Raw genomic sequence first — 115,343 nt, forward strand, 5'->3', positions numbered from 1 at the left:
GTATTGCCAATGCGTGTAATAAACCGAAATGTTCTGCAACACCGGGGTAGCATCAAACGGATCGGGCATGTGGCTGGTCTGGCAGAGTTGCGCTAAATTCACCCATTCGGGCGGCATTTGGTAGCCTCCGCTATCCTGCCGATCATTTTTAGTGGCAGCGTTAATGGCGGCTCTTCCTCCACTTCCCCAGATGTTGCCGTGGTACATGTCGTGGTCGTCGGGTAAGCAGGCCGAAGGAATATGCCGGAACAACTCCCGGTACGACCAGCCAAATTGCACCCACTTTCTTAAATAATCCAAAATAGCCTTATCCAGAGGAGCAGTTTGAATTCCGAAATCGCCATTTCGTTCGTAGAATTGGTCGCCTAAGAATAATATTAAATCGGCCTGGTGCTTTTGGGCATTTTCAACAATATCAGTATCGGGGAATCCTAAATCCCCGTTGCAACTAAAAGTTAAGGCCTTTACCTGGTCTTTTTGGGTAGGTTCGGCAGCAATGGTGCCTTCGTAATAACAAGGCATTGCTTTACCGTTGCGGGAGCTGAGGTCGTACCGGACCCGGTAAGGTACCGCTCTTTGCGTTTGCCAGTTTTCCACCCGGAAGGCCGCTACCCGGGCCTTGGGATGAATGATTACCTCGGCAATTTTCTCCCAATTATCATCCCTTTTTACCTCCAGTGAAGCTTTCTTTTGAGAAGTTAAATTTACCGGTGCCAACTGAGCGCTCAATTTTAAAATATTATGGTTAACGGTATATTGCGCAAAGTAAATTGGGCCATAAACCTGCTGCGGGGCATAAGCTAATTTGTCGCCGGTTACCTGCCAGTTATTAAAAGAAGCGGAAGGGGTATCTACCGGGGTTTCCAGTTCAAAATGGCTGATTAAGGCAATGTTGCCCACCAAACTATCCGCCGGAATATTTTCGTTTTTTATGGTCACCAGTTGCTTCTTCCCATTGTTTCCGGAAGCCGTTAATTCCAGGATGAACTGATTCCCCGCCGGAGTAGCGGTTAATTTTAAAAATATGCCTTCCTGCAGGTTTGGTAAAGAAACTACCCCGGTGGATACTGCCTGACCAATAAATAAAGAACCATCGGTATTTACGCCCACGTTTAAACCTTTGCCGGTTATAATGGCCGAACGGTAATCGGGAAAATTGCCTTTTATGCCTACTTTAAAACCAACAAAATGGCCTTTTTTTGGATGGGCGGTATTTAGAATCTTTAAATTTACATTGGTTGTAAAAGCGGCTTGTTTCTCGATTAATTGGTGGGTGAGCAAATGCACGGTGCGGTTAGGTCCGCTGAGCAGGCAAGCTAGTTCCCCCTTTTGAATACCCCAATCCTGTAGTCGCTGGGCCCATAGTTCTTCGCCAGTCCAAATCCTATCGGGCATGTTCTGCCAGTCACTCCGGTAAGGTTTACTTATTAATTCAGATTTACCGGCCTCCATTTCCGGTTCAGGAGAACTTAATTGAGATAGATTGTTTTGCGCTGCCTTGGTTTTTGCCTCCAGCACGATATTGGGCGCAAAAGCCCCCAGGGTAATGGCTTTTAATAATTTCCTGCGGTTCATCTTTCTATAAAATGCGGATTTTTTTAAATTTTTATCTAGCCGGCTATCTCCAATGGGTAGTCTGCCCGGAAAGAAGTGTGGTTATCGGAAATTATTTTAAACCCGGATTAACGTTTATTTCACTTTGAGGAATAGGCCATACCTCATCCACGCCGGGACGGAAGTTGCGGGTGGTTACATACCAGCGGCTAAATGGATCGGGCGTATTGCCTTTGATTTTCGTTTTTACGGCTCCCGGAAATGGTGCTCCGTAAAAATCGGCTTTTAATACTTCGCCGCCTATCTTCCAGCGAATGATATCCCAGTACCGGATTCCCTCAAAGGCCAATTCGTTGCGTCGTTCGCGGCGCAAAATAAGGCGCAGCGCTTCCGGATTGGTCTCCGTAACGGGAGGCATATTCACCGAGGCTCGGCCTCTTACTTTGTTGATAGTGGCATCCAATAAAGCCTGATCAATAGGCTGGCCGGCTTCCAATTTGGCTTCTAAATAACTCAGCAGTACTTCGGCGTACCGAATAACCGGGAGGTTACCCCCGTAATTAGTTAAGTTACCGGAAAAGCCTTCGTCACAGAATTTCTTTAAGCCATAACCGGTTTGGGTGGTTTGTTTACCGGCCCCTAACTGATCCGGTGAAGCGGCCGAATCCGGATGGGTAACATAGCGTAAATTTTTAAAAATATTCCGGTTGTAGATAATATTGTACCGTAACCGGGGGTCGCGATCCTTGCCAATATCGGCGGCCGTATACCGGGCATCCGTATACGAAAAGGGGGTTCCATCCGTAAATTCATACGACTCCACGATACTGCCCAGCGGGCAGAAGATGTGCCAACCGCCCGCCACGGCCGGAAAGAAATGCTGGTTCATGCTGTTAGCGGCAAGGTTCTCCAGAAACTGCGAACTGAAAATGATTTCGTTGCTGTTTTCATTAGATGTCTGGAACAAGCCAGCGTAGTCGGGGTCAATAATATTGTCGTTTAAATCAATAATGGTTTTATAAACCTCGGCGGCTTCGGTGTACCGGGCTTCTCCGAGCAAAGTCCGGCCCACGAAAGCCAAAGCGGCCTGCTTGCTGGCCCGGCCTTTTTCCGGATTGGGTATATCTTTATGGCGGGGCAGATCCGCAGCGGCTGCGGTTAATTCGTCCAAAATAAATTTTACTACTTCCGCTTTCGGGTTTTTAGCAACCTTGTTGGCGGTTTCGGGCGTGAGGGTAGTGGTTACTAAAGGTACCGCCCCCCAGAATTGAGCCAGATAAAAGTATTGCGTGGCCCGCAAGAACCGGGCTTCGGCGTTAAATCTTTTTTTCCGGTTTTCGTTGAAAGTTACTTTTCCTACATTTTCTAAAAAGTAATTAGCCCGGGCAATTTTGGCGTAACTATTAGCCCAGTAGCTGTTCAGGATATCCACGTTGCTGGTTAAAGTACCGTTGGATAATTTATGAAAGGCCGAATTGTCGCCGCGGCGATCGTACGCATTATCGGTGGCAAATTCAGTAAATAACAATCCCGCGTAAGACCACCAATCGCTCGGTAAAGTTTCGGTGCCTTTTATTTTAATATTGCCCCGGTATACGCCGGTAAGTGCCAGGTACGTATTCGCTTCACTTACCCAGAAATTTTCGCTATCAAATCTATCTAAAGGCGATTGATCCAGTTCTTGCTCGCAACCGGTTAAAAAGGTAAAAAGCACTAACCAGAAAGCCCACCGCTGCCCAGAGGCTTGCATTATATTTTTCATTCTATGTAAATTTTTAAAAAATTAGAAAGTTGCGTTGATACCAAAGGTGTAGGTACCCAAAATAGGATAGAAACCTCCGCTGGAATTAATTTCCGGGTCCCAGCCTTTGCGGTATTTTTTCCAGGTGTAAAAGTTCTCACCACTCAGGTAAAAGCGTATTCCGGCAATTCCGGCTTTCGAGATTAAGGCATTTGGTAAAGAATAGCCCAATTGAACGTTTTTAACCCGCACATACGAAGCATCCAGTACCCAGAAAGAAGAAGTGAGCGTATTAGGAGTACCGGAGTTGGAAATTAATTCTAAGCGGGGATAACCGGCATCGGCTCGGGGGTTAGCGGCCGTCCAGCGTTCATCCATTTGCCAGCGCTGCACCGTACCGAAATTATTAAAAGCGTAACCCGCGTAGGCATTTAACATGCCTTTTACCTTGGCTACTCCCTGTAACAAAATATTTACATCAAAACCTTTGTACTTGCTGCCCAGGTTCAGGCCAAAATTGTACTTTGGGATGCGACTGCCCAATATAACGCGGTCGTAGGTGGCATCTACTTTACCATCGGGTTGCCCGTTGGGGCCACTGATATCTTTGTAGCGGATATCGCCGGGTTTCGCCGCCGGGTTAATGGCTTTCATATCGGCCCATCCTGTTACATCAGTTTCGTTTACAAAAATACCGTCGGCCACGTAGCCATAGTAAACGTTCATGGGCTGACCAATAAATAAATTAGACCCATTCCCCACCAAGCCATTCGGTTGCTGAATATTGCCTACGCCTAAATCAAAAACCTGATTGTTGATGATGGTTACATTACCCTGCACGGAATATTCAAAACTATTTATTCGGTTGCGGTGATCCAGGGTAAACTCCCAGCCTTGATTTTTAACTTTCCCGGTATTCTGCTGCGATAAACCAAATCCTAAAACGCCCGAAACGCTGGCATCCGGTTTATACAAAATATCATAGGTATACCGATCAAAGTAATTAGCACTACCGCTTAGTTTTCCGCGGAAAAGGCTAAAGTCCACACCCACATCGGCGGTGCGGGTAGATTCCCAGTGCAAATTGGGATCGGTTAGCTGCGTTAAAGCAACGCCGGAGGCCACGTTCCCCCCAAAGGAGTAGATAACGCCGGGGTTCAGCGTGCGCTGGTACGGGTAATTGGCAATGTTCTGATTACCTAAAATGCCGTAAGAGCCTTTAATTTTTAAATCAGTGAGCCAGCTGATTTTATCTTTAATAAAATTTTCTTCAATTAAGCGATATCCCACTGCCACCGACGGAAACAATGCGTAGCGGCGCGAAGTGGGGAAACGAGAAGAACCATCGCGGCGCAAAGTACCTTCTAATAAATACTTATTGGCAAAACTGTACCGCAGCCGGCCAAAGATGGATTGAATCGCCCATTCAGAACCAGTGCCGGAATTTTTTTGGTTATCGGGGGCGCCTACATCAATCTGGGTTAAATCATTGCCGGGTAATTTGTCGCGGGAAAGCGAGAGCGTATCGGTCGTGTTGCTTTCGAAAGAGTAACCCAGCAATAAACCAATGTTGTGTTGGTTGATTTGTTTGTTGTAATCGGCTAAACCCTGCAAGGTTTTATAATCGTTTTCTTTGTTGCCTTGCACTAACTGATTAGGGCCTAAGGTTAACGTCGGATTTAAAATTTGGGAAGCAAAGAGTTGTTTAAACTGACCGGTTGTTTGGTTGTAACCACCAATTACAGAAAGCTTCAGGTCCGGAATTACTTGATAATCTAACCTTAAATTGGCCGTTAAGTTCTGGTTTTTGGTTTTAGTAAAAGATTCACTATCTAAAAAAGAAATGGGCGTTCCTTTTTGCACCACGCCCAAACCATAATACCCCGTGGATAATTTGCCGGCGTAAATAGCCGGGTAACGTACCGCCGAACTAATAATGCCCAAAACGCCACTGGCATCTAAAGTAGCCGGACTGCCGGGTTCCGTAGCGTAAGAATTAATAGCCGCCAAGCGGGTGGTTACGGAAAGTTTATTGTTTATTTGGTTCGTTAAATTTAACCGCACGTTGTAGCGCGAATAATTATTTTTTACCACCAACCCATCCTGAAACAAGTAACCCAGCGATAAATTATACTGGTTTTTATTAGAACCGCCGCTAATGGTTAAGTTATGACCGGTTTGGGTGCCGTTTTTTGAAAAAACCTGCCCAATAAAATCGGTGTTCGGAAAATTATCCGGGTCGCTGCCATCTCTAAATTTTTGAATATCGGCCTCGCTGTAGGCGGTGGTGCCGGTAGCTTCGTTAAACAGTTGAGCGTACTCCCAGGAGTTTACTAAATCGGGGTAAGCGGTGGCTTTCTGAAAACCAACGTACCCGTTGTAGGTAACGCGGGTCTTTTCGGATTTGCCGGTTTTAGTCGTAATTAAAATAACGCCATTGGCGGCCCGGGCCCCGTAAATAGCCGCGGAAGAAGCGTCTTTTAAAACCGATATGGTTTCAATATCATTCGGATCAATCTCGTTAAAAGAACCGGCCTGAATGCCATCCACAATAATCAACGGTTCGGTTCCGGCTCCAAAAGAACCAACTCCCCGGATATTAACCTGCGACGAGTTTACTCCCGGTTGCCCCGACCGTTGAATTACGGTTACCCCGGGTAATTGCCCGGTTAAAGCATTGGAAAGTTGCGTGGTTTGCCGGTTATTTAACTTGTCCGCATTTACCTGCGAAATAGAGCCAATTACGTTTTCGCGTTTCTGGGTACCGTAACCCACCACTACTACTTCATTCAGGGTTTTAGCATCTTCCGATAAACGTACCTGGTAAGCAGTTTTTCCATCCAGAGGTACTTCTAATGGTTGGTAGCCAATAAAAGAAAAAATTAAAATTCCTTTATTATCCGGAACCTGTAAACGAAAAGATCCATCATTAGCGGTGGTAGTTCCCACATTGGTTCCTTTTAACAAAATAGTTACCCCCGGTAAAATTTCTCCAGTGGGAGAGGTTACCTTACCCGTAATCGGAGTATCCTGCATGGTTTGCTTTGCGCCATTTTCGGTATTATACAAGAGCGAGAAAGAAATATTCGATCCATGAGCCCAAACGTTTGTTTGAAAAAGTGCAAGCAGTATTAACAATGGACTACTTCTTTGTAGTAGTTTTTTCATAATCCAATTAGATTAAAGTTATTATTGAAAACTCTATAGAATTAATAGACAAATCAATCAAACCATTATGTATAATCCAAATTATCTTATAAGTATTTATTAGCTTTTTATAATAGTATATTTAATAAAGGTAAACTTAAACTGATGCTAACTTTATTTAAGACGAGTCAGGCACTGAAACTCTTTAGTCTTCAAGTTAATATTATTTAAAACAGAAATCCATTGGAGAATCTAATAACCAAAAGGGTGAATGGAATTCTTAAGCCGGAGTATCTCGGCTACCAAAAGGTGTATTCTTCAGGCGCGGCGGGTACTAGAGCCAACGGTGTTTCTCGATAACTACAAGCACTCTTACCTAAGTTGGGTTATGCTGGCTCCCGAGCAGGTACACCCCCAGACGGAGCAACTGAAAAGAAGATGGACTAATTATTTAAAAAAGTATTTAGCAACTCTGGCGGACAACGAAGACTGGCGAAACCAATATTGGTCAACTTAAGCAAGGATTAACAATAAACGGTGTTATCCGTGGTTAAGTTTACCATTTTGAAGGATTAAAAAGTTACTTTACTCTACTTCAAAGCTTTTCCTTCTTTGGTTATTTTGCTTCTTTTTACCTATTTCACTTTTAAAATGAAAATATATAACTTGTATGTAATAAAAAAAGCCACTTGCCGATTTTACTCGTAAGTGGCTGATTTTCAAGCTCCCCCTCTTGGGCTTGAACCAAGGACCCCATGATTAACAGTCATGTGCTCTAACCAACTGAGCTAAGGAGGAGTTTGTGAACTCGTTTAACGTTGAATTCGGATGCAATATTAGGGCAAAAACCGGTGTGGCGCAACTGTTTGTTCGAAAAAATTTAAAAATAGTTGCATCTGATTGAGTATGAATAAATTTAATTATTGATGTAAAGCAAGTTACCCGTTACGGCGGTGTTGTATTTTCTTAAGGGGTAGCGCGAGGGTCCGCCGGTTACATACCCGTTTAAATCGAAAATTGACTGGCAACACGAATCCGTCATGAAAAAACCGGATGGATCCATGGATACTGTGGCGCAAGCATCGTAGGGTTGAAAAGGGCAGTTTCGTTCAAAAGCCACGTAGGTATCGCCGGTTTGATGGAGTAGAATAATGCCTTTTACCCCGCTATTTAAATAAACGTAGCCATTGTCGCGGCGAAGAGCATTGTATTGGATATTGGTTAAGTTAATCTGCTCGTTTACGATTACGTTCGGAATGAAAGGCGTATCCTGGTTTTCGTCGCAGGATGCTAAAAAGAGTAGAAATCCACAGTAAAAAAGAAGCCTTAAAGTACTCATATAAACTTAGCTAAGTCCGTAAGCCAGAATTCTTAAATTTTACGGTAGTCTGCATGTTCTGACTAAGATAGAATGGTCAATCTTAAAACTAAAATGTCTTTTAGCTACAGGCCTACGATGTAAATGAACAAGGTATAATAATTACTTTCTGCATTTCCGGTATATAGCTTGTAAACGAGGGAAGCTGGCTAATCTTGTATAGTAAAAGCCTGCGTTGTTGCTTTAATTTTAAAATAAATTGCTTAAGAAGCTGGTTTCTGGAATAACGCAGTAAATTTTTGTTCTGGAAATACAAAATTTAAAAAACCTGCAGGAATAGATTTTAGAAATTTACTCTTGTAGGTTTTGCAAATAAAATGTTATCGGATTACAAAGATTCAAACTGCCGCAGGAAGCGCACATCGTTTTCGGTAAACAGGCGTAAGTCTTTAATCTGGTATTTCAGCATGGCCATACGCTCAATACCCATCCCGAAGGCAAACCCGGAATAACGCTCGGGATCAATTTGGCAATTTTTTAACACCTCCGGGTCTACCATGCCGGAGCCCCCAATTTCTACCCAACCGGTTTGTTTGCAAATGTTACAGCCCGTGCCTTTGCAAATTAAACAGGTAATATCAATTTCGGCACTGGGTTCAGTAAATGGGAAAAACGAAGGCCGGAAACGAATATGGGTATCAGCCCCGAACATTTCCTGCACAAAATAATACAGCGTTTGCTTTAAATCAGCGAAGCTCACGTTTTCGTCGATAAACAAGCCTTCTACCTGGTGAAAAATACAATGCGCTCTAGCCGAAATAGCTTCGTTGCGGTACACGCGGCCCGGCGAAAGCGTCCGAATAGGAGGCTGCTCGTTTTCCATTACCCGCACTTGCACACTAGAGGTATGGGTGCGTAACAGCATCGTAGCATCTTCCCCCACGAAAAAGGTATCCTGCATGTCGCGGGCCGGATGGTTTTCAGGAAAGTTAAGCGCCGAGAAGTTGTGCCAATCATCTTCAATTTCGGGACCTTCAGACAAGTTAAAGCCCATACGCTCGAAGATCCGGATTATTTCTTCGCGCACTAAAGTTAATGGATGCCGGTTACCCAGCGTTTGGGGGATAACCGGTAAGGTAAAATCAAAATTAGTCTCGACCTGGTTAGTGCCGGCTGCTTCCAGTTCTTCTTGTCTGGCTTTAAATTTAGCAACAGCCTGCTCTTTTAAGGCGTTTAATTCTTGTCCGTAGGCTTTTCGCTCTTCGGGAGCCACATTTTTAATCCCATCAAATAAATCGGCTATGCGACCTTTCCGGCCGGTATATAAATTTCGGAATTGTTCCAGTTGTTCTTTATTAGCCAATTCGTAGGTTGCTACCTCTTGGGCTACCTGGGTTATCTCTTCAAATTTCATGGTTGCAAATATACAATTTATCGGAAACGGATGCACAACTAAACACTAGCCTAACGGTATTTTGGTAATATAACCACCCGAAACCAGTCCTTGCTTTTTAAGGTTGCAACTGATTACCTGATAATTATAAACGCTGTAAAATTTTCACCGACTATTTCCTGCTTTTTACCGGTAAATCTTACCCCATTAGCTTAATCAAGCTTGTTCGCTTTTTAGCCAGCCGGTACCTTTAAAGCATTAATCGAATAAATGATAAATTATCTAATAAAGATGCCACTCTTGTTAGATAAACGCAAAATCCAGCAATGAAAAAGGCCATTCGTAAAACAAATACTAAATTTTCAGGTTTATGCTTGGAAACTTTGGAAACAAAAATAGTTTCCTTAGTTTTGTGCCGGATGGCAACAGAAATGGAAATCAAAAATAAGATTTTACAAGCCGCTTTTAAACTGTTTATGCGCAACGGAATTAAAAGTGTTTCGATGGATGATATTGCGTTAAGTTTGGGAGTTTCTAAAAAAACCTTATACCGCTGGTTCGAAAACAAAGATCAATTGGTATCAGCCATGTTGCAAGAACATTTAGGCAAAATGGAAGCTGATTGTTGCCATTTTTGTACGGAGGCCAAAAATGCCATTGAAGAATTATTTCAAATCATGCAGATGATTCGGCAGCAAATGGCGGGCATGCACCCTTCCGTTTTTTATGATCTGCAAAAGTACCACCAGCCAGCCTGGCAAATCTGGACGACGCATAAGAATAAATTTATTATGCAACAGATTATCCGGAATCTGCAGGCTGGTATCGAGCAGGGCTTGTACCGCACCGATTTTGATTTGGAAATAATGGCCCGGTTAAGGCTGGCCCAGATTGAAGATATTTATAATCCCGAGCTATTTCCGCCGGATAAATTTGATCTGCAAAAAGTACAGCTGGCTACCATCGAGCATTTTATGCGGGGTATTGCCAGTTTAAAAGGACACAAACTTATTAATACCTATAAACAAGTAGTTGAACAAGAATAAATTATGAAAAAACAATTAATCATCTTCTTATGGGGTGCTGTTTTAATCTGGTCTGCTTCGGTTCGGGCGCAGCAGGCACCGCAAGCATTTAGCTTACAGCAAAGCATTAATTACGCCCTGGCGAATCAGCCAAATTTAAAAAATGCGCAGTTGCAGAACGAAATTGCGCAAGCCCGAATTGGTCAAATCCGCTCGGCTGGTTTGCCCCAGATTAACGCCGGGGTAGACGTAGGTAACAATGTTATTCTTCAAAAAACTTTACTAGACCCCAATACTTTTGGCGGCGGCGGAACCCAGCAAATAACCATTACTCCCGGAAATATAAACACTTTAAATAACGGGCAGAATGTAGTGCTTAAGCCGGAGTTTGTCGAAAATACCGAACCTCTGCCACCTACTACCATTGCATTTGGTCTGCAGTACGCTGGTTCGGCAACTGTTTCCGCGAGTCAGTTGCTGTTTGATGGCGCTTACCTGATTGGCTTAAAAGCCGCTAAAGTGTATACCGATCTATCGCAAAAGCAATTGCAGCAAACCGAAATTGAAACGATAAACCAGGTAACCAAAGCTTATTACAGCGTTTTGGTGTCGCGGGAACGCTTAACTCTGCTCGATCGCAATCTGGACCGTTTGGATAACCAGCTGCGGGAAACAAGCGAATTTTACAAGCAGGGTTTTGCTGAGAAAATAGACGTGGATCGCTTACAGGTAGCTTTTAATAACTTAAAGGTAGAACAAGAAAAAGCCAAGCGTTTAGTAGCCTTGGGGGTGAATTTATTAAAATTTCAGATGGGCATGGAGTTGAGCCAGCCTTTGGAACTAACCGATAAACTGGATAACGCCTTAGTAGAAGCCGAAATAGTGGCTAATAGTAATTTTGATTACAGCCGCCGCATCGAATATTCAATTCTGGAAACGCAGCGCGACCTGGCCAAGCTGGATATTAAAAATAAGCAATCGGGTTATTACCCTAAGTTGTTATTAAATGGCCGCTATGGTTACAGTGGTTCCAGTAATAGCTTCCGGGATTTGGCCCGTTTTGAAACCCAGGTAGCGGAGAAATTTTACCCCAACTGGTTTAACTTTGCTTTTGTGGGCGTAAGTTTACAGGTGCCTATTTTTGATGGCTTACGCAAAAAGTACGAAATACAGGAAGCTAAACTTACTTTAAAAACGCTGGATAACGGGTTCCGGACCTTACAGCAAAGCATTGATCTGGAACTGAATCAATCAAATACTAATCTGCAAAATGCCTTGCAGGTAATTAAATCGCAGAAAGAAAGCTTAGAATTAGCTACCGAAGTAGCCCGCGTTACCAATATAAAATTTAAAGAAGGAGTAGGCTCTAACCTGGAAGTAATTACCGCCGAAACCGATCTGCGCCAAGCGCAAACCAACTACTACGCCGCCATCTACGACGCGCTCATTGCCAAAGTAGATTTACAGAAAGCTACCGGAAACTTACAGAAATAATTCACCTTAAACGGACTTACTTTTTTAAAAAAATATGAAAAAACAATTAACCATAGCCCTAATAACTGCTCTAGTAGGTTTTACCGCTTGCTCTAAAGGGGGAGGTACTCCTGAAGAACAATTGGAGGCTCTTAAAAAACAACAAGCCGAAACGCAAAGCCAAATAGCCGAACTGGAAGGTAAAGTTAAAACTACCGGTGCTACTGTTCCTACTGCCGCCGCGGTGCAGGTGGTGGTGCAACCCATAGAACCCAAAACTTTTGATCATTATCTGGAAGTACAAGGAAAAGTAGATTTTGACCAGAACGTAACCATAACCCCCAAGGTGCCCGGTGTTTTAACCAGCGTACGGGTAGATGTAGGTGACCGCGTGACCAAAGGGCAAATTCTAGCTACGATTGATGCGGCGGTGCTGGAAACCAGCGAGCAAGAATTAATCACCGGTCTGGACCTAGCCAATACCGTGTACGAAAAACAAAAACGCTTGTGGGACCAGAAAATCGGCACCGAGATTCAATATTTAACCGCGAAGAATAACAAGGAATCTTTAGAGCGCCGTTTGGCTACCCTGCGCCAGCAAAAAGATCAGTATTATATAAAAGCTCCCATTAGCGGCGTAGTGGATGAGTTTAATCCCAAAGAAGGAGAGGCGGTAAACCCGGCTTCGCCTTTGCCCATTGCCCGCATTGTAAATACCTCCAGCATGAAAGTGCTGGCTGATATTTCGGAAGCGAATGCCGGTAAAATAAACAAAGGCGATGAAGCTGTAGTGGTTTTACCGGATATAAACAAAGAATTTCCGGCCACCGTTACCGTGGTTAGTCAAGCCATTAATGCTTCGTCGCGGTCGTTTCCGGTGGAGTTAAGCATTAAAGGGGGTTCCCGCGTGGAATTGCGACCCAATATGATTGCTTTAATTAAGGTGAAAGATTACGAAAAATCGAAAGCCATGGTAGTGCCGGTAAACGTGGTGCAAAAAGACGAATCCGGTGATTTTGTGTACGTGGCTGCCAAAGAAGGTAATCAGAATGTGGTACGCAAAAAGAAAGTAACGACAGGACTGAGCTACGCCGGTAAAGCCGAAGTGACGAATGGCTTAGCGATTAACGACCGGATTATTACGACCGGTTACCAAAATCTGAACGAAGGACAACCAGTTACCTTTTAAGTAAGCGCATGAAAAAGATAAAAGAATTTTTTCCGACCAGCTGGTCCATTGATAATAAAACCAGCATTTACGTCATGACGGTGATTTTGACAATTGCCGGTTTACTGTCGTACAACAGTCTCCAGAAAGAGAATTTTCCGGATATTGTAATTCCTACCATTATTACCGGGGTAATTTACCCGGGCACCTCACCCTCGGATATGGAAAATCTGGTGTCGCGGCCGCTTGAAAAAGAAATTAAATCTTTATCGGGCGTAAAACGGGTTACCTCTAACTCCATGCAGGATTTCTGTATGATTACGGTAGAGTTTAATACCGGGATAGAAGTAGACGTAGCCAAGCAAAAAGTAAAAGATGCCGTAGACCGGGCTAAACCTGATTTACCGCAAAATATGCCTAATCAGCCAAGTGTTGACGAAGTAAGTTTCTCGGAATTTCCGATTATGTACATTAACCTGTCCGGCGACTACTCCAGCGATAAGTTAAAACAATATGCCGAAAATGTGCAGGATCGCATTGAAGCATTATCGGAAATTAACCGGGTGGATATTGTGGGCGCTTTGGATCGGGAAGTACAGATTGACGTGGACATGTACAAAATGCAGGCGGCGCAGGTTACTTTCGGCGATATTCAGCGAGCTATTGCAGCCGAAAACGTAACAAGTTCGGGTGGCTTAATCGGGGTAGGCGAAATGAAACGTGCCGTGCGGGTAGTGGGCCAGTACACCGATGCCACCGAAATCGGGAACATTGTGGTAAAATCCTTACCGGGTGCCAATATTCCGCTGCGCGAGATTGCTACGGTGCGCGATGGCTTTGAAGAAAAAGAAAGCTACGCCCGCTTGGATGGTAAACCGGTAGTTACCCTGAACGTGATTAAGCGGAGCGGCATGAACTTGATCGAAGCTTCTGATAAAATCAACGCCATTGTAAAAGAAATGCAAGGCAAGTCGCTGCCTAAAGAGTTAAAAGTTACCATTACCGGCGATCAATCTACGCGTACGCGCCACAGCCTGAATGACCTGATCAACACGATTATTATCGGTTTTATTCTGGTAACCGTTATTCTCATGTTTTTTATGGGTACTACCAATGCCTTGTTCGTGGGTTTATCGGTACCTATTTCCATGTTCGTGGCCTTTATTGTGCTGTCATTTTTTGGCTTATCCATGAACATGATTGTGTTGTTCGCGTTTTTGCTGGCCTTGGGTATTGTGGTGGATGATGCCATTGTGGTTATCGAGAACACGCACCGCATTCACCACGAACATCCCTGGAGTATTATTAAATCGGCGAAAGCAGCAGCTGGCGAAGTATTTGTACCAGTACTGGCGGGTACTTTAACTACCGTAGCTCCTTTTGCGCCACTTTTATTCTGGCCAGGAATTGTGGGTGAGTTTATGTACTTTTTGCCGGTTACCTTAATTATTACTTTAATGGCCTCGTTGCTGGTGGCGTTTATTATTAACCCGGTATTTGCGGTATCGTTTATGGGTAAAACCGAAGTAAACCCGGTAAAAGCGCGCAAAACGTTCTTGTATTCTATGCTGGGAATGGCGGCTTTTGCCGGTTTATGTTACATCGCTGGTTTCCGAGGAATGGGTAACTTAACCATATTTATTATGCTGTTTGTGGCATTAAATAAATATGTATTTACCGGCTGGATTAATAGTTTCCAAACCAAGGTTTTGCCGAAGTTCATGAACTTGTACGAACGCACCTTGCGCGGGGTACTAAAAGGCAGCCGTCCTTGGCTGGTGCTAGGTTCTGTGGTATTTCTGTTGATTGCCTCAATTGTAATTACAGGCATGCGGCAACCTAAAGTCGATTTCTTTCCGCAAGGTGAGCCTAATTTTGTATACGCATACTTAACCTTGCCGGTAGGTACCGACCAGGCGGTAACCGATTCGTTAACCAGTATCGTGGAGCAACGGGTTAATTCGGTTATCGGGAAGAACAACCCGGATGTGGAGTCGGTAATTGCGAACGTGGCCATTGGGGCCGGCGACCCAACGCAGCCTTCTTATACTGCCGAGTCGCATAAAGGTAAAGTTACGGTAGCCTTCGTAGAGTTTATGGAGCGTACCGGGCCATCTACCTCTACCTACCTGACGAAGATTCGGGAAGCTGTAAAAGGCATTCCGGGTGCCGAAATTGTGGTGGACCAAGAGCAGGGTGGCCCACCGGTAGGTAAGCCGGTAAGTATCGAAGTTTCCGGCGAAGATTTCGCTACCTTGATTAAAGTGTCGCGCAAAGTAGAACGGTACATCGATTCGTTGCAGATTGGTGGTATTGAAGATTTACGCTCTGACCTGGAAGATAAAAATCCGCAGATCAGTGTGGCCATCGATCGGGTGCGGGCTAACCGCGAAGGCATTAGCACCCATCAAATAGCTGATGAAATGCGGACCGCTATTTTTGGTACCGAAGCTTCTAAATTTAAACGCGACGAAGATGAATACCCGATACAAGTGCGTTACGCTGAGCCTTACCGCAAGAATATTGATGCGTTGATGGATATGCGGCTTACTTTCCGGGATATGGCCATGGGCGGCGCAATCCGGCAAGTTCCGTTATCGTCGGTAGCTAAAATTGATTACTCTACCACTTTTGGCGGTATCCGGCGCAAAAATTTAAAAAGGGTAATTACCATATCGTCTAACGTGTTGCAGGGGTACAATGCGAACGAAATTGTAGCTCGTATTCAGCAGGTAATCCCCAACATTAAAACCCCGGAAGGTTATGAAGTAAGGTTTGGCGGTGCGCAGGAAGATCAGAAAGAAACTTCTGATTTCTTGATGGTAGCGTTGGTGGCTTCTATTGGTTTAATCTTCCTGATTTTGGTAACGCAATTTAATTCTGTATCAAAACCGCTCATTATATTGTCCGAAATTGTATTCAGTTTGATTGGGGTGTTGCTGGGCTTCTCCTTGTTTAACATGAATATTTCGATTGTAATGACCGGAATCGGGGTTATTGCTTTGGCGGGTATTGTGGTGAAGAACGGTATTTTGCTCGTGGAATTTGCCGATGTACTACGCGAACGGGAAGGATACGAATTGCGCGAAGCAGTGGTAATGGCCGGTAAAACCCGCTTAACACCCGTAATTTTAACGGCTACCGCGGCTATTCTGGGTTTAATTCCGTTAGCTATCGGGTTAAATTTAAATTTCTTTACCTTATTCTCCGACTTTGAACCAAACTTTTTCCTGGGTGGTGATAGTGTGGTGTTCTGGGGACCGTTGGCCTGGACGATTATCTTTGGCTTAAGTTTTGCTACGATTTTAACGCTTTTAGTAGTACCGGCTATGTATTTAATTAGCGAACGCTTTAAATTAAAAATAGGCCGGAAGCCAAAGCACGTGCAACCGATAGAACCGCAACCGCATCTAGTAGAAGAATACAGTACTCATTAATTATACGATTATGTCACGAACCTCTAACATCGAACATCAGGTTATTAATATTATTAGCAAAACCAAAGAAATAAAGCCGTCTCGGTTACGAGCACACGCTAACCTAAGCCGGGAATTTGGTTTTGATACCGTTGATGTAGTGGACATAATCCTGGAATTAGAGAAAAGTTTTAAAATAACTATTCCGGACGAAGTGCCGCTGGATACCGTAGGCGATTTCATCCATTATGTATCCGAGCAAACTTTTTCTAAAGCCAGTTAATTAGCACAGTTACAACTGATTTTAAATTTTAATCTAATAAGCAAAAAGGCGAATCTTCAGATTCGCCTTTTTGCTTATTAGATTTTAGTTGAGTATTACGTTTAAACGGACTAATCCAGGTACGGTTGAAACTTAACCGTGTTTAACTTATTATTCCGGAAGATCAGGTATAAATAGTCGGTGCTGGTTCCGTTACTGATTTGTATAATATCCGGTAAAGATTTTTCTTGGGCTAAGGGCGAGAATATTTTTTTTACTTGTTCTTTGGTTAAACCGATTTGCAAAGGCTGGCTGAAAACCCGCATCGAATCTTGGATTAATGCGGATTGGTAAAAAAACTTGTTTGCTTCGGTACTTACCTGATACAATCTTACGTAAGAATGGGCTTGGCGAATGGTAATTAGTGTATCTATTTGCTGGGCGGTAAACTTATTAACCACTGGTTTTTTAATTACCTGCTCTGTTTTAAACAAACGCTGCACCGTATGAGTCGAAATAGAGTCAACGGAAAAAGGCTGCGTCGCGAATTCATCTTGAATAAAGAGGGTATCTTGGTACGAAGTAGGTTTATCCGGGGCCGGAATAGTAAATGCGGAAGGAGCAGGCTGAGGCTTATTAGTATTAATTTCCTTTTGATTTTTTTGCTCACAGGAGTATAAGCCTACAAGTAAGAACAGATAACTTTTACGCGTAAAACATTTCCTCATAAATAATAACGCTCCTGCGTTTTAATAGAATTAACCTAATAAAAACAATGTAAGTTAAAATACCTAACCCTCGGCTTTAGCAGGTATGGGTTTTGGCGTTTAAATAGCCGGTAAGATTTACAAAAATTTAAAAAAGCACACAAACAAGATAGCAGGAATGCCTGGAGATGTAAAAAAGATTAAATGATAAACCAGTACAGAAGTAATGTATTTTTAATTAAGATAAAGGCAACTACTTCTTCGGATTTCGTATTAGCTAAACAACTTATGAGATCAGGAATATTTTAGAATACAGGAGGCTTTAATAAATAGCTACGCGATAAGCTTTCATTTTCCGGTCTAAACCCCGGGCATCGCCACTAATTTTATCGAGCAAGGCCCAGAAACGCGGACCATGGTTTTTTTCGACGGTGTGCGCCAGTTCGTGCAAAATTACATAATCGCGTAACGCCTCTGGCAACCGCATTAAATGCAGATTCAGGTTTATGTTATTTAGGCCGGAACAACTGCCCCAACGGGTACTGGTATTCTTAATAACTACTTTGTTAAAAGTAAAGCCAAACTTTTGCGCAAAATAAGCTACCCGGCTTGGTAAGTAAGCTTTTGCTTCCAGGCGATAAGTTGCTTCGATGGCCTGACGGATATATTGCTGCACTTCCTCGTCGGTTTCTTCTTTGTAAGCGGGGTAAGTTACCAGCAGCGTACCTTTCTGCAGGTGGGCTTTGTAGGTTGTTTGACCGGTAATGGGTTGTAATTGCAGGGTATGATTAAACGTACGGAAGGGTTGGTGCTGCGAGTAAATAGTACGTTTATTCTCCTGCGCTTTTACATGGTGCAAGTGGTGCTTAATCCACGCCGTTTTACTGTGTAAAAACTCTTGGGCTTTTTCAAAACTAACGTGTTTGGGCACCGCCACGCGAACACCTTCTAATGGTTTAATTCGAATGCTGACGTGTTTTGCTTTGGTGCTGCGTTCCAGCAGCACGGTGCCAATGCTTTCAATATAAATCCGAACCGAAGTTATAGATGGAGATCCCGACCGCACAATTAAAATTATAGAAATTGCTGATAGTATAAAGATACACAACGCTCCGGAATTTGCAAGATGGAGTAAGGTTTACGCTGCTTACTTAAAACAAAAAACACTCCCGGTCAGGAGAGTGTTTTTTTAAATTTCAATAATGATTGCTTAGCGAACGTTGCCGCCAGATCGGCTATCGGCATCATTGGAGCTGGGTATACGGGTACTATCGGTAGTTGCTGCGCGTACGTTTGGTTCGCCGGAACCCGTTGAAGTTGCTTTAATGGCCGAATCGTCGGGAGTATTACTTTCAGTTGGCAAATCGTGAGCCGTAAAATCTTTAACCACCAGCTTTTCAGCGTCGTTCTTAAGAGTGCCATCTTCGTTCCGTTTCTGCGACGATGCGTTGGTCTCGTTCGTGTTGCTGGGGCCGGAGGTGTAGGTGTAGTTGTTTTCGGGAGAGCCGTATTTAGGAGTTGTGGCCGAATTATCTACCGGCTGGTTACTGCTGAGCATGGCTGTTTTAATGGTTTGCGCCTGGTTACCTCTTTCCCATTCTTCAAATTTATCCATCTCGGTTTTTATGCCGGTCATGAACCAGGCTAAGAGCGCTGCGTCATCCAATAACCCTATTACCGGAATAAAATCCGGTACAAAATCAATGGGCGATAAAAAGTAAAGAATTACGGCAATGCCACCAACCAAAGTACTGGTCGGGATGCCCGTATACTCACCAGCTACTGCGGCTTTAATCATGCGGGATAAAGTTTGTAAGCTTTCCCACACTTCGTGCGCTAAAGTGCCCACATCTTTCTTCTGGCTGGCTTTGGTATAGGCGTCGTTTAAAAGTTTTTTTACCCGCAAAGGTTTTTTCAGGTATTCTTCGGCATTTTTAAAAATATTTTTAAAAATCGAAGATTCAGATATTTTCTGGCCGGTGCTGTTCGTGTTTTCCATAGTTTTAAAAGGTTGATGTATCTAATGCTGCCTACAATTTTAAGATTAATTTTGGTTTAGCCATTAGGTAGTAAATAGCCACCATTTACGTAAAAAATTAGCCGCGTATTATATACTGCATTACGTAAAAATAGTTATGAAGTGCGGCTTTACTGGCAAAAGTAAACATAATCATTTAATTATTTTAAAAGGAATTACCTGGCAACTGTTGATAATGAAAGTATTATTTTATCGGAACGTGCCGGTGACCAAACGGTTTATCAATCAAACTGAATAATTGATTTTTTATTTCTGAAGCACCCGGTATAAAGAATACCTCTATTTTTTTCTATTTAGCTAAAACAAAAAGTCCGGGTAACAGGCGATGGAACACCTGTTACCCGGACTTTTATAAGCAAAAACAACTAAGTAAATGGACACAAGTAGTAAGACACAAGTATCAAGACAAAATGAAATATAATAAATTAAATATCAGCGATTTAACCTTGTATTTTCAATATTGGAATGTAGCTTTCAATTGATCCTTTTACTTATTATAAATTAACCCGGCCGGCTGCGTAATAATTGCGGGCGTAATAAGATTGGTTTAACGACGAAACCATAACACCGCCATTGCTGGCCGAATGAATAAACTTGTTATTATTTAAATAAATGCCTACGTGGTAAATAGGTTTACCAGGCCCACGCCGAAAAAAAACTAAATCACCGGCTTTAATCGCCGATTTCTTAATGTGCTCGACGCTTTGGAACATAGAGCGGGAGCTATGGACAAGGGTAATACCGTATACTTCTTTATAAACTTTAGAAACAAATCCGGAGCAATCGGTGCCTTGCCTGGAAGCTGCGCCACTCCGATAAGGGGTTCCCAGCCAATCGGCAACAGTAGCCAAAAGGTGTTTGTCTTCGGAATAGTTTAATCTTACACCTAGCGTTTGGGCGTAATAATTATAATAAAGCGTATCCTTAAAATTCAAGGAAGGAACATTAATACATGTTAATAAGGAGCTTGTTGGAAAGTCTAAAGAGAGAACAGAAGCTGTTTCAACAGAATTTAATTTGGTATTTTTATCAGTAGGGGTGTGCTCAAAAAAGAGCGATAAAGTCATGGAAAAGGCAGCGCAACTAGCTAAAATAATGTTTTTCATCTGTTTTGGTTAGAATGATACAATACGCTAAGCGTTTACTAGTAAATCTTATATTTTTTAAAAAATAGGTTAAAATAGTAACCTTAAACGGTGGTAAATAGTATAAAACTAATTGTTTTAATTTAGTTTGATAATTAAAAGTAGACATAAATTTTAAACTAACAAGCCTGGCAAAGAAAAATTTCTTTCTTTCGTGCAATAGATCTCTGAAATTTACAATCGCAATATTGTTATTTTTACAGAATTAGACAGAAGATATATATTGCATTTCTCCGTTGTGCCCATGAAACTGACTGATCTTAAAATTGTTGAAAATTCCCTTTTTGCCCGTTTAGCGCGGGGGGTATTAAAGTCTGATAATGTGGCGATGGTGCTCGGAAATGCCATTCACCTGAGTGGCGTAAAAAAGAAATTTTCCTGCGCAATCAATCGTGGGTAGCGCACGAATACTGCCACGTGCAACAATTTAAAAAATATGGTTTTTTCCGGTTTCTTTGGCTTTACCTAATCGAATCCATTAAAGTAGGTTATTTTCAGAATAAATTTGAAGTAGAAGCCCGCCAAGCCGAAAAGAGCCAAATGCCGGAATAAGTATTTTCTTCCTGGCAAAAACTTTTGGGTGGGTAACTGGTTTTGTTGAAATCCGGAGCCGGGCAATAAAAATAGCAAAAACCATTATTGCTGATCAGGTCTTATCTTTGGCTGTATACGTACCTTTTACCTATGAAAATTGATCTTAAAAACTTAGTTAAAGTACCCGAAAGTAAGTTATTTGTCCGTTTTCAGGATTGCGATGTTTTGGGCCATTTAAATAACGTACGCTACTTCGATTATTTTTTAAATACCCGCGAAGAACATACCCGGCATTACTACGCCTTAAATTTAATGGAGCTTTCCAAAAAGTACCGGGCAACTTGGGTGGTAACCAATCACCAGATTGCTTATTTACGACCGGCTGATTTAGGCGAAAACATTATTATTCAAACCCAGCTTATTCATTTCGATAAAAATAGTATTGTTATAGAAGCCTCTATGTACAACGAAGCCCGTACACATTTAAAATCTTTGCTTTGGTCTACCATGCGGTATGTAAGCGTAGAAACGGCCCGCTCAACGGAGCATTCGGAAGAAGTACTGGACATGCTGGCTGCCGTTCAGGTAACTGAAGTAGAACACCGACCGGAAGGTTTTCAAGATCGGTTAATCGAGATTAATCAGGCTTTTAAGCGTTCGTTGCCGACTCCATAATTTAAAGAACAAGGGCAAGTAAATAACCATCCGGTAAAGACCGCGTAAGGAAATAGCACTAATATTTAATGACGTACTTAATTATTAAAATTATGAGTAACAAACTGGAAGGAAAACGCATTGCTATACTGGCGGAAAATGGTTTTGAGCAATCGGAGTTAGAAAAGCCGAAGCAAGCCCTGGAAGAAGAAGGCGCTACAACCCACGTGATTTCTTCGAAATCCGGTAAAATAAAAGCTTGGGACGAAAAAGACTGGGGCGATAAAGTGGCCGTTGATAAAACCTTGGACGAAGTTTCTGCAGCTGATTACGATGCTCTTTTGCTACCCGGTGGCGTGATGAACCCCGATAAACTGCGTGCTAACGCAACTGCTGTAAGTTTTGTAAAAGCATTTTTAACCGCAGGTAAACCGGTTGCCGCTATTTGCCATGGCCCCTGGACATTAATAGAAACCGGTTTGTTAGCCGGTAAAACCATGACGAGCTATGCCTCTATTCAAACAGATTTAAAAAATGCGGGTGTGAATTGGGTAGATCAGGAAGTTGTGGTGGATTCTAATTTAATTACGAGTCGCAAACCCGATGATATTCCGGCGTTTAACAAACAAATAATTGAATCGTTTGCGCTAACGGCCACAACTGCTTAATTTTTAAATTTTTATTTTTCCAGAGAAGCAATTCTTAGCAAAATTGAAGGTGAAGCAATCGTGGCCTTGCGAATTAAGAGAAAATATGTAGTTTTATTCTTGAAAACGGGGTGTTAGCTCAGTTGGTTTAGAGCGCTACCTTGACAGGGTAGAGGTCACTGGTTCGAACCCAGTACGCCTCACTTAATTCGGTAAAAGCATCCTCTTGGGGATGCTTTTTTTTACTTTTATCTTCCTTGCTAACGCAAACTCCAAGTACTTCCAAAAGAAATTATTACGGGAATTAACCTGTATTGCCATCGGTACTAAAATAACCAACCCTTGAACAGCGCAATTTATTTAAACTAAAAAGCCGAAACAGAACTACTCCGGAGAGTACGGACTGCCTCGGCTTTTAAAGAACTTTATTTTGGTTTCTACTGGCTAAAAATTTAATTTTTAAAATTTTTGATGAATTGGCTGCAAATACAAGTCTTCTTTTTTAAAAGCAAAATGATCGGCGGTATTCACCTGACCGAAAATATCCAAGGTCAGGCATTTAAATTCGGCCTGTTCCTCCGCTTCTTGAAAGGCGGGATGTAGGGCTGTTTCGTACAAATAAACTTTATCTGTATTGCGGTGCCGAACTATACAAAACTTATTTAAATCTATATTGGCTAGGCTCATAAAAGTAGATTTATAGTTAATTTCTAAAGTAAACAGGTGTTATGTTTACTTTCGGGCGGTAAGCGTAATGGGTGAAGATTTGGCGTTTAATGCAATAGCTAATAGTACTAAATTACAATTTTAGGTGAATAGAGAATGCTGCCTTTACAGGCCTGAGGTGGCGGTTTAATATCAGAGATTTAAAAAAATGCCTGATTTACGTGGTGTAAAACGTTTTTGCAATTCGTAAAAATTTCCAACTGCTATTTTCCGGTATTTCGGTAATAGTATAATATTCACGAAGAGTAACTTATACGGCAACTACAAGATAAGGTCATTCATTAACGGAAGTATTTTATAAAAATTGGCTTTGTAGCGGTAGAAAGCTAATACGTAGAAGATAATTCTTGGATAGTGGAACAGCAGCGCACCTATTTATACCGGAGGGTGTGTCAGAATTTTAAGAAACAGAACGTTTACTTCGGGTGTAACTTATTGCTAAGAATACCCGTGATAGTGGAAAATATCTGGTATCCCGGTCTTTCTCCTGGAAAGTTTTCGCAGGTGAACTCTGTTAAAAAACACGAGTTAAAACAATAAACGCATCCAGCTTATTAGCCGCACATCAACTTTTATATCAGGTAGCAAATGGTGAACAATTTTTCTGTTCACCATTTGCTACCTGATATAACTTTTATTCCTTGGTATACCAGCTAATTTTATTTACATGCAAGTAATTCTAAGCAAGTTAAGAGGAGTGCTGGTCCTTGTTGTATTAACGGGATGAAGCTAATTTTTAAAAAATCAGCTTATTTGTAACTCATCGGGAGTTGTACCGCGAAAAGCATCTATTTTGTCGATTTTTTTTAGTTTTACCGGTTTGCCGGTTTTGGCCGATTCGTAAATGGCTTCCATAATAACATGGTCCTGCAAACCTTCTTCGCCGGGAGTATAAGGTTTCTTGTTTTCGGTTACACAACGCGCCATATGGTCTATTTCCAGAGCAAACTGGTTTTTATCGCCGGCACTCGGGTTTATTTTTACTTCCATACCGTCTTGCACTTGCGAGCCTTCCATGCGCAAACCGTGGTAGCTAAAGGCCGGATCTAAGCCAAAATAACCGCCTTTATCCGCGTGGCACCGGTACCTTTTCGATTCGTGCACGCCGTAGCTGGTTGTGCAGTTGGCCAGGGCGCCGCTCGGAAACTGCAACTGAAAAAATACGGTTTCTTCTACTTCTTTGAATCGCGGATCGTTCGGAGTATTAAATAAAGTGGCATTCACCTGCACCGGTTCTTCGCCGAGTAAATACCGAGCCGTGTTTAAGCAATAAAGGCCAATATCAGGTAACGATCCGCCACCAGCTAAAGCTTTTTTCAGTCGCCATTGGCCGGGCTCGCCTTGGTTTTGCGTATTAATAGCATCAATTATTTTTACAGTTCCCATTTTTTTGTTGCGGGTCCACTCTTTCGCTTTCTGATTATTGGGCTCGTACTGGATGCGATAGGCAATCATTAACTTTTTGCCGGCCTTTTCGCAGGCATTAATCATGCGCTGCGCCGACTCCGAATTAACCGACATGGGCTTTTCGCATAACACGTGCTTGCCCGCATTGGCCGAACGTACCGTAAATTCTTCGTGCATGGAGTTGGGCAACACAATGTAAACTACCTGCACGTCGGGGTTATTTTTAATGTTATCGAAATTCTGGTAATTGTAAATGCCTTTGTCCGGGATACCGTACTGCTTAGCTACTTTTTGGGCTTTCTCGGGGTTGCCGCTTACCAGGGCCGTTACTTTGGCGTATTTGCAGTTACCAAATGCCGGTAGCAACTCGCCTAAAGTAAGGTTTCCTAAACCCACCAGGGCAAATCCCACCCGTTTGTCGGGGGCTTCGGGGGCCGGGAAAGGTTCTTTCTTTTTCTCCGATGGGTCCGCAATTTCTTTAAGCTCGATAGGCTCGGTAATCGAGTTGGCATGTACGTCTTTATCGGTAGGGCTTGTGGGCGCTTTTTGCTGCGCATTGGTATCGCAGGCTGCTAAGCTGCCTAAAGTGGCGGCCGCCAGAATTCCTTTGCCGGTATTGGCTAAAAAAGTACGGCGGGTGTAGCCGTCTTCTCCTTCGGTAAGCGTGTTTAAAATGTTATCTAGGTCTTTCATTACTGCAACAGAAAATGCTATTAGTAAATAGTTTGCCTTTTTCTCTACTCCGAAGCTTTTGCTTAGGTTTAATTAAATGCGTGTAAAAAATTAAAATTTTAAAATTGGCGCTGGGTTTAAGCCCGGTTACTACCTGCGGATGGGAAAACAAAAATAGAATGTACCCAGTTGATCTGACAACCCGTTATCAAAAAAAAGCATTTTGTTAAGGCAGTTCTGCGCAATTTGGTTTATCTATACTCCTTCTGGCCGGGAACGCAACAAAATATGCAATAAATGGTTAACGGCTTACGCAACCAACTTTCGAGAATGGATGATTGAAGTAATCCGGAGGGGTAGGTGCCTGATAAAAATTTAAAAAAACCATGGGGCGGTTCCAAATTATTCTTTGCCTGTTTTTTAGTTTCATTGCGGAAGTGGCTTTTTGTCAGACCAACCGAATTGCCGATAAAAATCATTTAGGGTGGTTCGTGTACGAAGGCGACCATCCGATCAGTGAAAAATGGCAGATCCATACCGAGTACCAATGGCGGCGCATAGATTTTATTAAATCGTGGCAACAATCTTTGGCGCGGCTTGGAGTTGCTTACCAAATTTCACCCCAGATTAAGCTAGGCGGGGGCTATACTGCGTTTATTACTTTCCCTTACGGCGAATACCCAACGGCTGATACCGGGGAGCCTTTTCCGGAACGCCGCCTGCACCAGGATGTGCAGCTGAGCGATACCATCGGGAAAGTATTACTACAACACCGGTTTCGATTAGAGCAACGCTGGATTGGCCAATTACAGGAAAATACCGGTAAAGACGTACAAAGCTGGGAATACCAGAATCGCATCCGCTACCAAATAGCGCTCACGGTACCTTTGCAAGGCCGCACCCTCGACTCACAGGAGTGGTATTTAAATTTTTTCGATGAATTATTCATTGGTTTCGGCAAAAACGTGGGTCAGAATATTTTTAATCAAAATCGGATTTCGGGTGGTTTAGGTTATCAGTTTACCGATGATTTTCAATTGGAATTAAATTACTTGTACCAGATTACGCAACACGGTGCATCCGATCCTGTGTCGGGGAACGGCATATTTGAATACAACCAAGGTTTCCGGCTCGGGGTAGTTTATAATTTAAATTTTTTAAAAAATGAGTAACGCGGGAGCTCCTCCGGCTCTTTTATTCTCTTAATTTTTCGCCTTCGCTTTTATGGGGAGAAGTAGTTACATCTTTATTTAAACCTAAATCTTTCTGAATCTGGGGCGAAGAGTTTTGGGGTTCTAAGCCAAAACGTAAGCGCCACTCCCGAATGCCCGTTTTTAATTCTTTGTATAAGTTTTGCGGTCTTTCGTACCCATACGCCCGGTATTTATTAGGCGATACTTTGCCTTTTTCGGCCACAAATAACGTAAATTCTTGTACCCAGCTTTTAAAAGCCGTCATAAATGGAGCTTCCTGTACCATGTGTTCAGCTTGGTTATCGCTGTATTTCTGGCCTTTGCCGGTGGTACAATGGGTCCAGAGCGCATCTGGCACTTCCACGCCTCCGTAGCGACATTGCCACACCAAAGGGGCGTAAGCATCGCGTTCATTTTCAAAAGGTTCGGTTTCCGGATCAAAGTATTGTTTGTGGCGCAGCAGTTTCGGCCGGCCACTCGCGTCCATTTCATCCGAGCCTTCGTCGCCGTAACAGAAAAAACCGGCGGTGCGGCCTTCCAGGTGGTTCTGGCTCATTTGCTCCCACTGCTCGGTGTGTTCCAGGGCCATGGCTTTTTCGGGATCTTTGTGGGCAATAGTATTTTCGTCGGGATTGCCGCCGTTCATGCAAACCAATCGGTCGAACAATAATTTTAAATTACTGGTTGGTCCGTACCAGTTTATCGGTCCGATAATCGCCCAGGCATCGGCCATATCCAGACGGGCATACATATCCAGGTCCCACAATAAATCTGGTTCCGACGAGCTGTTTTTTTCGTAGCAGTTACAAGGCCAAACGCACAAGGCCATCGACGTAGATACACAGGCATTGCAGCTTTGAATCCGGGCCCGGCCGTATACATTGCCTAAGTCTTCGTAGTCAATTTCCCATTCGGCTGGTAACAGATCGGCCATTTGCAGCATTAAGGTTCGGGATTTGCTGTCTACTCCGGGGCAATTATACTGGCGGCGGTCGGAGCCCGAAATAATTAACACGCGGAAAGGTCTTTCGGATGTGGGCAGCTTAGCGTTTTCGTCGTTTGGTTTCATGGTACGGAATAAGGATACAGATACTTTGTTTTTTAAATTTTATTCTCCGGTACTAGCTTTTTGTACGTGCGCACTAATTTATTTTGCGAAAATCCCAGAAAATACATGGTATAAATTAAAAAAAAGATGCCTTGGGTTTTATAAATGCCATTGGTAATGTATTTACGTGCCGAGGTTAAAACCGGCTTTTTTAAAATTACAAACCGGCCGTTTTTCCGGAGTCGTTTTATAATTTCCTGATCTTCCAGTACGGTATATTTTTCGTTGTAGCCGCCCGCTTGCACAAAACTTTCTTTGGTAACAAATAAACTTTGGTCGCCGAACCGAAAAAAAATTGGTTTAAAACGCGTAAACCAGCAATTAGCCTTTAAAAACCAATGGCTAAAATCGAAACTTAGCAAAAAACAGCCGCTTTGATAACCAGCTTGCACCGCCGCGATAATGTCGGTGGTAAAGCCGGAAGGCGGTATGGTATCGGCGTGTAAAAAATACAGCACTTTGCCTTTTGCTACAGCCGCCGCTTGGTTCAGTTGTACGGCACGGCCTTTTTGAGTACTTCGTATTACCCGCGCGCCGGCATTTTGGGCTTGCTCCACCGTGGGGTCGGTGCTGCCGCCATCTACCACAATAACCTCGGTAATAGCGCGGGCCATTCCTTTTTGGTATAAAGCCTGAATGGTTTGGACGATGTGCTCGTTTTCGTTATATGTAGGGATAATTACACTAATCACCAGTAAATTTTAAAATAATTAACTTTTTACGCGTACGCTCAAGGTTAAATCAAGCTCTGGGAACGGGAACTGGCAAATAAACTTGGCTAAGGTTTGAGTATTAGTTACATACGGAGTAATATTGTTTAGAGATTATGGTTCCGGATAGTTTAGAAGTAAATATTTCTAACAATCCGCAACTACTTGTAACCCGCGTGAACTTTATTATTTTGCCTTTTTATTACATGTTGCTTTACCAACTGCTTTTAGCTAACTAGTAAATCTTAGCCAAATTTTATTAGAGTTGCGTAGTAATAATTCAGCGATAGAAGCGATGGTTAATAGCTATCTTTCATCATTTTGTGTTGCATTTGCTTCATTTCAAAAAAGTGCCACAAATTTTTAAATTTTGAAAATCCCGTAATTCCAAAATTAAACCCAATGTATTTCAGACTTACCAGGTAATATGCAAGGAGTTTCTATCAACCGAGTGGCGGTAGTGCAGGTAGTGGGCATTTTAACCATTATTATTTTATACTACGGCCGTATATTTCTCGTTCCGTTAGCCTTTGCTATTTTATTTGCCATGATGTTGTTGCCGGTCAGCCGTAAACTGGAGCAGTGGGGAACAAGCCGGATCACTTCAACCTTGCTGTGTATTGCCTTAATTTTATTATTTATTGCGGTCGTATTTTTTATTATTGGTTTGCAAGCGGCTAGTTTATCTGAAGATTTACCGCAGATTCAGCAAAAGTTGCAGCAGTTAGTCAATGCTGGGCAGCAATGGGTGCAACAGCAATTCGGCGTGGCCCCCCAAGAGCAGATTGCCTTTTTAAAATCGCAGATTTCTAAATTTTCGCAATCTTTTAACAAGTTTGCTACCGGTTTACTATCCGGCAGTATGGGTATGCTCAGTAGCTTTGCTCTTATCATGATTTATTTCTTTTTTCTGATGTGGAAACGGGAAAAGTACGAAGCCTTTTTTTTAAAATTTTCTGATGCCGGAAATCGACCGGAGGCAAAACAGGAACTGCACGAAATAACAAAAGTAGCCTCGCAATATTTAGTAGCCCGTTTACTATCTATGGTTTTTCTGGCTATATTTTATATGGTGGGTTTTTCCATTATCGGGTTAAAAAATGCCGTAATTATCAGCTTAGTGGCTGTTTTGCCGACCATTGTGCCCTATATCGGTTCTATTATGGGTGGTTTATTCCCGCTTATCATGGCTTTAGTGGCGGGTTCTTCCAGTATGGTGGTACCAGTAATGGTAATATTGGTGCTGGCGCAAATAATTGATAATAATATAATAGAACCCTTAGTAGAAGGTAACAGCCTTAATTTAAGCCCTTTTATAACTATTATCGCCATTGTGCTGGGAGAGCTCATCTGGGGCATTGCCGGCATGATCTTGTTTATTCCGCTTTTCGCTATAATCCGAATTATTTGCGGCCATATTCCGGCCTTGCACCCCTACAGTTTCCTGCTCGAAAATGACGTGAAAGAACCGAAGTGGATAGAGAAAGTTAAAGGCTGGTTTAAGTAGAACTAATTGGTAGTGTTTTTAAAAGTAAAAGCATTTCTGCTGCAGAATTTCTGTTTAGTTGTTCGCATTGTAGCTGGTTTAGGTTAGAATTAAAAAATTCTTTCGGAGAAATCTTTCTACTGGTTGCGGATGTCTGTAACAAGGTAAGTTAAAAGTATAGCTATAAATTGACAAAACAATTCACGCAGGAGTAAAATTAAGTTTTAAAAAACTTCCCTATTTTCATCTCATTTCTATTGTTTTCGTTTAAACAGGGCAAAGTGGTGAAATTATGAAAGAAAATGTAAGCGATTACTTGTTAAAGCGCATAGCTGCCTGGGGCGTGACCCGGATGTTTGGTTATCCTGGTGATGGAATTAACGGCATTATGGGCGCATTAGACCGAATGGAGAATCCGATTGAATTTATCCAAACCCGGCACGAAGAAATGGCTTCTTTAATGGCTTGTGCGCACGCCAAATTTACGAAACAAGTGGGTGTTTGTATTGCTACTTCTGGTCCGGGAGCGATTCATTTATTAAATGGTCTTTACGATGCCAAGCTCGATCATCAACCGGTAGTAGCCCTGGTGGGGCAAAAAGCACTAACGGCTTTAGGGGGCAATAGCCAGCAAGAAGTTGATTTAATGTCTTTGTTTAAAGATGTTGCTTCCGAGTATATCCAAATGGCCGTTGATCCGGCACAAATTCGGCACTTGATTGATCGGGCCTTCCGGATTGCCATTTCCCAGCGTACCGTAACCTGCATTATCATTCCGAACGATTTACAAACCAAAGAATACCAAGAACCACCGCATAAACAACAAACCATTCATTCTGGCATCGGCTATTCGGCACCGCGGGTACTGCCCCAAAAAGCCGATTTAGAAAAAGCCGCGGCTATATTGAACGCCAGCGAAAAAGTAGCCATTCTGGTGGGAGCCGGAGCCTTGCACGCCGCAGAAGAAGTAATAGAAATTGCTGAGTTACTCGGTGCCGGTGTAGCCAAAGCTTTTCTAGGGAAAACGGTTTTACCCGATAATTTGCCTTTTGTAACGGGGGCCATTGGTTTGTTTGGTACCAATGCCTCCCACGACATGATGCAAAACTGCGATACCCTGCTGATGATTGGGTCAAGTTTCCCGTATGCCGAATTTTTGCCGGAAGAAGGTAAAGCCCGTGGCATTCAGATTGAGTTAGATGGGCGTATGCAAAGTATTCGTTACCCGATGGAAGTAAATTTAACCGGTGATAGTGCCGAAACGTTAAAAGCTTTAATTCCGCTGGTTAAGCGTAAATCGGATCGCAGTTGGCAACTGCGGATTGAAAAAAATGTGCAAGCTTGGTGGCAATTAGTAAACGTTTGGGCTCAGCGGGAGGCTAATCCGGTAAATCCCCGGTTATTGTTTGAGGAACTTTCGCCGCTTTTACCAGATAATTGCATAATCACCTGCGATTCGGGTTCAACTTCGAGCTGGACAGCGCAGCATATTCGCATTCGCAAAGGCATGCAATTTTCAGTTTCCGGTACGCTGGCTACCATGGGTTGTTCCGTGCCTTATGCCATAGCCGCTAAATTTGCTCATCCTGCGCAAGCAGTTTTTGCTTTTTCAGGAGATGGAGCCATGCAAATGGGCGGTAATAACGAGTTGTTAACAGTTCAGAAGTACTGGAAAAAATGGCAGAATCCTAAATTTATCTTGCTGGTACTCAATAACCGGGATCTTAACTTTGTAACTTGGGAACAAAGGTTAATGCAAGGCGATCCTAAGTTTATCGAGTCGCAGGTGTTGCCAGAATTTAATTACGCCCAATATGCGGAATCTTTAGGGTTTGTTGGTATTAGGGTAGAACATCCCGATCAGGTAGCTGCTGCCTGGGAGACTGCTTTGCAAGCTGACCGTCCTGTCGTTATCGATGCTCTTACTGATCCGGAAGTATTAACTTTCACCCCGGACGTGGCTAAAGAGTTTGCTCAAAAATTAGCCCAAGCTATTGAGAAAGGTGATGAGGCGGCGTTACAACACCTGGAAGATCCCTTACGTCAAGCTGTCAATCAAGCTCTACAGCAGAACTAGTTCCATGCAGGTTATTTTTATTTTTCGACTAAAAACAATAAAGGCCGGTTAACCGGCCTTTATTTTAAAAATAATCAAAAAAATAGTTTTAAGTAAATGGACACAAGTAGTAAGACACAGGTATCAAGACAAAATAAAATATAATAAATTAAATATCAGTGATTTTACCTTGTATTTTCAATATTGGAATGTATATTTTAATTTGTCCTTTTACTTAGTTTACTAGCTTGCTTTATTTAAAAGTAAAGAATACTCAAATGGATAAGCAATGGCCTGCTCTGAATTTGTTTTATGCGAGGCAATAATGCGGTTTACATAATGCACCGATTGCATCAAATTACTTTTTATTAAAGAATTGGGAATCCGAATGGTATAATGGCCATTTACTAAAGAATAATGGGTGCGGCGCAAATCATGCATTGGGTTTTTATCCGTAACCGGTACCTGGGTTCCTTCTATTTCTATGGTTATTTTAGATTCAGGAATAGAAATTACCATCTGTTCCTGATTGGTAAATCGCTCTAATCTGGCTTTAATACCCAGCTTAATTAATTCGTATTGTAAAGCTTTAGCCTGCGGTAAAACGCGGGGTGCAGAAGAACTTGCTAAATTATTTTTGGCCCAAGTGCTAAAGTTTAAATAGTAATAGATAACGAAGGCGCTGGTAAAGCAAATAATCAAGGATCCCATATAATTAAGTATTAGTATTTTCAAATATATAAAAATAGGTGTATTAAATCAACAAAAATGAGTAAAATTTAAAAAATCAGATTAGCATTTACTTAAAAGAGAAAGGGTACAGAATAGCTGTTATTTATAAAAAAAATTTTGGTTCCACTTTACTAATTCGACTGCGGGAGACTTAAATCGAAAGTAATCTACTATCGACTGACCTTAATCTTTCTACTGAATACCAGCAATCTAACTGATTAAAGATTAGCGTACATATACTCCCGAGCAGGAGTGCTTTGCTTCATTTCTTTTTGTTGTTTTTCTCTCGGCATAATTTCTTTAGCCTGTTGCAAATACTTACGAGCAATAAGGGTACGCTCAGAGCTAGCAATTACGCCTTGTCCTTCGTATAAATAACAAGAAATTAAATCTTCAGGTCTTTTCTTTTTAAAAAGCAAGCTATAAATGGTATGCACTAAGTAAAGTTTTCTGGTTGATAGATCCGCAACCAAAAAATATTCTTCCGGATCGTAAAATTGTTTCATGTAAATAGTAGCGTATAAGTTTTACAATAAGTGTGGCTTAATTAAGTTAGAAAGAAATACATTTAAAATTTACTATATACTAGCACTTTATTAAGTATTGTTTCTGATTAACTTTAATACAAAGAAATTGTATTAATCAGTAACAAAGTGCTTTAAAGGGTATTAAATCAGCTATTATCTTATAAGTTATATTAGAATCTGATAAAAGTAATAAAACCAAGGATAATTGCATTAAACTAAGCAGTTAGTGGCAATTAAGCTTACCTGAAACAAGCAGTTTTACTTATCTAACAATAGGCTTTAAACAATATTTAAGTTTAACTGATAGTTAATCAAATAGCTTTTTAAATAGATATCTGCTATAAACAATTTATGAGCCAGAAGTACCAAAAGATCTTAATTTGAAATTTTTTTTATGTTCCTACTTAATTTATTTTTCACTACATGCTAAAGATTGCCTGGACTACCCAATTTGCTCATGTTTTACCACCTGGGCACCGCTTTCCAATGCTTAAATATGAACTTTTGCCGCAGCAATTACTACACGAAGGAACCATTGAACACAACAATTTATTTGAACCCCAACCTTTACCCGAAAGCATTATTGTAGCTACCCACGATCCGGTTTATTGGCAACGTTTAAAAGGGTTGGAATTAAGCCCTTCAGAAATTAGAAAAACCGGTTTTCCGTTGAGCCAAGAATTAGTAGAACGCGAAGTAGTTATTATGAATGGTACGGTACAGGCTGCTTTGTTTGCCCAGGAATTTGGAATTGCTATGAATGTAGCGGGGGTACACATCATGCATTTACCAACCGCGGAGAAGGTTTTTGTCTTTTGAATGATATGGCCATTGCGGCCAATTATTTGTTAGAGCAAGAGCGAGCTAAAAAAATCTTAATCGTGGATTTAGATGTACACCAAGGCAATGGAACCGCTCAGATCTTTGCAACTGAACCACGGGTGTTTACTTTTAGCATGCACGGCGATCATAATTATCCTTTGCATAAAGAAAAATCGGATGTAGATATTCCCTTGCCCGATGGTATAGAAGATGCCGCTTATTTAAAAATTTTATTCGAACAATTACCTCGCTTAATAGACCAGGTACGGCCAGACTTTATTTTCTACCAAGCCGGTGTGGATATTTTAAATACGGATAAGCTAGGAAGATTGAAAGTAACGCTGCAAGGCTGTAAAACCCGGGATAAATTTGTATTGGAAACGTGTAAACAAAACCAAATCCCGGTGGCGGTAAGTATGGGCGGAGGCTACTCCGAAAAAATTGCCACCATCGTGGAAGCTCACGCAAACACCTTTCGACTGGCGCAGTACTTATTTTTTAAATTTTTATATCACAGCGGCCCTCGGGTTTTGCCTAAGCTGTTGTTGGGTTAGATGATAAAGGTAAAAGAACGCTTACTATTGAAAAAGAATAGCTTGCCACCGGAAAGCCCATTGCCAACGTAGCTGGTAGCGCGAGAAACCGGCCGCTTGAAACAATTTTTTTAATTCTGGCCGGCGAAAGGCCCTTAGTACCGACAAGGGTGCATCATTCTTTACCAGGTACGATCGGGAGAAAAAGTAAGTGAGCCATTTAATAGAATAATAAGCCAGGGGGTGGCGATGAATATCGTTGATGATAATAGCCAACTGCGCTTGCTGCTTTAATTGTTGTAATAATTTTTGCAATTGTGCATCGGTAAAATGATGACAGAACAAACTGCATATTATAATGTCGTAGTGATTTTTCTGAAAACTAGCACTAAAAATATCTGTTTCCAGAAAATGAATGTTGGTAATATCAGCGCAGGTTTGTTGCGCATACTTAATCATAACGGGGTTGGCATCTACCCCGGTTAAGGTAGCATTGATATTTTTCTCAAAAGCCCATTCTGCTACTTCGCGCAAAATATCACCACCCCCACAGCCTAGATCAGCAATTTGCAGAGTGGTTCGTAATTCCGGATTAAGCAAGCCATCTTTCCATAAGATATCCAAAGCATGTGTTACCACTTCGTTGCCACCTAACCACTTATTAATAAATTCCAACTCTTCCAGGTTACGACGGAGCGCAGAACCATCTACATTAGGATCGTCCATTAACTCAGGAGTGGTTGACCTGTTCTTAAACATAATGCACTTTTAATAGCATGGATTCTAAGGTTAATCCGGGACCAAAAGCAAAGCTTAATACCGGCTGATTATGGTGAGCCGGCGTGAGGGTACTCAGCAAAGATTTTAAAACAAATAAAACGGTGGCCGACGACATATTTCCGTAATCTCGCAATATTTCGTAAGCAAAGCAATTATGTTCTGGTTGTAAATCTAAAGCTTTTTCAATAGACTCCAGGATCTTGCGCCCACCCGGATGTATCGCGTATAAGTTAATAGTTGTTAAATCAATACCCAAGTGTTGCAGTAACTTTTGGGTCAGGTTTTTAATCCCTTTTTGAATAAGATCCGGTACGTACGAAGACAAAGTCATTTCAAATCCATGATTGGCGATGTGCCAGGCCATCTCTTTTTTACCAGCCGGGATCAACTCGCAATGGAAAGCCGCTAAAGCCACATTTATTTGATTAGCCATAGGTTTGGCTTGTACTAAAACAGCGGCCGAACCATCACCAAATATGGCATTAGATACCAAGTGATCATTTTCGCGGTATTTTTGAAAATGAATGGTGCACAACTCAGTACAAACTACTAAAACCCGGGCTTGTGTGTTGGCCTGACAAAAAGCATCGGCTACTTTTAAGGCATTAAAAGCCGCATAGCAACCCATAAAATTTATTTGGGTGCGTTGGGTGGTAGTGGGTAAATCCAGTGCTTGAATTAAATCAATATCTAAACCGGGCGCGTACATACCCGTGCACGAAACCGTAATCAAATGGGTGATACTACTTCGATCAAATTCTTCTAACGTGGTAAAACAATCCTCGATAGCCGCTACCGAAAGTGGTAGCGCTTCGTGTTGGTAAATGCCCATTCGTTGTTTTACTGTCGGGAATGGTTCCAGGTCAGGTGTATTTGGAAAAAATGTAAATTCACCGTTAGTAGTGGCATAATCTGGTAAAACAGTGTAACGCTGCGCAATGCCAGTAACCCGGTACAAGGCTTTTAATTTGCGGGTTTCTTCCGCATTCATTTGCAAAGCGGTAGCCATAAAATCGGCCGTTTGCATTTGCGCTATTTTATGGGGGGGCGTAGCAGTGCCAATTGCACAGATAAAGCTGTTCATCGTGGTAGTATAAGTAAAATTTACGAAAATTGTTTTGCTCTAGATGAGCGTAAATCTAAATTGTGGGTTAAAAGGCTTTACCGTGCGTATTTTTCATTAAAAAATTTACCGCCCAAGGCATTGGTTTTAAAAATGCGACGGCTGCTTCCGATACAATAGGTTTTCCGAATAAGCCTTGAATGATACGCCCAACCCGTAAACGAGCGGAAAACTGCTTGTGCCAATGCTGCGAATAGTTTTGCTCTAACTGGTAGCGGGAACACTTGCCTTGGAGATAAACGAGTACGTGGTCGCTGATAATTTTTGCGCCGTGAATAGCCATGGCCATGCCGTTACCGCATAAAGGAGTAATAAGCCCGGCAGCATCACCGCACATAAGAACGTGGTTTTCGAGGCAGCTTTTAGGAGCAAACGATATCTCATTAATCACTTCGGGCTGCTCGTATAAAAATTCACTTTCCCGAAAAATTTGTTTTAAGTAAGGATTCTGTTGTAGCTCGGCTTGCTCCATTTGAGCTATAGTGCCGTGTTTTTTTAAATTTTGGCGAGTGGTTAGGTAACAAAAACAATATTGATCTTTTTCAATAGCCGATATGCCGGCATAGCCATCATTAAAGTTGTGAAGCGCAATTAAATCCCGTGGAAAATCTGTCCGGATATGATATTTTACCCCCAGGTACGGCGATCGTTGCTGGAAAAAGCGGCGGTTAAATTGCCGGTCCAAATTAGTTCGCTTGCCATAAGCCCCAATCACCAGGTCTGCTGATAGCTCCCGGCTATCCGAAAGCTGGACGGTGAAAGTATCTGTTTCTTGCGCAAATTGTACATTGGTAACACTGGTATTTAATATAAAATTAACCTTTCTGGTTTGTGCTAACTTAAATAAATAATTATCCAGAGTGTAACGGCTTACTCCAAAACCGCCCAGATCAAGGGGAACTGTCAGGGTTTTTCCGGCTGGAGAACTTAACAGGAACCGGTTGATAGTAGCCGGTTGTAAAGCAGCGAGGTCTATGCCTAAAGTTTTTAAAAAAGGTTTAACCTCATTAGAAATGTATTCGCCACACACCCGGTGGAAGGGGTATTGCTTCCGTTCAATTAACGTTACTGCGGCACCAGCTTGTTGTAATTGCAAGCTGGTTATCAAACCAGCCAGCCCCCCACCTATAATTATTATATTTTTCAAAGTGTATAATATCAATATAACCTGTTAAACCGCTCGGCAAATACTTTTTTTGGATTAAAGCAAGGGTTATGGGCTAAAATACAAAAACTAATTTATCCATGATGCGTTATTTCAAAATGTAAATTCACTTATACAAATTGCTATTCATAAATAAAATATATGAAAAAAATTATACTTTTGTTTGGTGCCTGGTTAATCTGTCTGACTATTGGAGCACAGGTTAAAGCTCCTGTAGCGTTAGTTCCAGACAAGCCACAGGTAGTGGTACCAACAAAACGGGATATAGATAAAGAAGTAAATGTATTTCCAAACCCCAGTACGGGCAAAGTGTTTTTATCACTATCCGGGTTTAAAGGCAAACGCACCGAAGTGCAGGTAATCAATGTAATTGGTAATGTAATCTTGCGGGATAATTTTTACGAAACCGAAGATCAAACTACCAAAGTGCTCGACTTAAGTAATTTTGCCAGCGGTTTATATTACGTAAAATTAGAAGCCGATGAGTACAGCGAGATTCGAAAAGTAATTATCAATTAATCAATTCTTACAGTTTGCTTGAATCAGCTAAGTTTTTAAATTATTTGTATACTTAAAATTAAAAAGGAGCCAATTAAGGCTCCTTTTTAATTTTATTATTCCGCTAAAATTGGTGCAGGCGAGCTAAAATTTTAAAAAATAGCCCGTATAGCGGAGTAAAAAAGTAAAGCAAAAAAATTACTGCAATCCTGCCTTCCGGAATAAAGGGATAATATGCGGAAGCGTTGTTTTTATATTAAAAATTTGCTCATTTTTGTGAGAGTTGAATTTTCCTCGAAATAGGAACAAAGCGCTTTCTGTATGAAGAACAGACCGGTTACCATTAAAGATATTGCGCAGCAGTTACACATTTCGGTATCTACGGTGTCCCGGGCGTTACGGGGTTCTTCGGATATTAACGCGGAAACCAAAAAAGCAGTTCTGGATTTGGCCGCCGAACTTGATTACCAGCCGAATTCCATTGCTTTAAGTTTGGTAAAAAGCCGGACGAATATACTGGGCGTTATCATCCCGGACATTGCCGTGCAATTTTTTGCTTCCGCCATCAGCGGCATTCAAGAAGTAGCTTCCGCGGCGGGCTATAACGTCATGATCTGTCAATCCAACGAATCAGAACAAACCGAGGCCAATAATATTCAGGCCTTACTTTCCAGTAGAGTGGCGGGAATTATTGTTTCGGTATCGGGTAATACTACTAACACCAACCACTTTAAAATACTGCAGAAAAAAGGCATTCCTTTAATTTTATTTGATCGGGTGTGCGATGATATTGAAGCTTCTAAGGTTATTGTGGACGATTATCACGGCGCCTTAGCGGCCGTGGATCATTTAGTAGCAGTAGGCTGTAAACGGATTGCGCACTTAGCCGGCCCGGAAAAATTACAGATTACCGCTAATCGTAAGAATGGTTACCTAGATGCATTGCGTAAAAACAATATTGCCATTAACGAAGACTTGATTAAACACGTTGATTTCGACCGGCAAAAATCATTAGATGCTACTACTCATTGGATACAGTCTGAGAACCCACCTGACGGTATTTTTGCTATAAGCGACCGGGTAGCCATTGGAGCCATGCTGGCCATAAAAGCAGCTGGTTTACGTATTCCGCAAGATATTGCCGTGGTTGGTTTCGGAAACGAAACTACCTCCTCGATTCTGGATCCGGCTTTAACAACGGTAATGCAATATCCCGTAGAAATGGGGCGATTAGCCGCCCGCCTGTTTTTAGAACAAATCGAGACCGAAGAAGTAACTTCCCAAACAATAATCTTGGAAACCAAATTGCTGGTAAATAAGTCTTCGGACCGGATTCAGCTAACAAAATAGTTCTGCTATGGCTTATCTTAAAAACTTTAATTCTGTTTTTATTTGTTTATTAATAATCTTCCCGGATGCTTTCTTACAAGCTCAGGATTTATCTAAGTGGGAAAAGGAAATTGCTGCTTTTGAACAGCAAGATAAAGTAACTCCACCAGCGCGTTCCTCTATTGTATTTACCGGCAGTTCCTCCATCCGGTTATGGGAAACCCTGGATCAGGATTTTCCGGGTAAGCATGTATTAAATCGGGGTTTTGGCGGTTCACAAACTTTTGAAGTACTGCATTTCGCCGATCGCCTGATTTTACCTTATCACCCCAAGCAAGTAGTAATTTACGTAGGCGATAATGACTTGGCGGCTGGTAAAACACCTAATCAGGTCTTTACTGATTTTAAAGCTTTATTTCAAAAAATTAAAAAAAGCAATCCCAAAACAAACGTTACATTTATCTCGATTAAACCTAGCCCTTCGCGCAAGAATTTACTACCGGCTATTAAACAAACCAACCAACTAGTTCGGGCATATTTAAAAAAGCAGCAACGTACAGATTATGTAGATGTATATACCCGAATGTTGCTGTCTTCCGGAAAGTTTAATCCTAAATTGTACCGGGCTGATAGTTTGCACATGACCGACGCGGGTTACCGAATTTGGGCAGAAGCAGTACGGCCGGTGTTAAAGTAAAATATGCTGCGCCTTAAAGAATAGGCGTACAACTGTTATTTAATAACGGCCCTGCTGACCTTAATCATTCCTGGTATAGATAAGTTTTTTAAAAATTTAAATTGGATCTAGTCCGGATATTACAGGAACTTCAATTAATTGAACTTTTCTAATTTAGCGTTACAAATTTTTAAATATTATTTAAGTGCTTAATTACCTTTCTAGAGTTGATGCTTATAAAGAAGAAAACAAACTTAAACTTACTAGTTAGGAATAAATAATGTTATAAAAAGTTAATATTTAATTATTTTAAGATTTTTTGTATTATTTTGCTTTAAATATAATTAAATAGTACCTTTATAACACATAAGTAAAATTAATAATTAAGGTCAGGATACATGATTGAAGTTAGAACCTTTAGCTTTAACCTGCGGGTAGAAGAAAACAATTTTAAAAATAGTCATTGCCTAGGTAATTATTTTTTGGTATTATCCTGTGAAAGCCCTTTTGATGCAAATAAATCTTTTTCCGAAGAATTTTTGTCTGATTCGGAGTTGGCACCTTTTTATAGTTTTTCTGACTTATTAAAATTTGCCGAAGAAATGGCTACTTTCTGGAGGATTCGATTAATAGTAAACCCAAAGTTAGATTTAACGCGCGTAGAAGAATTAGCTGATCTTTGGAGTAAGATGTTCGAGTTAATAAAACTAGAAGTAACGGGTGTAAAAGCGGCCTAAATTAATCCGGATTCTAGAGTTGTGCCAGTTCTTTTTAGTAGTAATTCAATTGATAAGGTATTTTCTTTTATCAGTGCCTAATAGTGGAACTATTATTTTTCTATCCAGCCTGATTGCCAAAATTTTAACCACTTTATCTGTTCTTTTGCCAATTGGCAAGTAGCTTAAACGGCTACAATCGGTTACAGGCAGGCTAAACATAGCCAACTGTTAAATCCTTTCGTGGCAGCTTAATAGCTTTTAGCCACATTTTTTAAATTTTAATAATTATTCTTACTTGCGATACGCATTAATTAGTTCTGGTGTCGCAAAAAGCTTCCGCTTTTTTTCTTTTCTATCCTTTTTATGGCGGCCCCACCAAATTATAAAACCCGTAATGGGTAAGCTGCCGGCAAATAAACTCGCTATAAAAGCAATTATTTTTCCGGGTAAGCCCGCAATGGCACCTACATGAATGTCGTAGTTCATGCGCATGAGTTTATCGGCAGCGGTGGCATTGGCTATTTTACCGTAAACATGTTTTACTTCTATCTCCTGTAAGGTGTGCTGGTCATAATAGCGGTAATCTGTTTTCCAGTATGTATCTGTTTCGGGGTTGAAGGCAATTTCAATGGAAGATTTTCTATTTTCGGGTATGTGCACTTCCATACTACCGGTAAATTGTTGGAAATCAGGCTGCATTTTAAGCCATAACTGATCTATAGCGGGCATTTTATTGGCAGAGAGGCTTGCTTTGCCTTGAGAAAAACTTTCGTAAAATTCCGTCATCTGCTTCCCTCCGGAGGCAGTCCAGTAAATTGAATTAGCAACCCATTTAAAGCCCATTACTAAACCCGAAAGGGCAATAAATAAGATTATTGCGGTAATGTAAAAACCTAGTACGCTATGCAGATCGTAATTGCGGCGGCGCCAGGCGGCATTCCATTTTATGGAAAACCGTTGTTTGCGGGCCGCTTTATTTTTGGGCCACCACAATATAATTCCGGTTATCAGCATTACTACAAAAATAAGGGTTGCCGAAGCCAGTATTGGTTGTCCAATAGTAGGCGGCAACCACAAGTAATAATGGCCCATAATAACAATCCGGAAAAAATCTTGGCTCATATCTTTAACCTGCATCACTTTGCCGGTATAAGGGTTTAGATAGACTAGGTAGTAATACTCTGGCGCGAAGTTGTAATACACAACCTGAGCCGATTTATTTTTTTGGTAAATAACACTATGGCTTTTTTTACCTGGCAATTGGGTATCGGCAATTTGTTTTAACTGGGACGGGGGAAGCATACCGGCATTTGGTTGGTAAACTACGTACCGGTAGGTTTGGGTGGCATTTTCAATTTCGCGTTGAAAAGCTAAGATACAACCCGTTAAAGCCAGAAAAAGTACAATAAGCCCGGAACTAAATCCGAGCCATAAATGCAGTTTACCAATTACCTTTCTTAGCATATTTTTAAAAATTATAACCTACCGATAAACGAACACTTCTGGGAGATTCGGTTTGCCAGTAATAACCATCCGGGGTGCCGTTATAATCAAAATCATAAGTCGAGCCGGAGTATAAATATGTATCCAGAATATTATTTACGTTTAAGGCCAGGTTAACTTTCCGGAACTGGTACGAAACCGAACCATCTAACCGGAAGTAATCGGCCACACCCCCATCCGTTCCTTCGGCCACAAACCAAGGAAAACGGTTTATTTGCCATTGGTAACCCATTGAAAGCCCCAAACCTTTTAACTTACTTTTATCAAGTCTGTACGAAAGCCAAGCATTAGTAACGTGTTGCGCAAAGCCCGGTACTTTTAATCCAATTTTATTTTCATCGGTGTCTTCGGTTATTTCCGAATCGGTGTAGGCATAGTTAAACGTTACGTTCAGGTTCGGTAAAATTTCGCCGCGTACATCTACTTCGGCGCCTTTGGTTTTCGTTTGGCCAAGTTGCAGCGAGTAAGTTTGGGTAGTATCACTAGGGTCGGCAACTAACTGGTTATTTTTAGTAATCTGATACACCGAGAAAGTCGCATTCCAGCGGCCACCTTGCCAATCTTTTTTAATACCCGCTTCCAGGTTATTGCCGGTAATAGGCTTAACCACCACGTTATTGGCTAACCGACCCGTTTGCGGTATAAAAGCTTGGTCGTAGAGGGCGTAAATGGAAGTGTTTTTAGTAATAGAGCCACTTAAACCTACTCTAGGCGTAAATTTTTCGTTCGAGATTAAGGTATTATACTGGTTGGTTTCTGCTTTGGTGTAGCGACCGGCTAGCGTGAGGCGGAGTTTATTTTCAAAAAAGCCTAACTCGTCCTGCAAATAAGCCGCGCCGTACTCCTGCGCCAAAATATTCGCGGCAGCTCTTGCGGAAAGTGGTTTGGAACGGTCGATAACCGGAAGGGTTAAATTGCCATAAACCGGATTATAGATGTTAAACGGAGTAGTAGCATCTAAACTGAAAGATTGATTCCAGTCGGCTAAATATTTTTTATGGCCGTAATCTAAACCAATTAAAGTGCGGTGCTGGATACCTTTCGTTTGAAATTCACCGTTCAAAAACAACTGACCAAAGTAGCTCTTGTTCGAAGCATCCCAACTGGATAAGGTCCGTTGCATGTCGCCGTTTAGCGCCACGCTGTTGATCCACAAAGAACTGCCTTGTTGTTGGTAATTAAAATAAGCTCCTTGCGTGGTAAGCTTCCAGTTGGGCGAAAATTGGTGCTCAAAAGTTAAAAAAGTACTGTTATCCTTCATATCCGAAGGTTCCAGGTCCGGATCGGCAATGGTAAAATTACGGGGTAAATCTTTATAGGGTCGTGCGGAGAACACGTAAGCGGAGCCGATAGCAGACATGCGGGAAAATTGGTAGGTATACTCAGCTGTAAGGGAAGTTTTTTCGTTGAATTGGTATTTCAGTACCGGCGCAATGGTATAGCGGTTATTAAATTCGAAATTGCGCCAGGAATCTTTCTTTTGCCCCATCACATTTAACCGGTAGAGCAGTTTGCCGTTGGGAGTAAGTTTACCATCCAAATCGGCGGTGCCGCGATACGTAATAAAATTTCCTAAGGTAAAATTAACGGATTGCTTCGTTACCCCGGTAGGTTTTTTGGTTACTACATTATAGAAACCCGCCGGATCGCCGTTGGCCAGCATAAAGCCGGCCGGACCTTTCACAAACTCAATGCGTTCTACAAACGACATATCCTCGGAAAGTGGCCCCCAGGTAGACTCTACGTTCATGCCGTTACGGAACGGTGCCACCCGTGCCCCGCGCATGTTCAGGCGAGTATAATTGCCCCAGTGCTCCTGGGCCGTTACGCCACTCACGTTGCGCGAAACCCCTTCGGCCATATCAAATATTTGCTGATCCTGCAGAATGCTATTGGTAATAACCTGAATATTTTGTGGTACTTCTAACAAGGGCTCCACCAAACGTAAGCTTTGCGAAGCTTTATCGGCTTTGTAACTTTTTTTTTGGCCCGAAATAGTTACTTCTTTTAGAGCTTGTGCGGAAGTATTAATAATGATATTGGCCAAGGTTATAGTTTGACCTGCCTGTACCTGCACCGGGATTTGCACCGTTCCGGCACTAACAAACGATATGATTAAGGTATGGTTTCCAGCAGGGGCTTTAATTTGAAAATTTCCTCTTTCATCACTTAAAGTACCGTTTTTGGTGTTTTCCAGCATTACGGTTACAAAACCTGCTGGCTGATTATCGGAAGTAATTACTTTGCCTTTTATTATACCTTGGCCAGTTTGAGCCAAGCTAGCTGTAGATGACATTAAATTTAAAAAAAAGCATAAACTGAGCAGCAGTAAAAATTTGTGATACATAGTAGGCATAGCTAGAGGAATTTTCTTATCTATTTTTATTTAGACTAATTTTAAATAACTATACAAAAGTATGCGGCAAAAATTAAATTGCAAGTTTGTTTAGAATAATTCTAAATAATTTAGGAATTTTTAAAAATGTAAACGGTAAGGCAGGTAAAGGTTTCTACCTTTTAAACTGGCAATGCCGGGATGATCCGGAAATCTTAAAAACCAGTATTATAAACATCTTTATCCAGCACAATGTAAATAGCGTTAAGGGTACTATTTTATATATGTCCGAACAAGATATAAGATGGCGCATGAATCGGAAGGCCCTCTGGTAAGTATTCAGAGTAAGTCAATAGGTATCTGGAAGTGAGGTAAATTTTTAAATTTTTACATAATCACCACCAAAAATTTACGCGACAAACGTTTTTTAGGTTTGCATTTAAGTAGCACTGATTAAGTAAATAGACACCAGCATCCAGAAACTAGTAGCAAGACGAATGACGCCTATTGGCTCGCCAGAAATAACGTAACAAGCTGTTTTAGCTCAGGAGTGGCTCTTTGGATTTAAAAAAATAAAAAATTTATTTAGTTTTTGCTGGTTCCAAGAGGATTGTTTTTCCAGTTTGCGCAGATCGGCGGGCAGCATCCAAAATTTCTACTACGATCATGTTATTCGATAAAGAAGATAAATCTTGATGGGGTTTGATTTCGTTGCGCACTACTGCGGTTAAGTACCGGAACGGATCATCGTAAGGCGCCGGACGTGCAGACGCCTGGTAAGCTTGCGCTGGTTCATCAGATTTTAAGCGCCACTGCATTTTGGTATTATCCAGGGCGAAAACGGCACCGGTTTGGCCGTAAATTTCTAAATCTTTGCGGCTATAAGGCCAGTTCCAGGAACCGTGAATAATTGCTTGCGCTCCCGGGTAGGTTACCAGAATAGTGGCTTCATCGTCAACCTTCGGATAAATAGCGGGTTTTAGTTGTTGCGTAACGGCAGTAACGGATAAAGGGCGTTGCCCCAGCATGAGCCAGGTAGTTAAATTAGCCCCGTAACAGCCAAAATCAATTAAGGCACCGCCGCCATTTTGCACCGGGTCGGTGAGCCAAGCCAAAAATTCTGGTCCAACGCCAATTTCTTTTGGTCCCTGGTGGCCATCGTGCACTACCATTTTACGAATAGAACCTATGGCTTTATCGGTATGCACCATGTCGTAAGCTTTGTGATTACTGCCGTACCAGGTGGTTTCGTAGTTCGTTAACAAGTGAATTTTATGTTTCAACGCCAATGCTTCCATTTTCCGGGCATGTTCCAGGTTTACGGCTAAAGGTTTTTCTACCATCACGTGGATACCGCGGGGAGCACAAGCCTGAACCACGGCTAAATGATTAAAGATAGAATTAAAAGCGGTTACTGCTTCGGGCTTCGTTTTATCCAGCATCATATTTAAATCTGAGAAAACCAGATTAGCCGGTAGATTGTAACGTTGGATATACCGCTGAGCCAAAGCGGCATCCGGTTCCGCAATACCTACAATTTGAATATCGCCGCGCTTTTGGCTTTCGAATACCCAGCCAACGTGGCCGTGTACTAAACCCGCAATACCTACCCGTAATGGCTTAGAAGTTTTTGCCTGACCTAACGTAGTGGTCATCTGACCAAACAGAAATAGGATAAATAATCCGAAATAAGCGCTGATGGAATGCATAGGCGATAATTTTACATAGATGTTTTTGTAAATATAAAGTCAATTCGCATACTTAAAAGCAAACGCTTATTTTAAACGAAGCTTTGTTTTTTATTTAAACAAGATTTTTACAAAAATACTTTTTACCGCTTTTGGGAAGCCACAAACGGCGACATCGCTCATTGGCTGTGTCCTGGCTGCTTAATTTGGCGAAACTTGTTAAAATTTAAAAAAGCTTTTATCTGGTTATGTACAGTGAGTCGAAATACTTGTTAAGTTTCCGGTTGTTCTTGGTGCGGGCGAGTAGTTACCTTTAATCCAGAGAATTACCTCTTATGAGTTAAAAAAGAATGTAAAGAAAATGCTTCCGGAAACCCAGCGTAACCTTAATCAGCAAGAAATATTTTACCAAGCCTTGGTAGCCAAAGATGTTACCTACGAAGGTACTTTTATTGCAGCCGTAAAAACTACCGGCATTTTTTGTCGTCCTACTTGTACTGCCCGCAAGCCAAAAATAGCTAATGTAACGTTTTTCAAAACCACTAAAGAAGCCATTCTGCACGGTTACCGGCCGTGTAAAGTTTGTAAGCCCTTAGAAAACTTAGGAGAAAGTCCGGCTTACGTGAAGGTTATTTTGCAAGCCATTCACGCCGATCCTTCGCAGAAGCTAAAAGATTGGGACTTAGTGCAGCGGGGAATAGAACCTAATACGATTCGGCGCTGGTTTTTAAAAAACCATGGCTTAACTTTTCAGGCCTACCAACGCTTATTCCGGATTAACTCGGCTTTTAAAAAAATACAAAACGGCGAAAAGGTTACGGCCACCGCTTTTGATGTGGGCTATGATTCTTTAAGTGGTTTCTCTGATTCTTTTAAAACTATTTTTGGGGTAGCTCCTACGCACAGTAAAAAAAAGCAGGTAATTGATATAATCCGTCTGGAAACTCCTTTAGGTACCATGTTGGCTGGCGCCGTGCCCGAAGGAGTTTGTTTATTGGAATTTACCGACCGTAAGATGCTAGAAACGGAATTAAAGCAGCTAAGTAAACTACTAAATGCCACGATCATACAAGGAGCCAATGCGCATTTTAGTTTACTGCAAGAAGAACTTACCGCTTATTTTGCCGGAAAACAACAATCTTTTACGGTGCCATTAGTTACTCCCGGTACAAAATTTCAGCAAACGGTTTGGCAAGAGTTACAAAATATTCCTTACGGAACTACCCGGTCTTATAAACAACAGGCTATGGCCTTGCAAGTACCCCAAGCAGTGCGGGCAGTCGCCCATGCCAATGGCATGAACCGGATTTCTATTCTAATTCCTTGCCACCGCGTAATCGGCGAAAATGGAAACTTAACGGGTTACGGTGGTGGTTTGTGGCGCAAGCAATGGCTGATAAATTTGGAAAAAGAAAATCGCTTGCTTCCCGGTTAATTTACCAGAGCAAGCGATTTTTTTAAAAAATTAAAAACCTAAAGCCGCTAACTGAAAAGTAAATAATTACTTAATTAATCAGCAACAAGCAGCTATTCAATTGATTGATGTAAACAAACGGTTCCAACGGACTTTATGCAGGAAGTCGGCATTAGGGTCTAAGGACATCCAAACAAAGACGGCTTTACCCACTACATGATCTTCCGGTACAAAGCCCCAATAACGTGAATCTTCGGAGTTGTGTCGGTTATCGCCCATCATGAAATAGTAATTCTGCTTAAAAGTGTAGCGCTTAACTTCTTTACCATTTAAAAATAACTTTCCGTTTTGTACTTTGGCGTCTGGGTTATGCTCGTAAGCGGTAATAATACGGGCGTACAAAGGCAAGGTTTGCGGGGTGATGGCCACGGTAGTATTTTTCTTTGGAATATACAGCGGTCCATAATTATCTCTATTCCAGGTATATATACTGGGTTCCTGCGGAAATACGCCCGGTTCCGATTCGCCTGTCGGACTTATCAGAAGACGCACGTCTTTGATAAAATCTAAGGTCACCAGTTCTTTGGCAATAGCTGGTGTTACGTGTACGGCGTAGCCATTGGGCGCTGCATAAAAATCGGTAATGTTTCGGTCCAGGAAAAACCTTTTATTTAGTTCGCGATCGGTTATTAAGTAATACTCAAATTGTTCTGCAGGAGGGTTAAGCGCGGCTTGGCCGTTTATATAAATCTGTCCGTTTTGGATGCCAAAAGAATCGCCGGCCATACCCACGCAGCGTTTGATGTAGTGGGTTTTTAAATCAAAAGGATGTTCGTCTTCGGGTGGTAGATTAAAAACCACGGCATCGTTTCGTTTTATCTCCGAAAACCCCGGCAGGCGAAAAGAGGGTAAAGTAATAGCATCGGAGTAAGAAGGTATTTTGGTGCTGCCGATGGTTTGGTGCGTTAAAGGCAATTGCAGGGGAGTAGCTGGCGTGCGGGAACCGTAATGTAATTTGCTCACGAATAAATAATCGCCGGTAAGCAGCGATTTTTCCATAGATGCTGACGGAATGGCGTAAGCCTCGAACGTAGCCCACCTAATAAGCGTAGCCGCCACTACGGCAAACATAAGCGCATCGCCCCATTCCCGCATTAAACTTTTTTTCACAGGTGGCTTCTGTTCTTTTTTTTTAAATCGAAAAAATGTTTTCATAGTTGCTAATGACTGTTATATATACTTTTTGTATATAACTGATTAATGGCATCTAAAAGTATATTTTTTGAGGAGGGAAGATCTAAATTTGAGCAAAAATTTAAAAAAATGCTCGTGCACAACTTTACCAGCGGCTGGTATCAAAAAGAACTTATGCCTTAATTTTACAAGCATTTAGGAAATACAAGCTCACTCGTGCAGCCAATTTTTTTAAATTTTACCTGGCTTCCAGGCAAAGGTGCACATGAAGATTTCCAGCAATAAAATAAAAGCTGCGATTTGGAGGGCAATTAAGCGAGCACTTAATGCAAAGGTTTCTTTTTAACCATGCCGCCTTCCGTATCGTCGATGCTGTGCTGAATAAGAAAAGCGTTTGGATCAATGCGTTTTACTTCTTTGCGCAAATCCGGAATTTCAAAGCGGGTTACCACGGTAAACACAATATCAATGCTTAAACTGCGGTCGCCGCGTTTGCCGAAGCCCCGTTTTCCCTGGTAAATCGTAACGCCCCGCCCTAAGTTCTCCGTTATACTTTGCCGGATTTCTTCGCTTTGTTCCGAAACAATGGTCACTCCGGTGTATTGCTCAATGCCAGAAATTAAAAAATCAATCATTTTGGAAGCCGCAAAGTAGGTAAGGATCGAATACATTGCCGACTCGATACTCAGCAAAAAAGCGGCCGCCGCAAAAATAAAGATGTTTAAAAGTAAAATAAAATCACTGACTTTTAACAAAGGGTATTTTTTGCTAACTATTAGAGCGGCAATCTCGGTACCATCCAGTACGGCGCCACCCCGCATGGCCAAGCCAATGCCTACCCCAATAAAAACACCGCCAAATACGGCAGTTAAGAGTTTATCCGGGGTAATATCCGGAAATTGCACAAAAGCTAAGCAAATAGCAAGGCCCGCAATAGCCGCAGCACTTTTAATGGAAAAACGCCAACCCATCTGGCGGTAGCCCAAAATAATAAAAGGCAGATTTATAAAAAGAATAAGAACAAATAAAGGTATACCCGAAATTTGGGCCAGCAACATGGATATACCCGTTACACCCCCATCGATAAAATGACTGGAGAGCAAAAAGCCTTTTAGCCCCAAGGCAGCTGAAAAAATGCCACTAATTATTAAAGCAACATTCTTGGCTTTTTCAATAATAGAAAATTCTTTAGTAGCAGGGGTAGACACTTGAACCATAGCGTGGGATTTTAAAAAAGCCTACTACCTGCCTGATAAAGCTGTTAGTTAGCCGGTGTATTGGTATCTTGTTTAGCTGCTTCTTTTTGCTTAGCCGCTTCCTTGGCTTCGCGCACCGCTTTTCGGCGAAAATAACCCTTTAAAAAGAAATTATTCTGAATAGCTTTTAAAGTTTCGTCTAACTCATCGCTGCTGGATTCCAAGTTAGTCATGGTATTCCGGAGCTGGTCGGCAAAAACCGGATCGTTTAATAATACTCCCACTGTGTTAGAATCGCTGTTTACTTTCTGACTAACCTGTCTTAGATTATTGGTAATATCGGTGGCAGCGGCAGTAGCGCGCCCAATGTTATCGATAGATTTTTCTAAACGTTTAAAAACCACCGTATCGGTTAAGAATTTATTGGCCAGACCATCTTCCGTATTTAATTTATTAGTGAAAGAGGCTAAGGCACCGGTAGCCCTAACGGTAGTAGCCGAAGCTTGCTTTAAGTTAGCAACCACTGCCCTAAAATTATCGGCCATAGCCGAGTCTTTTAAAATAGCACCCATGGTACCCTGACCTTGTACCAGCCGACCACTAAGCGTTTTAAAATCTTGCGTTATTCCTACCAGGTTTTTATTATTTTGTTGCAATGTTTCGACTACATCATCGGTGTCCAATGGGTTTTCGGCCAGCACCCGGTCGCCGTCTTCCACGGAAGCTGCTTGCTGGCTGCCGCCAAATAACACGATAATTTTGTTGCCGATTAAGCTTTCGGAGCTGATGCGGGCTTTCGCGTCTTTCCGGATATACTGGCGCGTTTTTTCTTCAATGCTTAAAGTTATTTCTACCTGCGATTCGCCGTAAAAACCAATTGTTTTAACCGTACCAATTTTAACGCCCGAAAACCAAACGTTATTACCGGGCTTTAAACCAGCTACATCGTCGAAAACTGCTTTTATGTGAATACTATTTACAAACCGCTTCTGCTGCCCTCCCAAAAGAAAGACCCCAGCAACAAAAATTATAATGGCCAGTAAGATAAAAATACCAACCATTACCGAACGTTTATTTTCTGCTACACTCATTTAGGTAAGTGGTAAATTAAAGTAAGTGGTACGATTAAAATTAATAGTAATCCGTTTTAATTAGTTTAATATAGATAAACCCTGTTTTGGTTCGCTAATTTTACTGGTACTGAGCAATAAAGTTATTCTATAAAATTATATTCGTAAAATGCCTTGACACGGTCGTCTTCCGAAGCGAACACTTCTTCGAAAGAGCCTTGGTACTGAAATTGGCCATCGAGGAGCATCACAATCCGGTCACCTACCGAGCGGGCACAGGTTAAATCGTGGGTAATAATAATGGAAGAAGTGTTAAATCTTTTCTGAACGCCGTTAATTAATTTATTTATTTCAATGCTGGTAATAGGATCTAAACCAGCGGTTGGTTCGTCGTAGAGCATTATTTCGGGTTTCAAAATCAAAGTGCGGGCAATACCAATTCTTTTCCGCTGGCCTCCTGATAATTCCGACGGCATTTGGTTGATGGTATGCGAAAGTTCTACTGCTTCCAGCACGATGTTAATGATGCGGTCAATCTCGTGGCGGCTCAAATTTTTCTGGTTCCGGATTAAAGGAAATTCCAAATTTTCGCGGATAGTCATGCTGTCGTATAAAGCACTGTTCTGAAAAGAAAAACCAATTTTTAAACGGAGTTGATCTAGTTCCAGCGGCGTTAGTTTATTTACTTCGCTGCCTAATACATTTATCTCGCCGGAATCCGGTTTTAACAAACCAGCAATAATTTTAATTAAAACAGATTTACCCGTGCCAGAGCGCCCCAACACCACTAAGTTTTCGCCTTGATACAAATCCAGGTCTACTCCTTTGAGCACATCAAAATCATCAAATGATTTCCGAAGGTCCCTAATGGCAATTACTTTATTGTCTTTATCTATCTTGGGATTTAATTTTTTCATCGGGATGGTAACGGACCGGCTTAAATAGTTCTTAATGCGGTGATAATTTGCAACGAAATTAATTCTTCAATAAAAATCAGGAACATGCCGGTTACTACCGATGAGTTAGCGGCTTTACCTACGCCTTCGGTACCTTTAGAAGAATGGTAGCCTTTATAACAACCAACTACGCCGATGGTAAAACCAAACACAAAAGATTTTATAATGGAAGAAAAAATATCTAAAAAAGTAATCGCATTAAAAACCTGTACGAAATAAGTGGTAAAACTGGTGAGCTCGTTATTATGAACGTTAACGTATGCTCCCAATAAAGCTACCAAAACCATATACATCATGAGGGTAGGAACCATAAAGGTGGATGCTAATACCCGACTTACCACTAAAAAGCGAAAAGGATTGGTGGCCGATACTTCCATAGCTTCTATTTGTTCGGTTACTTTCATGGAACCCAACTCGGCGCCAATGCTGGAGCCTACCCGCCCTGCTGCAATTAAAGCCGTTACTAAAGGCCCCATTGCCCGCACAATAGCCACCGAAATTAAAGCCGGTAACCACGAGGTAGCTCCAAATTCGGCTAAAGAAACCCGCGATTGATTGGTAAAAACAATACCAATAATAAAACCGGTTAAGGAAATAAGCGGAAGAGATTTCACCCCAATTTCAAAGCATTGTTTAATGATTTCTTTGCCTTCGTAAGGAGGTAAAAATACTTCTTTAAAAAAGCGGGCGATAAAAGAATAAATAGCGTGTAATTCTAAAAACAAACGATCGATTCGTTTGGATACCATGTACTTTCGCGGTGATTTATAACCAGGGTTTTCGTCGGTATGGGCCATAGGTAGTGCTAACTGGTTTAAAAACAAAAGTACTAGTTATAATTCTAATAAGTTTAACCAAGAAGTAATTGTTTTTACTAAAATAAAAGCTGCTTCGCTCTTAGTGGCCTTTGCCAAGCTAATCAGGTTTTATACAACGCATACCAACTTTATCAAAATTAGTTTAACTTATTCAACAAACGGGAGCAACGAGTTACTTTAATAGAATAGATTCAACGAAATTTTCGACTCGGTAATAACTAAGCCAGAATAGATCTGAAAGCAATTACTATTTTCAATAGTCAACAGAATTGGTTTTTACAATAACAGTGGGGACCGTTCAGGACTTATTTAGCGGATTCGCCAAGCATTTATTACAAAATACCCTAAATTAAGTATTGTTTTTCTCTGAATAGTGCTGCATCTTGCAACTAAATTGCTTTTAGCCAATTTTATATATTTAATTTTATAAATATTTTTTAATTTAAAGTTTTACCTAGGTAGATTTAAAGGCATTTGCCTGAAAAAATTTATAATTAGAAAAGTAAAATTTAAGTAGTTGAAAGTGATTGATTTACCAGAAATGATTCAGTTGTTAATAGGTTAATTCGTTTCTATTGCTGGTTGAATTTTAAATTGGTATCGATTAAATCATTGAAATTTTTAAAATAATGTTCAGATTTATATAAATTTTTAACTTTTCAATTTAAAAAATCTTCTTGGCTTTAAACTTATTTCGGGTAAATAAAGGTTTTATTAAACCTGAATAAATCTAAAAAATGCAGTGTTATTTTAAAAATGCCCTAATTTTATATTTAATTGAAATTTAATAATAGTAAATTTTACATGTTTATTAAATTGTATTAATTTTATAAATATATTTATTTAAAACATAAATAATTAAATATCGTTAAAGCTTAAGATTCTATCAATATTAAACTTGTAAGTAAGCCAGATTATATATGCATACATTATTACTAGTCTTGTTATAGTAACAACTAGTTACCTAATTTATCCTAACACTTATTCCCGCGCTTTAAGCATCTCGTCACCTTGGCGTCTGAGTAGCTTTTGTTTTCATCTGCCTGAGTTATTTCAGGAGTAAATCTGATGCGTTTTATTTTAAATTTACTGTATCCAATTTTGTTTTTTAGTTTTTTAACACCCTGTGCAATTTAAGTTATTATGAAAAAAGAATGTACTCCCTATCAAAAGTTCGTAGAATTATCGAGTAGGAAGTGGTCTGTAACTCTGCTTCTCGCTTTTGTAGTTAGTATGCAGGCGCAAACCGCCGTATACGCTGACAAAGCGATTGAAAATTTAAAAAAGAATTTAAACTCCCCCGTTTTGAGCCATACTTTACTGGAGGGAGAAAGAGTGGTTAGCTTTACTTTGATAAATGCCGATACCGATCAGCCTATTCAAACCATTGCCAACGGCGCTACATTAAACCTCGCCACTTTACCTACTAAAAACCTGAATATTCAGGCTAATACCGAACCTACCATGGTTGGTAGTGTTGTTTTTAATTTAAGTGGTAAACAGGTATACAACAAAACGGAGACAGGCGCGCCCTACTCTTTATTTGGAGATATTCTGGGTGATTATAAACCTTGGGTGCCAGCAACCGGCAGTTACCAGTTAAAATGCACTCCTTATTCCGGTGCTTCCGGGTCCGGTGCGGTAGGAGCTGCCCTAACTATTTCTTTTAATGTGGTTAATCAAAGCACCACTACTAGCTTAGTAAGTAATATTAGGTCTTACACCGGTAACAGTTATTCCCAATCGAAATTAGTGGTAGGAGTGACTTTTTACACCGACCGGGATTATCAGATTACCTCTGTACCAGCTTCGTTAAACAATCAGGTTTTTATTAAAACGCCCAACGACGATAAATATAATACTGCTTCGCCAGCAGTTAGTTTTTCGGTGAACCAAAGTGTTACGGTTTACGTGGCTTACGATCCTTTGGCTACCCAGTTGCCAAACTGGATGAATGGCTGGCAAAAAACCGGCGAGCGTATCGGAATAAACGATCCCCGAATAAGCTATTTAGAGTTATACAGCAAGACCTACGTGGCCGGAACAGTTTCTTTGGGTGGTAATTTTGCTTCTCCAGCCATTGGTTCTAAAAACACCTATGTAGTAGTGGTAAAACCAGGAAGTACAGCCAATACGCATCCGTATGTTACTGCCGTTAGACCAGAGGATGGCGCTACCAACGTATCGCTGGATAAATCCATATCGGTTGACTTAATGTATCCGGGAGGCACTTCCATTGACGGTAGCACCGTTAATACAAGTACCGTGAAATTATATAGTGTTAGCTCTACCGGTACGAAAACCCAAATAAGCGGCACAGCGGTGAACTCTACCGCTGCCGGCGACGCGATAACTTTATCGGCGTCTCTTCGGCCAAATACCAACTACGAATTTCAAATTACGAGTGCGGTAAAAGACGATAACGGAAATACGATGATTCCCTTTACGTCACGGTTTAAAACTACCGGCACCACACCGGTATCGACTGGTGATTTAAGTGGCGTTTCTTTTACTGAAAAAACCTTAATAGATAATACATTCGGTTCTGATGGATTTACTTCTTTAGTAGTAGGGCCGGATCACCGCTTGTACGCCACCACCTCCGGCGGTAAAATTGAACGTTGGGATATTCGGTCGGACGGTACGATCACGAACCGGGTTACTATTGCTCCTTTTGGTACTAGCCGCCGGTTGTTAATAGGGCTTCAATTTGCGCCTAATGCTACTTCCAGTAGTTTAGTGGCCTGGATTAGTCATTCTTCGCCGGTATTTACCAACGCGCCTGATTGGTCGGGTAAAATATCACGCATAAATTTAAATAATCCATCGGCTCCTCAGGTAACCGATTACGTGGTTAACCTGCCGCGTTCGTACAAAGATCATTCAACCAATAGTTTAAAATTCGGACCTGATGGCGCTTTGTATTTTCCGCAGGGTAGTAACTCGGCCATGGGGGCCGCAGACGGCGCTTGGGGTTACCGTCCGGAAAGATTGTTGAACGGCGCCATATTACGCTTAGATATTACGAAAGCGCAGCAGCAAGGCTTACCGGTTAACGTAAAAACCCAGGATGGCGGAAATTATAATCCGTATGCTTCCAATGCTCCTTTAACGATTTATGCCAGCGGTGTGCGCAATGCGTATGATTTGGTGTGGCATTCTAACGGTGAATTATACGTGCCTACCAATGGCTCGGCAGCAGGCGGCAACACACCGGCTTTACCATACGGTACTAAGTGGTCGAATGGGCAAACTTATACCGGACCAACCGTTGCTGCTTTAAAAGACGTACGGGATACGCAAAGCGATTACTTATTTAGAGTGGTAAAAGGCGGCTATTATGGTCATCCTAATCCTTTACGCAACGAATACATCTTATTTGGCGGCAATCCAACCAGTGGCACAGATCCCGGAGAAGTAGTTTGGACCGAAAATGGGGTACAGCAAGGGTACAAAGTAGGTACCCCAAGTGAGCCCAACTACCGCGGTTTTATTTATGATTTTGGCTTAAATATTTCGGCTAATGGCGCCATCGAATACAAGAGTAATGCTTTTAATGGTAAGTTAAGAGGAAAAATGATGGTTTGCCGCTTTAGTGGTGGCGACGATATTATTATATTGGCTCCTGATGCAACTAACAAAAGTAAAATTACCGCTACCGAAGGTATAAAAGTACCTGGCTTGCGCCGGCCATTTGCTAATCCTTTAGATGTAATTGAAGATGTAAAAACCGGGAACCTATATGTATCAGAATACTACGATGGCAACGGCGACGGCAAACCGCGCATTACCTTATTAAAAGCCGATGTACCGGCTACTAACAGCACAATAGCCCAAAGAACCAGCGTAAGCAGTATAGTGGAAGAACCCGAGGAAATTGTATCGGGTTTAAAGGTAAGTGTTTACCCAAATCCAAATCCGGGAGATAACTTGCACGTAGCAGTTCAGAATTTTGCTCCGCAGGAACCGGTTACTCTTAGTTTAATTGATGTAGTGGGTACGGTAGTACACACCACCGCAGTACAAACCAATGAGTTAGGCAATGCCAACGCCGATGTTAACTTAAACCAAAAAATGCTGCGGGGTATTTATTTCCTGAAGGCTACCGGTGCAACTGGCAGCACGCAAACCAAGCTCATAATAGAATAAATACGAGAGTATTTTATTGAAGAACGGCCACTTTTGTGGCCGTTTTTTTTATTTTTAAATTTTTATATAAAACCAACGGCTTTAGAAAAAGAGTATGGTTTACCAGACCTTGGCTACGAAAACTAGGTACCAATAATCAAATTGTTCTTTTGCTCACGATTAAAACCAGAATTTATAGTTCATGTTAAAAGAAATACCAAGTATTTTACGTTTTCGTAGAAGCTGGTACATTTAATTATTTTAAAATCGTACAGCTGCATTTTTATAAGAAACATCCGGACACTTGTTTAAACCAAGATCAAAATTTAAAAAAATACGTCTGGTGCGTCAGAAGTATTTCAATATATTTATTTATCTAAGTCTTCCGCTGCAAATTCTTATTGTTCAGCTAATCTCGCTGCATCCACTGCTGGTAGAAAATTTTTATACCGGCAACTTATACAAAAAGCTGAGTCAGTTTTTGCGGTTTGTTTTTGGCAGTGTACCGGTGCCCATTGGTCAAATTTTATTTTACAGCTTGGTAACCGGTTTATTGGTGGCTATTATAAAACACGTAAAAAAGCGCGTGCAGCAACAAATAAGTTGGCGGGAGTTTTACCGAAGTAGTTTACTGGGAGTGGTTACTTTCTTGTCGCTGTTTTATTTTTTGTTTACCGGCATGTGGGCTCTCAATTACCATCGGCGGCCAATAGAAGAAATTGCGCACCTACCAAAAGATTCTGTGTCCACTAAAGAATTAGAAACTTTGTGCCGGCGGCTCATCCAGCTGACGAATGATAGCCGGCAACAAATTACTTTTAATCAACAACGGCCCGTGCGATTTTCTTTAACGAAACAACAGTTACTAGCACGGGCGCCGCGGGGCTTTGCGGTTGTAGCGAAGAATTTCCCCGAAATGACGTATACCTATCCGGCAGTTAAGTCGGTTTATGTGCCGCAAGTAATGTCGTTTTTTGGAGTGAGCGGTATTTATTTCCCGTTTACCGGCGAAGCCAACGTAAACATGCACCCACCCGATTATTTGCTGCCCGGTACTATTTGCCACGAAATGGCGCACCAAATCGGTTTTGCTTCCGAGGACGAAGCTAATTATGTGGCGTACTTAACGTGCCGGCTTAACCCGGAACCAGCCTTTCAGTATTCCGGAAACTACATGGCTATGAAATACGCCATGAACCGACTAAAAAAAGTAAAGCCTCGCGTATATAAAAATTTAGAACGGCTATACAGCGCCGGCGTAAAACAAGACTTAGCGGAAAACCGCCGTTATTGGGAGAAATTTCAAAATCCGGTCGAGGTGTTTAGCGGATATTTTTACGACTTATTTTTAAAAGCCAATGATCAGCGGGACGGCATAAAAAGTTACTCGAAAGTAGTGGAGTTACTAATGGGTGAGTTCCGCAAGAATCAATTAAATTATCCGGCTCAAACTACCTCCGGCGCATCTGAAATTTAAAAAAATGCCCGTTTCCTTTTACTAAACCAGCACCTTTTGTTTGGCGCGAACAATTTGGGCATACGTTTTTTTAGTTAGCTTGGCCTCCGTCCAGGATACGATATCGAACCAGAGGAGCAATTGATTTTCGTAAGGATGCTGGGTTGTTTCTTTTACATTCCGGAAGAATAACTCCAGGTATTTGGGGGAACGATTGTGAGCAATCCATTTTTTTAAAAATTGAATAGTCAACTTTTCGGTTTTGAATAGTTTCTCTTCGGCTTTTAACTTGCGTTCCACGGAGCGCAGTTCGTAGTGTAAATAATCATCGTTTTTTAATTCTACCTGAATAATTAACCGTAACAATCGGCACAACGAGTAAACCTGGTGCGAAATATAACGGCGGGGTTTATGCAAAACATAATTTACTTGGTGCAAAGCCGCACTAAATTGTTGTAATCCAAAATAAACTAAGGCCATTAATAAATGAATGGTTGCATCGGAGTTAGGCGGAATAATTTTTCCTTTAGTCGAAATATCTTTTTGATACGCCTGGATTAACGTTGCGGCTTGCGGATAGTCGCCTAAATCTAATAATAGCACTAACTGGTGCAGGTAAACTAAGTGTTGCAGAAAATACCCCAAGCTTTCGGAAGCAGGTTCTATTTTTTGTAAACTTTGAATAAAAAACGGCATTTCGGCGTATTGGCGCATGGAACGCAAATCGGTTAAAATGCCATTAATCAGGTAGATATAATATAACGGCGAATCGTGCAGTAAATGCGAATATTCCTGAAATAAGTGCAGCAACTGGTAGAAAAGCCGTAAACTCTCCGGATGGTTGCCGGTCATTAAAAAATAAGTAGACTGAAAGTGCAGGTGCAGCTTTTGCGATAAAACGGAATGGTAGTGCTTGTTGGAAATGATTTGAAATTCTTCGAGCAATAAATCGTCGAGTTTATTAATTTCTTGTTGGCTGCGGGCTAAACCACTGTGGAGGTACCGGTGCAGCAGCACTTCGTCGAGGGTAGAGTGGCGATTAATCCATTGTTCCTGGTGTAAAACCTGGTTCATTTTTTCCTGCTTGGCAATCAGGGCATTTTCATCGGTATCCGGAAACTCCAGTAAAGTTAAATACTGCAGTTCCAACCGGGCCAGAATTAAATAATAAGAAAATTTTTCGTGTTTCAGGGCTAGCTCCATGGCGCGTTCCAGTTCGCCGAAACACAGGTCCAATAAACCTTTGTTAAATAAAATTTTTATATCCTGGATGCGTTGCATCAACCGATTTTCAATAGACCTGTCTGATTCGTAACTGCGCAAGCTTTTCATTAACATCCGGTATAAATGCTTGCGAGCCGTATCAATAACTGCTGCCGGGTATTTCTGGCTAATGGATGCCATTACCGCGTCGGTGCTTTGTTCTTTTTCTAAAAGCTGATACAGGGCAAAATAAATTTTATCGCCGGTCTGTAAATCGCAGAACAATTTAAAATAGCGTTTCTCTGCTTTCGATAAAGATTGCACCAGGGTATGTAAAGCTTCAAAAGAAGTCATAGGATTAAGGTAGGGTATCAGTTTGCTAATAAAAAAATGAATTTTTTTAAAAAATATCAGACATGCACATGTAAATAACGCACTGATTTATACAAAGATATAGGTAGCCAGTAAAGCAATAGCAGCCGTTTTATTTTACTAAATGCACCGAAGTGGTTACCACTAGCAATGTCTAATATAGTAATTATTGGAGTGATAATGCGCTAGAAGAACAGTATAATTACCGATGCTCTACAAATTTTTAGTTCTATGAATCAGAAAATTCTAGTTATTGGGAGTGCGAATACCGACATGGTTATTAAAACCAAACATTTTCCGTTGCCCGGCGAAACTGTTTTGGGCGGCCGGTTTATGATGAACCCGGGCGGTAAAGGAGCTAACCAGGCCATTGCTGCGGCGCGTTTAGGAGGCCAGATCACCTTTATTACAAAAATTGGCCAAGATATTTTTGGTCGACAAGCGTTGCAACAATTTTTGAAAGAAGGGGTAGATGCCAGTTTTGTTATTTCTGATCCGGATAATCCTTCGGGAGTGGCTTTAATAACCGTAGACGAGAAAGGCGAAAACACCATTGTGGTGGCGCCAGGCTCTAACGGCACCCTGAACCCAGCAGACGTAGCTAAAGCCGAAACCGTTTTTAAGGAAGCGGAGATTATTCTGATGCAACTGGAAATACCGCTGGTTACCGTGCAATTTGCGGCCAACTTAGCGGCTCAGTATGGTAAAAAGGTAATTCTAAATCCGGCGCCCGCTGCCCCGTTACCCGATGATTTGTACCGGTGCTTAGCTATTCTTACCCCAAACCGGTCAGAAGCCGAAGCTTTATCCGGAGTGACCATTACTAATTTAGCAACGGCAGAACAAGCCGCTCGAAAACTATTGGAGAAAGGGATAAAGCACGTGGTAATTACCTTAGGTACCGAAGGGGCTTTTGTGTTTGATCAATCTATAGCTAAACTTATTCCGGTTACTCCGGTAGTAGCCGTAGATACCACCGCCGCCGGCGATGTTTTTAATGGCGCTTTAGCCGTGGCTTTATCCGAAGGTTTAGCACTCGACAAAGCCGTAGAATTTGCGAATCAGGCGGCTGCTATTTCAGTTACACGTATGGGCGCGCAAGCTTCCGCACCTTTCCGGAAAGAATTGCAAGGTTTAATCCTGAAATAGTATTTAAAGCTGGCATTGGGTTTTTTTATTTAAGAAGTAGCCCGGGTAGCAGGATTGGTGGGTAATAGTCCGCTTTCCACCGGTTTTTTTAAATTTTTTGTAATATCCAGCAAGCTTATTTACGATTAGGGGGCAACACCTGCTTATTGCCGGTTTAATTTCTGAAATCAACCTTACTAATTTTATAAAAGCATGTTCATTATTCAAAATTATTCTACGGCCGTTATTTTCTGTTTTATAACCATGCTGTGCTGGGGTTCCTGGGCCAATACCCAAAAACTGGCCGCCAGTACCTGGCGCTTCGAGTTATTTTACTGGGATTATGTATGGGGTATTTTGCTAATGGCGCTTTTGTTTGCCTTTACTTTGGGCAGTGTAGGAGCAGCGGGACGCAGTTTTTGGCCGGATATGGCGCAAGCCAGCGCCGCTAGTATGGGTTCAGCTGTATTGGGTGGAATTATTTTTAACGCGGCCAACATCTTACTAGGAGCCGCTATTGCCATTGCCGGTATGTCCGTGGCTTTTCCGGTAGGAATTGGAATTGCATTGGTGTGGGGCGTGTTGGTAAATTACATCGATAATCCCGTGGGCGATTCGTGGCGGTTGTTTGCGGGAGTGGCGCTGGTAGGGCTAGCTATCTTGTTAAATGCTTTTGCTTACCGCCGTACGGCTGCGCATACCCAAAGCGTTTCTTCCAAAGGATTAATTCTATCGATTGTGGCGGGCGTAGCTATGGGCTTTTTTTATAAATACGTAGCCGCTTCTATGTTTCCGGATTTTAGTCAACCCATGGCCGGTAAGCTAAGCCCTTATACCGCAGTAGTATTTTTTGCTTTGGGTATTTTGGGCAGTAACCTCTTATTTAACACCTTGCTCATGAAACAACCTTTTGTGGGTAATCCTGTAAGCTACGCCGATTATTTTAAGGGTAATTTCCGGAGCCATTTAACCGGTATATTGGGAGGAGCCATCTGGTGCGTGGGCATGTCGTGCAGTATCATCGCTTCAGGCAAAGCTGGGCCAGCTATCTCGTATGGCCTAGGCCAGGGGGCCACAGTAGTGGCGGCTATTTGGGGAATTTTTATCTGGCACGAGTTCAAGAATGCACCCAAAGGTACTGGCTTGGTTTTAAATAGTATGTTAGTTTGTTATTTAATAGGTTTAGGATTAATTATAGCGGCCCGTTAATTACCAGCCTAACTTTGTTTTTAAAAAGACAGACTGGAGAAAAGTAAAAATTTAAAAAAGTAAACTCTACCGCTTAATTAGTGCTAAGTAATAGGACAAAATTAAGTTGATAAAAACCTGAGTTTAAGTAATTGATTATTAATTTATTAACGATCGAACAACGAACAACTAAAAACGACCAACTACTTAGCTGCCAATAGTTATCTAAGATAAAGCATTAAAAAAGTAAAAAGCAGGCAAGCCAGTATTGCCTGCTGTTGCAGAGAAGAGGAGTATTGGTGTGGGGAGTGGCTGGAGCAAGAACACCGGCTGGTGTTGGGTTAGCAAAGAATAAGGGCCAGAGCAAAAAGCCATTCCCGAATGGTTTGCCCGCTTAGACTTAACCGGAGTGGCCGGGAGCATGGAGGCGGTTACCTGTCCCGAAATTTAGCCGACAGGGTACCGGCCAAAGCCAGCACTATCTACTAACCTTGAAGATGAACTAAATGCAGTAAAGACTAAAGCCGCACGGCCAAATGCCATGCTCCCGATAACATAGCCCTGCTATGCCAGATGGCTTTACAGTAACTGCACCAGCAACCAGTAAACAAAGTCTCAATAGCTAAAGAAAGTTAGCTGGCTGGAATATTATCCGCAATTTTGGCAAAATCTTGCCTCTTCATCCGGGTACCCTCATTAAGAATCAATTTATTAAAATTTTTTAAATTTTGTTCTTTATTTAGGCTTGCAAATGGGCCAGCATTAAATTAAACACTTCGGTTGGTGCAATGCTATTTTGGGGTAACAGATTTTTATTTTTAGTTATAAACAACGGGCCCTTTTCCGGCGATTCCGGTTCGCGGCCGTGCGAACCGCCTATTAGGGTGGCATCCAACGGAATTATATCCATCAGCATCCGGAAACCCAGTTTCTTCTTTAATACTTTAAAACCTACTTTCGGCATTAGCATTTTAATTTCCGGGTTCGTAAACATTTCTACCGGATCAAAGCCCGGTTTCTTATGGATATCAATCACCCGGGCAAAATCGGGTGCTTTGGCATCGTCGAGCCAGTAATAATAAGTAAACCACGCGTCTTTATCGGCAATGGCTACTAATTCTCCAGCCCGCTCGTGATCGAGGTGGTACGCTGCTTTTTCTTCCGGACCCAGTACTTTTTCTACCCCCGGTACGCTTTCTATTAATTTCCGGACTTCGGCGAGCTTAGCTAAATCGTTGACATAAATATGCGCTATTTGGTGGTCAGCTACGGCAAAAGCTTGGCAAGTGCCGGGGTCCAGCAGTTCCAAACCGCGTTCTTCCCGAATGGAAAGATAACCGTTCTGGCGCAGTACCCGGTTTAAATGCACCGGTTGGCTTACTTTATCAATGCCGTACTCCGATAAGATTATAACTTGTGCTCCCCGTTCTTCAAAATGCATGATTAACTCGCCAACCACCTGGTCGATCTCTTGTAAGTCTTTGGCTACAGTGGTATGGTCGGGGCCGTATCGCTGGGAATTATAATCCAGGTGAGGCAAATAAACCAGCGTTAGTGTAGGGTCATATAATTTGTCGGTTTCTACGGCTGCTTGGGCCAACCAACGGCTGGCATTTATAGTGGTTCTAGGACCCCAGTACTCAAACAACGGGAAAGTACCAAGTTTTTGTGTCAACTGATCCCGCAAGTTCATCGGATAAGTGTAGCAGTCGGGCATTTTACGGCCATCGGCCAAATATTGCGGCCGGGGAGTTACGGTATAGTCGGCGGTGGAGTTCATGGCAAACCACCAGTTAATGTTGGCGCAGGTAAACGTAGGGTCCAGTTCGCGGGCTTTTTCCCAGATTTTAGGCGCCTGCACTAATTTATTAGACTGGTGCCAGTTCCGCACTTCGCAAACATCCCGGAAATACCACCCATTCGCTACAATACCGTGTTCGCTGGGCCATTTGCCGGTAATATAAGTAGATTGCACCGAACAAGTTACCGCCGGTAATACATGACCCACGGTGGCCAGTTTCGCATCTTCTAACCATTTTTTTAAAAAAGGAGTGTTCTGGCCAATAGCGGCCGGCGTTAATCCTACTATATCCAATACTACCGTTTTGCGCATGTTATTCGTATTAAGTAGCAAGACACCGGTATCCAGATAAGGGAGATAGGTGTCTTGGTTAATAAATTAATTATAGTTGATTGGTTTATTGCCGTTGTAAGATATTGCCTTTTACAGCTTAGCACCATTGTTTTATTTTAAAAAAAATTTAATTAAAGCTTTGCCGGCAATTGGCTTAATACCCAGGAAAGCTCGCGTTCAATAGAAGCCCCTAATTCCTGTTTTAATTCTGGCGGTAGAACTCCCCAAGTATACGTTTCTACTTCCAGGTGTTTGGTAACCGGGTTATCGGGTAATAATTGTAACGTTCGGATGATTTCGTCCTGCGTAGATTGTAGTTGGTTAAACCGATCTACAAAAATAGGTACGTGAAAATGCGTGCGCCATTCGGTAGCTTCCGCATCCTGAATATGTTCCAGGGCCGGGGGCAAATCCGGGTATTGCTCCAAAGAGCCATCGGCCTTTTTTACTAAAACCTGATGCAAGTACGTCGATTCTACAAAAGGCTGAAAAGCTTTCTTGATTTCTTCGCGCTGAGAAGTATCTGGGTTTAATTTTGCCTTAAGGGCCGCACTGACCTGAATCTTCCCCACCCGAATGTCGGCTTCGGCTAACTGATCAAAAACCGTTTGTGGTTCTTCGTAGGCGAGCGCAAAATGGCAAACATCGTAACATAATTGAATATGCGTTTTAACGATATCCTCGGCCTGCTCCGGCGATAAACCCAACTGGATTCCTAAGTAATCGGTAGCGGCGGGTATTAAACGACTTTTGTAGTAATCTAAAAATTCAGCGGCATTTTCGAGTAAACCATCCGGTTCCGGTTCAATATCAATATGGATGGTTTTGCCGGTATTGCTTTGTAAAAGATACAAACTTTCTACCAACATGGCCAGGTGTTTCGTGCTCTGGTCAAACACGTGTTCCGTTACATTTAGATCGTGTTGTAACCAGGGTTTGTACGACAAAGGCGAAGTAGAAATGCCGCCTTCCAGGCCTTCCGGCAGTAACTGGGCCAGTATTTGACTCAAGCGTTGCGTATATTCTAAGCGGGCCGTGGTAGTCCAGTCGGGTTGGTGCACATTATCTTTAACTACCTGCCCGTGAAAGCCGCCAAACGGAAAGCCGTTCATGGTAAATACATACAGACCATTGTGAGCGAGCCAATTTTTAAATTTTGTTAAGTGATCTTGCTCCAGAATATCCTTACTGGCTTGGTCGGATAGCCGTAAGCCGATGCCAAATGGTTTATCCGGGGACAAGTGCGCTTTAATGGGTAAAACATAGGTTTGCAGGCTTTCGAAAACTTCGTCCCAGGTTTCGCCGGGATGGATGTTGGTACAATAAGTCAGGTGATAGCCTTGGCCGATATTCATGAAAGTAGCTTTGTTTTAAAAGTAGTAGACCGGAAAGTTAACGGGATTGGAGTAGAATAAGATATATTTTTAATAGATATTTCCAGCTATTACATTCTCCAGGAAAATGAAAAATTTAAAAATTGGTTTTAAAGTTTGGAAATAATGGCTGAGCAGCGGCTTTTACTTTGGTTTTTCACCCTTCCGCCCTCCGGGCACCTTCCCTAAAAACAGGGAAGGAGAGGCCGTTTTTTACATTTACCAAGTGCCATTTACCATTTACCTGGTAATGAGAATTGTTAGACAATATCATTCGTGTAATCCGATTAATCCGCGCAATTCCGCGATTTAGGATTTATTTCTCCGGAAACCCCGGATTTTAGTGGGTTTCTTCTCTTCGAAAGGTCGGCCCGTACGCTTATCGATTACGCCTTCGTGTAAGTGTTGTTTTTTGTCGTGGAAGGCGCCTTTAAAGTCAGGGTCGGTGCGGCGTTTTTGTTTATCTACTTCCAAGGCCATTTCCTGGCTTTCGGCAAACTTTGTTTTAGCTACTTCTACTTCCGGCGGGAGTGAGGCTTCCGGAATCTGCATTTTTATAATTTTTTCAATTTCCCGCACGTGATGGATTTCGGCTTCGGTAGCAAAAGTAATAGAAGCTCCTTCCTGCTCAGCCCGACCGGTACGGCCAATGCGGTGCACGTAATCCTCGTAAATCATCGGCACATCAAAATTTATAACGTGACTCACGGCGGTAATATCAATGCCCCGCGAAGCAACATCGGTGGCAATTAAAAAACGAACTTCGCCGCTCCGGAAAGCTTCCATGGCGTTAATGCGCATGTTTTGGCCTTTATTGCCGTGGATAACCCGCACCGTGCCGCGGGCACTGTCGTTTACAAATTCGGCCACTACTTCCGCGTTCTTTTTACTGCGCGTAAAAATAATCACGCGGGTAAAAATCTCCTCATTACGAAATAAGTAATGCAGCATATTTAACTTAGTCTGGAGATTGGGAATTTGATACAGCATCTGCGATACAGTCTCCACTGGAGTAGCGGCGGGCGTTACTTCTACCTTCACCGGGAACTCCAGAAACTCTTCGGATAGCTTCTCAATGCGCGCGTGCATGGTAGCCGAAAACAACAAGTTCTGGCGCTTGCGCGGAATTACTTCCAGAATGCTGCGGATTTGCGGCATAAAGCCCATATCCATCATTTTATCAGCTTCGTCGAGCACCAACGTTTTCAATTCTTTTAAAATTAAATCGCCTTTCATGTAAATTTCCATTAACCGGCCCGGCGTAGCCACCAAAATATCAATTCCTTTTTTTATTTCCTCTATCTGGGTTTTGGGGCCAACGCCGCCGTATATAGCCAGAAACCGAAGATCGGTGTACTTAGCCAATAGCCGGATACTTTCTTCAATTTGCATGGCCAGTTCGCGGGTAGGAGAGAGAATTACTGCCCGCGGGTGGGTGCCTTGCGCGTATTTAACTTTCATGAGAAGCGGAAGTACGTAAGCGGCCGTTTTACCCGTACCGGTTTGCGCTATGCCCATTACGTCGTGTCCGGCGGTAATCAAGGGGATAGTTTGCTGTTGCACCGGCGTAGGTACGGTATAACCTGCATCGGCTACGGCGTTTAGTAACTGCCGGTTAAGTTTAAAATCGTCGAAGGTAATAGTCGGCCCGTTTTCTTTCTCTTCCATTTTAGTAAATTTTAGCGCAAAGGTACAGTTTTCTCGTACAATGATTTTTCTTCTTACGAAAGGCCGTTTAGATTAATCAATAAACCCGTTAAATTTTAAAAATTTCACCCTGCTAAACCATTTAGACTGGGTTTAAGTAATTGGGCAGTATAAAATAAGCACACTTATATATTAATCAAGAAACTCTAAACGCGTTTCTTGATTAATATATAAGTGTTATTTAGTCTTGATACTAGTATCTTGCTACTTGTGTCTATTTACTTAACTTCGCCGCATGAAAACCTTTCTGATTAAAAATGCGCAGCTTGTAAACGAAGGTCAGATTTATCAGGCCGATGTGTTTGTGAAATACGGTCGGATTGCCCAAATAGCCACCGAAATAAACGAGACCGCCGATGAACTTATAGATGCTACCGGCCAGTATTTACTACCCGGCGTAATCGACGACCAGGTACATTTCCGGGACCCGGGCTTAACGCATAAAGCCGATATCTATACCGAATCGCGGGCGGCTGTGGCGGGTGGCGTTACATCATTTATGGAAATGCCCAACACAGTACCCAATGCCATTACGCAGGAGTTACTGGAAGAAAAATACGCTTTAGCTGCCGAAAAATCGCTGGCCAACTATTCTTTTTTTATGGGGGCCACCAACGATAACCTGTCCGAAGTGTTACTGACCAACCCCAACACCGTTTGCGGGATCAAAATATTTATGGGTTCGTCCACGGGTAATATGCTCGTAGATGAACAAACCACCCTGGAGCAAATTTTTGAAAAAGCCCAATTATTGATTGCCGTACACTGCGAAGACGAGCAAACCATCCGGGATAACCTGACTTTGTACGAAGAAAAGTACGGCGAGGCCATTCCGATCCAGTGCCATCCGGAAATAAGGAGCGAAGCGGCTTGTTTTAAATCGTCTTACCTGGCTACGAAACTGGCCCAGAAGTACGGAACGCGTTTGCATATTCTGCATATTTCCACGGAAGAAGAACTGGCATTATTTCAAAACGATGTTCCCTTAGCCGAGAAAAAAATTACCGCCGAAGTGTGCGTGCATCATTTGTATTTTGATAAAGCGGATTACGACACTTTAGGTACACAAATAAAATGCAACCCGGCCATAAAAGAAGCTCGTCACAAAAAAGCATTATTGGAAGGTTTACTGGATAATCGCCTGGATATTATTGCCACCGACCATGCCCCGCACACCTGGGACGAAAAGCAAAATATTTACAAAAAATCACCTTCGGGGGTGCCTTTGGTGCAGCACTCTTTACAAACCATGCTGGAGTTTTACCGCGCCGGCCAAATAAGTTTAGAGCGTATAGTAGAAAAAATGAGCCACGCGCCGGCCATTTGTTTTCAGGTACGGCACCGGGGCTTTATCCGGGAAGGTTATTTTGCCGATTTAGTGCTGGTAGATTTAAATCAAACGCAAACGGTAAGCAAAGAGAACATTTATTATAAATGCCAATGGTCGCCGTTTGAAGGCAAAACGTTTCATTCTACCATCACGCACAGCTTTGTTTCGGGGCATTTGGCTTTTGCTAATGGTCAGTTTAACGAGGCAAAATGGGGAGAACGCCTGTTGTTCGACCGGTAAAATTTAAAAAAAATGCGGGAAGTATTGAATAATTAAGGAAACTGCCTTACATTTGCAGACCAATTAAAAACGGTGGTTGTAGCTCAGTCGGTTAGAGCACCAGATTGTGATTCTGGGGGTCGCGGGTTCGAGCCCCGTCTCCCACCCCAAAGGCTTCTGAGAAATCGGAAGCCTTTTTTATTGCCTTTCTTTTTCTGAGTTGCTTTTTTAATTTTTTAAAAATCTACAAGCCTCTGATGGCTGATACAGCATTATTACGGGCAATGCAAGTATTTTAGAGAAGGCAAGCACTTAGAAGAAAGGAATACAAATTATTCAAAAGCCGGAGAAGGTTGATCGGGTTCTACAGATTGAAAGGTAATAATGCGGTGTCTAACCAAATTAATAAACTGCAAAAAAGGTGGGTAGCTGCCCGAAAACCAGAATACGTAATCGTCGGAGGTGGTACTTATTTGCAGGCTTAATTTGCCTCTCCAACCAATAAAAAAACTCGTAGCGCCCACCAGTAAAATTAATATTCCGGGCAACGGCGAAATGAAATTACTCAGAACGGCTATCAGGGAAAGGGTAAGCGTAAACCCACCCGCCAAGTAGTAGAATAAAAGCCGAATATGGCTTAGTTGAATGTTTTCGATTTGGTTTAAAGGCAGCAAATACCGGCGGCCTTGGTGCTTAATTTCCAGATTTTCGGTGGTTAATAGCAGGCAATTGTTAGAGTAACCTTTTTCCGGGTAAAATTCTTCGCTGAAGAGATCCAACTGTACTTTAAATTTAAAAAATAGACGCTGCCGTAAATTAAATTTATTTTACGGCAGCGTTTTAGGTTTCATAACAGGCTAAATACGTTTTAATTCACGGATAACAGTTCTACATCAAAAATTAGCGCAGCGTTTGGGCCAATATCGCCACCGGCGCCCCGGGTGCCATAAGCCAGATTGGACGGAATAAACAGCCGCCACTTATCACCTTCTTTCATTTTTTGCAAGGCTTCCGTCCAGCCGGCAATTACACCGTTTACCGGGAAGGTAGCCGGTTCGCCGCGCTCGTACGATGAGTCGAAAACAGTGCCGTCCAGCAAAGTACCGTGGTAATGCGTAGTTACCGAATCATTTTTAGAAGGTGATTTACCAGAGCCTTCATTTAGTACCTGGTACTGTAAACCGCTGGGTAAGGCCACCACTCCGGCTTTGTTTTTATTTTCCGCTAAAAAAGCGGCTCCTTCTTGCTGGTTTATTTCACCTTGCCGGCCATCTCCTGCGTTTTGGCGGCTGGCCATTAATTGTTGTAACTCCATCATGGCCGATTGGGCCTCATCGGGGCTAAGTTGCGATTTTTGACCGGCAGTAGCTTCTTTAAATCCCAGTAAAAATATTTCCGGGTCTATTGCTAAACCTTGTTTCTGGAAGTTGGCAGCCATATCGCGGCCAATAATATAACTGACTTTCTCTTTATTGTTTTGTAAACTCATAATTTTTAAAATAAGCATGTGCCCGATTTAATACGTTTAATCCGGCAGATTGATACTGCAAAACTATTCTTTTCCATTTAATCCCGGCTTTTTGCCAGAATAAATGTCGTAAAAATACGGATAGAACTAAGTTGCTAAATTCAAAATTTCTGGTATAAAGACGTATTTTTTAAATTTTTACTGTTCTTCTGAAATTATTATTGAAGTTTCACTAACATTTTACCTTGTAAACCAGTAAAAAAATTATTTAAGCTTGTAATTAATCAATCGATTGATTAACTTTGCAGCAGAGTTACTAAAGAAGTAAAATTTTGAAGCAAGATAAGAAAGATTATATCCTGGAGGTGGCCGAAAGAGTATTTGGGGAGTTAGGATACGAAGGAGCTTCTACCCGCCACTTAGCTACCGAAGCCGGAGTAAATATGGCCATGCTTAATTATTATTTCGGATCTAAAGATGGGTTATTAAAAGCAGTGCTGGAACGGCGCATAAATTTTTTGCGGCAAGCCTTACTGGCTATAAAAGAAAAACCAATTTCTTCCTGGGAGAAACTAATGCAAGCCGTTGATATTTACTTGGAGCGCGTATTAGTTAACAGCGGGTTTCACCGGTTAATTCAACGCGAACTTTCTTTGAACCAACGCCCGGAAATTATTCAAACCATAACCGACCAGGTACTGCAGAATATAAATGCCTTAAAAGCAATCATTCAGGAAGGAATTGATAACGATTCTTTTCGAGCAGTAGACGTGGAAATGTTGATTGCCAGCATTTTAGGCACAAAATACTATATCTCCAACTCGTCGCATATTTCTTCGCAACTGTTACAAGTAGACCTAAATGGTCCGGACTTAACGGAAAAATTAAAGCCCCGCATTAAACATTTTCTACAAGATTTTTTACAAGCTTACTTATTAAAAAAATGAAGTTAAAATTTCTCTGTTTGCCCGAGTGGAAACAAGCTTTCTGGTACCGCCGGCTGGTAGTGATAATCCTATTAAGTGGATACGCTTTGGTAGCGCCTGCCCAAAATGCTCAAGTAATTTCTTTATCCCAAGCAGTTGACTTAGGCGTGCGCAACAGCAAAAATTTAAAATTAGCGCAGTCCAGAATAGATCAGGCTATTTCGCGGTACAACCAGGCTCAAGATAGTCGGCTACCGACCGGTAGCGTGAGTTACACGTACAATCATGCCGAAATTCTGACGAACAAGTTACAATTAACGCCCGAAGCAGATCCGTTTTATTTACCCAAACACGCCGATGCCGCTATTGGTACCGCTGGTTTACAGGAAATTATTTTTGCGGGTAATAAACTACGCTACGCCCGCGAAAGTACCCAAGTCCTCACCGATATCGCCCGTTTGGATGCGGAAAAAGACCAAGAAGAAATTGTTTACAATATTACCAATGCTTATTATAACTTATACAAGCTGCAGCAAAGTAAGAAAGTAGTTGACCAAAATCTGCAAGCCATTGACCGGCAAATAAAGCAAGCACAACGGTTCTTCGAACAAGGTATTGTTACCCGAAATGATGTGCTGCGCTTTCAGTTGCAACGCAGCAATGTAGAGCTTTCGGCGGTAGATTTAGAAACAAACCGCAAGATTGTAGTTTACAACTTAAATATTTTGTTGGGCTTGCCCGAAAACACGGATTTGCAAACCGAACAATTGCCTGCTTATAATAGGCAAACGCCGGCCTTAAATACCTTTATGGAATCGGCTTTGGCCAACCGTCAGGAACTAAAATCCTTGGCTTTAAACGGTCAGATGGCCGAATTAAATATTAAATCTTTAAAAGCGGATGTGCAGCCAACGGTGTTGGTCGGAGCGAATGCGTATTACTTAAATCTAAAAGGGCCGTTTTTACCAAAAGCCAACAGTTTTTTAACTCCTTTAACCGCCAGTGCTACCATTGCCTGGAACTTTGATAACCTGTGGCTAAACAAAAATAAAGTGAGCGAAGCCCGGATTCAGAAAACGCAAACAGATATCAGCCGGGATTTGGTTACCGACCAGGTGAAAACCGAAGTAAACCAGAATTACCAAAACTACGCGAAAGCCCTGGAACGCATCCGGATTCTGGAAACTGCCATTGTTCAGGCGCAGGAAAATGACCGTACCACGGCCTCGCAGTACCAGAATAAAGTAGCCACGGCTACCGAACGGGTAGATGCCCAAACCGAATTGTTTCAGGCCCAAATTAACTTAGAACTGGCCCGCGCCGACGCCGAAATCGCTTATTATACCTTATTAAAATCAACCGGAAAAATCTCGCAAAAATAATGGAAGTCATGGAGACAGTAGTAATCGAAAAAAAGAAGAAGAAAAAATCAAATAAAGTTATCCCGATCATTTTGGGATTAGTGCTTTTGGGCGGGGCTATTTTCGGCATCCGGGAGTACTTATACTTTAGCAAACACGTGGATACCGACGATGCCCAGATTGATGGCGATATTAGTCCGGTAGTAGCCCGGGTGGGTGGGTACGTGGAAGAAATTAATTTTGAAGAAAACCAACCGGTAAAGCAAGGTCAGGTGGTTGTAAAGTTAGATGACCGGGATTTACGCATTCGGTTAGAACAAGCCGAAGCTGCCCGCCGGGGTACCAGCGCGAATATCAACGTATCGCAGGCGCAGATTACCGCCACTGCCGCTAACCTTACCAGTGCTAAAGCCAATATTCAAGCGGCTCAGGCCCGACTCTGGAAAGCAACCCAAGATTATAAGCGTTACGCCAACTTAATACAAGATGGTTCTATCACCCAGCAGCAGTTCGACCAGGCCGTTGCCGAACGCGATGCTTCGGCGGCAAACCTGGAAGCTGCCCAAGGACAATACCAGGCTGCCAGCCAGCAGGTAGGTACCACGCGTTCGCAGTTAGCCGCCACCTCTACGGGCATCGATCAGCGGCAAGCCGATATTGATTTTGCGAAACTGCAACTTTCTTACGCGCAGGTTACCGCGCCTGCTTCGGGGATTGCTTCTAAAAAGAATGTGCAGAAAGGCCAGTTAGTACAACCCGGACAAAGCTTATTTTCGATTGTGAACGAGAATAGTTTATTCGTTACGGCTAATTTTAAAGAAACCCAACTTGAGAAATTGCGCTCTGGCCAAAAAGTAAACATTGAGGTAGATGCTTTTCCGGAAGAAAAAGTAATGGGCGAAATTTATAATTTTTCGCCGGCTACCGGCGCTAAATTTTCGTTATTACCGCCCGATAATGCTACTGGTAACTTCGTGAAAGTAGTGCAGCGGGTGCCCGTTAAAATTAAAATAAATACCCGTAAAGAAATCATGGATCAATTACGGCCCGGTATGAGCGTGCGGGTTTCGGTTATTACGCAGGAATAATTATGGCAGAAACCGGATTAAAAAAGTGGGTAATTACCATAACGGTAATTACCGCTTCTTTGCTCGAGCTGATTGATACCACCATCGTGAACGTATCGATTCCGCAGATGCAGGGAAATTTAGGCGCTACCCTCGAAGATATAGCCTGGATTACCACGGGTTACGGAGTAGCCAACGTGATTATTTTACCGATGTCGGGTTGGTTAGGCGGATATTTTGGCCGGAAGAATTATTTTTTAGGTTCTATTATCTTATTTACCATTGCCTCTTTTCTGTGCGGTAACGCTACTACTTTAGAGGAATTGATTGCCTTCCGGATTCTGCAAGGGATAGCGGGGGGAGGGTTAATCTCCACAGCGCAAGCTATCTTACTCGAAACCTGGCCCCCGGAACAAGTGGGCACGGCCACGGCTTTATTTGGTTTAGGCGCGGTAGTGGGCCCAACCATTGGCCCGACTATAGGCGGCTACATTACCGATAATTTTGCCTGGCCCTGGATTTTTTACGTGAATATACCGGTGGGAGCTATTGCGGCTTTTGCTACCTATTCCTTTGTGCGCGAAACACCGCGCGAAGGAAAAGGAAATCCGATTGATTGGTGGGGCATTGCCTTATTAGCCACAGCGGTAGGCAGCTTACAAACCGTACTGGAAAAAGGCGAATCCGAAGATTGGTTTGCCACACCTTACATCATTGTTTTAACCGTTACTTCGGTAATTGGGACCATTTTGTTCGTGTGGCGCGAAAAAGTTACCAAGCACCCGATTGTAAATTTTAAAATTATGCGCCACCGGAGCTTTAGTGTGGGCATGTTTACCTCGTTTGTGCTGGGTTTAGGTTTGTACGGTTCTATGTTTGTGTTCCCGGTATTTTGCCAAAGCTTATTAGGTTTTACGGCGCAGCAAACCGGTGAATTACTTTTACCCGGCGGGTTATTTACCATTGTAATGATGCCTTTTGTGGGCAGAATGCTGCAACGCGGCGTACCGGCGCAGTTTATGGCTACCGTAGGCATGTTCTTGTTTTTTGTATTTTCGCAGATGCTGATTAAATCTACCTTAGTGAGCGGTACTCACGATTTCTTCTGGCCTTTAGCCATTAGGGGAGTAGGTATGGCCTTGTTATTCGTACCGCTTACTACCTTGGCTATTCAGGATTTAAAAGGCAAAGAACTAGGGCAAGGTACCGGATTAAACAACATGATGCGGCAATTAGGCGGTTCATTCGGTATAGCCTTGCTGACTACTTTAATTCACGTGCGTTCCGGTATCCACCGCAACGACTTGCTGGTAAATATTAATGAGTACAATCCGGCCTTTTTGCAACGGTTTCAGGGTTTAATGCAAACTTTTATTGCCAAAGGGTACTCGATGCTGGATGCGAAAACCGCCGCGTACCGCGCCATAGAAGGTACGGTTATTAAACAAACCATGTTGTTGTCTTACACAGATGCTTACTGGATTTCCGGTATGATTATGTTGTGCTCCATACCGTTATTGTATCTGCAAAAATTTAAGAAAAACGTGCAGTTACCCGTTGATGCCCATTAAACTTGCTGGCTTATCAAAATTTTAAAAATTTGAGTTGGCAAGCACTATAAAACGAAAACCCCGTCTGAATGCAGGCGGGGTTTTCGTTTTTTATAAATATTTATTCGGGTTTAGGTATTGTTGTACGTAATCCGTTATGCCTTCTTCCAAAGTGTAGAAAGGGCGGGTAAAGCCGATATTTTTTAATTTTTGCATGTTCGCCTCGGTAAAATATTGATAATTGTCGCGGATCACTAGCGGCGTATCTACAAAATCAATGTTAATTTCCTGGTTCATGGCCGTAAAGGTGTTAAAAGCTAAATCCATAAAGGTCCGAGCCTGGCCGCTGCCTAAATTATAAATACCGGAGTGCTGGCGTAAATGCATCAGGAAATAACACACTTCTACCACGTCTTTTACATACACAAAATCCCGCTTTTGCTCCCCGTCTTTAAAATCCGGATGGTGGGACCGGAAAAGCTTTAACCGGCCATTATCGTTGATCTGGTTAAAAGCGTGATAAATCACCGAAGCCATCCGGCCTTTGTGGTACTCGTTGGGGCCGTACACGTTAAAGAACTTTAAACCGGCCCAGAAAAATGGTTTGGCCGTTTGCTGCAACACCCATTTATCAAATTCGTGCTTGGAATCTCCGTATGCATTCAAGGGGTTTAACAAAGGCAGTATAGCTTCGTCGTCGTCGTAGCCTAATTTACCGGCGCCGTAAGTAGCCGCCGAGGAGGCATACACCAAAGGAATCTGATACTCGCAACAAGCTTCCCATATTTTTTTAGAATAGTTTAAATTGAGTAAATCAAAAATATCTTTGTTAATTTCGGTGGTATCGGTGCGGGCGCCCAGGTGAAAAATAAACTCTACTTCTTCGTAGTTCTCCGTTAACCAATCAAAAAAATCATTACGATCTACGTACCGTTTAATTTTTTTTCCGTGCAGGTTGTTTTCTTTTTTCGCAGTCGAAAAATTATCCACCACGATAATATCGTTAAAATTATCGGCATTGAGCCTGCTTACCAGACATGAACCTATAAAACCTGCGGCCCCGGTTACTATTATCATATTTCTATTTTTATTTACGACCTGTTCTGAACTAATGCGCTAAATTTACGAAAAAAACAGTACCCCGTACGATTACCAAATACCGGTAGGCGGTTTATTGCATTTTAGAGAAGATTTTAAAGTTTTTAAATACTATTGAATGGGGCAGCTCTTGTTTCGGGCAAATTTTAATTTATGTTGGCTTGAATTTTTGATTTTTATTGTAAGTTTCGGCGTTACCAGTTGCCAAGCAGGGGGAGAAAAAAAGCAATTAATTTCCGGGGTAGAGTTTATTGCTGTAACCGATGATCTGGGCCGAAATTTAAAAATTCCCCGGTACCCGAAGCGCGTGATGGCACTGGCACCTTCCACTACCGAAATGCTCTTTGCCGTTTGCGACGAAAGCCAGATTATAGCCCGCACGCAAAACTGCGATTTCCCGGCGCGGGCAAAAAGTAAACCAGTAGTAAACAATTACCCCATGGATTATGAAACCTTGGTAAAGTTAAAGCCGGATTTAATTTTTACCGTGCACGGCATTACTCCTCCGGAAGTAGCGGCCCGTATCCAGGAATTGGGTATACCGGTATATTTTCAGACTTTCGAAAAAATAGAGGATATTTTTGACCGGTTACAAGATATCGGGCGTATTGTTCACCGCGATGCGTATGCCCAATTTTACAGCGATTCGCTTAAACAACAGCTGAAAACCATTACGGCCCGTAAGTTAAAGCAGGTTCCGAAGTTAAAAGTATTGGCTATTACCTGGAACGACCCGATTTACGTGTACGGCCGGAATACCCTGTTTACCGATAAACTGCGGTTAATTGGAGCCGATAATGCCGTGCCCGAAAAAATGGCGCAGCCTTATCCTGCTTTAACCCGTGAGTATATTTTAAAAATAAACCCGGATGTAATCATAGGCGGTACCTTCGGGAAAATGGACAGCACCTTTTTTAAACAATATCCGGAATTAAAACGCATAACCGCTTACCAAACCCAGCGCATTTATGCGGCCACCGATGATTTAATGTCCCGACCCAGTCCCCGGGTGGTAGAGTCGGTACGCGAACTGCAATCGATTATCAGACCTTGATCAAGCAACTCAGCATTTACTTTTTATTGTGTATTTTACTAGTAGCTGGGGTAGGAGCCGGCTTACTGGTTGGTAGCTTTTCCACTTCACTTACCGATGTACGGGATGCTATTTGGGCCTACGATGCTGGCAACGCCACCCATTTTGCGATTGTGCAACTACGATTACCGCGCTTAGCTTTGGCTTTGCTCGTGGGCGGCTCCTTATCGTTTTGCGGTTATCTCATGCAGGCCATGGTAAATAATCCTTTAGCCGATCCTTATATCTTGGGTACGGCTTCTGGTGCTTCGCTGGGAGCTTCCTTGAGTATTTCCGGCCTGTTGGCTACTACCTGGGGCGCTATCTACTTACCCCCGTTTTTTGCCTTAATTGGAGCTTTTGGCGTTACACTTTTAGTGATTGCTTTAGGTTACCGCAAAGGCCAGATTATACCGGCGCAGTTATTATTGGCCGGCATTGCCGTTAGTTCTTTGTTAACGGCCCTGGTAAGTTTATTTACTTTTCTGTCCGGTTCCGAAAGCCACATAAAGTCTATTCTATTCTGGTCGATGGGCGACTTCGGTCGGGCCAACTGGGAGTTTTTACCTTATCCGGCGGTTGCTTTAGGTTTAAGTTTGTTGTTGTTCCAGTTTCAGGTAAAAGAATTAAATGCTTTGTTATTAGGTTCAGAACGGGCGCAAACCTTAGGCGTGCACGTTGTTCGTACGCGTTGGCTTATTTTAATTACGGTAGCGGTGCTCTGCGGCTTTTCGGTAGCTTTAGCTGGTTCGGTGGGTTTTGTGGGAATTATCATACCGCATGTAACGCGGGCTTTATTAGGAATTACTTACAAGAATAACCTGCTGGTTTGTGCCTGGTTAGGCGGCATATTTATGGTTGGTTGCGATATTTTGTCCCGTTTTATTTATCCACCCGCTGGTTTACCAATTAGTATTATTACTTCGTTCTTTGGGGTACCTTTTTTCGTATATTTGCTCCTGAAAAAGCAATATTATTTTAGCTGATGGTTTATATAAGCAGATTAGAACACTTTAATGCGGCGCATAAGCTGTTCAATCCCAATTGGTCGATGGCCAAAAATAAAGAAGTGTTTGGGCCCTGTGCTAACGCCAACTGGCACGGGCATAACTACGAGTTAATCGTAACGGTTAAGGGCAACCCCGATCCGGATACCGGATTTGTGATAGATTTAAAAAAACTCAGCACCCTGGTTCGGGAGCACATTATCCAAAAAGTAGATCATAAAAACCTGAATTTAGACGTAGCTTTTATGGAAGGCAAACTGGCCAGCACCGAAAATTTAGTTATAGCGTTCTGGAACATTCTGCAACCCCTGATCACCAAAATTTCGGCATCGGCGCAACTACACAGTCTGAAGTTGTACGAAACTCCCCGCAACTTTGTGGAGTACTTCGGCGAGTAATTTTAATTGTTGAAGAGTTAGATTGTTAAATGGTTTGGTTGTAAAATAGTTTATAAAGTATTATTAGATTATCTAAATACCTTATCTGCTAGCCATTTAACCGTTCAACAATTCAGCAATCCAACCATTCAACAATCAAACAATTCAACAATCTAATAAATTGAAATATTATTTAATTGCGGGCGAGCGTTCCGGCGATTTACACGCTGCAAAGTTAATGCAGGAACTGCGGCAGCAAGATCCGGCAGCGGAATTTCGCGTTTGGGGTGGCGATCTGATGCAGGCCGCCGGTGGCGAATTAGTACGGCATTACCGCGAATTAGCTTTCATGGGTTTTATAGAAGCAGCCAGCAATATTTTTAAAATTTCCCGTTTTTTGCGGGAGTGCAAAGCGGATATTTTAACTTATAACCCGAACGTGGTTATTTTGGTAGATTATGCCGGATTTAATTTACGCATTGCCCAGTTTGCCAAAGCGCAGGGATTAAAAGTTTATTATTACATTTCTCCTAAAATCTGGGCCTGGAATCAAGGCCGCGTACACAAGATCAAAAAAATTGTGGACCGGATGTTTGTAATTATGCCGTTCGAAGAAGCATTTTACGGCCGGTTCGATTATAAAGTAGATTATATCGGTAATCCCATTGCTGACATGGTCCGGGAACACCAGGCAGATCCTTATTTTTTTAAAAAAAATGATTTAGCTGATAAACCCATTATTGCGGTATTACCCGGTAGCCGCAAACAAGAAATAGAATCGATTTTGTACATAATGCTGAGCGTATTGCCGGCTTTTCCGGAGTACCAGTTTGTGGTGGCCGCAGTGTCGAATTTAAACCCGGATTATTACCAGAATTTTAAAAGAGAAAACTTACGCGTGGTAACCGACCAAACCTACGATTTACTCGCGCATGCACAAGCCGCTCTGGTTACATCGGGTACTGCTACCCTCGAAACTGCTTTGTTCAACGTGCCCCAGGTAGTTTGTTATACCACTAGTGCTATTTCGTACTGGATTGGTAGAGCGGTAATTAAAGTTCCTTATATCTCCCTGGTAAATTTAATTGCCGGTAAACCCGTGGTAAAAGAATTAATTCAAAGCAAATTAACCGGTCCCAATCTAATTACGGAGTTAAAAAAAATTACGGAAGATGAAGCTGTGATTCAACAACAAAAAAAGGATTATCAGGAACTGCGTAATTTGTTAGGTGAAGCAAAATCCGCTGCCAAAGCTGCCCGGTTAATGGTCCAATACCTGCAATCAGACGCTAGCCAGTAGATGCTAGATAAGAGATATTAGACAAAAAATAGTAGACATTAAATCTCCCGAAAAAAATACTTAAAACAAGAGCGGCTTCTGATTATTCAGAAGCCGCTCTTGTTTTAAGTATTTTTAAAATTTTAATATACTTTGTCTAATATCCAACATCTAATCTTACGCTACTTTCAACTGTTTTAAGGAAGATTTTTCGAACTGGTGGCGGGCGTATTCCAAGTCAATTACTAAATCGTGGGTGCCTTGCTGCGAAGGAAGTTCAAACATAGCCTCCGTCATAATGCCTTCGCAAATAGAACGTAGGCCCCGGGCTCCTAACTTATACTCGGCTGCTTTTTCTACAATGTAATTCAAGGCATCTTCGGCAAAAGTTAAATTAATGTTTTCCATCTCGAACAAGCGCTTGTATTGCTTAATAATCGAGTTTTTCGGCTCCGTTAGAATTAACCGCAACGTAGATTTATCCAGCGGGTTTAAGTGCGTTAAAACGGGTAAACGCCCAATTAACTCCGGTATAAGGCCAAATGATTTTAAATCCTGTGCCGAAATATAGCGTAAGTAATTTTCAGTGTTTTCTACCGCATCGTCGGCTGATTTAGAAAAACCGATTGGTTTAGCGTTCATGCGGTTTTTAATTAACCGATCAATTCCCACGAAAGCGCCGCCGCAAATAAATAAGATATTCTCAGTATTTACCGAAATCATTTTCTGTTCCGGATGTTTCCGGCCACCCTGCGGCGGCACGTTTACCGAAGTGCCTTCCAGTAATTTTAATAAAGCTTGCTGCACGCCTTCGCCGCTTACATCGCGGGTAATCGACGGATTGTCGCTTTTACGGGCAATTTTATCAATCTCATCGATGTACACAATGCCGCGCTCGGCTGCTTCTACGTTGTAATCGGCGGCTTGCAGTAGCCGGGTTAAAATACTTTCTACGTCTTCGCCTACGTAGCCGGCTTCGGTTAAAACAGTAGCATCCGCAATACAAAACGGAACCTGTAAAACCCCCGCCAGCATCCGGGCCAGAAAAGTTTTGCCCGTACCCGTTTCGCCCACCATAATAATGTTCGATTTTTCAATTACTACATCGTCGGTTTTAATGGTTTGCATTAAACGTTTGTAATGGTTGTAAACCGCCACCGACATTACTTTCTTCGCTTCATCCTGACCAACCACAAACTGGTCCAGGTACTCTTTCATTTCTTTGGGTTTAACCAAATTAAACTTAGGAGAACGGCTGCTGGAACGGATTTTATTTTCTTCGTTTAAGATTTGCTGGGCCTGGCCGATACACCGCTCGCAGATGTGGGCATTAATGCCCGAAATCATAATAGATACTTCTTTTTTTGTTTTGCCGCAGAAAGAGCACGTTACATCGGCCATATAATTATTATTAGTAAAAAGTATTTTTAACGTAAAGTACTACAAAGGTACTAAATAGAAATTTTACGGATAAATATTTTTATTAACACGTTTTTAACATTTAAAATATTGCATGTTAGATATTTATGGATTTTTAGTAAGCAAGAAATCTTTTTTTGAATTTTTCTAATTTTTAAACTTGTAAGTTTATATTTCGAAATGAAAAAAACTTGTTTAAATGCTATTCTTTTTTTCGGAACCTAACCTATTAACTTGTACGTTGTTAGGCTAACCAAAGGATATGACCACTTTTAAACTAAAAAGTATTACCCGGGAGCATATTTTGCAGGCGATCAGCAATATTGATCACCAGCAGTTGCGCATGCGTGCTTCTACGGTGTACGATGTAGTGTATAAAGGCAAACGCTATCCTCCGCGCGAGTTACTGCGTTTAGCACACCAGTTAGCCAGTGGTACGGCTACTGAATGGGCTATTTCGGCAGGCACCGCAAGCAATACTTACCTGGAAAAATTAGGTTTTTCAGTGGTAACCAAGCAACCTTTATTTTTACCGCCCCCCGCTGATGAAAAAGAAATCACCGAAGTAAATGCCTCTGCGGAAATTGCCTTGGCCCTTAGTAATCCGGTACCGGCCGCGGGCTTAGCAGCCGAACCGGAAGTTGCTTATAAAATTAAAAAAACAGCGTCTTACACCTTACCACAAGCTTTGCGGGAGTTGTTTTTGGCGGAGCTTCAATTGCAAAGCTTATTGGCGGTGCTGGAGCGCAAGAAGAACATTGTTTTGCATGGCCCGCCGGGTACCGGTAAATCTTTTTTAGCTAAACGCCTCGCTTTTTTAAAACAAGAAAACTTAAATCCGGATCGAATAGAAATAGTGCAATTTCATAGTAATTACGCCTATGATGATTTTATTCAGGGTTACCGCCCCGATAAAGAAGGAAAGTTTACCTTAACCAACGGCGTATTTTATAATTTTTGCCAGCGGGCTGTAGCCGATTCAGAACAGGCTTATTTTTTTATAATTGAAGAAATTAACCGGGGCAATGTAAGTAGCATTTTTGGCGAAATGTTGTTTCTGCTGGAAGCCGATAAACGCGGCCCTGCCTTTGCAACCTCGCTCACTTATGGACAATCAATAAATGATCGGTTTTACATTCCGGAAAACGTTTTTGTGATTGGTACCATGAACACGGCCGACCGCTCGTTGGTATTACTGGATTATGCGTTGCGACGCCGTTTTGCTTTTTTTAAAATGGAACCCCAGTTTGGCGGTCGCTTTCAGGAATACTTGGCCAGCAAGAAAATAGCACCTGCTCTGGCGCAGCATATAGTTAAAAGTTTAAATCAGTTAAATGAGGTAATTAGCTCAGATGGTGCGTTAGGTCCGGGCTTTATGATTGGGCATAGTTATTTTAGTAATCCACCGGAAGGAGCAGGAATAGATTGGTTTCAGGGTGTTGTGGAAAATGAAATAACTCCTTTGTTAGAAGAATATTGGTTTGATAACCCGAAACAAGTAGTGGCCCAACTTAAAAAACTACAGTTGCCCGCCGCATGATTATTCCCATCCAGAATATATACTACCTGCTGAGTTACGCCTGGAATAAGGCCGAGATTTCGCTGGAGTCGCCGGTAGTGGGGCAGGAAGCCGGGGAGAACGTAGTTAACCTTTTAGCCAGTATGTTACTGCCAGAAACCCGTAAGCTTATTAAGCAAGGTTTAGCAGCGGAATACATTACACAAACCCGTCAGATTAATGGCATTAAGGGTAAGTTATTGCTAAACGAAACTTTTCGTTTAAATCAAAAAGCTAAATCGGGCCAAGCTATTTGTATGGTGGAAGAACTTAGCCCGAATATTTTACCGAATCAAATTCTGAAAACTACTCTTCTACAGCTCCAGCACACTGTTGGATTAGTCCCAAACTTAAAAAAAGAAGTAGAAGTGCTCCTTTCTCAACTTGCACCGGTACAAACTTTGGCGTTTAACTTTCAAATTTTAAAAAAAATGCCTGTGCCCCGGCATCAACAAGAGCGTTACCAGTTTATTTTAAATTGTTGCATTCTTATCCGGGAAAATTTATTGCCTGTTAGTGACGAACAAGAATTTGCTTTCAAATCTTTTCTGTCAGATAAAAAGCAAATGGCTGTTATTTTCGAAGCATTTGTTCGGAACTTCTATCGCTTAGAGCAATCCGTTTTTCAGGTAAGATCAGAAAAAATAAACTGGTTAGGGCAGGGTACCACCGAAGAAGCGCAAGATTTTCTTCCGGTAATGCTTACGGATATTTCTTTAGAATCGGCCGCTCGCAAAATAATTATTGATACTAAGTTTTACGGAAAAGCTTTGCTACCGCATTACCAGAACGAGAAACTGCACTCCAAACATCTGTATCAGTTGTTTACTTATTTGCACAATTCGCCTGTTAATTTAAAAGATCAGGCTTTAGAAGGAATGCTGTTGTACCCCGTAGTAAACAAAGTGTTAAATTTAGAATATACCTTAAGCGGTAAAAAGGTAAGAATCTGCACCATTAATCTTAATCAACCGTGGCCCGGTATTAAACAGGATTTGCTGCAATTACTTTTTTAAATTTCTGTTTGTTCAAGCCTTTTAAAACTTCCACCTGGCAGCATCCTTACATTTGTCTCATTAAAAAAAGCTTACCCTAACGAGTGTTAAGGTAAGCTCAAAAATTGGCAGATTTTAAAAATTAAACTGTTGGGCGAATTAAAACTTCGTCGATTAAGCCGTATTCTTTGGCTTCGTCGGCGCGCAGCCAGTAGTCACGGTCGGAGTTGTCGTGTACTTCCTGGTAGGTTTTACCGCTGTGCGAAGCAATAATTTCGTACAATTCTTTTTTCAATTTTAAAATTTCGCGAGCGGTAATTTCAATATCCGAAGCCTGACCTTGGGTACCACCCATGGGTTGGTGAATCATTACGCGAGCGTGTGGTAAAGCCGAACGTTTGTTTTTAGCGCCACCGCACAATAATACCGCACCCATAGAAGCGGCTAAACCGGTACAAATGGTGGCAACATCGGGTTTTACGTACTGCATGGTATCGTAAATGCCTAAACCAGCGTACACCGATCCGCCGGGGCTATTGATATATAATAAAATATCTTTCTTCGAATCAGATGATTCTAAGAACAGCAATTGAGCCGTAATAATGTTAGCGATAAAATCATCTACCTGGGTTCCCAGAAAAATAATACGGTCCATGATTAAACGCGAAAATACGTCAATTTCGCGAAAGTTAGTGGGGCGTTCCTCAATTACCGAGCGGGTCATGCTTTCGATGCGGTGCATATTCGTAGAATTTTCTACGTGGCTTAAATACTGATCTACGCCTAAACCGCTCAAACCTTGGCCTTTTACGGCAAATTTTCGGAATTCTTCTTTATTGTACATAGAGTGTGGTTCTTAAATGATGAATTATAAGTATTGGGTACTAATAACTTTTCCGGGTAAATTAACAGAAATCATGCAAAAATAAAAAAGTCCTTATTATAAGGACTTTTTAAGCTTTTTGTTTAAAGAAAAGTGTATTTAGAACGATAAATTCCGGAACTCATCGGCGGTTACTGACTTTTCGACTACCGTTACTTTATCTTTTAATACGTCAAGCACTTTTTCTGCCAAAATGGCTTCGTATTCGTTAATGTAATTTCTACCGTTATTCTGCTTCAGATAGTTGTCGATGTAACCGTTCATGGTTTCGGCCAATTCTTCTGAAATCTCCGGCATGTTAAATTGGGCGAACATTTTAGCTTTAGCGGCGTTTACCACTTCTTCGTTCGAAACTTTAATGTCGTTTTCTTCTACAATTTTATTCCGGATCATCGACCATTTCAGCTCATCTTTGTATTGCTCAAAGTTTTGCTCAATCTGCTCCGGCGTTAACTTGCCTTGATTCGATACCGCTAACCATTTTTTAAAAAATTCTTCTGGCAGCGTAATGTTCGTTTCTTTAACTAGTTTTTCGACCAGTTTATTTTTTAAAACTTTGTCGGCTTCCTGCTGGTAGTTTTCGGCTAAAGTTTCGTGCAGCTTATTATTAAATTCTTCTTCAGTTGTAACCGTGTCTTTACCGAAGATTTTATCATACAATTCCTGATCAAATTCAGCAGTTGTAGTCCGGTTAATTTTTTCTACCGCGAATTCGAAATTACCTTTTAACTCGGCTGCCTCTGATTTTTTAACACCCGTTACGTGCGAGATGGCGCTAGCATCACTTTCAAAAACTTCCTGCAGGTCGAATGTAATAACGTCACCGGCTTTCACACCGATAAACTGCTCCTGATTTTTTTGATTTTATTGATGGGCAGTAGGGTAGTAGTTTTAAATTCACCGTCTACCTGACGTAACTCACCGGACAAATAATCAGTGGCTTCGGATGTTTCTGGGTTAGCGGTTTCGCCGTATTGCCGCTGCAGGTGCTCGTGTACCTGGTTAATGGTTTCCTCGTCTAGTTCAATTTTATAAGCATCCAGGGTTTCACCGTCGGTTAAGTTTAGCTCAAAATCCGGTAGAATACCTAATTCAAAATCAAACTCAAATTCTTTCTGATTTTCCCAATCAATGGCATTTTGCTTGGTTTCGTCCGGTAGCGGCTCGCCTAAAATCCGGATATTATTTTCTTTAATGTAGTCGTTTACTGATTTAGAAAGTAAACCGTTGATTTCTTCAGCCAGAATACTTTTGCCGTACATTTTACGGATCAGGCCCGCCGGAACTTTACCCGGGCGAAATCCTTTGATCTGAGCCTTTTTGGTGTATTCTTTAATTTTTTCGTCAACTTTAGGAGCATAATCTGCTTCCTGCAATACCACTTTTAAGTTAGCATTGGTTGTTTCGTTCTGATTTAAGGTAATGTTCAAGGCTTACAAATTTAGGTTATTGGATAATGCATTAAAAATAAACCCTCAACACGGGTATGTTGAGGGTGATGAAGTGCGGATGAAGGGACTCGAACCCCCATGCCTCGCAGCGCTAGATCCTAAGTCTAGTGCGTCTACCAATTTCGCCACATCCGCAGGGCTTTCAATTGTGCTGCAAAGGTACTAAACCCAACACTAAAAGCAAATGGCATTATAAATTTTTAAAAAATATTTTTACCTAATCAAAGTTTTATCTTTAATCAGTTGGATTGTAAATCTTACAAGTAAAAATTAATCGTATTAATAGAAAGTACTACTTGATAATGGTCGAGTTGAAAATAGGCACTATACAATAGTTAATTTTGTTTAATTTAATAGATAGTTACATTTGGTATAAAATAATAAATAAAATACCTGGTGTTCCGGTTAGTAAGCGTTAACGTACTACTGAGAAACGCGTTTTTATAGAATGATTGATCCAGAAGAAGAGCGAAAAGAAATACTGCGTCATTATCGCCGGCTGCTGAAATACGCCAAGCCTTTTTTAAAAGATAATGATGCTAAAATTATTAAAAAAGCTTTTAACACCTCATTAGAAGCGCATAAAAACATGCGCCGAAAATCGGGCGAGCCATACATTTTACATCCCTTAGCGGTAGCCCAAATAGCCGTTGAAGAAATTGGTTTAGGAACTACCTCTATCGTGGCGGCTTTGCTGCACGATGTGGTTGAAGATACGGAATTAGAAACAAAAGATGTTGAGCGGGAGTTTGGTAGCAGTGTAGCCCGGATTATTGAAGGTTTAACTAAAATTTCTGGCGTTTTCGATTATGGCACCTCGCAGCAGGCCGAGAATTTTCGAAAAATGCTGCTGACATTGTCAGACGATGTACGGGTAATTTTAATAAAACTAGCGGATCGCTTGCACAATATGCGAACCCTAGATAGCATGGCCCGCGACAAACAGTTAAAAATCGCTTCTGAAACCATGTATTTATATGCTCCGCTGGCACACCGGCTGGGTTTATACGCTATTAAATCGGAGTTAGAAGATTTATATTTAAAATATACAGATACCGATACTTACAAGGAAATTACGAATAAAATCCGGCAGACGAAGGTTGCCCGTAATAAGTTTATCAAGGATTTTGTAACGCCACTGGAAGAAGAACTAAAGCGCCAGGGCTTTGATTTTGAAATTAAAGGCCGACCCAAGTCTATTTATTCTATTCTAAAAAAAATACGCAAGCAAAATATCACTTTCGATGAGGTGTATGATTTATTTGCTATTCGTATCATATTAAATGTGCCCTTGGAAATTGAAAAAGCGGCTTGTTGGTCGGTTTATTCTATTGTAACCGATTTTTACCAACCTAACCCAGATCGCTTACGCGATTGGGTAAGCACGCCTCGGGCGAATGGCTACGAATCGTTGCATACAACGGTAATGAGCCGCACCGGCCAGTGGGTTGAGGTGCAAATCCGGAGCCAGCGCATGGACGATATTGCCGAAAAAGGATACGCAGCGCACTGGAAGTATAAAACAGAAGGTGGGCATGGACAAGAATCGGGATTGGAACAATGGATAAACAAAGTCCGGGACATGTTAGAAATGAATAATTCTAACGCCCTGGAGTTTATGGATGACTTCCGGAAAAATTTGTTTGTGGAAGAAGTTTTTGTATTTACTCCCAAAGGCCAATTAATAATTTTACCCGACAGAGCTACTGCCTTAGATTTTGCTTACGAAATTCATACCCAAATTGGGGCGCAGTGCATTGGCGCGAAAGTAAATCAAAAGTTGGTACCTTTAAGTTACCGCCTACACAACGGCGACCAGGTTGAAGTTTTGACATCGCAAAAACAACGGCCTTCGGAAGAATGGCTTAAATTTGCCACCACGTCTCGGGCTCGTTCTAAAATAAAAGAATACTTGCGCGAAGATCGTAAGATTAAAGCAGAAGAAGGTAGAAACTTGGTAGAAAAGCGTTTACAGCAATTAGAAGTAGAACCCACCCCTTCTAATTTAAATCGTTTATTTACTTTTTTCCACGTACCGCACCCGCAAGAATTTTATTACCGGATAGCTATCAATAAAATAGATATCAAAGATATTAAAGAAGAAATTTTTGATTATAGTTTGGTTTTGGAACGAGCCAAGAATGAACATTTTGATCAAAAAAGCTTTGATAAAGAAGTACAAAAGATCCGGGGTGTTACTTCGGATATGCTGGTAATCGGGGAAAATACCGCTAAAATTGCGTACACGATTGCTACCTGTTGTAATCCCATCCCGGGCGATGATGTATTTGGGTTCGAAACCGAAACCGAAGGGATTATTATACATCGTACTTCCTGCCCTAAAGCCGTGGAGTTAATGTCGAATTACGGAAACCGTATTGTGAAAGCAAAGTGGACGGATCAATACGAACTGGTATTTCTGGCGGGTATCCGCATTAAAGGAACCGATCGGGTTGGAATGGTGAATGACTTAACAAAAGTTATCTCGAACAGTTTAAAAGTGAATATGCGTTCTATTACTTTAGATTCGCACGATGGAATTTTCGATGGCAAAATTATGGTGTTTGTAAATGATACGAGCCATCTTGAAAAGCTTATCCAACGCTTAAACCGGGTAAACGGCGTTATCTTAGTAGAACGATTTGATTCTTAAAAACCGCCTAGTTACCTAACAATGGCACGTTTAGGAGCCTATTTGTTGTTATAGTAGGTGCTGTTTAGTTCTATTTTTTAAAAAAGTAATTACAAAAGACGTGTTAGATACTATAAAATTCAACGAAGTAAGAAAGATTTTTACGGCATACCTGGAGAGTAAAGGCTTGCGAAAAACTCCAGAGCGGTATGCTATTCTGGAAGAAATTTATTCCCGCACCGGTCACTTTGATGTAGAGTCGCTTTATATCAGTATGAAAAATAAAAATTACCAGGTAAGTCGGGCTACTGTTTACAATACTTTGGATTTACTGGTAGAAAATGACTTGGTGAGTAAGCACCAGTTCGGGCGTAATTTAGCGCAGTACGAAAAATCGTATGGTTACCGGCAGCACGACCATGTAATTTGTACCGAATGCCATAAAGTAGTAGAGTTTTGTGATCCCCGGATCCATAATATACAGACCATGGTAGGCGAACTATTAAATTTTCATATCTTGCACCACTCTTTAAATCTATACGGCATATGTGCTGATTGCCGGGCTAAAAACAACGCACAGAATACATGAAATTAGAAAGTACCGTAACAGAAGATATAGTTTACGTTCGATTACAAGGAGACTTAATAGGCAGTCCGGATTCTCAGCAACTTGTTGAATTAGTTAATAATAGTATCAGCGAAACTAAATTATTGTGTGCTGTGGATTTATCGCAGGTTCGATTTATTAATAGCAGCGGCATTGGGGTTCTTGTTTCCTTATTAACTAAGTTTCGCAATCGGGGCGGCGAAATGGTTTTAATAAACCCCTCGGAGCAAATTCGTAAACTGTTAATTATCACGAAGCTTAACAACATTTTTACAATTAAAGAAACGGATCAGGCCGCTGCCGAATTTTTAACTCAATCCTGATAATTCATTTAGGATTAAATTACTCCAAAAATTTAAAATTTATTCATCAATCACTACTTAAATGGCAGTAGATATTTTAATAGGTCTTCAGTGGGGCGACGAAGGCAAAGGCAAAATTGTGGATGTGCTGGCCCCAACTTACGATATTGTCGCTCGTTTTCAGGGTGGGCCTAATGCGGGCCATACTTTAGAATTTGGAGGCACAAAGCATGTGTTGCATCAAATACCTTCTGGTATTTTTCATCCTCATATTATCAACATCATTGGCAATGGAGTAGTGTTAGATCCAATTATTTTTAAGGCTGAAATGAAGAAGTTGGCTGACCGGAATATTGACGCTTCCCAAAACCTGTACATTTCTAAAAAGCAGCTATTATTCTGCCATCTCATAAGTTTATAGATCGAGTTTCAGAAGAAGCCTTAGGTGACAACAAGATTGGATCTACTTTAAAAGGGATTGGCCCAACTTACCAAGACAAAATTGGGCGTTCAGGATTACGGGTTGGTGATATTTTACTTTCCGATTTTAATGAGCGTTATAATCGTATAATTGAACGTCATAAAAAAACAGTCAGTTTCTATCAAAGAACTCTGGATATTGAAGAACAGGAAAAAGAATTTTTCGAAGCGGTAGAATATTTAAAAACCTTTAAGTTAGTTGACAGTGAATACATGATTAATGAGGCACTGGCTAATGGAAAAAGAATTTTAGCGGAAGGAGCCCAAGGATCGCTTTTGGATATTGATTTTGGAACGTATCCTTATGTAACCTCTTCCAATACCTTGGTAGCCGGCGCGTGTACTGGTTTAGGAGTAGCACCGCGTCATATTGGGGAAGTTTATGGTATATTTAAAGCTTATTGTACGCGAGTTGGTAGTGGCCCTTTTCCAACAGAATTGCTCGACAGTTTAGGAGAAGAAATTCGTAAAGCAGGACACGAATTTGGTTCTACAACAGGCCGCCCTCGTCGTTGTGGATGGATAGATTTACCAACGTTAAAGTATTCTATCATGTTAAATGGGGTAACTCAGTTGAACATGATGAAGGCAGATGTATTGGATAACTTTGACGAAATTAAGGTCTGCATCAATTATAAGTTACCTAGTGGGGAGTTAACGGGTATGGTACCACACCAATTTATAGAAGGAGAGTTAAGCCCTAATTATGTTACACTACCTGGCTGGCAAATAGATACAAATAAAATTACGGATTTTGACGATTTACCCGAGGCTTTTACATCTTATATTCAATTCCTGGAACAGCAATTAGACGTTCCCATCACCATAGTGAGTGTGGGGCCGGACCGGGTGAGCACGTTGCGGCGGTAGAGGTATTCCTGGTGCGGGGGTATTAAGCTGGTGGAGGTAAATTTTTCTGGTTTATTTACAGAGGTTTAGGGAATAGCGGGAGTAGGAATATGAAAAAGTTGGGTGAAAGGTTAGGAAAAGGGAAAAGGATGATGGTATCTTTGCAGACCGAAACGGAAAAAAGGAGGCAGCGGGCCTTTTACCGGAAAGTAAGGGAGAGCAAGAATAAAAAAGGGAAGGCAGGAGCTGTAGAGTTATTGTAAGTTATCGTTTTCGGTTTTATAAGCCTCTACGAACTCCAAAAAAAACTTTTTTTGGGATTTGGAAAAAGGAAAAAGGTCATTACCTTTGCACTCCCAATTCGACAACAGGTGGAAAGTGGGACCTAGGATTAGCAGAGTAGCGGTGCGAGGGAACTCTAAAGAAGGGGGTTCGGCGAGGAAGCAAAAGGTTGGCGGGACTGGTAGGAACTAGGGAGAGCGGGGCAGAAAAAAAGTTAGAATATTTTTTGTTTTCATTTGAAAAGAATAAAAAAGATGTTTAGCTTTGCACTCCCAAAAACGTTGAACGGTTTAGCGGAAAGAAGAAAGTTCTGCGGCGTGGAACTAAGCAGGGCGGCAAAAAGGTTAGTCTCTAGTGTCCCGGCAGGAAGGGAAAAGAGTTAACAACTGATCCAGTAATTAAAATACAATATACTACTAATTAGCAGTAGTACAAGATCAATCCGGCAGGGGTTGGTAGAAGTTCTTTGAATGAGTGGAAGAAGAGAATAGTAAACCGCATAAGTGCTAGATTTAACCTTACGGGGTTAGAGGGTCTTATGTTAAAAAAGAGAGCAAGGGTAACAATCCAGCGAGACAAATAAGAGTAGGAATACTCGTAATTATATCATACAATGGAGAGTTTGATCCTGGCTCAGGATGAACGCTAGCGGCAGGCCTAATACATGCAAGTCGAACGGGCTGGGGTAGCAATACTCCAGTTAGTGGCGCACGGGTGCGTAACGCGTATGCAACCTACCTTTTATTGGGGGATAGCCCGAAGAAATTCGGATTAATACCGCATAATACTGTTTGAGGGCATCTGAAGACAGTTAAAGCTGAGGCGATAAAAGATGGGCATGCGTGTCATTAGCTAGTTGGTAGAGGTAACGGCTCACCAAGGCGACGATGACTAGGGGTTCTGAGAGGATGATCCCCCACACTGGTACTGAGATACGGACCAGACTCCTACGGGAGGCAGCAGTAGGGAATATTGGGCAATGGCCGAAAGGCTGACCCAGCCATGCCGCGTGCCGGATGAAGGCCTTCTGGGTTGTAAACGGCTTTTACCAGGGAAGAAAATACCTTTGCGAAGGGAACTGACGGTACCTGGTGAATAAGCACCGGCTAACTCCGTGCCAGCAGCCGCGGTAATACGGAGGGTGCAAGCGTTGTCCGGATTTATTGGGTTTAAAGGGTGCGTAGGCGGCGTAATAAGTCCGTGGTGAAAGCCAACAGCTCAACTGTTGAACTGCCATGGATACTGTTAGGCTTGAGTACAGACGAGGTAGGCGGAATGGATCGTGTAGCGGTGAAATGCATAGATACGATCCAGAACTCCGATTGCGAAGGCAGCTTACTAGGCTGTAACTGACGCTGAGGCACGAAAGCGTGGGGAGCGAACAGGATTAGATACCCTGGTAGTCCACGCTGTAAACGATGATAACTCGATGTTGGCGATACACGGTCAGCGTCTTAGCGAAAGCGTTAAGTTATCCACCTGGGGAGTACGCCCGCAAGGGTGAAACTCAAAGGAATTGACGGGGGCCCGCACAAGCGGTGGAGCATGTGGTTTAATTCGATGATACGCGAGGAACCTTACCTAGGCTAGAATGCGCGTGACCGCCTCAGAGATGAGGCTTCCCTTCGGGGCACAAAGCAAGGTGCTGCATGGCTGTCGTCAGCTCGTGCCGTGAGGTGTTGGGTTAAGTCCCGCAACGAGCGCAACCCCTATCTTTAGTTGCCAGCACGTGATGGTGGGGACTCTAGAGAGACTGCCTGCGCAAGCAGTGAGGAAGGTGGGGACGACGTCAAGTCATCATGGCCCTTACGCCTAGGGCTACACACGTGCTACAATGGGCGGTACAGAGGGTCGCTACTTAGTAATAAGATGCCAATCTCAAAAAACCGTTCTCAGTTCGGATTGAGGTCTGCAACTCGACCTCATGAAGCTGGAATCGCTAGTAATCGCGTATCAGCAATGACGCGGTGAATACGTTCCCGGGCCTTGTACACACCGCCCGTCAAGCCATGGAAGTCAGGGAGACCTGAAGACGGTAACCGTTAAGGAGCCGTTTAGGGTAAAACTGGTAACTGGGGCTAAGTCGTAACAAGGTAGCCGTACCGGAAGGTGCGGCTGGATCACCTCCTTTCTGGAGCTGATTGTTACTACTCTTGATTGGATTACTATTCTCTTTCCCTTATTCAAACAATAATAGATTAGCCACAGCAGGTGGTTAGTCAAACAAAAAGAAGTGGTAGCACAGCTGCGTGTAAGCAAAAGAGCTAAAAGCCGGGCAGAACGGAACAGAAAAGGACTTAACAGCTTAGAAGCCGGCGCTGGCAACTCAACGAAAAGATGAGGGCTTGTAGCTCAGGTGGTTAGAGCGCTACACTGATAATGTAGAGGTCCCTGGTTCGAGTCCAGGCAGGCCCACTCTATAAAACTAGGGGGATTAGCTCAGCTGGCTAGAGCGCCTGCTTTGCACGCAGGAGGTCAACGGTTCGACTCCGTTATTCTCCACACTTAATTTAAAAGATTATACATCAGTAAAGACAGCGGGTCTTTACTACTAGATTTAAGGAACAGTTTAAAAGGAGCAAGCAGCGAGTATTCAGTGATTGATAACTTGTAACTTGCAACTTAGAACCTGCCACTTAAGCTAAAGTTCTTTGACATAATGGTAAGAGAAGAAACTAGAGTAGACAAAAATACGAGTAAAGAGTAAACGATTTTTTAAGAAAGTTACTAAGGGCGTATGGGGGATGCCTAGGCTCTCAAAGGCGAAGAAAGACGTGATAAGCTGCGATAAGCTCGGGGGATTGGCACATACGAAGTGATCCCGAGATTTCTGAATGGGGCAACCCGGCTAGTTGAAGACTAGTCACCCCGCAAGGGGGGCAAACCCGGAGAACTGAAACATCTAAGTACCCGGAGGAAGAGAAAATAAGAATGATTCCGTAAGTAGTGGCGAGCGAACGCGGAAGAGCCCAAACCATAGTTGTTACGGCAACTACGGGGTTGTAGGACCACGAGATGGGACTGAAAAAGGAAGCTAAATTACCTGGAAAGGTAAGCCAGAGAAGGTGAAAGCCCTGTCAGCGTAAGTTTTTCAGCCTTAGTGGGATCCTGAGTAGGGCGGGACCAGTGAAATCCCGTCTGAATCTGCCGGTACCATCCGGTAAGGCTAAATACTTTTGAGAGACCGATAGTGAACCAGTACCGTGAGGGAAAGGTGAAAAGAACCTTGAATAAAGGAGTGAAATAGAACCTGAAACCATACGCTTACAAGCGGTCGGAGGTCTTTCGTGGACTGACGGCGTGCCTTTTGCATAATGAGCCTACGAGTTACGCCTCTCTGGCAAGGTTAAGATTATCGATAATCGGAGCCGCAGCGAAAGCGAGTCTGAATAGGGCGCATAGTCAGGGGGGTAGACGCGAAACTTTGTGATCTACCCTTGACCAGGTTGAAGTGTGGGTAACACCACATGGAGGACCGAACCAGTTTCCGTTGAAAAGGATTTGGATGAGTTGAGGGTAGGGGTGAAAGGCCAATCAAACTGAGAAATAGCTCGTACTCCCCGAAATGTTTTTAGGAACAGCGTCGTGGTAAGAGTTTGCTAGAGGTAGAGCTACCGATTGGACTAGGGGGAGTCACATCCTACCGAATCCAGACGAACTCCGAATGCTAGTAAATATACACGGCAGTGAGGCTTGGGGTGCTAAGGTCCCAGGCCGAGAGGGAAACAACCCAGACCATCCGCTAAGGTCCCTAAATTTATACTAAGTTGAACAAAGGAGGTCCAGTTGCTTTGACAGCCAGGATGTTGGCTTGGAAGCAGCCATTCATTTAAAGAGTGCGTAACAGCTCACTGGTCGAGCGACAGGGCATCGATAATAATCGGGCATCAAGTATAATACCGAAGCGATGGATAGGTAGCAATACCTGTGGTAGGGGAGCATTCTCAACCGCGTAGAAGGTACCTGGTCATGGGTGCTGGAGCGTTGAGAAAAGCAAATGTAGGCATAAGTAACGATAAGGCAGGTGAGAAACCTGCCCGCCGCAAGACTAAGGTTTCCTGAACAACGCTAATCGGTTCAGGGTTAGTCGGGTCCTAAGGCAATACCGACAGGTTAAGTCGATGGACAACGGGTTAATATTCCCGTACTAGCTTATTAGAGTGATGTGGTGACGGAGGAGTGAAAGGTCTGCGTACTGACGGAATAGTACGTTGAAGGCCGTAGTTATATTTCTGGTAGGCAAATCCGCCGGAGATGATGAAAGCTGATAGTACACCAACCCTTCGGGGGCGGTGATATGACCCTAAGCCGACTTCCAAGAAAACCCGCTAAGCGTTTACTAATAAGCTACCCGTACCGTAAACCGACACAGGTAGTCGAGGAGAGTATCCTCAGGCGCTCGAGTGAATCACGGCCAAGGAACTCGGCAAAATGGCCCTGTAACTTCGGGAGAAGGGGCGCTTCCTGGTAGTAATACCAGAAGCCGCAGTGAAAAGGCCCAGGCGACTGTTTAACAAAAACACATGGCTTTGCGAAATCGAAAGATGAAGTATAAGGCCTGACACCTGCCCGGTGCTGGAAGGTTAAGAGGGGGGTTAGCCGCAAGGCGAAGCTCTGAATCGAAGCCCCAGTAAACGGCGGCCGTAACTATAACGGTCCTAAGGTAGCGAAATTCCTTGTCGGGTAAGTTCCGACCTGCACGAATGGTGTAACGATCTGGGCGCTGTCTCAGCCGTGAGCTCGGTGAAATTGTAGTCTCGGTGAAGATGCCGAGTACCCGCAACGGGACGGAAAGACCCCGTGCACCTTTACTATAGCTTAACATTGACTCTGGATAACTCATGTGTAGGATAGGTGGGAGACTAGGAAGCGGCGTCGCCAGGCGTCGTGGAGTCAACGTTGAAATACCACCCTTGAGTTATTTGGAGCCTAATCTGGCAACGGAAACAGTGTTTGGTGGGTAGTTTGACTGGGGTGGTCGCCTCCAAAAGAGTAACGGAGGCTTTCAAAGGTACCCTCAGCACGCTTGGTAACCGTGCGTAGAGTGCAATAGCAGAAGGGTGCTTGACTGTGAGGCCAACAAGCCGAGCAGGTACGAAAGTAGGATATAGTGATCCGGTGGTTCCGCATGGAAGGGCCATCGCTCAAAGGATAAAAGGTACGCCGGGGATAACAGGCTGATCTCCCCCAAGAGCTCATATCGACGGGGAGGTTTGGCACCTCGATGTCGGCTCGTCACGTCCTGGGGCTGGAGAAGGTCCCAAGGGTTCGGCTGTTCGCCGATTAAAGTGGCACGCGAGCTGGGTTCAGAACGTCGTGAGACAGTTCGGTCCCTATCTGTTGTGGGCGTAAGAAATTTGCGAGGACCTGACCTTAGTACGAGAGGACCGGGTTGGACGAGCCGCTAGTGCACCGGTTGTGGCGCCAGCTGCAGCGCCGGGTAGCTACGCTCGGATGAGATAAGCGCTGAAAGCATCTAAGTGCGAAACTCACCTCAAGATGAGATTTCTTTGAAGGGTCGTGAAAGATGATCACGTTGATAGGCGGTAGGTGTAAAGCTAGAAATAGCACAGCTGAGCCGTACTAATTACCCGTAAGCTTTCTTAAAAGCCCTTCGTTTCCTTTTCACTCGGATTTACTCGAGCTCTGCTTCTCTTACCTATTTATGTTAAACAATATGCTAGCTACTATGTACTAGCCTAAGAACTTTCAAACATCAAAGCGGCGTGAGTCCGCTTCTTTCCTGGTAACAGGAACGTATAGTAATGGTGGTTATAGCGCGGGTGTTCACCTCTTCCCTTTCCGAACAGAGCAGTTAAGCCCCGTAGCGCCAATGGTACTGCAATCACATGCGGGAGAGTAGGTAACCGCCAACCCCCTTTTTTCCCTTCCGCCCCAGCCTTGAATCAGGCCGGGGCGTTTTGCCTTACAACCCTTCGAATGGCAAGCCATCCCGCTCTTCTCTTTAGTATTTTAAGATCTCCTTGCTTGTTCTGCCACAGAGTCTACTCTTTTACCCCCTTCTTTTTAGAAAATTGTTCAGGAGTTTGGCGCTGCCAAAAGAAAATCAGGTAATAAAGTTTGCAAAAACATTATAAAACTACAAATAACCCGATGAAAGTGTAGTAAATACTAAAAGTAGATTTTGTAGTAGTTATTTGTTGCTGTGATATAGGTAGAATTGAAATAGTTTAACTAAAAAGTATCGGAAATTGCTTTTTATAGCTGAAAATGAGGCATCTGCGGGTGTAAGCCTGTTAACGGGTATACTACTTATATCAAAATAAAGCGGCTAGAAGCGAGATTATGATCAGTTAACGGCTACTCTGGGCTATAAGAAGCATGCTATCGGCAAATGGTTAAAGTTATACATAAAAATGGCTTATTTAAACATAATTGTGGGTAGTAAGTCCCTGGGTTCAGTGATAAAGGTTTGGACTTGCAACAAAAAAGTGGACAAAAGATTAAGCAGTTATAGGTTGTTGATTTAGTAGTTCTTCCATTTGGGCAGGTGTACGATAGCCAAGACTGGAATGTAACCTTTCGCGGTTGTACCAGATTTCAATAAATGCAAAGATGGCTCTGGCGGCTGACTTTTGATTTTCAAATTTGTTGACATACACTCCTTCCGTTTCAAGGGTTTTGAAAAAGCTCTCGGCCACGGCATTATTCCAATAGTCGGCTCGGTGGCCCATGCTTTGCCGGATCAAAAGATAAGCCTGTAGCTCTTTTCTAAACTCTTCACAAGCATACGGTACGCCTCGGCCCGAATGAAAAACCAAAGGTTTAGCTGCCGGCCGGTTCCCTATCGCTCTTTTCAAAGCAGCCACGGTGGTGTCGGTTGCTTTTATCGTTTCACTTAAGGCCCAGCCGATAACTTTTCGGTCTGCTAGGTCCAGTACCACCGTCAGGTAGAATCATCCGGTTAAGGTTTTGATATAAGTAATATCGGATACCCAAGCTTGGTCTGTTGTTGTGGCGGTAAAATTGCGGTTTATAAGATTCTCACTCATGGCATAATCGTGCTTGCAATCCGTGGTTATTTTGAACCTTCTTTTCAGCTGGGCTCTGATCTTAGCCTGCTTCATCAGGCGATCCACTCTAGGTCGGGACACTGGCATCTTTTTAGCTTTCAAGGCTTCATAAATCCGCGGACTGTCATAACACTGTTTACTTTTCTGATGAACCTCCTGGATCAAAATCAGTAAATTTTTATTCTCTTGCGCTCTTTTGGATACAGCGCCTTCCAAATACGCATAATAGCTGCTTCTGCTCACTTTCAAAACTTTGCATATCCTCTTAACCGGAAATCTGGCGCTGTGGTTGCTTATAAACTGGTAGATTTCCCGTCTCCCCTGGAGAAGACACTGATAGCCTTTTTTAGAATATTACTCTCCCGCAGTTGTTTCTTAAGCAGGGCTATCTCCGCTTATTCGGGCGTATGTTTCGGTTTACCATGACCCGGAAAGCCCCATTTCCCCTTATCTAAAGACTCCGTGCGCCAGCGAATAAATTAACTCTACTCTTATCCGCAATTCTTTGGCTAACTCATTTAAGTTATTCTTATTCTTGCTGAGCTCCACCGGCATCAGCTTAATTTCTTTGTCGAATGTTCTTCTTTCTTGTGACATACGGTTAATTTATTTATTTTCGCTTAACTCGCTGTCCGCTTAATGGTAACAAGTCCAGCTTTAATTTGTTCAAGTGTTTAGGACAGTGGAGAAGAAGAATACATGAGGAATTTTTTAAGATATTTACCTGGTAATTTAAACATGCTCTAAGATAAACATTATCAAAAATGCTTAACCCTGCTTGAAAACTACTTTCAACCATGTAGTATGAGTTCATCTTTAACTTCCTTTTATTATTTCTTAAAACTTAAGAAATAATAAAAGGAAGTTAAAAGACTTTCATGGTAATAGTATGCTTTTTTAGCTTTCCTATCAAGTTGAAGATTATCAGTAGGATATATGCGTTTTTAGATTTTTTTTATATACGATTGAATAAAATTTGCGTTTATTACGATTCAATATATGGTATCCTGATTATTAATGTGTAACTTTAAATATTAAATTGCCGTTAATCTTTAATAATCTATTTAGATTGCTTCTAATATGTTTATTCAAAATTTATTAAATTAACCTTATTTCCTGCTCTTGTTTTTCCTTTATCCCTAATATCCAATCTGTAATAAGTTTTTGCCAGTATGAAAAAGAATTATACTATTAACTCATTTGCTTACTCAACTAAATGGCGATTATTATTTCTCGCCTTTGTTTCGGTATTATCCAGTAATACTCATTTATTAGCTAAAAGCGCTGTTATAGCTGATCCTCCCTGTAGTCCTTATAGTACTTTGCCTTGTAACCAGTTAACGGTTACTTTACCATATTCCTTATCATTTAATAATAGTGTAGCAAATACTATTGCGGATAAAGGTGGTTTAGGTACTGGTTTTACAATGGTAGACACTTATACGGGTACTCGTTTATCTGCTGATGGAAGTCCGGCTAATGCCAGTATACCAGGGTATGTACCCGCTAATCTTACCTTGAGTTCTGGAACTTTAAAAATTGTTACTAATAAAGGTATTGCCTCTACTACCAGTAATAATCAACAGAATACTTTAGGTGTACGGGTAGATAGCCGTAGCAAATTGCAAATAGATGTAGCTTTAGTTAATCCTTATAACGGCACTCAGTTTGAGCAAGGTGGTTTATGGGTTGGTTTAAATGATAAAACTTTTGTTAAATTGGTAGTAAATGCCAACAAAGTTGAAATGCGTAAAGAGCTAAATGATGTAAGCACTACATCTGATCAACGAATTACTGGCATTATCAATAACTTAAATAGCCAAACAGTACGATTGCGATTGGTAATAGATCCATCTACAAATACTGCTGAAGGTTTTTACTCTATTGATGGAACTACTTATGTAAATGTTGGTGCGGCTTATTCTACTAAATCTTTAGGAATATCCGGTATGGGTTTAACCAGTAGTACTGCTTATACTGGCATTTTTGCTTCACATCGTAATGCCACTACAGCAATTACTTACACTTTTGATAATTTTAACGTTAAGTCTTTTGATATACCTAACCCATTAAACAGTAATGCTTACATGGTGTTAGAAAATCCCGATAAAATACCGTATGCCGATCAATTAACTTTTTCTCGGGTACAAATTCCTTGGCGTAGAACTAATGCCGATGGTACCTTTACTCCTTATAATGAGAATCATGACCGGGTTAAGTTAAAAATCAGTAATAAAGGAACAGGCGATCTAATTATTAACAACTTATCGCTTTCTAATACTACCGCTTGGAAAATTGAAACTTTTAACGGAGCTGCTTACGATGCCGGAACAGTACTGCCTCTTAAATTAGTTAAAGGCGCTTCTGCTGAAGTAGGACTTCAGTTTATTGCTACTAACGCCGGTAAACGTGTAGCTATTGTTAATGGTACACTTATTATAGCTTCTAATGATGATCTTGCACCGAACAAAGAAGTAGTACTTAGGGGACTATGGCAGTATAAAGGAGAAGGCGTTAATGAACCTCATGCACAAGAAATTATTCAGGCTTTTGGATTTAAAAGTAAAACTGGTTACAATCAAAATGATGGAACTATTGATGGTAAAAGCATAGTGCCCAATTCAGATGAAGTAGCCGCTGATTATTTTGTTCAAGCTGACCCAAGTCAACCAGTGGTTGTAAGCCAAATGGGTGCTTACCACGGATGCTGCAGGCAAATAGAAAATGTTGAATGGTATGATAAACAGACCGGTAGCGTTAAAAGCCTATTTTACCACAACGCACTGGATGCTCAATCTTTATTACCTCGTAAATACAATGCCACTACGGCGGCTTCTGGTACTTTTAATTCTTCGAAACCATTTGGTTTTTTAGTACAAGGTGCTTACTCCGACCGTAATAAAAACTTTGAGAAACGTATTGGTATGCGGTTCTGGAAGGTGATCGATTCTAATGGGAAAGTAATTCCCAATACTTATATTTTCGGAACGGATTACTTAGGTACCGAGTACACAAATTATGATTATCAGGACAATGTGTATTTAATAAGTAATGTGCGTTTAGAGAATGCGCCTGCTAGTGTACCGGCTCTTGTCAGTACTCCTTCGGCTCTTTCTTTTGGAGCTCTACAGACGGGTGCGACTAAAACTCTAGCTTTAAAACTAACGAACCAATCAGCTGGCAATGCTCAAATTAGTGCAGTGGAAGTAGTGGGGCCCAATTTAAATGAATTTACTGCTGTTTCTCCAGCTACAACATTGGCCGCAAATGTTTCCACAAACATAAATGTAAACTTTAGCCCATCTAGCAGAGGTTTAAAAAACGCTGCTTTGTTAGTACATTATGATACAGGTGGATCTCCTTTGCGCGTTCCCCTTTATGGCATTGCGAATGATGCAAGTGGATCTCTCGGAATTGCAAAACGTATAAAAGGAGCCGCCGATGCGAATGTAACTATCAATGGAACTACTTGGGAAGCCGATAAAGCCTACCGGCAAGGATCTATTAAATTGGATCAACAAGTTGTTGCCGGCCCAATTGCTGGTACGGATGAAGATGTTCTCTACCAAACTTACTTATCGGCAGCTACCAATTTAGCGGAAACACGTTACCAAGTGCCACTACCAAACGGAACTTATTGGGTACGGATGCATTTTGTAGAAAACTTCTTCAACGGTCCGGCAGGAACCCGTGTTTTCAGCACAACAATTGAAAACCAATTACGGCAAAATGCATTTGATATTTTCCGGGAAGTGGGTTACAGAGCAGCTTTAGTGAAAGATTTTGAAGTAGTTATTCAGGATGGAGGGCTTTCCGTTAAATTTAATCCTACTGCTAACCGGGTAGCAATTGCCGGAATGGAAATCTACAGAGTAAATGCCGCCATTGTTACTGCTGTTTCTAATGAAACGTTACTTAACAATCCCGATGCTTTAACAAAATTAACGGTTTATCCGAATCCAACTCAACCAGGAGAAACCGTACAAATTGATTTAGCAGGTTTTGCTTCTAATGAGAAAGTAAACATTTCTTTACAAGATGTAATGGGCCACCAGGTACAAAATAATCAAGTAACTACTGATGCAGCTGGAGCAGCCAAAGTGCAACTGCAAGCTACCCAACGTTTATCTGCTGGTTTATACTTAATCAACGCCCAAGGAAATAATAAAAAAGCGCAAGCTAAACTGTTAATTAAGTAACTTAAATAAATATCTATATAAAAGTAAAAGGGAACCACTATTGGGCCCCTTTTACTTTTATATCTGATAGTAATTTCTTAGATTTAAAATATCTATAACCTCTGGTAAAGTAAATCACAATACAAAAGCCTACTACAAAATAGCACTTAAAGTAACAGTCAATTCTGCCATTAATTAATCTAAAAAGTGGATGAATGCTAATTCAAAGTTTTAAAGTAATCCCTGCCAAAGTATTTTTAAAATTTTAAAAATTATTAGTTGACCATAAAGCAAGATTATCCATTACTGTGATCAATTTACTTAAGCTCTGTGAATTACAGTTAAAAAAAGAATGATTAGTTCTTACTTTGTTGCCGTATTGTTATTAGCTGGCATTGGAGGGTGTACAGTTAGTAAATTAAAAATAAAACAAAAGCAAGGTACTATCGTGTCAGTAAATGGGGTTGTATCAAAGGGTAAGCTAGGCATTACTCTACCCCACGAACATGTATTAGTTGATTTCATCGGGGCCGATCAGGTAAGTCCTGATCGTTATAATTCCGACGAGGTTTTTGTAAAAGTATTGCCTTTTCTGCGGAAAATTAAACAACAAGGCTGCCAAACCTTAGTTGAATGTACTCCGGCTTATTTGGGGCGCGATGTGTTGTTGCTCCAGCGTTTAAGCAAAGCGAGTGGCTTAACTATTTTAACAAATACAGGATATTACGGAGCAAGACAAGGTAAATTCTTGCCGGCGCATGCTTTTACCGAAACAGCTGAACAATTGGCTACTCGTTGGATAGTAGAAGCAGAACAAGGAATAGATAATACTCCTATTAAGCCTGGATTTTTAAAAATTAGTGTGGATGAGGGACCACTTTCGGTCGTAAACCAAAAGTTGGTGCAGGCAGCGGCTCTTACACATCTAAAAACGGGATTGACAATTGCCTCGCACACCGGGAATGGCGAAGCTGCCTTGGACCAGCTAGCGCTTTTGCAACAGCATGGAGTAGCCGGAAAAGCTTTTGTTTGGGTGCACGCTCAAAATGAAAAAAATACCCAATGGCATCAAAAAGCAGCTAAAGCAGGAGCTTGGCTAGAGTTTGATGGGATAAGCGAAAATAATACTGGAGAATATGTACAAGTCCTACAAAACATGAAAGCAGCAGGATTGTTGAACCAGGTTCTAATTTCGCAAGATGCTGGATGGTATCACGTAGGAGAGAAGCAAGGTGGCGCGTTTCAGGACTACGAAACATTATTTTCCACTTTTATACCCGCACTTAAAAAAGCAGGCTTTACCCAAATTGAGATAAAGCAATTATTAGTAATTAACCCTGAACAGGCATTTTCGACATCTGTAAAAAAGTAAAAATTTAAAAAATTGTCGAGATTATATAATAACTAGTTATTCGTTAATAGGTGTTCTTTTTAAAATGCTACTTAGTTAATGATCATTTTGCTGCTTTAAGTATTGTTTTAATATATCTTAGTTTACGTGCTTATGAACTAAGATAAACTAAACTCACAAAAATTTAAATTTTACCTGCTAAGTAAATACGAGTAAATTCTTTGTCTTTGCGGAGTTTTTTAAATGCCTTATGAACATGATTAATGACGGATTGATAGTTTAAGGCCATCAAATCCGCAATTTCATCAAATTCTAAATTTTCATAATATTTCAAATAAATAACCTCCTTCTGGCGCTTCGATAAAGTATTCAGCAGATTAGAAATATGCAGTCGCTTTTCTGAACTAGCTTCTTCTAAAATAATTACTTCTTCTTCCGAGAACGCAATGTTTGGTTGTTTGCTTCTAAAAATACTTACCCGTAAATAATACCTTTTATCTTGCTCCAGATGCCGAATAATTCCCCGGCGTAAAGATTTTAGCAAATAAAATTTGATAGCCTGAACATGGCCAAGTTGCTTCTTGTTTTTCCAAAGAGAAGCAAAAAGCTCCTGAATGGTATCCTGTACAATTGCTTCTGAGTTCGTAATCTTTAGGCCATAGTAATACAGGTCATTAAAAAACTTGAAGTAAATATAAGAGAAAGCTAATTCCTCTCCTTTTTTAAAATCATTCCAAATCTCAGCGTCTGGTTGCTTAGAATAATCTACAATGTAATTTTCTTTTGGTTGGGTAACTACCAAATGCATAATACAAGTTTAAATCGTAATAGTTTATAATAGGCAAAAGGTAAAATGTAAATTCAAATTTGAAAAATACTAATACTATATTAATTAAAGCTTTTCATATAATCAAATACAACAATATTCTTTTTGTAATATTTTAATATTGTTTAGGTAAAAGGATGTTTAATTTAAATTATTGTAATATATCACAAGTTATCCTGCTGATTTAGCAAAAAATAATGATTCTCCTGCCAAGCTACGGCTAAATCTGCGCAAATACTTTATATAACGTAGCTTATCTAAATGTAATTTTTAAAAAATTTAATGTTCGGCGTTTTCTTGGTATAAAATATCTGCCTCTTGGTAGAAAACCAAAAAATACAAGAAGAGCCAAGCGCACCGGAATTAATGGTACTTAAAAAAAAATAAAAAAAATTCTAAAAAGAGAGTATCCAATTCAGGGAGCGTGCTCTGGTTTATGAGAGTATGGTAAAGTTTTATCCGAATATGCTTTGTATTAAAAAAGAAAGGTAAGTGAAGAAGATAATATTTAGTAGCGGCAAAGCAATCAGGAAGTGCCAAACCCTTTACTTAGAAGTGGATTTATTAGATATGAAATTTTCTGATTACAAATTAAAGGATTTTATACAAGATGAATCCTTTAAAAATTGGGTAAATAATACCGTACCAGACGATATGCTGCAATGGGAAATGTGGTTAGATAATAACCCACACAAACGCCCAATAGCTAACGAAGCTGCCGCAATTATTCGGGGAATTGCTTTTAAAAAGAAACAGGTTTCGCGACAGAAAATAGATGCAGGTTGGCAGCAGGTAATCAGTAAAATTGCTCAATCTAGAGATGCAGAAGCTATAATTCCGGTAAAAAAAGATGAATGGCGCGCAGTTTGGCGAATGGCTGCTGTATGGGTAGGCTTATTGGTAGTAGCTACGGCAAGCTTTTACTTTTATAAGAGCAACAGCAAACTGCAATACCAAACAGGTTTTGGAGAAACCACTACTATTATATTACCCGATAAATCTACGGTAGTGCTGAATGGTAATTCTAAATTAACCTTAATCAATAATTGGAGCTTCAACAAAGACCGGGAAGTATGGTTGGAAGGAGAAGCTTTTTTTAGCGTGTTAAAAAAGCCCGGCCAAGGCAACGCCCGGTTTTTAGTGCACACCGGCGATATGGATGTAAAAGTACTCGGTACAAAATTTAATGTTACGAACCGCAAAGCCAAAACGCGAGTAGTGCTAAACTCTGGTAAAGTGCAGTTAAGCGCGCAAACGCTAGCCCCGGGTAAATCTGCCATAATGCAACCCGGCGAATTAGCAGAATTACGGTTAGACAAAAAGGAGTTTGTAAAGAAAAAGGTAAACCCGCTGATATACTCCTCTTGGATTCATAAAAAGTTATTGTTCGATGATACATCTATCCGCGATATAGCGGCTTTGCTGGAAGATAATTACGGGTTCCAGGTTAAATTAAATGATCCAGCCATTATGGACCGGAAACTAACCGGTGAGGTGTATGTGGAAGATGTAGAAACATTATTAAAAGCGCTCTCCAAGTCCTTTCAACTAGATATTGCTCAAACCGGCAATGTTCTGGTGATAAAAGGAAGATAAACTGTAAATACCAATTACTATAATCTAAAATAAACCATTAACCAAAGTTTGCTATCGAAAATGACTACAAAACGAACAAAGTTGATTTTCCGGAGCGTGTGTTGTGCCGTAGCAATGGCATTTGTGCAGGAGCAATCCCTGGCGCAAACCATTGTACTGGCCAATAACCAAACTACCGGGCAGCAACGTAGCCGATCTGAACTGAAAAAGACAGTCGCGCTAACCGAAGTGCTGCAAAATTTACAAGCAGAGTACAATGTTTCTTTTTTATACGAAAAAAAGAATCTGGAAGGAAAGTACATTTCTACTTCGCAGATTGCTTATTCTGATAAAATAGAAAATACCTTGGGTAAAGTATTACCAGGAACCGAACTAACCTTCGAAAAAATTAATAGTAAAACGTACGCGATTGTGAGCGGCGAAAGCAATACAACTAATCTTACTGCTGCTAACACTACCGGAAAAAGCGAAACGGAAAAGCTTGATTATTTCAATCTGCTTTTCGTTGATTATAATAAGAGCAATCGTCCGGATGTAATTAATTACCGCGCTAAAACCGCACCTGTTTGGCAAATATCGGGCAAAGTAGCTTCGGCCAACGGCGAAGGCATGCCGGGTGTAACCGTTTTATTAAAGGGTACTTCTACTGGTGCTACTACTTCTCCGGATGGTAATTATACCTTATCGGTGCCAGAAGCACCCGGTACTTTGGTTTTCTCCTTTATTGGATTTACTACCCAGGAAAAAGCTTTCACTGGACCGGGTACCGTTAATGTAACTTTAGCCGAAGATGCTACCGCTCTGGAAGAAGTTGTGGTAACGGGTTATACTTCTGAAAAAAAACGGGATATTATTGGCTCAGTATCCGTAGTAAAACCTACCGAATTACTACAAACTCCTGCTGCTAACCTGCAAGCGCAGTTACAAGGCCGGGCGTCTGGGGTAACCGTAAGTGGTAATGGCCAGCCGGGCGCGGGTGCTAAAGTACGTATCCGGGGTTTTGCTTCTTTTGGTAATAACGATCCATTATACGTAATTGATGGCGTACCAACCGATAACCCTTCTACCTTAAATCCGCAAGATATTGAATCATTACAGGTTCTGAAAGATGCCACCTCAGCTTCTATCTACGGATCACGAGCCGCGAATGGGGTAATCATTGTTACTACCAAACGTGGTAAAGCTGGAACTTCTAGTATTTCGTTCGATTCTTATGCTGGCGTACAGGTAATCCCAGAAAGCTCCATGCCGGAAATGTTGAATACCGAGCAATATGGGCAGTATTTGTTTACTTCCCGTAAAAATGGTGGAGTACCTACTACGAGCCCAATTTTTGGAAGTGGTGCAAATCCAGTAGTGCCTGGCTACTTAATTATTAGTCCGGCTTATAAAGGTGGAGTTGCTGCCGATGACCCACGGGCAAATCCAAGTAATTATAATCTGGCCATTGGCGATGCAAATAAGTTTTATCAAATTCTTAAAACCAGTCCCGGAACCAACTGGTTTAAAGAAATAACCCAGCCAGCTCGTATTCAAAGCCACCAGCTTTCGGCTAGCGGTGGTACCGAAAAGGGGACTTATGCTTTAGGTGTAAACTATTTTAATCAGGAAGGAACCATTGTAAATACAGGCTACGACCGATTTACAGTGCGAGCTAATACCACATTTAACCCGGTTAAAAGAATTCGGATTGGCGAAAATTTGCAAGTTTCTTACGAAGACAGACAAGGTGGCAGTGAAGCTGGAGAAGGTGGAGCCTGGGCACAAGCCTACCGGATGGTGCCTTATTTACCAGTTTACGATATTAATGGTGGTTTTGCTGGTAATGGGGTAACAGAATCAGGCAATGGTAGTAGCCCTATTGCTAACCTGGCGCGTAACAAGGATAACAAACAGTATGGCTATAAAGTATTTGGTAATGTTTACGGTGAAGTAGATATTTTAAAGAACTTAACCGCGCGGACTTCTTTCGGGATAGATTATACGAACGAGTATCGTGGTACTTACAATGCTGTTACCTACGAGCGTTCCGAAAATAACTCGGTAGATGCTTTTACCGAACGCTTTGGTTATTTTAATACCTGGACCTGGACTAACACCTTAACTTACAACCAAAAATTTGGTGAAAATCATTCTTTAAAGGTGTTAGGAGGTGTAGAGGCTATTAAGGGTTCTGGCCGTGGTATTAATGCTAGCAATACCGGTTATGATTTTGGACAGGTCGTTGATTTCCGTTCTATCCAAACTGGTAACGGAATACGGTCAGCTACAACTTATAATATTGGCCAAAACATCGGAGGTTTACCCATCGGGGGTGCTTCTTCGCTTTACTCCTTATTTAGCCGCGTAGATTATGGTTTCCGCGATAAGTATTTGTTTAATGCTACTATCCGTCGCGACGCTTCTTCTAAATTTGGTCCTTTATCGCGAGTTGCAGTATTCCCAGCTTTTGGGGCGGCCTGGCGCATATCCGACGAAGCCTTTATGCAAAGTTTGCCGGTATTTACTGAGTTAAAATTACGCGGTGGTTGGGGTCAAATGGGTAGCCAGCGGAACGTAGATGCTATTAACCAATTTACTACATTTGCTTCCGGCCAAAGAGAATCTTGGTATGCTATCGATGGTCAGAATAACGGATCTACTACTGGATATCGTCAATCACGGCTAGGTAACTTAACTAGTAAATGGGAAACTACCGAAACCACCAATATTGGTTTAGATGCGTCTTTCCTTAATGGCCGGTTTAATGTTACTGTAGAAGGGTACAATATTGAAACTAAAGATTTATTAATTGAACAGGTACGCAACAACTTATCACCAGAAATTGATCAACCTAGAGTTAACGTTGGTAATATGCGTAACCGCGGGTTTGACATCAATTTAGGTACCACCGGCAATTTTGCCGGCGACTTCCGGTACGATGCTAGCCTTAACTTCACCCGTTATACCAACGAAATTACTAAGTTGGCAGAAGAAGGACAAATTATATATTTAGGAGCTAGCCGTTTAGGCAATGTTATTGCCATTGAAAAAGGGCACCCTATGTCCTCCTTCTTCGGATATCAAGTAGATGGTATTTTTCAGAATCAGGCCGAAGTAGATGCTGGTCCAGCCATGCAATATAAAACTGTCGGTTCTTGGCGCCTTAAAGATTTAAACGGAGATAATAAAATTGATGATGCTGACAGAACCCACATTGGTAACCCTATCCCTAAGTTTCAATTAGGAGGTAATTTGTCCTTGGCCTATAAGAACTTTGATATTTCTACTTTCTTGTTCTGGAATTATGGCAATGATCTATTTAACTTTACCCGCTGGTTTACCGATTTAAGAGGTTTCGTAGGTGGTGTGAGTACTCGAGTTTTAGAAAATTCTTGGACCCCGCAGAACCCGGGTGCTACCCTGCCGATTATTAGTTCCAAGGACACCTATTCTTCGTCTATTTCGTCTAGCTATTTTGTTGAAAAGGGTTCTTATTTTAGAATGAGAACGCTACAAATTGGTTATAAAATGCCAGCCTCTTTCGCCAACAAATTACGGTTAAATAACTTTAGAGTTTATTTACAAGGCCAGAATTTATTTACTATTACAAAATATACGGGTGCTGATCCTGATATTAGTATTGTGGGCGATAATAATGCTACTGATAATGATCGTTTTATGGGTGTTGATCAGGCAAATTATCCTAACTCCCGACAATTTATTATTGGTATTAACTTAGGCTTTTAACTGCTGGTTAACAAAAAATTAAGTTTTAAAATGTTATTATAACATGAAAAAGAATAAAGTATTTATAAAATTATCCCTCAGTTTTTTACTGCTCGCAGGTTTAATGGGAGCTTGTAAAGACGACTTCCTGGAGTTAGACCCAATCGGGTCTTATACCGAAGCTGGTATAACTAACTTAAAAGGCGCAGAAGGTATGTTAATTGCCGCCTATGCTGCCTTAGATGGCCGACCAGAAACCCAATTAACTGGTTCTACTAACTGGGTAGTAGGTAGTGTAGCGGCTGACGATGCCAATAAAGGTACAGAACCATCTGACTTTAATAGCATCAATGATACCGAACTATACCTACAATTGCCGAGCGCCCAGCCAGCTGCTGATAAATGGAGAGGTGTAGTTGATGGTATAGGCATGACCAACCAAGTGCTTCGAACTCTAAACTTAGCAACTGATATTCCGGATGCTGATAGAGCCCGTATTGAGGGAGAAACCCGTTTTTTAAGAGCTTTTTACCACATGGAAGGTAAAAAAGTATTTAACATGGGTTTTCCGTGGATACCGGAAGAAGCAGATTCAACCGAAAATTATAAGGCAATAAAGAATCAAGTAGACATATGGCCTTTAATTGAAGCAGATTTTAAATTTGCGTATGATAACCTGCCTGGTAAACAAGCCCAAAAAGGTAGAGCTAACAAGTGGGCGGCTGGTGCGTTCTTAGGAAAGGCTATGCTATTTCAGGGAAAACATGCCGAAGCCTTAGCCATCTTTAATGATGTAATGGCTAACGGTACCAATGCACAAGGACAAAAATATGCTCTGAATGCAAATTATGGTGATAATTTCCGGATTGCTACTAAAAACAGTGCAGAAACTATTTTCGCGGTACAGTACACTAATAAAGATGGTGCTGGCAACAATGCTAATGCGAACTACGAAAATAACCTGAACTTTCCGCATGGTTCTGGTGATAAGCCAGGTGGCTGCTGCGGATTCTTTCAACCTTCCCAAGCTTTCGTTAATTCGTTTATCACCGATGCCAATGGATTACCAATTGCCAATCCGCTCATAGAAAATGGCATTACCAGTGATCGACTTTTAACTTCGGCGCAGCCATTCACACCTTATGCTGGTACCGTTGACCCTCGTCTAGATCACTCAGTTGGTCGTCGAGGAGTGCAGTATTTGGATTGGGGACCGCACCCAGGTAGAGACTGGATTCGGGATGTAAGTAATGGAGGTCCGTATAGTCCAAAGAAAAACGTACATACCCGGGCCGAGTTAACCGCTGGACAAGCTGGTACTGGTGATTGGGGGCAACCAGCCAATGCGTTGAGTTTCCCTTTAATGCGGTATTCTGACCTAATGTTAATGGCAGCCGAAGCAGAAGCTCAAACCGGTGGCCTTACCAATGCGCTTAATTTAGTAAATACAATACGCGAACGGGCGGCTAACGCAGCAAGTGTTGTGAAAAATCCCGATGGAACACCAGCTGCCAATTACAAAGTAGGGTTATACACCGCATTCGGCAGTAAAGAAGAGGCATTAAATGCTATCATGAAGGAGCGTCAATTAGAACTAGGTATGGAAGGTCATCGTAAATTTGATTTAGTTCGCTACGGCATAGCTGATGTGATGCTAAACGCTTACGTTAACTTCGAGAAAAACTACATTCCTAAATTTGTAAATGCCAAATTCACGAAAGATCAGGATGAGTATCAACCGGTGCCAACTAATGTTATTCAAACTAGCCGTTTGGCTGATGGTACTTTTAACCTGAAGCAAAATCCTGGTTATTAATTATTAGCCACCAATAATATTGTAAAGGCAAGATTTAAATCTTGCCTTTATTTTTGTACATTAGTTAAGCCAATAACTAAGGAGTAGCTTATCCTTTATTGTGTAATTCAATTGATTACCCTTTTTAAATGAACAAAGTATCTATTCTTCTTTTTGCTGCTTTCTGTTGCTTTATAAGTAGTTGTCAGAAAAAAACAGAAACCTTATTTACTCAACTTACTCCTAATGATACCGGTATTACTTTCGCTAATCGTATATTTGAAAGCGACTCGCTTAATATTTTAACTGAAGAATATATTTACAACGGCGGCGGCGTAGCAACCGGCGATTTTAATAAAGATGGGTTAGATGATCTCTACTTTACGGGCAACATGGTGCCTAATAAACTGTATCTGAATCTAGGAAATTTTAAATTTAAAGATGTAACGCAATCGGCGGGAGTTACTGGCAATGGTAAATGGTCGTCGGGAGTAGCGGTGGTGGATATTAACCAGGATGGTAAACTGGATATGTACGTGTGCGCTACCATCAAAAAAGATTCGGCTGATCGGGCAAATATGTTGTTTATTAACCAAGGCAACAATTCCCAAGGAGAACCTGTTTTTAAAGAATTAGCCCGCGCATACGGCATTGCCGATACCGGTTATAGTACCCATGCGGCATTCTTTGATTATGACCGCGACGGAGACTTGGATTTATACGTGCTTACTAATGTGCAAAATGCCAGTATTCCCACGGTTTACCGTACCAAAGTAAACGATGGTACCTCGCCCAACAACGACCGGCTATACCGCAACAATGGGGATAATACTTTTACGAATGTTTCTAAAACCGCCGGAATTGTATACGAAGGGTATGGTTTAGGTTTAGCCATCAGTGATATAAACCTGGATGGCTGGCCGGACATTTACGTGACCAACGATTATTTATCGGACGATTTACTGTATATCAATAACCAGGATGGAACCTTTACCAACCGGAAAAACCAATACATCAAACACACCAGCTTTTCGGCAATGGGTAATAGCGTGGCCGATATTAACAACGACGGATTGGTGGATATTCTGGCGGTAGATATGCTACCGGAAAATAACCGCCGCAAAAAGCTGTTGATGAAAGATAATAACTACGCCATTTACTTTAACAACAAACAATACCAATACGATTTTCAATACGTACGCAATACGTTGCAATTAAATAACGGCTTAACACCATCGGGGGAGCCTTCTTTTAGTGAGATCGGGCAATTATCCGGTGTTTACCAAACCGATTGGAGCTGGACTCCCTTAGTGGCCGACTTTGATAACGATGGCTACCGGGATATTTTTATTACCAACGGCTTTCCCAAAGATATCACCGACCGGGATTTTTCTATTTATCGCAGTGGACCGGCGAGCCAGGTTGCTAATTTGCAAGCTTTAGTCGATTCAATACCTGTCGTAAAAATACCAAATTATGCTTACCACAACAACGGTAATTTAACTTTTGCCGATAAAACCAAAGACTGGGGCTTTAGTACACCCTCTTTCTCCAACGGAGCGGCCTACGCCGATTTAGATAACGACGGCGATTTGGATTTAGTAATGAACAATATCAACGATAGTGCCTTTGTTTATCAAAATCAACTGTATTCCAGTAAAAAGAGTACACCTAAAAATCATTTTCTGCGTTTGGTTTTTCAAGGGGAGCAACCGAATGTGCAAGGTGTAGATGCGCGGGTAAGTTTGTTTTACAGCCACGGAAAAAAGCAATTCTACGAACATTCGGTATATCGCGGCTTCTTATCTTCTGTCGAAAATAAAGCGCATTTTGGGGTCGGTACTGCCACTACTATTGATTCTTTAAAAGTAATCTGGCCCAACGGGGCTACGCAATTACTGCGCAACATTGCCACCAATCAGGTGCTTACTATTAAGCAAAAAGAAGCAAAACCGGCTTTAAATAACCAGGCTGGTACTTCTAAACAACCAGCTATTTTCCAGGAAACAGCGGTGCAACACGGCATTACATACCGGCATGCCGAAGACGACAAAATCGATTTTAATATTCAAAAAACCTTACCGCATAAATTTACCCAAGCTGGTCCGGGCATAGCGGTTGGCGATATAAACAACGACAAACTGGATGATTTTTACGTAGGTGGTTCGGCGGGTAAACCCGGCACTTTCTTTCTGCAGCAAGCTAGCGGCCAATTTAAAGCATCCACCACCAATTATACTTCGCCGAAGCCCGAAGAAGACATGGGAATGTTATTTCTGGATGTAGATAACGACCGTGATTTAGATTTGTACGTAGCTAGTGGCAGTTACGAATTTCCAGAAGACGCGCCGCAATTTCAAGATCGATTGTATCGCAATAATGGTAAAGGTCAGTTTACGCAAGATGCGCAGGCATTACCGGCTTTACGGACCAGCAAGTCTTGCGTAAAAGCGGCTGATTTTGACCAGGATGGTGATTTGGATTTGTTTGTAGGCGGACGGGTAATGTCGGGTAAGTATCCTATGGCCCCGCCAAGTTATATTTTGCGCAACGAAAAAGGCCGTTTTACCGATGTAACTGCCCAGGTTTGCCCCAGCTTAAATAAACTAGGTATGATCACCGATGCCCTGTGGTCGGATTTTGATAAGGATGGACAGGTAGATTTAGTAATAGCGGGCGAGTGGATGCCCATTACTTTTTTAAAAAATAACAAAGGCCAACTCCAAAATATAACTGCTACTACCGGAGTTCAAAACAAAACCGGCTGGTGGAACAGCTTAACCGCCGGCGATTTTGATAATGATGGCGACATAGATTATGCCGCCGGTAACTTAGGTTTAAACAGTAACTACTGCGCCAAACCCGATCAACCGCTACAGGTTATTGCCAAAGATTTTGATAAAAATGGCAGCTTGGATGCCGTACTTTCGTGCTACTTAAAATCCGAAGACGGGCAAATGCGACCTTACCCCATGCACACCCGCGACGATTTGAATGCCCAAATGCCTCGTACCCGAAGTATTTTTGCCCGCTATAGCAATTATGCCATGGCTACTATTGACGAGGTAATACCCGTAAAAGAACGGGAAGGCGCCTTAATTTTACAAGCCAACCACATGGCCAGCAGTTACCTGGAAAACCTGGGACAAGGTAAATTTAAGATGCACCTATTACCTCAGGTAGCTCAGTTTGCCCCGGTTTACGGCATGGTAGCCGACGACGTAAACCAAGATGGAAACTTAGATTTACTGGTCGTAGGGAACGATTACAGCACCGAAGTATTTACCGGTAATTAC

83 protein-coding genes, 6 tRNA genes, 3 rRNA genes and 3 pseudogenes (2 of these 95 cut by a window edge) are annotated in these 115,343 nt (G+C 41.8%); 52 read left to right on the forward strand and 43 right to left on the reverse strand.

The window, feature by feature from the left end; all coding sequences use genetic code 11:
• The 3 genes from AHMF7616_RS01345 to AHMF7616_RS01355 form a co-directional block, all read right to left on the reverse strand.
• Positions 1–1,575: the 5' portion of an alkaline phosphatase D family protein gene (locus tag AHMF7616_RS01345; RefSeq protein WP_115371259.1), read on the reverse strand. Its footprint begins 1,086 nt before the window's first position; the window shows 1,575 of its 2,661 coding nt (coding positions 1–1,575); its start codon is at positions 1,573–1,575; the stop codon falls past the left edge of the window.
• A 91-nt stretch (positions 1,576–1,666) separates the two neighbouring features.
• Positions 1,667–3,316: a RagB/SusD family nutrient uptake outer membrane protein gene (locus AHMF7616_RS01350; protein WP_233507238.1), complete on the reverse strand. Its 1,650-nt coding sequence runs from the start codon at positions 3,314–3,316 to the stop codon at positions 1,667–1,669.
• A gap of 21 nt (positions 3,317–3,337) precedes the next feature.
• Positions 3,338–6,463 (reverse strand): SusC/RagA family TonB-linked outer membrane protein, encoded by a 3,126-nt coding sequence (locus AHMF7616_RS01355; protein ID WP_115371260.1) that lies wholly within the window; start codon positions 6,461–6,463, stop codon positions 3,338–3,340.
• A 250-nt stretch (positions 6,464–6,713) separates the two neighbouring features.
• Between AHMF7616_RS01355 and AHMF7616_RS26140 the strand changes: the two genes are divergently transcribed.
• Positions 6,714–6,959: a hypothetical protein gene (locus AHMF7616_RS26140; RefSeq protein WP_147275586.1), complete on the forward strand. Its 246-nt coding sequence runs from the start codon at positions 6,714–6,716 to the stop codon at positions 6,957–6,959.
• A gap of 207 nt (positions 6,960–7,166) precedes the next feature.
• Here the strand turns inward: AHMF7616_RS26140 and AHMF7616_RS01360 are convergent.
• The 3 genes from AHMF7616_RS01360 to pheS form a co-directional block, all read right to left on the reverse strand.
• Positions 7,167–7,240 (reverse strand) — tRNA-Asn (locus AHMF7616_RS01360).
• 118 nt (positions 7,241–7,358) lie between these two features.
• Entirely contained in the window at positions 7,359–7,781 is a 423-nt protein-coding gene (locus AHMF7616_RS01365) for a Rieske (2Fe-2S) protein (protein WP_233507241.1), read from the reverse strand.
• Between the two features lie 367 nt (positions 7,782–8,148).
• Entirely contained in the window at positions 8,149–9,174 is a 1,026-nt protein-coding gene (gene pheS, locus AHMF7616_RS01370) for a phenylalanine--tRNA ligase subunit alpha (RefSeq protein ID WP_115371261.1), read from the reverse strand.
• Between the two features lie 410 nt (positions 9,175–9,584).
• Here pheS and AHMF7616_RS01375 point away from each other — a divergent pair, with 410 nt between their 5' ends.
• From AHMF7616_RS01375 to AHMF7616_RS01395, 5 genes are read left to right on the forward strand one after another with little or no spacing between them, the layout of a single operon-like run.
• Positions 9,585–10,199 carry a TetR/AcrR family transcriptional regulator gene (locus tag AHMF7616_RS01375; protein WP_115375408.1) on the forward strand — a complete coding sequence of 205 codons (615 nt, stop codon included), beginning with the start codon at positions 9,585–9,587 and terminating at the stop codon, positions 10,197–10,199.
• A gap of 3 nt (positions 10,200–10,202) precedes the next feature.
• Positions 10,203–11,672 (forward strand): TolC family protein, encoded by a 1,470-nt coding sequence (locus AHMF7616_RS01380; RefSeq protein WP_115371262.1) that lies wholly within the window; start codon positions 10,203–10,205, stop codon positions 11,670–11,672.
• A gap of 34 nt (positions 11,673–11,706) precedes the next feature.
• A complete protein-coding gene (locus tag AHMF7616_RS01385; RefSeq protein WP_115371263.1) occupies positions 11,707–12,840 on the forward strand; it encodes an efflux RND transporter periplasmic adaptor subunit in 1,134 nt (377 codons plus the stop codon).
• 8 nt (positions 12,841–12,848) lie between these two features.
• Positions 12,849–16,256, forward strand: a complete 3,408-nt coding sequence (locus AHMF7616_RS01390; RefSeq protein WP_199474046.1) for an efflux RND transporter permease subunit — start codon at positions 12,849–12,851, stop codon at positions 16,254–16,256.
• A gap of 10 nt (positions 16,257–16,266) precedes the next feature.
• Positions 16,267–16,518, forward strand: coding sequence for an acyl carrier protein (locus tag AHMF7616_RS01395; protein WP_115371264.1), 252 nt, complete (start codon positions 16,267–16,269; stop codon positions 16,516–16,518).
• A gap of 110 nt (positions 16,519–16,628) precedes the next feature.
• Here the strand turns inward: AHMF7616_RS01395 and AHMF7616_RS01400 are convergent, their stop codons facing one another.
• The 4 genes from AHMF7616_RS01400 to AHMF7616_RS01415 all read right to left on the reverse strand — a co-directional run bounded on the left by AHMF7616_RS01400 (position 16,629) and on the right by AHMF7616_RS01415 (position 20,348).
• On the reverse strand, positions 16,629–17,225 hold the full coding sequence (locus tag AHMF7616_RS01400; protein WP_115371265.1) for a hypothetical protein: 597 nt from the start codon (positions 17,223–17,225) through the stop codon (positions 16,629–16,631).
• 301 nt (positions 17,226–17,526) lie between these two features.
• The gene (locus tag AHMF7616_RS01405; RefSeq protein ID WP_115371266.1) at positions 17,527–18,270 is read right to left on the reverse strand and encodes a M48 family metallopeptidase; all 744 of its coding nucleotides are present in this window, start codon (positions 18,268–18,270) and stop codon (positions 17,527–17,529) included.
• 144 nt (positions 18,271–18,414) lie between these two features.
• Positions 18,415–19,203 carry a YkvA family protein gene (locus AHMF7616_RS01410; RefSeq protein ID WP_115371267.1) on the reverse strand — a complete coding sequence of 263 codons (789 nt, stop codon included), beginning with the start codon at positions 19,201–19,203 and terminating at the stop codon, positions 18,415–18,417.
• 533 nt (positions 19,204–19,736) lie between these two features.
• Entirely contained in the window at positions 19,737–20,348 is a 612-nt protein-coding gene (locus AHMF7616_RS01415; protein WP_115371268.1) for a C40 family peptidase, read from the reverse strand.
• Between the two features lie 283 nt (positions 20,349–20,631).
• Here AHMF7616_RS01415 and AHMF7616_RS26610 point away from each other — a divergent pair, with 283 nt between their 5' ends.
• The 5 genes from AHMF7616_RS26610 to AHMF7616_RS01435 all read left to right on the forward strand — a co-directional run bounded on the left by AHMF7616_RS26610 (position 20,632) and on the right by AHMF7616_RS01435 (position 22,425).
• Entirely contained in the window at positions 20,632–20,787 is a 156-nt protein-coding gene (locus AHMF7616_RS26610) for a hypothetical protein (protein WP_199474048.1), read from the forward strand.
• Between the two features lie 17 nt (positions 20,788–20,804).
• A complete protein-coding gene (locus AHMF7616_RS27415; protein WP_262511711.1) occupies positions 20,805–20,939 on the forward strand; it encodes a hypothetical protein in 135 nt (44 codons plus the stop codon).
• A 132-nt stretch (positions 20,940–21,071) separates the two neighbouring features.
• Complete coding sequence (locus tag AHMF7616_RS01425) at positions 21,072–21,596, forward strand: acyl-CoA thioesterase (protein WP_115371269.1); 525 nt, start codon at positions 21,072–21,074, stop codon at positions 21,594–21,596.
• Positions 21,597–21,688: 92 nt separating this feature from the next.
• A complete protein-coding gene (locus AHMF7616_RS01430) occupies positions 21,689–22,243 on the forward strand; it encodes a type 1 glutamine amidotransferase domain-containing protein (RefSeq protein ID WP_115371270.1) in 555 nt (184 codons plus the stop codon).
• A gap of 107 nt (positions 22,244–22,350) precedes the next feature.
• A tRNA-Val gene (locus AHMF7616_RS01435) sits at positions 22,351–22,425 on the forward strand.
• Positions 22,426–22,681: 256 nt separating this feature from the next.
• On the opposite strand, the gene AHMF7616_RS01440 is transcribed toward AHMF7616_RS01435, so the two are convergent.
• Both AHMF7616_RS01440 and AHMF7616_RS01445 read right to left on the reverse strand, forming a co-directional pair.
• Positions 22,682–22,909, reverse strand: coding sequence for a hypothetical protein (locus tag AHMF7616_RS01440; protein WP_115371271.1), 228 nt, complete (start codon positions 22,907–22,909; stop codon positions 22,682–22,684).
• A 783-nt stretch (positions 22,910–23,692) separates the two neighbouring features.
• The gene (locus AHMF7616_RS01445) at positions 23,693–25,048 is read right to left on the reverse strand and encodes a Gfo/Idh/MocA family protein (RefSeq protein ID WP_115371272.1); all 1,356 of its coding nucleotides are present in this window, start codon (positions 25,046–25,048) and stop codon (positions 23,693–23,695) included.
• A 365-nt stretch (positions 25,049–25,413) separates the two neighbouring features.
• On the opposite strand from AHMF7616_RS01445, the gene AHMF7616_RS01450 reads away from it, so the two are divergent.
• A complete protein-coding gene (locus tag AHMF7616_RS01450) occupies positions 25,414–26,199 on the forward strand; it encodes a DUF2490 domain-containing protein (protein WP_115371273.1) in 786 nt (261 codons plus the stop codon).
• Between the two features lie 22 nt (positions 26,200–26,221).
• Here AHMF7616_RS01450 and AHMF7616_RS01455 read toward each other — a convergent pair whose 3' ends face one another.
• Together AHMF7616_RS01455 and AHMF7616_RS01460 are read right to left on the reverse strand one after the other, a co-directional pair.
• Entirely contained in the window at positions 26,222–27,289 is a 1,068-nt protein-coding gene (locus AHMF7616_RS01455) for an NAD(P)H-dependent oxidoreductase (RefSeq protein ID WP_115371274.1), read from the reverse strand.
• 32 nt (positions 27,290–27,321) lie between these two features.
• Positions 27,322–28,020 (reverse strand): TIGR04283 family arsenosugar biosynthesis glycosyltransferase, encoded by a 699-nt coding sequence (locus tag AHMF7616_RS01460; protein ID WP_115371275.1) that lies wholly within the window; start codon positions 28,018–28,020, stop codon positions 27,322–27,324.
• A gap of 134 nt (positions 28,021–28,154) precedes the next feature.
• On the opposite strand from AHMF7616_RS01460, the gene AHMF7616_RS27420 reads away from it, so the two are divergent.
• The 3 genes from AHMF7616_RS27420 (at position 28,155) to AHMF7616_RS01470 (ending at position 31,601) form a co-directional block, all read left to right on the forward strand.
• Entirely contained in the window at positions 28,155–28,277 is a 123-nt protein-coding gene (locus tag AHMF7616_RS27420) for a hypothetical protein (protein ID WP_262511712.1), read from the forward strand.
• A 188-nt stretch (positions 28,278–28,465) separates the two neighbouring features.
• Positions 28,466–29,545 (forward strand): AI-2E family transporter, encoded by a 1,080-nt coding sequence (locus AHMF7616_RS01465; protein ID WP_115371276.1) that lies wholly within the window; start codon positions 28,466–28,468, stop codon positions 29,543–29,545.
• Positions 29,546–29,816: 271 nt separating this feature from the next.
• Positions 29,817–31,601, forward strand: coding sequence for a thiamine pyrophosphate-requiring protein (locus tag AHMF7616_RS01470; RefSeq protein ID WP_115371277.1), 1,785 nt, complete (start codon positions 29,817–29,819; stop codon positions 31,599–31,601).
• A gap of 222 nt (positions 31,602–31,823) precedes the next feature.
• Here the strand turns inward: AHMF7616_RS01470 and AHMF7616_RS01475 are convergent, their stop codons facing one another.
• Both AHMF7616_RS01475 and AHMF7616_RS01480 read right to left on the reverse strand, forming a co-directional pair.
• Positions 31,824–32,291, reverse strand: coding sequence for a hypothetical protein (locus AHMF7616_RS01475; RefSeq protein WP_115371278.1), 468 nt, complete (start codon positions 32,289–32,291; stop codon positions 31,824–31,826).
• A gap of 239 nt (positions 32,292–32,530) precedes the next feature.
• Positions 32,531–32,818: a hypothetical protein gene (locus tag AHMF7616_RS01480; RefSeq protein ID WP_115371279.1), complete on the reverse strand. Its 288-nt coding sequence runs from the start codon at positions 32,816–32,818 to the stop codon at positions 32,531–32,533.
• A 444-nt stretch (positions 32,819–33,262) separates the two neighbouring features.
• On the opposite strand from AHMF7616_RS01480, the pseudogene AHMF7616_RS01485 reads away from it, so the two are divergent.
• Positions 33,263–34,215, forward strand: a pseudogene (locus tag AHMF7616_RS01485) (histone deacetylase family protein).
• Between the two features lie 24 nt (positions 34,216–34,239).
• Here AHMF7616_RS01485 and AHMF7616_RS01490 read toward each other — a convergent pair.
• From AHMF7616_RS01490 to AHMF7616_RS01500, 3 genes are all read right to left on the reverse strand, one after another.
• Positions 34,240–34,953 carry a methyltransferase domain-containing protein gene (locus AHMF7616_RS01490; RefSeq protein ID WP_115371280.1) on the reverse strand — a complete coding sequence of 238 codons (714 nt, stop codon included), beginning with the start codon at positions 34,951–34,953 and terminating at the stop codon, positions 34,240–34,242.
• Positions 34,946–36,058 (reverse strand): type III polyketide synthase, encoded by a 1,113-nt coding sequence (locus tag AHMF7616_RS01495; RefSeq protein ID WP_115371281.1) that lies wholly within the window; start codon positions 36,056–36,058, stop codon positions 34,946–34,948. The genes AHMF7616_RS01490 and AHMF7616_RS01495 overlap by 8 nt, the downstream gene beginning before the upstream one ends.
• 67 nt (positions 36,059–36,125) lie before the next feature.
• The gene (locus AHMF7616_RS01500) at positions 36,126–37,244 is read right to left on the reverse strand and encodes an NAD(P)/FAD-dependent oxidoreductase (protein WP_115371282.1); all 1,119 of its coding nucleotides are present in this window, start codon (positions 37,242–37,244) and stop codon (positions 36,126–36,128) included.
• 159 nt (positions 37,245–37,403) lie between these two features.
• On the opposite strand from AHMF7616_RS01500, the gene AHMF7616_RS01505 reads away from it, so the two are divergent.
• The 4 genes from AHMF7616_RS01505 to AHMF7616_RS01520 all read left to right on the forward strand — a co-directional run bounded on the left by AHMF7616_RS01505 (position 37,404) and on the right by AHMF7616_RS01520 (position 40,502).
• Positions 37,404–37,781: a T9SS type A sorting domain-containing protein gene (locus AHMF7616_RS01505; protein WP_115371283.1), complete on the forward strand. Its 378-nt coding sequence runs from the start codon at positions 37,404–37,406 to the stop codon at positions 37,779–37,781.
• A 300-nt stretch (positions 37,782–38,081) separates the two neighbouring features.
• Positions 38,082–39,110, forward strand: a complete 1,029-nt coding sequence (locus AHMF7616_RS01510; RefSeq protein WP_115371284.1) for a LacI family DNA-binding transcriptional regulator — start codon at positions 38,082–38,084, stop codon at positions 39,108–39,110.
• Positions 39,111–39,117: 7 nt separating this feature from the next.
• Positions 39,118–39,786: an SGNH/GDSL hydrolase family protein gene (locus tag AHMF7616_RS01515; protein WP_115371285.1), complete on the forward strand. Its 669-nt coding sequence runs from the start codon at positions 39,118–39,120 to the stop codon at positions 39,784–39,786.
• A 377-nt stretch (positions 39,787–40,163) separates the two neighbouring features.
• The gene (locus AHMF7616_RS01520; RefSeq protein ID WP_115371286.1) at positions 40,164–40,502 is read left to right on the forward strand and encodes a hypothetical protein; all 339 of its coding nucleotides are present in this window, start codon (positions 40,164–40,166) and stop codon (positions 40,500–40,502) included.
• Positions 40,503–40,775: 273 nt separating this feature from the next.
• Here the strand turns inward: AHMF7616_RS01520 and AHMF7616_RS01525 are convergent, their stop codons facing one another.
• The 3 genes from AHMF7616_RS01525 to AHMF7616_RS01540 all read right to left on the reverse strand — a co-directional run bounded on the left by AHMF7616_RS01525 (position 40,776) and on the right by AHMF7616_RS01540 (position 46,031).
• Positions 40,776–41,948, reverse strand: coding sequence for a PepSY-associated TM helix domain-containing protein (locus AHMF7616_RS01525; RefSeq protein ID WP_115371287.1), 1,173 nt, complete (start codon positions 41,946–41,948; stop codon positions 40,776–40,778).
• A gap of 4 nt (positions 41,949–41,952) precedes the next feature.
• The gene (locus AHMF7616_RS01530; RefSeq protein WP_233507243.1) at positions 41,953–44,283 is read right to left on the reverse strand and encodes a TonB-dependent receptor; all 2,331 of its coding nucleotides are present in this window, start codon (positions 44,281–44,283) and stop codon (positions 41,953–41,955) included.
• A 620-nt stretch (positions 44,284–44,903) separates the two neighbouring features.
• Positions 44,904–46,031, reverse strand: a complete 1,128-nt coding sequence (locus AHMF7616_RS01540; protein WP_115371289.1) for a Gfo/Idh/MocA family protein — start codon at positions 46,029–46,031, stop codon at positions 44,904–44,906.
• Positions 46,032–46,371: 340 nt separating this feature from the next.
• On the opposite strand from AHMF7616_RS01540, the gene AHMF7616_RS01545 reads away from it, so the two are divergent.
• Positions 46,372–47,445 carry a bifunctional transcriptional activator/DNA repair enzyme AdaA gene (locus tag AHMF7616_RS01545; protein WP_115371290.1) on the forward strand — a complete coding sequence of 358 codons (1,074 nt, stop codon included), beginning with the start codon at positions 46,372–46,374 and terminating at the stop codon, positions 47,443–47,445.
• 96 nt (positions 47,446–47,541) lie between these two features.
• On the opposite strand, the gene lepB is transcribed toward AHMF7616_RS01545, so the two are convergent.
• The 5 genes from lepB to AHMF7616_RS01570 form a co-directional block, all read right to left on the reverse strand.
• Positions 47,542–48,594, reverse strand: coding sequence for a signal peptidase I (gene lepB / locus AHMF7616_RS01550; protein ID WP_317047570.1), 1,053 nt, complete (start codon positions 48,592–48,594; stop codon positions 47,542–47,544).
• Between the two features lie 347 nt (positions 48,595–48,941).
• The gene (locus AHMF7616_RS01555; RefSeq protein WP_115371292.1) at positions 48,942–49,835 is read right to left on the reverse strand and encodes a YitT family protein; all 894 of its coding nucleotides are present in this window, start codon (positions 49,833–49,835) and stop codon (positions 48,942–48,944) included.
• A 44-nt stretch (positions 49,836–49,879) separates the two neighbouring features.
• A complete protein-coding gene (locus tag AHMF7616_RS01560) occupies positions 49,880–50,905 on the reverse strand; it encodes an MlaD family protein (RefSeq protein ID WP_115371293.1) in 1,026 nt (341 codons plus the stop codon).
• 122 nt (positions 50,906–51,027) lie between these two features.
• On the reverse strand, positions 51,028–51,801 hold the full coding sequence (locus AHMF7616_RS01565) for an ABC transporter ATP-binding protein (protein ID WP_115371294.1): 774 nt from the start codon (positions 51,799–51,801) through the stop codon (positions 51,028–51,030).
• A 20-nt stretch (positions 51,802–51,821) separates the two neighbouring features.
• Positions 51,822–52,637 (reverse strand): MlaE family ABC transporter permease, encoded by an 816-nt coding sequence (locus tag AHMF7616_RS01570; RefSeq protein WP_115371295.1) that lies wholly within the window; start codon positions 52,635–52,637, stop codon positions 51,822–51,824.
• Positions 52,638–53,801: 1,164 nt separating this feature from the next.
• On the opposite strand from AHMF7616_RS01570, the gene AHMF7616_RS01575 reads away from it, so the two are divergent.
• Entirely contained in the window at positions 53,802–56,807 is a 3,006-nt protein-coding gene (locus AHMF7616_RS01575) for an Ig-like domain-containing protein (protein ID WP_115371296.1), read from the forward strand.
• 322 nt (positions 56,808–57,129) lie between these two features.
• Complete coding sequence (locus tag AHMF7616_RS01580; RefSeq protein ID WP_158546068.1) at positions 57,130–58,263, forward strand: DUF3810 domain-containing protein; 1,134 nt, start codon at positions 57,130–57,132, stop codon at positions 58,261–58,263.
• Positions 58,264–58,284: 21 nt separating this feature from the next.
• Here AHMF7616_RS01580 and AHMF7616_RS01585 read toward each other — a convergent pair whose 3' ends face one another.
• Entirely contained in the window at positions 58,285–59,799 is a 1,515-nt protein-coding gene (locus AHMF7616_RS01585; protein ID WP_115371298.1) for a hypothetical protein, read from the reverse strand.
• A 249-nt stretch (positions 59,800–60,048) separates the two neighbouring features.
• Here AHMF7616_RS01585 and rbsK point away from each other — a divergent pair, with 249 nt between their 5' ends.
• Together rbsK and AHMF7616_RS01595 are read left to right on the forward strand one after the other, a co-directional pair.
• The gene (gene rbsK / locus AHMF7616_RS01590) at positions 60,049–60,966 is read left to right on the forward strand and encodes a ribokinase (RefSeq protein ID WP_115371299.1); all 918 of its coding nucleotides are present in this window, start codon (positions 60,049–60,051) and stop codon (positions 60,964–60,966) included.
• A 192-nt stretch (positions 60,967–61,158) separates the two neighbouring features.
• Positions 61,159–62,154 (forward strand): GRP family sugar transporter, encoded by a 996-nt coding sequence (locus tag AHMF7616_RS01595; protein ID WP_115371300.1) that lies wholly within the window; start codon positions 61,159–61,161, stop codon positions 62,152–62,154.
• A gap of 718 nt (positions 62,155–62,872) precedes the next feature.
• On the opposite strand, the gene AHMF7616_RS01600 is transcribed toward AHMF7616_RS01595, so the two are convergent.
• From AHMF7616_RS01600 to AHMF7616_RS01610, 3 genes are all read right to left on the reverse strand, one after another.
• On the reverse strand, positions 62,873–64,246 hold the full coding sequence (locus AHMF7616_RS01600; protein ID WP_115371301.1) for an alkaline phosphatase family protein: 1,374 nt from the start codon (positions 64,244–64,246) through the stop codon (positions 62,873–62,875).
• A gap of 152 nt (positions 64,247–64,398) precedes the next feature.
• The gene (gene eboE / locus AHMF7616_RS01605) at positions 64,399–65,622 is read right to left on the reverse strand and encodes a metabolite traffic protein EboE (protein ID WP_115371302.1); all 1,224 of its coding nucleotides are present in this window, start codon (positions 65,620–65,622) and stop codon (positions 64,399–64,401) included.
• Positions 65,623–65,949: 327 nt separating this feature from the next.
• On the reverse strand, positions 65,950–67,308 hold the full coding sequence (locus tag AHMF7616_RS01610) for a DEAD/DEAH box helicase (RefSeq protein WP_115371303.1): 1,359 nt from the start codon (positions 67,306–67,308) through the stop codon (positions 65,950–65,952).
• A gap of 274 nt (positions 67,309–67,582) precedes the next feature.
• Between AHMF7616_RS01610 and AHMF7616_RS01615 the strand changes: the two genes are divergently transcribed.
• Together AHMF7616_RS01615 and AHMF7616_RS01620 are read left to right on the forward strand one after the other, a co-directional pair.
• On the forward strand, positions 67,583–68,917 hold the full coding sequence (locus AHMF7616_RS01615) for a dihydroorotase (RefSeq protein WP_115371304.1): 1,335 nt from the start codon (positions 67,583–67,585) through the stop codon (positions 68,915–68,917).
• 72 nt (positions 68,918–68,989) lie between these two features.
• Positions 68,990–69,066 (forward strand) — tRNA-His (locus AHMF7616_RS01620).
• 162 nt (positions 69,067–69,228) lie between these two features.
• On the opposite strand, the gene AHMF7616_RS01625 is transcribed toward AHMF7616_RS01620, so the two are convergent.
• Both AHMF7616_RS01625 and AHMF7616_RS01630 read right to left on the reverse strand, forming a co-directional pair.
• On the reverse strand, positions 69,229–69,675 hold the full coding sequence (locus AHMF7616_RS01625; RefSeq protein WP_115371305.1) for a hypothetical protein: 447 nt from the start codon (positions 69,673–69,675) through the stop codon (positions 69,229–69,231).
• Positions 69,676–69,764: 89 nt separating this feature from the next.
• Entirely contained in the window at positions 69,765–70,385 is a 621-nt protein-coding gene (locus tag AHMF7616_RS01630) for a BamJ family beta-barrel-assembly machinery protein (RefSeq protein ID WP_115375411.1), read from the reverse strand.
• 311 nt (positions 70,386–70,696) lie between these two features.
• On the opposite strand from AHMF7616_RS01630, the gene AHMF7616_RS01635 reads away from it, so the two are divergent.
• From AHMF7616_RS01635 to AHMF7616_RS01650, 4 genes are read left to right on the forward strand one after another with little or no spacing between them, the layout of a single operon-like run.
• The gene (locus AHMF7616_RS01635) at positions 70,697–71,311 is read left to right on the forward strand and encodes a TetR/AcrR family transcriptional regulator (RefSeq protein WP_158546069.1); all 615 of its coding nucleotides are present in this window, start codon (positions 70,697–70,699) and stop codon (positions 71,309–71,311) included.
• Complete coding sequence (locus tag AHMF7616_RS01640; RefSeq protein ID WP_115371307.1) at positions 71,308–72,672, forward strand: TolC family protein; 1,365 nt, start codon at positions 71,308–71,310, stop codon at positions 72,670–72,672. Before AHMF7616_RS01635 ends, AHMF7616_RS01640 begins: the two co-directional genes overlap by 4 nt.
• Positions 72,673–72,680: 8 nt before the next feature.
• Positions 72,681–73,739, forward strand: a complete 1,059-nt coding sequence (locus AHMF7616_RS01645; RefSeq protein WP_115375412.1) for an HlyD family secretion protein — start codon at positions 72,681–72,683, stop codon at positions 73,737–73,739.
• 2 nt (positions 73,740–73,741) lie between these two features.
• Complete coding sequence (locus tag AHMF7616_RS01650; protein ID WP_115371308.1) at positions 73,742–75,289, forward strand: DHA2 family efflux MFS transporter permease subunit; 1,548 nt, start codon at positions 73,742–73,744, stop codon at positions 75,287–75,289.
• A gap of 90 nt (positions 75,290–75,379) precedes the next feature.
• On the opposite strand, the gene rfaD is transcribed toward AHMF7616_RS01650, so the two are convergent.
• Positions 75,380–76,345, reverse strand: coding sequence for an ADP-glyceromanno-heptose 6-epimerase (gene rfaD, locus AHMF7616_RS01655; RefSeq protein ID WP_115371309.1), 966 nt, complete (start codon positions 76,343–76,345; stop codon positions 75,380–75,382).
• Between the two features lie 190 nt (positions 76,346–76,535).
• Between rfaD and AHMF7616_RS01660 the strand changes: the two genes are divergently transcribed.
• From AHMF7616_RS01660 to lpxB, 4 genes are all read left to right on the forward strand, one after another.
• Complete coding sequence (locus tag AHMF7616_RS01660; protein WP_233507247.1) at positions 76,536–77,420, forward strand: ABC transporter substrate-binding protein; 885 nt, start codon at positions 76,536–76,538, stop codon at positions 77,418–77,420.
• A complete protein-coding gene (locus AHMF7616_RS01665) occupies positions 77,417–78,424 on the forward strand; it encodes a FecCD family ABC transporter permease (protein WP_233507249.1) in 1,008 nt (335 codons plus the stop codon). The genes AHMF7616_RS01660 and AHMF7616_RS01665 overlap by 4 nt, the downstream gene beginning before the upstream one ends.
• Positions 78,424–78,843, forward strand: coding sequence for a 6-pyruvoyl trahydropterin synthase family protein (locus AHMF7616_RS01670; protein ID WP_115371311.1), 420 nt, complete (start codon positions 78,424–78,426; stop codon positions 78,841–78,843). Before AHMF7616_RS01665 ends, AHMF7616_RS01670 begins: the two co-directional genes overlap by 1 nt.
• 160 nt (positions 78,844–79,003) lie before the next feature.
• Complete coding sequence (gene lpxB, locus AHMF7616_RS01675; protein WP_115371312.1) at positions 79,004–80,122, forward strand: lipid-A-disaccharide synthase; 1,119 nt, start codon at positions 79,004–79,006, stop codon at positions 80,120–80,122.
• Positions 80,123–80,278: 156 nt separating this feature from the next.
• On the opposite strand, the gene clpX is transcribed toward lpxB, so the two are convergent.
• Positions 80,279–81,502, reverse strand: coding sequence for an ATP-dependent Clp protease ATP-binding subunit ClpX (gene clpX, locus AHMF7616_RS01680; RefSeq protein WP_115371313.1), 1,224 nt, complete (start codon positions 81,500–81,502; stop codon positions 80,279–80,281).
• Positions 81,503–81,782: 280 nt separating this feature from the next.
• Here clpX and AHMF7616_RS01685 point away from each other — a divergent pair, with 280 nt between their 5' ends.
• Both AHMF7616_RS01685 and AHMF7616_RS01690 read left to right on the forward strand, forming a co-directional pair.
• Complete coding sequence (locus AHMF7616_RS01685) at positions 81,783–83,060, forward strand: AAA family ATPase (protein WP_115371314.1); 1,278 nt, start codon at positions 81,783–81,785, stop codon at positions 83,058–83,060.
• Positions 83,057–84,094: a 5-methylcytosine restriction system specificity protein McrC gene (locus AHMF7616_RS01690; RefSeq protein WP_115371315.1), complete on the forward strand. Its 1,038-nt coding sequence runs from the start codon at positions 83,057–83,059 to the stop codon at positions 84,092–84,094. Before AHMF7616_RS01685 ends, AHMF7616_RS01690 begins: the two co-directional genes overlap by 4 nt.
• A gap of 121 nt (positions 84,095–84,215) precedes the next feature.
• Here the strand turns inward: AHMF7616_RS01690 and AHMF7616_RS01695 are convergent, their stop codons facing one another.
• The 4 genes from AHMF7616_RS01695 to AHMF7616_RS01705 all read right to left on the reverse strand — a co-directional run bounded on the left by AHMF7616_RS01695 (position 84,216) and on the right by AHMF7616_RS01705 (position 86,542).
• Entirely contained in the window at positions 84,216–84,917 is a 702-nt protein-coding gene (locus AHMF7616_RS01695; RefSeq protein WP_115371316.1) for a ClpP family protease, read from the reverse strand.
• A gap of 138 nt (positions 84,918–85,055) precedes the next feature.
• The gene (locus AHMF7616_RS26940) at positions 85,056–85,790 is read right to left on the reverse strand and encodes a trigger factor (RefSeq protein WP_233507251.1); all 735 of its coding nucleotides are present in this window, start codon (positions 85,788–85,790) and stop codon (positions 85,056–85,058) included.
• Positions 85,787–86,386 carry a trigger factor gene (locus AHMF7616_RS26945; RefSeq protein WP_233507252.1) on the reverse strand — a complete coding sequence of 200 codons (600 nt, stop codon included), beginning with the start codon at positions 86,384–86,386 and terminating at the stop codon, positions 85,787–85,789. The genes AHMF7616_RS26940 and AHMF7616_RS26945 overlap by 4 nt, the downstream gene beginning before the upstream one ends.
• A 74-nt stretch (positions 86,387–86,460) precedes the next feature.
• A tRNA-Leu gene (locus AHMF7616_RS01705) sits at positions 86,461–86,542 on the reverse strand.
• Between the two features lie 313 nt (positions 86,543–86,855).
• Here AHMF7616_RS01705 and AHMF7616_RS01710 point away from each other — a divergent pair.
• The 9 genes and pseudogenes from AHMF7616_RS01710 (at position 86,856) to rrf (ending at position 97,435) form a co-directional block, all read left to right on the forward strand.
• Positions 86,856–89,060 carry a RelA/SpoT family protein gene (locus AHMF7616_RS01710; RefSeq protein WP_115371317.1) on the forward strand — a complete coding sequence of 735 codons (2,205 nt, stop codon included), beginning with the start codon at positions 86,856–86,858 and terminating at the stop codon, positions 89,058–89,060.
• Between the two features lie 100 nt (positions 89,061–89,160).
• Positions 89,161–89,628 carry a Fur family transcriptional regulator gene (locus AHMF7616_RS01715; protein ID WP_115371318.1) on the forward strand — a complete coding sequence of 156 codons (468 nt, stop codon included), beginning with the start codon at positions 89,161–89,163 and terminating at the stop codon, positions 89,626–89,628.
• A complete protein-coding gene (locus AHMF7616_RS01720) occupies positions 89,625–89,969 on the forward strand; it encodes an STAS domain-containing protein (protein ID WP_115371319.1) in 345 nt (114 codons plus the stop codon). The genes AHMF7616_RS01715 and AHMF7616_RS01720 overlap by 4 nt, the downstream gene beginning before the upstream one ends.
• Before the next feature lie 61 nt (positions 89,970–90,030).
• A pseudogene (locus tag AHMF7616_RS01725) lies at positions 90,031–91,298 on the forward strand (adenylosuccinate synthase).
• 871 nt (positions 91,299–92,169) lie between these two features.
• Positions 92,170–93,690, forward strand: a 16S ribosomal RNA gene (locus AHMF7616_RS01730).
• Between the two features lie 210 nt (positions 93,691–93,900).
• Positions 93,901–93,974: transfer RNA gene (locus AHMF7616_RS01735), tRNA-Ile, on the forward strand.
• Between the two features lie 13 nt (positions 93,975–93,987).
• Positions 93,988–94,061: transfer RNA gene (locus AHMF7616_RS01740), tRNA-Ala, on the forward strand.
• Between the two features lie 215 nt (positions 94,062–94,276).
• Positions 94,277–97,166, forward strand: a 23S ribosomal RNA gene (locus AHMF7616_RS01745).
• 157 nt (positions 97,167–97,323) lie between these two features.
• Positions 97,324–97,435, forward strand: a 5S ribosomal RNA gene (gene rrf / locus AHMF7616_RS01750).
• The 16S, 23S and 5S rRNA genes sit together here with 2 tRNA genes alongside, the layout of an rRNA operon.
• Before the next feature lie 588 nt (positions 97,436–98,023).
• Here rrf and AHMF7616_RS01755 read toward each other — a convergent pair.
• From AHMF7616_RS01755 to AHMF7616_RS26275, 3 genes and pseudogenes are all read right to left on the reverse strand, one after another.
• Positions 98,024–98,464, reverse strand: coding sequence for an integrase core domain-containing protein (locus tag AHMF7616_RS01755; RefSeq protein ID WP_158546070.1), 441 nt, complete (start codon positions 98,462–98,464; stop codon positions 98,024–98,026).
• A gap of 153 nt (positions 98,465–98,617) precedes the next feature.
• A pseudogene (locus AHMF7616_RS27890) lies at positions 98,618–98,836 on the reverse strand (IS3 family transposase); the annotation flags it as partial.
• Positions 98,837–99,040: 204 nt separating this feature from the next.
• The gene (locus AHMF7616_RS26275) at positions 99,041–99,190 is read right to left on the reverse strand and encodes a hypothetical protein (protein ID WP_158546072.1); all 150 of its coding nucleotides are present in this window, start codon (positions 99,188–99,190) and stop codon (positions 99,041–99,043) included.
• Positions 99,191–99,765: 575 nt separating this feature from the next.
• On the opposite strand from AHMF7616_RS26275, the gene AHMF7616_RS01765 reads away from it, so the two are divergent.
• Together AHMF7616_RS01765 and AHMF7616_RS01770 are read left to right on the forward strand one after the other, a co-directional pair.
• Entirely contained in the window at positions 99,766–102,792 is a 3,027-nt protein-coding gene (locus AHMF7616_RS01765; protein ID WP_115371322.1) for a malectin domain-containing carbohydrate-binding protein, read from the forward strand.
• Between the two features lie 331 nt (positions 102,793–103,123).
• Positions 103,124–104,143 carry a phosphotriesterase family protein gene (locus AHMF7616_RS01770; RefSeq protein ID WP_115371323.1) on the forward strand — a complete coding sequence of 340 codons (1,020 nt, stop codon included), beginning with the start codon at positions 103,124–103,126 and terminating at the stop codon, positions 104,141–104,143.
• Between the two features lie 163 nt (positions 104,144–104,306).
• On the opposite strand, the gene AHMF7616_RS01775 is transcribed toward AHMF7616_RS01770, so the two are convergent.
• Entirely contained in the window at positions 104,307–104,930 is a 624-nt protein-coding gene (locus AHMF7616_RS01775) for an RNA polymerase sigma factor (protein ID WP_115371324.1), read from the reverse strand.
• Between the two features lie 588 nt (positions 104,931–105,518).
• Here AHMF7616_RS01775 and AHMF7616_RS01780 point away from each other — a divergent pair.
• The 4 genes from AHMF7616_RS01780 to AHMF7616_RS01795 form a co-directional block, all read left to right on the forward strand.
• Positions 105,519–106,544 carry a FecR family protein gene (locus tag AHMF7616_RS01780; protein ID WP_115371325.1) on the forward strand — a complete coding sequence of 342 codons (1,026 nt, stop codon included), beginning with the start codon at positions 105,519–105,521 and terminating at the stop codon, positions 106,542–106,544.
• A gap of 60 nt (positions 106,545–106,604) precedes the next feature.
• Positions 106,605–110,273: a SusC/RagA family TonB-linked outer membrane protein gene (locus AHMF7616_RS01785; protein WP_115371326.1), complete on the forward strand. Its 3,669-nt coding sequence runs from the start codon at positions 106,605–106,607 to the stop codon at positions 110,271–110,273.
• Positions 110,274–110,316: 43 nt separating this feature from the next.
• Positions 110,317–112,068, forward strand: coding sequence for a RagB/SusD family nutrient uptake outer membrane protein (locus AHMF7616_RS01790; RefSeq protein WP_115371327.1), 1,752 nt, complete (start codon positions 110,317–110,319; stop codon positions 112,066–112,068).
• Between the two features lie 128 nt (positions 112,069–112,196).
• On the forward strand, positions 112,197–115,343 hold the 5' portion of the coding sequence (locus AHMF7616_RS01795) for a VCBS repeat-containing protein (protein WP_115371328.1). The gene runs 402 nt beyond the window's last position; 3,147 of the gene's 3,549 nt are visible here — the first part of the coding sequence; the start codon lies at positions 112,197–112,199; its stop codon lies off the right edge, out of view.

The organism is Adhaeribacter pallidiroseus, from assembly GCF_003340495.1.
Classification (GTDB): Bacteria; Bacteroidota; Bacteroidia; order Cytophagales; family Hymenobacteraceae; genus Adhaeribacter; species Adhaeribacter pallidiroseus.

What these genes read in the sequence shown, in the direction of transcription:
- AHMF7616_RS01505 (WP_115371283.1), top strand. Translation starts at nt 37,404, where the DNA reads ATGAAAAAAATTATACTTTTGTTTGGTGCCTGGTTAATCTGTCTGACT.
- AHMF7616_RS01670 (WP_115371311.1), top strand. Translation starts at nt 78,424, where the DNA reads ATGGTTTATATAAGCAGATTAGAACACTTTAATGCGGCGCATAAGCTG.
- AHMF7616_RS01515 (WP_115371285.1), top strand. Translation starts at nt 39,118, where the DNA reads ATGGCTTATCTTAAAAACTTTAATTCTGTTTTTATTTGTTTATTAATA.
- AHMF7616_RS01425 (WP_115371269.1), top strand. Translation starts at nt 21,072, where the DNA reads ATGAAAATTGATCTTAAAAACTTAGTTAAAGTACCCGAAAGTAAGTTA.
- AHMF7616_RS01540 (WP_115371289.1), bottom strand. Translation starts at nt 46,031, where the DNA reads ATGCATTCCATCAGCGCTTATTTCGGATTATTTATCCTATTTCTGTTT.
- AHMF7616_RS01495 (WP_115371281.1), bottom strand. Translation starts at nt 36,058, where the DNA reads ATGAACAGCTTTATCTGTGCAATTGGCACTGCTACGCCCCCCCATAAA.
- AHMF7616_RS01765 (WP_115371322.1), top strand. Translation starts at nt 99,766, where the DNA reads ATGAAAAAGAATTATACTATTAACTCATTTGCTTACTCAACTAAATGG.
- AHMF7616_RS01710 (WP_115371317.1), top strand. Translation starts at nt 86,856, where the DNA reads ATGATTGATCCAGAAGAAGAGCGAAAAGAAATACTGCGTCATTATCGC.
- AHMF7616_RS01615 (WP_115371304.1), top strand. Translation starts at nt 67,583, where the DNA reads ATGAAAACCTTTCTGATTAAAAATGCGCAGCTTGTAAACGAAGGTCAG.
- AHMF7616_RS01455 (WP_115371274.1), bottom strand. Translation starts at nt 27,289, where the DNA reads ATGAAACCAAACGACGAAAACGCTAAGCTGCCCACATCCGAAAGACCT.
- AHMF7616_RS01400 (WP_115371265.1), bottom strand. Translation starts at nt 17,225, where the DNA reads ATGAGGAAATGTTTTACGCGTAAAAGTTATCTGTTCTTACTTGTAGGC.
- AHMF7616_RS01585 (WP_115371298.1), bottom strand. Translation starts at nt 59,799, where the DNA reads ATGACTTCTTTTGAAGCTTTACATACCCTGGTGCAATCTTTATCGAAA.
- AHMF7616_RS01490 (WP_115371280.1), bottom strand. Translation starts at nt 34,953, where the DNA reads ATGTTTAAGAACAGGTCAACCACTCCTGAGTTAATGGACGATCCTAAT.
- AHMF7616_RS01410 (WP_115371267.1), bottom strand. Translation starts at nt 19,203, where the DNA reads ATGGAAAACACGAACAGCACCGGCCAGAAAATATCTGAATCTTCGATT.
- AHMF7616_RS01440 (WP_115371271.1), bottom strand. Translation starts at nt 22,909, where the DNA reads ATGAGCCTAGCCAATATAGATTTAAATAAGTTTTGTATAGTTCGGCAC.
- AHMF7616_RS01790 (WP_115371327.1), top strand. Translation starts at nt 110,317, where the DNA reads ATGAAAAAGAATAAAGTATTTATAAAATTATCCCTCAGTTTTTTACTG.
- clpX (WP_115371313.1), bottom strand. Translation starts at nt 81,502, where the DNA reads ATGGCCGATGTAACGTGCTCTTTCTGCGGCAAAACAAAAAAAGAAGTA.
- AHMF7616_RS01530 (WP_233507243.1), bottom strand. Translation starts at nt 44,283, where the DNA reads ATGTCATCTACAGCTAGCTTGGCTCAAACTGGCCAAGGTATAATAAAA.
- AHMF7616_RS01430 (WP_115371270.1), top strand. Translation starts at nt 21,689, where the DNA reads ATGAGTAACAAACTGGAAGGAAAACGCATTGCTATACTGGCGGAAAAT.
- AHMF7616_RS01695 (WP_115371316.1), bottom strand. Translation starts at nt 84,917, where the DNA reads ATGTACAATAAAGAAGAATTCCGAAAATTTGCCGTAAAAGGCCAAGGT.
- rbsK (WP_115371299.1), top strand. Translation starts at nt 60,049, where the DNA reads ATGAATCAGAAAATTCTAGTTATTGGGAGTGCGAATACCGACATGGTT.
- AHMF7616_RS01380 (WP_115371262.1), top strand. Translation starts at nt 10,203, where the DNA reads ATGAAAAAACAATTAATCATCTTCTTATGGGGTGCTGTTTTAATCTGG.
- AHMF7616_RS01690 (WP_115371315.1), top strand. Translation starts at nt 83,057, where the DNA reads ATGATTATTCCCATCCAGAATATATACTACCTGCTGAGTTACGCCTGG.
- pheS (WP_115371261.1), bottom strand. Translation starts at nt 9,174, where the DNA reads ATGAAATTTGAAGAGATAACCCAGGTAGCCCAAGAGGTAGCAACCTAC.
- AHMF7616_RS01350 (WP_233507238.1), bottom strand. Translation starts at nt 3,316, where the DNA reads ATGAAAAATATAATGCAAGCCTCTGGGCAGCGGTGGGCTTTCTGGTTA.
- AHMF7616_RS01780 (WP_115371325.1), top strand. Translation starts at nt 105,519, where the DNA reads ATGAAATTTTCTGATTACAAATTAAAGGATTTTATACAAGATGAATCC.
- AHMF7616_RS26275 (WP_158546072.1), bottom strand. Translation starts at nt 99,190, where the DNA reads ATGTCACAAGAAAGAAGAACATTCGACAAAGAAATTAAGCTGATGCCG.
- AHMF7616_RS01685 (WP_115371314.1), top strand. Translation starts at nt 81,783, where the DNA reads ATGACCACTTTTAAACTAAAAAGTATTACCCGGGAGCATATTTTGCAG.
- AHMF7616_RS01630 (WP_115375411.1), bottom strand. Translation starts at nt 70,385, where the DNA reads ATGAGTTTACAAAACAATAAAGAGAAAGTCAGTTATATTATTGGCCGC.
- AHMF7616_RS01365 (WP_233507241.1), bottom strand. Translation starts at nt 7,781, where the DNA reads ATGAGTACTTTAAGGCTTCTTTTTTACTGTGGATTTCTACTCTTTTTA.
- AHMF7616_RS26140 (WP_147275586.1), top strand. Translation starts at nt 6,714, where the DNA reads ATGGAATTCTTAAGCCGGAGTATCTCGGCTACCAAAAGGTGTATTCTT.
- AHMF7616_RS01640 (WP_115371307.1), top strand. Translation starts at nt 71,308, where the DNA reads ATGAAGTTAAAATTTCTCTGTTTGCCCGAGTGGAAACAAGCTTTCTGG.
- AHMF7616_RS01770 (WP_115371323.1), top strand. Translation starts at nt 103,124, where the DNA reads ATGATTAGTTCTTACTTTGTTGCCGTATTGTTATTAGCTGGCATTGGA.
- AHMF7616_RS26610 (WP_199474048.1), top strand. Translation starts at nt 20,632, where the DNA reads ATGAAACTGACTGATCTTAAAATTGTTGAAAATTCCCTTTTTGCCCGT.
- AHMF7616_RS01545 (WP_115371290.1), top strand. Translation starts at nt 46,372, where the DNA reads ATGCTTCCGGAAACCCAGCGTAACCTTAATCAGCAAGAAATATTTTAC.
- AHMF7616_RS27420 (WP_262511712.1), top strand. Translation starts at nt 28,155, where the DNA reads ATGGTTCCGGATAGTTTAGAAGTAAATATTTCTAACAATCCGCAACTA.
- AHMF7616_RS01785 (WP_115371326.1), top strand. Translation starts at nt 106,605, where the DNA reads ATGACTACAAAACGAACAAAGTTGATTTTCCGGAGCGTGTGTTGTGCC.
- AHMF7616_RS01555 (WP_115371292.1), bottom strand. Translation starts at nt 49,835, where the DNA reads ATGGTTCAAGTGTCTACCCCTGCTACTAAAGAATTTTCTATTATTGAA.
- AHMF7616_RS01575 (WP_115371296.1), top strand. Translation starts at nt 53,802, where the DNA reads ATGAAAAAAGAATGTACTCCCTATCAAAAGTTCGTAGAATTATCGAGT.
- AHMF7616_RS01520 (WP_115371286.1), top strand. Translation starts at nt 40,164, where the DNA reads ATGATTGAAGTTAGAACCTTTAGCTTTAACCTGCGGGTAGAAGAAAAC.
- AHMF7616_RS01465 (WP_115371276.1), top strand. Translation starts at nt 28,466, where the DNA reads ATGCAAGGAGTTTCTATCAACCGAGTGGCGGTAGTGCAGGTAGTGGGC.
- AHMF7616_RS01650 (WP_115371308.1), top strand. Translation starts at nt 73,742, where the DNA reads ATGGCAGAAACCGGATTAAAAAAGTGGGTAATTACCATAACGGTAATT.
- AHMF7616_RS01600 (WP_115371301.1), bottom strand. Translation starts at nt 64,246, where the DNA reads ATGCGCAAAACGGTAGTATTGGATATAGTAGGATTAACGCCGGCCGCT.
- AHMF7616_RS01475 (WP_115371278.1), bottom strand. Translation starts at nt 32,291, where the DNA reads ATGGGATCCTTGATTATTTGCTTTACCAGCGCCTTCGTTATCTATTAC.
- AHMF7616_RS01525 (WP_115371287.1), bottom strand. Translation starts at nt 41,948, where the DNA reads ATGCTAAGAAAGGTAATTGGTAAACTGCATTTATGGCTCGGATTTAGT.
- AHMF7616_RS01375 (WP_115375408.1), top strand. Translation starts at nt 9,585, where the DNA reads ATGGAAATCAAAAATAAGATTTTACAAGCCGCTTTTAAACTGTTTATG.
- AHMF7616_RS01560 (WP_115371293.1), bottom strand. Translation starts at nt 50,905, where the DNA reads ATGAGTGTAGCAGAAAATAAACGTTCGGTAATGGTTGGTATTTTTATC.
- AHMF7616_RS01395 (WP_115371264.1), top strand. Translation starts at nt 16,267, where the DNA reads ATGTCACGAACCTCTAACATCGAACATCAGGTTATTAATATTATTAGC.
- AHMF7616_RS01385 (WP_115371263.1), top strand. Translation starts at nt 11,707, where the DNA reads ATGAAAAAACAATTAACCATAGCCCTAATAACTGCTCTAGTAGGTTTT.
- AHMF7616_RS01570 (WP_115371295.1), bottom strand. Translation starts at nt 52,637, where the DNA reads ATGGCCCATACCGACGAAAACCCTGGTTATAAATCACCGCGAAAGTAC.
- AHMF7616_RS01775 (WP_115371324.1), bottom strand. Translation starts at nt 104,930, where the DNA reads ATGCATTTGGTAGTTACCCAACCAAAAGAAAATTACATTGTAGATTAT.
- AHMF7616_RS01415 (WP_115371268.1), bottom strand. Translation starts at nt 20,348, where the DNA reads ATGAAAAACATTATTTTAGCTAGTTGCGCTGCCTTTTCCATGACTTTA.
- AHMF7616_RS01510 (WP_115371284.1), top strand. Translation starts at nt 38,082, where the DNA reads ATGAAGAACAGACCGGTTACCATTAAAGATATTGCGCAGCAGTTACAC.
- AHMF7616_RS01355 (WP_115371260.1), bottom strand. Translation starts at nt 6,463, where the DNA reads ATGAAAAAACTACTACAAAGAAGTAGTCCATTGTTAATACTGCTTGCA.
- rfaD (WP_115371309.1), bottom strand. Translation starts at nt 76,345, where the DNA reads ATGATAATAGTAACCGGGGCCGCAGGTTTTATAGGTTCATGTCTGGTA.
- AHMF7616_RS01595 (WP_115371300.1), top strand. Translation starts at nt 61,159, where the DNA reads ATGTTCATTATTCAAAATTATTCTACGGCCGTTATTTTCTGTTTTATA.
- AHMF7616_RS01610 (WP_115371303.1), bottom strand. Translation starts at nt 67,308, where the DNA reads ATGGAAGAGAAAGAAAACGGGCCGACTATTACCTTCGACGATTTTAAA.
- AHMF7616_RS01450 (WP_115371273.1), top strand. Translation starts at nt 25,414, where the DNA reads ATGGGGCGGTTCCAAATTATTCTTTGCCTGTTTTTTAGTTTCATTGCG.
- AHMF7616_RS01390 (WP_199474046.1), top strand. Translation starts at nt 12,849, where the DNA reads ATGAAAAAGATAAAAGAATTTTTTCCGACCAGCTGGTCCATTGATAAT.
- AHMF7616_RS01445 (WP_115371272.1), bottom strand. Translation starts at nt 25,048, where the DNA reads ATGAAAGACCTAGATAACATTTTAAACACGCTTACCGAAGGAGAAGAC.
- AHMF7616_RS01470 (WP_115371277.1), top strand. Translation starts at nt 29,817, where the DNA reads ATGAAAGAAAATGTAAGCGATTACTTGTTAAAGCGCATAGCTGCCTGG.
- AHMF7616_RS01720 (WP_115371319.1), top strand. Translation starts at nt 89,625, where the DNA reads ATGAAATTAGAAAGTACCGTAACAGAAGATATAGTTTACGTTCGATTA.
- AHMF7616_RS01645 (WP_115375412.1), top strand. Translation starts at nt 72,681, where the DNA reads ATGGAGACAGTAGTAATCGAAAAAAAGAAGAAGAAAAAATCAAATAAA.
- eboE (WP_115371302.1), bottom strand. Translation starts at nt 65,622, where the DNA reads ATGAATATCGGCCAAGGCTATCACCTGACTTATTGTACCAACATCCAT.
- AHMF7616_RS01480 (WP_115371279.1), bottom strand. Translation starts at nt 32,818, where the DNA reads ATGAAACAATTTTACGATCCGGAAGAATATTTTTTGGTTGCGGATCTA.
- AHMF7616_RS01565 (WP_115371294.1), bottom strand. Translation starts at nt 51,801, where the DNA reads ATGAAAAAATTAAATCCCAAGATAGATAAAGACAATAAAGTAATTGCC.